We start from the raw sequence: 115343 nt of genomic DNA on the forward strand, positions 1-115343 counted from the left end.
TGCCGTACAGCATCACGATCGAGAGGCCACCCAGCAGCATCAGCGTGATCGCCGCGTTCCGGCTCTTCGGCTTCTTGAACGCGGGCACGCCGTTGGAGATCGCCTCGACACCGGTCAGCGCCGCACACCCGGACGAGAACGTCCGCAACAGCAGGAACGCGAACCCGGCCTGGGTGAACTCGTCCTCGGCGATGATTGTCAGGCCGGCGCTGGGCGCCCGCAGGTCGTCACCGAGCACGAGCACCCGGAACAGCCCGGTGAGGATCATCCCGACGATCACGACGATGAAGAGATACGTGGGTACGGCGAAAGCCGCGCCCGACTCCCGCAGGCCGCGCAGGTTGAGCGCGCTGAGCAGAACGATCGCGATGATGGCGATGATGACCTTGTGGGTGGCCACCCAGGGTATGACCGAGCCCAGGTTGCTCACCCCGGACGAGATCGACACGGCCACCGTGAGGATGTAGTCGACCAGCAGGGCGCTGGCCACACCGAGCCCGGCCTTCGACCCGAGGTTGACCGTGGCCACCTCGTAGTCGCCGCCGCCGGACGGATAGGCGTGCACGTTCTGCCGATAGCTGGCCACCACCGTCACCATGACCACCGCGACCGCGAGCGTCACCCAGGGCGAGTACAGGTAGGCGCCGGCGCCGGCGATCGAGAGGGTCAGCAGGATCTCGTCGGGCGCGTACGCCACGCTGGACAGCGCGTCGCTCGCGAAGACCGGCAGGGCGATCCGCTTCGGCAGCAGCGTGTGTTGCAGCTTGTCGGAACGGAACGGTCTGCCGAGCAGCAGCCGTTTGGCGAGAGAGGTGGTACTTGCCACGAGTGCCAAGCGTACGGGCGCACCGCCGGCCGCGTGCCCCGCCCCGGACACCGTCCGCGCGCACGGCATGGGAGGCTCACGGTGAGGTTTGTTCAGGACGGTGGAGACCGGATCGCCAAGGTCCAGCTAGGCATAAGTCTAGGTGGGTCCTGAGCAAACCTCAGTGGTCGGTACAGACTCGGGAGGGCACGAACCGTGCACGTGGTCATCATGGGGTGCGGCCGGCTCGGTTCGACGCTGGCGCAGAAGCTCGACGCGCAGGGACATCAGGTCGTGGTGATCGACCGGGACGCCGACGCGTTCCGGCGGCTCGGTGACAACTTCGGCGGCATCACGGTGAACGGCATCGGCTTCGACCGGGACGTGCTGCGGGCTGCCGGGGTCGAGCGGGCCGACGCCTTCGCCGCGGTCTCCAGCGGCGACAACTCCAACATCATCTCGGCCCGGCTGGCCCGCGAGACGTTCGGCGTCTCCCGCGTGGTGGCCCGGATCTACGACTCGCGGCGCGCGCAGGTCTACGAGCGGCTGGGCATCCCGACGATCGCCACGATCCGATGGGCCGCCGACCGGATGTACCGGTTCCTGGTGCCCGAGGACCGCGTAGAGGTGTTCCGCGACCCGACGAGCGTGGTCAGCATCGTGGAGACGCCCCTGCACCGTGACTGGATCGGGCAGACCGTCAAGTCGCTGGAGGACAGGACCGGCGCCCGCGTCGCCTACCTGGCCCGGTTCGGCATGGGCACCCTGGCCCAGCCGTCGACCGTGCTGCAGGACGGCGACCAGGTCTACATGCTGGTCACCGACGAGACCGTGGAACAGGTGCTGGACGTCGCCCAGGGCGCTGACAAGGAAGGGAACTGACCGTGCGCATCGCCATCGCCGGGGCCGGCAACGTGGGCCGGTCGATCGCAAGTGAGCTGATCGGCAACGGGCACGAGGTCATGCTGATCGAACGCCACCCGCGTCAGCTCTGCCCCGAGCGGGTGCCCGAGGCCCGCTGGGTGCTCGCCGACGCCTGCGAGCTGAGCAGCCTCGAGGAGGCCGACCTGGCCGGCTGCGACGTGGTGGTCGCGGCCACCGGCGACGACAAGGCCAATCTGGTGGTGTCGCTGCTGGCCAAGACCGAGTTCGCGGTCCCCCGCGTGGTGGCCCGGGTGAACCGCGCCGAGAACGAGTGGCTCTTCACCGAGCAGTGGGGTGTCGACGTCGCGGTGAGCAAGCCCCGCCTGATGGCCGCCCTGGTCGAGGAGGCGGTGACGGTCGGCGACCTGGTCCGGCTGATGACCTTCCGGCAGGGCGAGGCGAACCTGGTCGAGATCACCCTGCCGAAGAACGCGCCCTACGAGGGCAAGCCGGTCCGCTCGGTGCCGATGCCGCGCGACTCCGCCCTGGTCGCGATCCTGCGCGGCAAACGGGTCCTGGTGCCCACGCCGGACGACCCGCTGGAGTCCGGCGACGAGCTGATCTTCGTGTGCACCGCCGAGGTCGAGGAGCAGGTCCGGGCCGTGGTGCTAGGCGACAGCGGTCTCCCGCCGCTGGGCTGACGTCACCCGGTGGATGGCCCACACCGTGTAGGCGAAGGTGGCGGCGTAGATGGGCCAGCTGACCAGGATCCGCACGATGCCGATCGCGTTGGCCTCGCCCATCAGATAGAGCACGAACTGGATGCCGGCGCGCACCGAGAGGGAGACCGCCCACAGCACGGTCAGCCACTGGAAGGTGCGGAACAGCCGGCTGTTGGCGAACCAGTCCTGCTTGCCCTTGTTCGCCATGATGCCCCAGGCGTACCCGATGAGCGGCTTGCGGAACGCCACCGAGACCAGCAGCACCGCGGCCTGGCCGAAGGTGAGCAGGATGCCGGGAAGATAGAAATTCTTGGCATCGCCGGTACGCCACGCGAGCCAGGCGCCGAGCGCGATGCCGAAGAGCCCGTTCACCGCATGCCGGACCGGCTGCCGCCGGGCCAGCCGGACACCGCCGATGGCCAGCGCCGAGCCGACCGAGCCGATGATCGCCCAGAGCAGCGCCTCTCGCTTCTCGAGGCCCAGGGCCTCGAGGCTGAGCAGCACGTTGAGGAGCACGAAGGCGAGGACGGGGACGCTCGACTCGATCAGACCGCGCACACCGCCGAGCTGTTCGGCGATCTGCTCGCTCATCGACGGGAGCTCGTCCTCGTCGTCGGGCCGGCTCTTGGTGACCGGGTGCAGATCCTGCTCCGCGATGATCTCCGCGGCGATCTTCTCCTCGGCCTCCCCGACGAGCTCACCGAGCCGCTCCTCGACCGACTCGTGCGCGACGTGACGCGGCTCGCTTCCGGACGTCACCGGGGCGCCTCCAGCTCGTAGTAGGGGTTGTAGATCACCTTGCGATCGTCACGGACCGCGATCCGGCCTCGCGCGGTGAGCTGACGCCCCGGTTCGATGCCGGCGATGGACCGACGTCCCAGGAAGACCAGCGTGACCACGTCACTGCCGTCGTAGAGGTCGGCCTCAAGCGTAGGCAGGTTGGTCCGAGGAGTGTACGCCACCGTGCGCAGCCGCCCCGACACCGAAACGACCTGTCCTCGCCTGCAGTCGCCGGCCGGGACGGCGCCGCACTTGGCGCTGTCCCGCTGCAACTCCTCGGCGTCGAGCTCGGAGTCGGTCGCCGTGAGCCGGTTCAGGAACCGGCGGAATCCGGTGCGCTCTTCAGTCGTCATGACTTCGCCGTCACCCTTCGTCGACGCGACGCAGTGTGCGCGTGTCTCCGGCGACCACGCTACGCCCGAAGCGCCCCGGTGATCTAGCTCACCCCGGCTGGTTGCCGTTCGCGGCCTCCTGCGCGGCCTGGCCCTGCTCGGCCATCTCCCGCGGCAGGCGCATCGGCAGCGGCTCGCGCACCGGACGGGGCTCGTTGTCGCGGACCACCACGAGACCGGACAGCACGTCGCCGAGCACGCCCTCCCGCGACGGGTCGGCGGCCGCCGCGCCCTGATAGAGCGCCCGGACCATCCAGCGCGGCCCGTCCACGCCGACGAACCGGACGTCGGCCGGACCGTCCGGGGTGTTCACCCGGGCCAGCAGCTCCACGCCGTACCGGCCGTCGACCTCGCGCGCGCTGACCCCGTCCGCGGCCATCGCCCCGGCAATCTCGGCCCGCACCTCGCTCCAGATGCCCTCGGTACGCGGCGCGGCGAAGACACCCAGCTGCAGGGCGCTCTCCCCGTCGACCAGGACGACCTGCTCGACACCGCCGTCCGGGTTGGCCTGCACCCGCACCTCGACGCCCTCGATCGCCGGGATCCGCAGGCTGCCCAGATCGAGCAGCTGCACCCCGTCCGGTGCCTGCCTGGCGTCCCACGGGCCGAACTCGGGCGCCGGCGGCAACCCGTCGGAGGCGAGGCTGTCGGCGAGCGCCTTGGACGGCGGCGCGTCCGCCGAACGGACGTGCTTCGCTTCGCCGCGCTTACGGGAGAACATCTCTGTCAGCCTTTCGTTCTTCAAGCTCAGAGGGCCTGGTGGCCGCCGGTGGAACCGTGTCCGCCCGCACCGCGCGCGCTGTCGTCGAGGGCGTCCACGACGTGGAACGCCGCCCGCTCGACACGCTGGATCACGAGCTGGGCGATCCGGTCGCCCCGGGAGATCTTGACGGTGTTCTCCCGATCGTGATTGATCAGGTTCACCAGGATCTCACCGCGGTATCCGGCGTCGACCGTACCGGGCGCGTTGAGGACCGTCACCCCCAGTCGCGCCGCCAACCCGGAGCGCGGGTGGACCAGGCCCACGAAGCCCTCCGGAAGAGCGATCGCCACCCCGGTACGGATCTTGACGCGGGCGCCGGGGGCGATCTCCGCCTCCTCCGCGGCGACCAGGTCGGCGCCGGCATCACCCGGATGGGCGTACGCCGGAAGTGGAAGATCCGGGTCGATCCGGAGGACCTGGACGATCACATCGGTCACGGCGGGTGTTCCTTCACTGGGGTACGGGCGGCACCTACCCTGCCATCCTGCCGCGCCCCGCAACGGAGGCGCGCCGTACCCTTCGAGGGTGACACCCGAGTCCCCGGCCCGCACCGTGGCGGCCCATCAGGAACGGCTGAGCGTCCCGTGGTGGGCCTGGCCAGCCGCGCTGCTGGCCGGCGGCATCCTGGCCACCGAACTCATGCTGGGCCTTCCCGAGCTGCCGATCTGGGTGCCGTACGCGGTCCTGGTCCCGCTGAGCGTGCTGGGCCTGGTCCCGCTGGGCCGCTGGCGGGTGGAGGTCACGGCGGACGAGTTCCGGGCCGACGACGCCCGGCTGCCGGTGGAGTTCGTCTCGGGCGTGGTGGCCCTCGACGCGGCCGGCAAGCGGGAGGCGCTCGGCGTCGGCGCGCACCCGCTGGCCTTCGTGGTGCAGCGGGCCTGGATCGGCACGGCCGTGCAGGTGCTGATCGACGACCCGGACGACCCCACCCCGTTCTGGGTGGTGAGCACCCGGCGCCCGGTGGAGCTGGCGACCGCCCTGCTGGAGGTCAGTCGCCGAGCGCGGGCCGATCGGGCGTCGTGAGCGCCTGTCCGCGCAGGTCCTTGTGGACGCTTTCGCCGACCTGCAGCGTGGCCCGCCGGTTGAGGTAACCGGCGACGGCCGCCCCGGTCAGCATCGGGCCCAGCGAGGTCAGATTGCGCCCGAACCGCTTCATCAGCGATTTCTGCAGCTCCTTGCGGGTCGTGGTGCCGAGAACGGCCGCAACCCCCACCCCGGGCACGAGCGGGTTGACGCCACGCCGGCCGGACCACGCCTCGACCAGCCTGACCGCGCGCTCCGTGACGGTGCCGGTGATCGGCCGGCCGTAGATCTCGTGCAGCTCGCCGATCAGCTTGATCTCGATCGCGACCACCGCGACCGTCTCGGTGGCCAGCAGCACGGGCGCGGAGAGCAGCGTCGGCGTCGCGACCCACTCGACCGCGGCGACGCCACCACCGGCAGCACCGACCCCCGCCGTCGCCCGGGCGGCGTTGCGGATCAGGCGCTCAGCCAGCTCCGTGTCGTCCAGGCCGGGGAAGTGCCGGCGCAGCGTCTCCCGATCACGGACGGGCACATGCGGGGCCACGTCGGTCACCAGGTCGGCGACCCACCGCAGGGCCGCACCGGGCCGGAACAGCCGGCCGACGCCACGGCCACGGATCTCGCCCGCGAGACGGCCGAGAATCCGCCGGCGGCCGCCGGGTGCGAGATCGTCCGCGGTGAGCGCCGCGACGGTCCGGCCCACCTCCTCCGGACTGGTGGCGGTGGCGGGCACGATCTCGGTCCCGGGCTCGGGCGCGCGATCCGGCTGGTTCATCGTCGTCCTTCCCATGGTCGTCACCGGGTAGTGCCCGGTCACGCCCCAGGGTCAAACCCCCTGTCAAACCCCCCGTGAACCTGTCAAGCCCCCGTGAACGCCGTACGCCCGACCGCGGTTCCGCGATCGGGTGACAGGCGCGCTCCGCGCGGTTGCGCCAGGGCGCTGCGCGCGAGTGCGCTCACGCGCACTCGCGGCAGATCAGCTCCCCGTTGCGTTCCGTCGCCAGCTGGCTGCGGTGGTGGACGAGGAAGCAGCGGGAACAGCGGAACTCGTCGGTCTGCATCGGCAGCACCTTGACGGTGAGCTCCTCGTCGGCCAGGTCGGCGCCGGGAAGCTCGAAGCTCTCCGCCACCTCGACCTCGTCGACGTCCACTGCGCCCGACTGCGAGTCGGCGCGGCGCGCCTTGAGCTCCTCAAGGCTGTCCTCGCCGAGGTCGACCTCATCGCGACGCGGGGCGTCGTAGTCGGTGGCCATCGGTCTTCACTCTCCTGTATCGATGTGTCACTTGGCGTTTGTAACGCCATTGGCAGTGTTTCGGTTCCCGGTTCCGCCGGCCGATTTCTGACACCCGTTTCGGACTTCAGAAACTGCCCCGGTGGGCGCGGAACACTACCGCTGTCGCGGCAGGCTTGTACGCACTCCGGCGGCACATTGTTCCCGATGTGACCGAGGCGACATCAAAGTAGGTGCACCAGCCTCTGGATCATCGTCAACGCGCCGTAGGCATTCCCTGTTTCCGCGCCCCTGGCGGACAGACGTTAACCTCTCGACAGGTCCGGGCACCTTACCCGGGTCCGTCCCCCGATCCTGGAGCCGACCCATGAGCTTTGCCCGCGTCCGAGCGCTGGTCGTCGTAGGTGTGCTCGCCGTGGCCGCTATTGTCTTCGTCGTCGTCACCCTCGTCCGGGACACGCAGCGCGGCAGCACGAACGGCAGCGACTGCCCGGCCGGGGCTCCGCTCGCCGACATCCGGCTCCCGAACGACCCCGCTCAGGTGAAGATCAAGGTCTACAACGGGACCAACAAGTCGGACGTGGCCGAGCAGGTGAGCAACGAGTTCGCCAACCGCCGCTTCGTGGTCGAGAAGCCGGGCAAGACCAAGACCCGCGTCGACGGTGTCGCCGAGATCCGCTACGGCCCGGACACCGTCGGCAAGGCCCAGCTCCTGCGGGCGTACTTCCTGGCCAGGTCGACGATGGTCTACAACGCCAAGCGCAAGGGCGACGTCGTGGACATCATCATCGGCAACCAGTTCCAGCAGCTCGCCACGACCACCGAGGTGAACCAGTCGCTGGGCGCCGAGGGTGAGCCCACCCTCCCGCCGGGCGCCTGCCTCAAGCCGGTCACCGAGACCACCGAGCCCGATACGGAGTGAGCTCCGCGCGGCCGCCGGGCTCACGGCCCGCCGGCCGCGTCCAGCTCGACCAGGGCGTCGTGCAGGGGCGCGAACAGCGCCGGTGGGGCCGCTACGAGCATCCGGCCGCCGGCCGGCTCCCCGGACAACCCCGCGACGGTCAGGCCCGCCTCCGTGGCGATCAGGCCGCCGGCGGCGTGATCCCAGAGGTTGAGACCCTTCTCGAAATAGGCGTCGAGTGAGCCCTCCGCGGTCAGGCAGAGGTCCAGAGCCGCCGCGCCGAATCTGCGGATGTCACGCACACGGGTGATCAATGCGGCGAAAACCCGGCCCTGATGTTCCCGCCGCCGCGGGTCGTAACCGAACCCGGTGCCCACCAGCGACTGGTCCAGGGTGGTCCGCTCGGACCCGCCGAGGCGCCGCCCGGCACGCCATGCGCCGCCGCCCCGGGTGGCCGTCCACTCGTCGCCGGTGGCCGCGTTGATCACCACTCCGGCCACCACCTCGCCGTCGCGCTCGGCGGCCAGCGAGACCGCGTACTGCGGCAGGCCGTACAGGTAGTTCACCGTGCCGTCGATCGGGTCGAGGATCCACCTCACCGCGCCGGGCTCGACGCTCAGCGAGTCGCCGTACTCCTCGCCCAGCACGCCGTCGCCGGGTCTCTCCGCCTTCAACGCCTCCACCACCTGCCGCTCGACGGCCTTGTCGGCCGCGGTGACCACGTCGGTGTCGGTGCTCTTGGTCTGGACGTCGCCGATCGCCTCGTCCCGCATCCTGCGGGCCGTCACGGCCGCCTCCCGCGCGATCCGCACCGCCACGGACAACAGCTCGCCGGGTGTCGATACCACCGGAATCTCGCTCACGTATGGGTCCTTTCCGCCGATAGCATTCTCGCGTCAGGCGTCTCTGACGAGGTCGTCGGGCCCCGGCGGCGTGCTGTGGGCGGAGGATCTCGGTAAGCGGCGCTACAATTCACCCCTGCCCACCGCTTCACGGACACGCCACCGGGACGGTCCGCGAGCCGGGGGCCCCCACAAACCGACTCCGGCGACACTCGCCCCCGCGTGCTGCGCTGGACCATGGCCGTGCCCAACCTCATGCCTCCGGAAGGTCTGTTCGTGACAGAAGCCCACCAGAACGGTGCCGACGTTCGCTCTCTCACCGAGGCCTTGATCACCCATGCCCAGGGTGCGGGCGGGCAACTCACTTCGGCCCAGGTCGCGCACACGCTCGAGTCCGCTGCGGTCAACCCGGCGCAGGCCAAGAAGATCCTGCGCGGGCTGGTCGATGCCGGCATCACCGTCGTGGTCGACGGTTCCGCCAGCACCCGCCGGCCCAAGGTCGCCGCGGCCCGCTCCACCACTCCGGCGTCCCGGGCGACCACCGCCAAGACGGCACCGGCCAAGAAGGCCGCACCCGCGCCGAAGCAGGCCGCGCCGGCCGTGGGCGGCGACGCCGCGACTGCTCCGGCCAAGAAGGCCGCGCCGGTCCGCAAGGCCGCCGCAGCGAAGGCCGCCGTCCCCGCCAAGAAGGCCGTGCCCGGCAAGCCGGGCGAGGATGGCCCCGGCGAGGAGATCGATCCCGCGGAGCTCGCCGCCGCGGTCGACGACGTGGTGATCGAGGAGGCGCCCGCCATGGTCGCGGCGGCCGCCACCGACGCCGCCAGCTCGGCCACCGACGGCGACTTCGAGTGGGACGACGAGGAGTCCGAGGCTCTCAAGCAGGCCCGCCGCGACGCGGAGCTGACCGCCTCGGCCGACTCGGTCCGCGCCTACCTCAAGCAGATCGGCAAGGTTCCGCTGCTCAACGCGGAGCAAGAGGTCGAGCTCGCCAAGCGGATCGAGGCCGGCCTCTACGCCGCCGAGCGGCTGCGTGCCGCCGACGAGGGCGAGGAGTCGCTCGAGCGCAACTTCGAGCGCGACCTCAAGTGGATCAACCGGGACGGCGAGCGGGCCAAGAATCACCTGCTCGAGGCCAACCTGCGGCTCGTGGTATCGCTGGCCAAGCGCTACACCGGTCGCGGCATGGCGTTCCTGGACCTGATCCAGGAGGGCAACCTCGGCCTGATCCGCGCGGTCGAGAAGTTCGACTACACCAAGGGCTACAAGTTCTCCACGTACGCCACCTGGTGGATCCGTCAGGCCATCACGCGAGCCATGGCCGACCAGGCCCGCACCATCCGCATCCCGGTGCACATGGTCGAGGTCATCAACAAGCTCGGCCGCATCCAGCGTGAGCTGCTCCAGGACCTGGGCCGCGAGCCCACCCCGGAGGAGCTGGCCAAGGAGATGGACATCACCCCGGAGAAGGTGCTGGAGATCCAGCAGTACGCCCGGGAGCCCATCTCGCTCGACCAGACCATCGGCGACGAGGGCGACAGCCAGCTCGGTGACTTCATCGAGGACTCCGAGGCGGTCGTCGCGGTCGACGCGGTGTCGTTCTCGCTGTTGCAGGACCAGCTCCAGCAGGTGCTGCAGACGCTCTCCGAGCGTGAGGCGGGTGTGGTCCGGCTGCGGTTCGGCCTGACCGACGGCCAGCCGCGGACGCTGGACGAGATCGGCCAGGTTTACGGGGTCACCCGTGAGCGGATCCGGCAGATCGAGTCCAAGACCATGTCGAAGCTGCGGCACCCGTCGCGGTCCCAGGTCCTCCGCGACTACCTCGACTAGGTCTTTTGGTCAACATTCAGTGTCGGATTGGTCACCACCCGTACATCAACGGGTGGTGATCAGACCGTTGTGCAGAAGTGATCGTTGACGTGGCACCCTTGGATCACGGCACACTAGCTAGAACCAACGGTGTGACCTCGGTCCCCCCGGGGCACATTGGGAAGGCTGCAACGGTGCAGGGTGTTGCACGATGTGTGAGCAGTAGCCGAGGAACATGTTCATCGGTGACGAACAGAGGAGGAAGGCGATGACCCCGACCCTCACGCCGCCGGCCGGAAGTGTGGCCGGCCCCGCAGCCGATGAACGGTGCGACCGCTGCAATGCAGCCGGGAAGCTCCGTTTGACCCTGGCGGGTGGCAGTGAACTGGTTTTCTGTGGCCACCACGCCAACCGGTACGCCCCGGACCTGGTGAAGATCGCGGTGCAGTTCAAGGCCGATCCCGAGTTCACCTGGCGCGGCGCGGACATGATGTCGAACTCCAGCAACTAGCAGCAGCGGTCCCCCGAACAAGACGAACAAGAAAGGGCGCCCCCACCGGGAGCGCCCTTTCTGCCGTCCGCCTCAGCCCCACAGCTCCTCGACCGTGGTGCCCAGCGCCCTGGCCACCTTCACCGCGAGGTACACCGAGGGCGCGTAGTCGCCGGTCTCCATCGCGATGATCGTCTGCCGGCTGACCTGCACCTCGGCCGCGAGCGTCTGCTGGGTGAACTTGGCGGCCCGGCGGGCGGCCCGGATCCGCTCGCCCACGGTCCCGTCGGCCTCCGCCGCCCGGACCGGGCCCGCCGGTGCCATCAGGCCAGCCACTCGTAGTTGCCGATCATCGGTCGCCCGCCGCTCACTCGTCGTCCTCGACGAGGGAGTCTTCCAGCATGCGGCGGCGACGGGCCCGGATCGCCGAGGCGATCACCCCGGCCACACCGCCGAGCACGCCGCCGACGGCCGTGCTCTGCCAGACGGTCGAGGACGGGCCGGCGGCGTGGTAGGCGGCGCCGACGAAGAACAGCACCCACGGCGCGGTGCCGAGCACGGCCAGGACGATCCGCTTGCGGGTCCACGAACGGGGGTCGGTGTCGACCTGCCGGTGATGCAGGTAGAACGTCGTGAGCACCATCGGGACGGCGAGCACCGCCATCATCACGGACAGCGGCAGCACGGCCGGCTCCCCGAGCACCCAGACCAGGACGGCGGCGGCCCACGGGACCGCGGTCCACTGCACGGACGCGGCCACGGTCATCGCCTCATACCACCTCAGGCGGTCGCGCTCGTCGGCGCCGTACATGTCGCCGTCGAAGTCGAGGTGCCACCGGACAATGCGATCGAGAACCGTCGTCGTCATGATCCCAGCATGATGTTAAGGATACTTGACGTCAAGTCCTCTTAACGTCAAGTTTCTTTGACATCGTCAGGCGGCCAGCACGGTCTCCTCGTCGCGACACACCAGGACTCCGTCGCCACCACCGCGTTTCACCTGGTACATGACCTCGTCGGCCCGGTCCAGCGCGGTCGGCAGGTCGTCGGCGGAAACGACCGCGATCCCGATGCTGACCGTGGCCGGGCAGTCCGGGATCGCCCGGACCGCCTCGACCATGCGGTCGGCGATCTCGGCGGCCTCCTCCTCCTCGCAGCCCTCCAGCAGCGCCGCGAACTCGTCGCCACCCAGCCGGGCCACCATGTCGTCCGAACCGATCTGCGCCACCAGCGCGTCCGCGATGGCACGCAGCGCCGTGTCCCCGGCCGTGTGGCCGCGGGTGTCGTTGATCTCCTTGAACTTGTCCGTGTCGATGAGCAGCACCGCGATCCGGTGGCAGGCGGCGTCCGGCGCGGCGCCGGCCCGCTCCAGGGCGTGGTCGAAAGCACGCCGGTTCGGGATCCCGGTCAGCGCGTCCAGCTCGGCCGCACGGGCCATCTGCTCGTGCTGCAGGCGCAGGGTCTCCAGGTCGTGCAGGCTCCGGGCCGCGTGCAGGGTGTTCAGCCGCTGGCGCCATAGTCCGGCGGCCAGCGTGTCGCCGTACGCCAGGGTCGACTCGGCGTCCCGCGAGCCGAGTTTGGCCATCAGCACCGCCCTGGTCCGGTGGGTGCTCGCCGCGGCCAGCCAGTCGGCGTCGGGCGGAAGATCCTGGACGGCGTCGGCCATCACCCTCAGAGCCTCCTCCGGACGGCCCGAGCGGCTCAGGGCGACCGCGTAGAACGGTTTGCTGAGGGTGGTAGGGGTCGCCATGAAACCGCGCTCCTCGAGCCGCGTCAGGTAGATCCCGATGTCGGACGCGGCACCGGCGGGATCGTGCCGGTCCGCCCGCGAGCAGGCGGCGTAGAGCAGCGCGTTCTCCCGCCAGGCGTCCGCGTCGTCGCCGCCGACCTCCTCAGCGGCCCGCAGGGCGTACCGCTCGGCCTCGGCGGTGTGCGCCTCAGCCTCGTCCTCGTGAGAGATCTGGTAGAGCTCCAGAGCCCAGCAGAGGTGCATCTCGGCCAGGTTGAGCAGCCACATGGCCCGGTTGCCGTTCTGCTCGTCGTCGGCCCGGCTCATCTCGTACGCCATCAGGAACTGCGGGGCGGCCAGCTCGTACAGGCGCAGCTCCCAGTAGCCGATGGCGACCGCCACGAGCGAGTTCACCGCGGCGATCGGCTCCCGCTCCTCGGCCGCGAACGCCTCGGCGGACACCAGGTCGCGCAGGACCCGGTCCACGTCGTTCTGGGACGGATCCTTCTGCCCCAGACGCAAGCGCTGCCAGGCACGGGTGGCCAGCGCGCTGGCCCGCCAGCCGGCACTGCCCTCACGTTCGGCCGCCGGCAGCATGAGCTCCGCGGCCTCGATCGCACCGGCCGGGTCGTTCTTCGCGATGAACGTGACCATCCGGACGAAATGCATGCAAGCAGGGCCGTCGGCAAGATCACCGGAGGCAGACCGGAGCACCTCTTCAGCCCGTTCCCGGGCGGCGTCGGCCTCGCCGATCTGCGCCCGCTCGAGCAGGCGTGCCGCCTCTCGTGTGATCTCCCGCATCGGTCCCCTCCCCGGCGCCCTATCGGCGCTGGGGCGGCCGAGTAGAGGGAATCCGGAAGCTCAGAACGTCTGGATCGTAGCGATCCTCTCTTCCAGTTGCTCGATCGTCGCCTGCGCACTCGGCGGCCCGCCGCAGATCCGTCGCAGCTCAGCGTGAATCTTGCCGTGCGGAAGATTGGTCCGGTGATGGTGCGCCGCGACGAGGGTGTTGAGCTGACGGCGCAGGCTGTTGCGCCGCTCCCCCGCACTCATCGGCACGACCGGCTCGGGGCGGGCGGGCTCCTCGTCCTTCGGCTGCTCCGCGAGCCGGCGTTTGTGCGCCGCCATCTGGTCCGCCTGGCGCTTGTTGAGCAGGGTGGTCACCTGGTCCGGGGTGAGCAGCCCGGGCAGGCCCAGATAGTCCGCCTCCTCGGCGGTGCCGGTGCGCGCCCCCGTGCCGAACGACGTGCCCTCGTAGATGACCTGATCCAGCTCGGCCGTGGCCGACAGCGCCTCGAACATCTTGTCGAGCTCGCCGATCGCGTCCTCGCTCTTCTGCGCCCGCTCCAGCAGCTCGTCGTCGAGGCCGTCCTTCTCCTTCGGCGCGCCGAGCACGTGGTTGCGCTGGGCCTCCATCTCGCTGGCCAGCCCCAGCAGGTGCGGGACGCTGGGCAGGAACACGGTGGCGGTCTCGCCGGGGACACGGGACCGCACGAAACGACCGATCGCCTGGGCGAAGTAGAGCGGGGTGGAGGCACTGGTGGCGTAGACGCCGACGGCCAGGCGCGGGATGTCGACGCCCTCGGACACCATCCGGACGGCGACCATCCAGCGCTTCTGGGAGGCGGCGAACTCGGCGATCCGGCCGGAGGCGCCCTCGTCGTCGGAGAGGACCACGGTCGCCGGCTCGCCGGTCAGCTCGTGCAGGAGTTTCGCGTACGCCCGGGCGGACTGCTGGTCACTCGCGATGACCAGGCCGCCCGCGTCCGGCATGCCGTGATCGCGGATCTTCGACAGGCGGGCGTCGGCGGCGCGCATCACCTGTGGCATCCAGTCGCCGCGGTGGTCCAGGGCGGTACGCCAGGCCTGCGCGATCAGGTCCTTGGTCATCGGCTCACCCAGGCGGGCGGCCAGTTCGTCACCGGCGTTGGTGCGCCAGCGGGTCTCGCCCGAGTACGCCATGAACAGCACGGGCCGCACGACGCGATCCTTGAGGGCGTCGGCGTAGCCGTACACCGAATCGGCCTTTGATCGTTGAATGCCGTCCTGACCGCGCTCGTAGCTCACGAACGGGATCGGGTTCTCGTCGGACCGGAACGGCGTCCCGGTGAGCAGCAGGCGCCGCTCGGCGGGCTCGAACGCGTCCTTGACCCCGTCACCCCAGGTCCGCGAGTCACCGGCGTGGTGGATCTCGTCGAGGATGACGAACGTGCGGCGCGACAGGGTGCGCCGCTTGTGTACGGCCGGCGCCATGCCGACCTGGGCATAGGTCAGGACGGCGCCGTGGAAGTCACGCGACGAGTGCACGTCCGAGTTGCGGAACTTCGGGTCGAGCTGGATGCCCACCCGGGCCGCGGCGAGCGACCACTGGGTCTTCAGGTGCTCGGTGGGGCAGACGACGGTGACCGCGTCGCAGGTGCCGTCGGCGAGCATCTCGGCGGCGATCCTCAGGGCGAACGTGGTCTTGCCGGCGCCGGGCGTGGCCACGGCCATGAAGTCCTCGGAACGGCGACGGAGGTACGTCACCATCGCCCTTCGCTGCCAGTCCCGCAGCGGCGGAAAACTCTCCAGGTTCGGCACAGGCGGGCTCAAGCTGCGATGATCCCTTCTCCACGGAAAAACCTCCGCGGGCAGGGCGCGGAGGCGCGGTCCAGCATAGCCGTGGAACGTTGCCGGACGGCTTCACGGCACCGCTACCGGAGCCGACCACCGGCGATAGAGCGCCAGGATCCGCAGCCCGGTCATCAGCACGGCGGCGGCCACGAGCGGCGCCACCCCGGTCTGTTCGAGCCGGTGCAGGACAGCCACCAGCACGGCGCCGCCGAGGGCGACGACCGCGTAGATCTCCTTCTGAAGCACCACCGGGATCTCGCCGGTGAGCAGGTCACGGATCACGCCTCCGCCGATGGCTGTGAGCATCCCCACGAGACAGGCGCCGACCGCCGGCACGCCCGCTTCGAGCGCCTTCAGCGTGCCGGTCACGGTGAACAGGCCGAGGCCGGCGGCGTCGAGCACGAGCACGGTCCGCCGCACCCGGTGCAGCGCCGGGTGCAGCCAGAAGGCCGCCACCGATGCGGCCACCGCGGTCATCGCATACCGCCAGTCGGCGAAGGCCAGCGGGGGGACCGCGCCGATCACGACGTCACGCAGGATGCCACCACCGAGCGCGGCCGCGAAGCCGACGAACGCGACACCGAACAGATCGAGTCGTTTCGCGACGCCGGCCGAGGCACCCGAGGCGGCGAACACCGCCACACCGATCAGATCCGCGACGAGCAGCGGGTATCCGCCCGTCACGACTTGATCAGGCCTTCATGGCTTCGTAGACCTCCTTGCACTGCGGGCACACCGGTGATCCGGGTTTCGGCGACTTGGTCACCGGGAAGGTCTCGCCGCAGAGAGCGATCACGAAGGTGCCCATGACGGCACTCTCGGCGATCTTCTCCTTGCGCACGTAGTGGAACATCTCGGGACCGGTGTCGGCGTCCTTAAGCTCCGGACGCTCCAGGATCTGGGTGCTCACAGGTATCTGCCCTTCTGAGGTAAGCCAAGCTCCAGCCGTCAAGTCTGACACCTCACGCCTGACCGGTCCAACGACAACGCAGCCGGTGAGCGCCGTAGCGTAGATCCCGTGACTGACTTCGCGATTCGATACGGCGAGCATGTGCTTCGTGCCCGCCGGGACGGCCGGCCGGTGGTGGCCCTGGAGAGCACGATCATCTCGCACGGGCTGCCGCACCCCGACAACATCCGGGTGGCGGGCGAGATCGAGCAGGCCGTCCGGGACAACGGTGCGGTCCCGGCCACGATCGGCATGATCGACGGCGAGGTGATCGTCGGGCTGGAGGACGCCCAGGTCCAGCGGCTGGCGTCCGCCGAGGCGGTGGCCAAGCTCTCGATCCGGGACCTGGCGATCGCGGCGGCCCGGCGCGCCGACGGGGCGACCACGGTCGCCGCCACCAGCGCCATCGCGGCAGCCGCGGGCATCGGCGTGTTCGCCACCGGCGGGCTGGGCGGCGTGCACCGCGAGGCGAACGTCACATACGACGAGTCGGCCGACCTGACCGCGCTGGCCCGGACGCCGATCGTGGTGGTCTGCGCCGGGGTGAAGTCGATCCTGGACGTCGGCGCCACCCTGGAGCGCCTGGAGACCCTCGGCGTCTCGGTGGCCGGTTACCGTACCCACCGGTTCCCGGGCTTCTTCATCACCGACGGCGGCTTCGACCTCGACTGGCAGCTGGACTCGCCGGAGCAGGTCGCCGACTTCATCCGGGCCCGCGACGACCAGGGTGTCGCCGAGAGCGCGCTGGTGCTGGCCAACCCGCTGCCGGCCGACGAGCAGCTGGACCCGGCGCTGCACGACCGGACCCTGGCCACCGGGCTGAACCTGCTGGCCGAGCAGAACATCAGCGGCAAGGCGGTAACCCCGTTCCTGCTCGGTCACTTCCACTCCAGCACCGAGGGCAGGAGCCTGGCGGTCAACATCCGGATCATCCTGCGCAACGCCGCCCTCGCCGCGAAGATCGCGGTGGCCGCGACCGACGGCTCGGCGGCACCGGTCGGCTTCGCCGTACCGGCATGATCCTCGTCGTCGGCGACCTGGTCACCGACGTCCTGGTCGAGCACGACGGAGAGATCCGGGCCGGCTCGGACACGGACGCGGCGATCCGGGTCGCCGGGGGCGGTCAGGGCGCGAACACGGCGGCCTGGCTGGCCCACGCGGGTCACGAGGTGACCCTGATCGCGGCGGTCGGCGACGACCAGGCCGGCCGGGACCGGGTGGCCGAGCTCACGGCGGCCGGGGTGCGCTGTGCGGTACAGATCCTCCCGGGTGTCGCGACCGGCAGCGTGGTGGTGCTCACGGGGGTGGCCGAGCGCACGATGATCACCGATCGGGGCGCGTCGCTGCTCCTCGATCCCGGCCACGTCACCGCGGCGATCGCCGATGCGCCGGCCGGGAGCCATCTGCACCTCTCCGGCTATCCCCTGCTGCACGCCGGATCCCGTCCGGCGGGCCTGGCGGCCCTCACGGCCGCTTCCTCGAGGGGACTCACGGTGAGCGTCGACGCGGCGTCGGCGGCCCCGTTGCGGGACGCCGGGGCCGGGGCCTTCCTGGATTGGGTACGGGAGACCGACGTGCTCCTGTGCAACGCGGACGAGGCCGACGTGCTGGCCGGTCCGGGCGGTGCGGCCGGGCAGGCGGGCCGGCTGACCGCGCACGTGCGCAACGCCGTGGTCAAGCAGGGCGCCGCCGGGGCGGTGTGGGCCGGCCGGGACGGAAAGGTGTGGTCGGTGGCGGCGCGTGCCGTACCGCTGAAGGATCCGACCGGCGCCGGTGACGCCTTCGCCGCCGGCCTGCTCACCGCATGGTGTTCCGGCGCCGGGCCGGCGGCAGCGTTAGAGGCCGGGAGCGCGCTGGGCGCCGCGGCCGTCTCCCGGATCGGCGCCCGCCCGGCCTAGCTTCGGTTCCTCGACGATCTCGGCGTCGATGGTGATGTAGTCGGGCTCGGGTGCCGGCTGCTCCAGAGACCGGCGCACGTCCTCGCGGGCGGCCGCGTCGGCGGCCCGCTCCTCCTTGCTCTTGGGAGGCCGATCGTTCGCGATCAGCACCGCCATCCACGGCAACAGCACCATGCCGAGGGCACAGAGGCCCAGCCAGAGGGGTAACCACGGCACCTGGGCGCTGATCAGGATCCCGCCGAGGATGAGGCATCCGGCACGGACGCTCATCATCGAGACGTAGCGGATCTGGCGGCTGCGGAGTTGATCGTCCTGGCTGCGAGCGGCGTCGGTGATCAACACCGGACGCTCCGGGTGTTTCTTCACGCGAGGTCTCCGATCGACCCCGTCATCCTCCCACCGGACGGGCCGTCATGCCCACCGGGGCGCGGACTCAGGACTCTTTCGCAGCCTTCGCCTCAGCCTTGACCTGCTTCTTGTACGCCCGGACCCGCCCCAGGGACTCGGCGTCGACGATGTCGGCCACCGACCTGTAGGAGCCCTCCTCGCCGTAGCCGCCGGCCGCCTCACGCCAGCCGTCCGGCCGGACGTCGTAGAGCTTGCCGAGCAGCGCCACGAAGATCTGCGCCTTCTGCTTGCCGAACCCGGGCAGCGCGAAGATCCGCTTGTAGAGCTCGGCGCCGTTCGCCACGCCACGCCACAGGCCCGCGGCGTCACCGTCGTACTCGTCGGCGATCACCCGGCAGACCTCCTGCACCCGGGCCGCCATCGCCTTCGGGAAGCGGTGCAGCGCCGGCGGCTCCGAGAAGATCGCGACCAGCGCCTCGGGGTCGAACTCGGCGAGCTCGACGGCGGTGGGCTCGTGGCCGAGCCGCTGCGCCAGCACCCACGGCGACGTGAACGCCTTCTCGAGCGTGATCTGCTGGTCCAGCACGATGCCGAGGGTCACGGCGAGCGGGTCCCGGTTGAGCAGGTCGTTGGCTTCGGCGGGCACCGGCAGGGAGAACGTCACGGCTCCATGATGTCAGGCTCGGCCCGGGCTTCGATGCGGCGGACCGCCTCGTCCGCGAGATCCTGCAGAACGCACAGCTGGCCTTCGCCGAACTCGCGGGGCCGTACGTCCAGGCCGCAGAGCCCGCCGACCACGTGCCCGTTGCTCATGATCAGCGGAGCCGCGATGTAGGACCGCACGCCCTCGACCGTGACCAGCGGATTCTCCCGATGGTCCGGCTCGGTGGCGAAGTCACCGACGAACCAGCCCGCGCGGGACCTCAGCATCGGCAGGCAGAACGCCCACTCGATGGGAGTACCGCCCGCCTCGCCGATCCACGCCGGGATCGGGCCGACCCCGGCGAGGAAGACCTGCGCGCCGTCGAGCAGGACGCTGATCACGGCGAACGGCGTGTCCATCCGGTCCGTGACGGATTCCACGATCTCGGTGAGGTACGGCCGCTCGATCTGCAGATCCACCCCGGCACGGGCGAGGGCGAGGAGCCGCCGCCGATCGGACAGCTCCGGGTAGTAGGTGCCAAGCGTCACGCTCTGACCGTCCGCGCCAGAGCCTCGTAGGTGATGATCCGGACCTTGAGGGAGCGCCCGGCCACCCGGCTCAGCTCGCCCACCTCCATGACGTGTTCGGCGACCCGGCGCAGCTCGGCCGAGGTGCTGACCGGCCGACGCAGGCCGAGCGCCTGCACCGACAGGTTCCACAGGCCCTCGGCCATCTGCGGGCCGACGAGGTCCGCGAGGGCCTTCACGGCGTCCTGCTCGGTCGGCCGATCGTGGCCGTGATTCTCGACGCGGGCCATGGGCTGTGCCTCTCGCTGGATTCGCAACGACGGTCAGAACAGTTCGATGAGGGGTTCGGCGTCCGCGTGGGCGGGGCCACCCGTCTGCGCGGCGTGGGTGCTCCGCTGCCGGGACATCACGTGTTTGGCGCGGAGAGCCTCCACGCTGATCACCCGTGACATGAGTTCCTCCTCGGTGAGGCCGCCGCGGGCGTACGCCACGACGTCCTCCGACTGCCGGCGGACGTCGACGACCGCCTCCGCCACGTGCTCCAGCATCTGCCGGGTGATGTCCTGGAACTGGACGTGCCCGACGGCGCCGGTCGTCTCCGTGGTCAGCGCGGCCGAACTGCGCTGCACCTGGTCCGCGGCGTTCACGGTGTCCTTGAGGATGCCGGCGACCAGCTCCGACATCTCCCGTTGAGCGTTCGCGATGCCGCCGAGCCGGCGGGTCATCGCCGTCTCCTCGTTCGTCTGCGGGATCTCCTGCTCCCGGTCGAACTGGCTGTCGTCGGAGAGGACCGCGTCCAGCCTGGCGGTCAGGTCGCCGATGCTCGAACCGATGCCGTGCGCGGCCTCGGCCGACCGGTGGGCCAGCTTGCGGACCTCGTCGGCGACGACGGAGAAGCCCTCGCCCGCCTCACCGGCCCGGACCGCCTCGATCATCGCGTTCAACGCGAGGATGTTGGTGGCCCGGCTGACCTCCTCGATCTGCTTGACGTGCTGGTCGAGCTCCCGCATCTGATCGACCAGCGCCCGGATCTGTTGGTCACGGTGCAGGAAGTACGAGATGAGGCGGCCCACCAGCTGGTCGTTGCTGGAACTGACCTGGCTCAGCTCGGTCTCGGTCCGGCCGAGGGTGCCGGCGAGCTGCGCCACGTCGCCGGCCATCACCTCCGCCAGGGAGTCCACCTTCACCAGCTGCTGGATGATCGCGGTCGCGGCCTCATCGGTCTGCGCGATGACGTCGTGGACGTGGCCGTCGACCACGTCGCAGTACGCGGGAACCGGATCCAGGGCGGTGGCCACGGCGTCCGGGCGCACGGACTGTTCCTCCGGCGCGGCCGTCGCCGGCGAGAGTCTGCGAAGAAGACTTGGCATGGAGACCTCCGTTTCGCCGGTCTGGGGCTCAGGCCCCGGGCAGAACCTGCTTGATCACACCGAGGAGCTGGTCCGGGCCGACCGGCTTGACCAGCCAGCCGGTGGCCCCGGCAGCCTTCGCCTCGGCGCGCTTGGTCGCCTCCGACTCGGTGGTCAGCATGAGGATCGGGGTGAAACGCATACCGGGGGCCTTGCGGGCCTCGCGGGCGAACGTGATCCCGTCCATCTGCGGCATGTTCACGTCGCTGATGATCAGGTTCGGCTTGACGCCCTTGCCGAGCTTGTCGAGCGCCTCCTTGCCGTGGCCGGCGGTCTCCACGGCGTAACCCGCCTTGGTCAGGATGGCCTTCAGGCTCATGAGCATGGTGGCGGAGTCGTCGACGAGCATCACAGTGGTCATGGAGGATCGCTTCCCTGCTTGTTGGCTGGGCCGCTGCTCCCGGTGAGCAGCGGCAGCACCTGAGCCGCCAGGAAGGCGTCATTCGGTGCTGAAGAAATCTTCGGACGGAAAAGAAGCAGGGCCTGGAGTGCGCCGGTGTGCAGATGGTTGCAACGGCGCAGGGAGACCTTCGGCCGCTTGGCCGCACGCAGCCAGCCGGCCAGCTGTTCGACCTCGTCGACGGTCACCACACCGACCAGGTTCGCGGTCTCGTCATGCAACTCGAGCGGCAAGGCCGAGCACCTCCTTCATGTTGAGCACCAGCAGGACCAGGCCGTCGCCGAGCAGCGCCGTGCCGGAGAACTCGTCGGCGTACGCGAGCAGGCCCTCCATCGGCTTCAGGATCACGTCGACCTCGCGGTGGAACTGCTCGACCAGCAGGCCCACGCGCTGGTTGTTCACGCTGACCACCAGGATCGGGCGGTCGGCGCCCTCGGCGAGGGTGGACGGCATGTCCAGGGCACGGGCCAGGTCGATGACCGGCACCACCTCGCCGCGCATCATCACCACCTCCTGGTGCAGCACCCGGCTCATCTCGCCGGCCGGGACGCGTACCGTCTCGACCACCAGGTCCACCGGGATGCCGAACCGCTGTCCACCGACGCTGAACACCATCACCTGGGTGACCGCCATCGACAGCGGGAGCCGTAGCCGGGTGGACGTGCCGTGACCGAACTTGGAACGCATGGTCACGGTGCCGCCGAGCTTCTCCACGCTGGCCCGGACGGCGTCCATGCCGACTCCCCGCCCCGACAGATCCGAAACCTGGTCGGCGGTCGAGAAGCCGGGGCGGAACACCAGGTCGACCGCCTCGGTCTCGGTCAGCGTCTCGAGCTCTTCCTCGGAGATCAGACCTTTCTCGTACGCCTTGCGCTTGACCCTTTCCGGGTCGACACCCCGCCCGTCGTCCGACACCTCCACGATCACCGCGTCGCCGTCGGCCACCGCCGCGAGAGTCAGCTTGGCCGCCGCGTGCTTGCCGGCCGCGATCCGCTCGTCGGACGTCTCGATGCCGTGGTCGAGGCTGTTGCGCACCAGGTGCACCAGCGGGTCGCCGAGCGCTTCGATGACGTCCTTGTCGGCCATCGTGTCCTCGCCCTCGGTGACCAGCTCGATGGTCTTGCCGAGCCGCCGGCTGAGGTCCCGGACCAGCCGGGGGAACCGGCCGAACGCCACCGACAGCGGCAGCATCCGGACGTCCATCACGGCCGCCTGCAGTTCCTCGGCGATCCGGTGCAGACCGGCGTACTGGTCCTTGATCCGACGACTGAGCACCCGGCTGCCGAACTCCTCCTCGGCGGCGTCGGCGAGGAAGGTCAGGCCGTTCTTCGCCACGTTCAGCTCGCCGACCAACTCCATGAGCCGGTCCACCTTCTCCTGGTCGACCTTGAGTACCCGGGTACCGACCTGGCCGCCCGGGTCGTCGGCCCGCCCGACCGGTTCCTTCTCCTCGTGCGGCGCGACCGCCTGGGTCTGGAGCTGGGCCGGAATCGGAGCGACGGGTGCCGGCGCGGCCTCACCGGCGAGCCGGACCACCGTAGCGATCAGCTCGTCCGGGGAGGACTCGGCCACATCCACCGGCACGCCCAGCGCCCACGCCGCCGCGGCGACCGCGTGCCGTACCGACCGGAGCCGGGCGCCCTCGGCCACCGCGCCCTCGAGCGTCAGCGCCCGGTGTGCGGCCTGCAGCACGGCACGGGCGTCGGCGGACACCTCGGAGTCGATCACCGCGGTCACCACGACCGAGACCGCCTCCTCGGCCCTGAGCGGTGGCTCGCCGCTGAGGTGCCGGGTGATCGCGTCCGAGTCCAGCTCGACGATCTCGATCTGGTCCGGTACGTAGCGGAACAGATGGTTCAGCTCACCCATCGCGGCGCGGGTGACCACGACGAAGGAGAGCATGCAGGTGTACTCGTCGTAGTCCTCCGGGGCGGGCCAGGCCTCCGGCTGCACGACCCCGAGCTTCTCCAGGGCGGGCACCTGCCGGACCAGATGCAGCGGGTCCTCGGCCCGGAAGAAGCAGTCGGTGTCCGGCGTGTACCAGACGAAACGCAGCGTGGAGGACGTGGTGGCGAGCCAGGCGGCCGTCTCGGTCAGCCACTCGGCGTCGAGCCAGGCCAGCCAGTCCGGCGCCACGTCGATCACCGGTGCCGGGACACCCGCGGTCCGGGCGGCGGCCGGTGCCGCCTCACCACCGAGCGGGGCCCGCAGCTTGGTGATCAGGCCGGCCGCGTCGGTGCCGGCGCTGGCGGGAAGCCGTTCGTGTGTCGTGACGTGCGCCAGCCAGCCCCGGATCAGGTCGAACGCCGCCAGCAGGTCGTCGGTCATGCCCGAGTCGAGCGTGAGCCGGCCTCCGCGTACCGCGTCCAGAAGGTCCTCGGCGGCATGGGTGAGCCGGGTCAGCTCAGGGAAGTCGAACAGGCCGGACGAGCCCTTGAACGTGTGCGCGGCCCGGAACACCTCGTTCACGAGCTCCGGATCGCCGGGCACCCGCTCCAGCTGGAGCAGCCCCTCGTCGACCTGGGCCAGCAGGTCGTTCGCCTCGGCGAGGAACTGGGCGAGCAGTGGGTTCATGCCGCCACCTCCGCTGTCAGCATGGTCGCCACCCGTACGAGCCGATCGCCGTTGACCGGTTTGACGAGGTAGAGATTCGCCCCTGCCAGGTACGCCCGGTCGGCGTCGCCGGGCCGGTCCTCGGTGCTGATCATCACGACCGGGGCAGCGCTGCCGACGTTCTCCGAGCGGAGGGCCTCGACGCAGGCGTAGCCGTTCATCTTCGGCATGTTGACGTCGACCACGAACAGGTCGAAATCGGTGACGAGCGCCGCCTCGACGGCCTCCAGTCCGTTCGCCGCCTCGCTCACCTCGAAGCCGGCGCCGGTGAGCAGGCTGGAGTGATAGAGCCGCACGGTGGCGGCGTCGTCGACGACGAGCACCCGGGCTCTGGTCGCAGTGTCCGAGGTCATCACTTGCCTCCGGTCGGTCGCTGGTACACGAGGCCCTCCGGCAGGCGGGTCGGCGTGAAGATCGGCGAGATCCGGCTCATCGACTCGGAGTGGCCGAGGAACAGGTAACCGCCGGGGCGGAGGGCGCCGTACAGGTTCTCCGCCGCCCGGCGGCTGGACAGCTCGTCGAAGTAGATGAGCACGTTGCGGCAGAAGATCACGTCGAAGTCGCGGAACGCCCGCATGGCGGGGGTGTCGCAGATGTTGATCCGGTGCAGGGTCACCGCGCTGCGGATGCCCTCGTCCACCTGGTAACGCCCGGCGCCGACCGACACGAAGTACTTGTTGAGCCACGGCTTGGGCACCCGCTGCAGGGATCGATCGCCATAACTGGCGTGTGCGGCCTTGGCGAGGACGTCGCTGTCGATGTCACCCCCGTGGATCTCCACGTCCACGTGGTCGATCTGGTCCCATTCCTCGAGAAGACGCAGGGCGATCGAGTACGGCTCCTCGCCGGTCGAGCACGGCAGGGAGAGGATCTTCACCGGCCCGACGATCCGGCCCGGACCGCCGCGGGCCGCCAGCACGTCCGGCAGCACCGTGCTGAGCATCGCGTCGAACTGGTAGTCCTCGCGCAGGAAGTAGGTCTCGTTGACGGTGAGCTGGTTGATCAGCTCCTGCATCATCTCGCCCTTGTCGTTCGTCCGGAGTGCGGCGAACCAGGACGCGAACGTGTCGTAGCGGGAGTTGCGGATGCACGTGTCGATCCGCTTGTCCACGAAGTACCGCTTGCCCGACGTGAAGTGGATGCCGGTGCGCTTGTAGAAGTACTCGCAGAACCGCGCGAAGTCCGCATCGGACAGCCCGGTCGCGGCGGCCGGCGTCATTGAACCGTTCCGGTCAGACGGGGCAACGCCGCCTGCACCGTGAATCGCAGGAAGGGGTCGTCCGGGAACCGCAGCACCGCGTCCTGGAGCACCGGGGCGTCCTCCGGGGTGGCCGATGGCAGCAGGGCGTCGATGGCGCCGGTCACCACGTTCGGATGCGGGTCCTCACAGATCATCCGGAGCAGCCAGGTACGCGCCTCGGGATGCGGCAGGTCGGCCAGGACCATGGCGGTCATCACCCGTACGTCGTGATCGGGAGCCGCCAGCAGGCTCGGCAGCACGTCCGGCACCGACCTCGGCATGGTGGCCAGGGCGGCGGCCGCCGCGGTGCGCAGCCCTGCCTCGTCGCTGGCCAGGTGGACCGCCAGTCCTCCGGCCACCTCGTCGGTGTCGTGCGCGGCCAGCGTGGTGAGGATCGACTCGAGCACGCGCGGCTCCTCCTCGACGCCGACCCGGGCGAGCAGCGCCGGCACCGCCTCGACCACGCCGCCCAGCCCGAGCGCCGCCTCCCGCCGCTCGTCCGCGTCGGGATCGCCCAGCCTGCCCAGCAGCTCCTCTACCGAGGGCTTCTCCGGCGCCACTTCCTCGGGTTCCTGCGGCGCCTGCTTACGGACGAGTCCCATGGTGCTCAACCTCTCCTTCGAGGAGTCAGCGGACCCAGTCGGCCAGCCGGTCGGCGATCTCGTACGAGGGCAGCACGACGGTGGCCCCGCCGCGACGGGCCAGTTCGCCGGGCATGCCCCACACCACCGCCGTCTCCTCGGACTCGGCGATGGTCCGGCCGCCGCCCTCCTTGACCGCGGCCATCTCGGTGGCCCCGTCGTCGCCCATGCCGGTGAGCAGCGCGCACACCAGCCGTTCCGGATCGATGTATCGGCGGGCCGAGGCAACCAGACGGTCCACGCTCGGATGCCAGCGGTACTCGGCGGCGGCCGGCACGCTCTTCACGATCAGGCCGTCGGTACGCCGCGCGACCACCACGTCGGCGTTGCCCCGGCCGATGTAGATGTTCCCCCGCTTGACGGTCATGATCCGGTCCACCTCGTGCACCCGCAGCGCGCAGCTCTCGTCGAGGCGCCGGGACAGCGCGCCGGTGAACGAGGCCGGGATGTGCTGCGCCACGATCACGGGCGCGCCCAGCGTGGCGGGCAGCTGCGGGAGCAGGTCGGACAGCAGGGCCGGTCCGCCGGTGGACGATCCGATCAGGAGCAGGTCGACGGCCCCGACCGCGCTGATGTCGCGTTTCGGCGGTGTGGCCGCCACCCGCTGGGACTGCGCCTTGAGCCGGGCGCTCAGCCCGCCGGCCCGCTTCAGCTTCGCCGCCGAGGCACTGCGGACCTTGTTGATCAGCTCCTTGGAGACGTCGTCGATGTTCAGCGACACCGTGCCGCCCGGCTTCGGCACGTAGTCCACCGCACCGAGCTCCAGCGCCTCCAGGGTGACCAGGGCGTTGTGCTCGGTCAGTGAGGAGACCATCACGACCGGGGTGGGCTGCTCCTCCATGATCTTCACGAGGCAGGTCAGCCCGTCCATCTCCGGCATGTTGATGTCCAGGGTGATCACGTCCGGCTGGAGGCGACCGATCTGTTCCAGGGCGTCGACCCCGTTGCGCGCGGTGTGCACCTCGAAGTCGCCGGCGTCGGCGAGGATGCCCTTGATGGCCCGTCGCATCAGCGCGGAGTCGTCGACCACGAGTACGGAGGTAGGCACCGCGAACTCCGATCAGACCCCGACGAGCGCCTCGTCGGCGACCGTCACGCACAGTTCCGCGGCCTCCTCGGCCTGGCCCGCGGCTAGCAGCTGGTCCACCTGGACGAGCAGGAGCATCCGCTGCTGGTCCGGCAGGTTCGCCACCCGGGACACCACCCGGGCCTGCTCCGCCGAGAGCTCCGGCGCCGGCTCCAGCACGTTGCGGCCGACCCGGGCCACCTCGGCCACCGAGTCCACGATGAAGCCGGTCCGCACCCCGCCGATGATCAGCACCACGATGCGCTGCCGCTCGTCGCGTTCGGTGCGCCCCAGCCCGAGCCGGGTCCGCAGGTCCACCACCGGCAGCACCGTCCCGCGCAGGTTTACCAGGCCCTCCACGAAGTCGTACGACTTCGGCACCCGGATCAGTGCCTCCGGCACCCGGATGATCTCCTGCACCGCGTCGACATCGACCGCGTACTCCTCGTCGTCCAGGCGGAAGACCACGAAGAGCTCCTCGTCGCCCCGCCCGTCGTCGGCGCTTTCAATGCGTTCGTCGGCCATCTCCAGCTCGTCCTCCCGCCGGTAGTCGGCGATCTCGTCACGTACCTCGGGCGAGTCGAACATCCGGTTCACGCTCAGCACCGAGACCAGCCGCTTGCCGTCCTCCAGGCGGCACACCGACTCCACCTCGGTGCTGCGCCCCTCCCCGGTCACCACCGTGGGCAGCGGGGCGACCAGCTGGTGCGGCACCCGCAAGACCTCGCGCACGGTGTCCATCACGACGCCGACCACGCCGCCGTCGATGGAGACCACGACGATCCGGTTCTGCGGCTCCAACGGGGTCACCGGCAGTCCGAAGACCCGGCGCATGCTCACCACCGGCAGCAGCCGGCCGCGCAGGTCGATCACACCGAGCACCCGGCTACCCGCGTTCGGCACGTGACTCACCGACTCGGGAGCCTGCACGATCTCCTGCACCTGGTCGATCGGCAGGGCGTACTCCTGACCCTCGACCGCGAAACTGACCAGCTCCAGCGTGTCGTCGAGATCGGCGTCGGCATCGCTCTCGGCGGACACCTGGGACACCGCCGAGGCGTCCCGCCCCCGCTTCTCCGACGCGAGCCGGCTGAACTGGCTGCCGATCAGCCGGTCCACGTCCAGGACGGTGGTCATCTCGCCACCGCCGGACTTGATCACGCCGACCAGCACGTCGGAGTTGACCGTCGACTGCACCGCCTCGGCCGACTCCACCTGGTTCGGATCGATGCTGATCACACTGGACACCCGGTCGACGACGAAGCCGAGCGGCACTCCCCCGTCCACGATTATCACCCGGGTGGTCTCGTCGTGCCCGGTCTGGTCCATCTGGCAGCACCGCCGCAGGCTGACCACCGGCAGCACCCGTCCGCGCAGGTTGGCCAGGCCCTCCAACGAGGGCGGCCCGAGCGGCACCTTCACCACGGCCGGCATCCGGATGATCTCCTGGACCCGCTGCATCGGGAAGGCGTACCGCTCCCCCGCCATGTCGAAGGTGACGAAATCGCTGTTCTCGTCGAACTCCTCGTCGGCGAGATCGGTGTCCGCGTCCATGTCGCTCCCGTCCCGCTCAGGCGTTGTTCTGCAGCTCGTCGGCGAGCGCGGCGATCTCCTCGACCGCCGCCGCGAGCTCCTCCGCCCCCTGGGCCTGTTCCCGGGCCGCCGACGAGGCCTGCCCGGCCAGTTGTTCGGCCTCGTTCGCGGACGATGAGATCTGCTCGAGCCCGACCTTGACCTCGCCGAGCGTGTTAGCGATCGCCAGCGCTGACTCGCGGACCTCCTCGTTGCCGCCCCGGACCTGCTGCATGTCGCGCTCGATCTCCTCGAGGCGGGCGGTGGTGGCCTTGGCCGACTCCACCTCGGCCAGTGACAACCGGCTGGTCTCCTCGAGGTCGGCACGGACCTCGACGATCCGGTCCTGCACCGACTTGACCAGGTCCTTGATCCGGTCGGCGTTGTCGGCCGAGTCCCGAGCAAGATTGCGGATGTCGGTGGAGACCACGGCGAAGCCCTTGCCGAACTCACCGGCCCGGGCCGACTCGACCGACCCGTTCACCGCCAGCATGTTGGTCTGGATCGAGACGTTCGCGATCGCGTCCACGATCTTGTCGATCCGGCGGGAGATCTGCTCCAGCTCACTGACCTTGCGGACGTTCTCGGTACCCTCTCGGGCGGCCTTGCCGATCGCCTCGATCATCGAGTCGACGGCCTGCTTGTTGGAGGCCAGCAGCTCGAGGATCACATCGGAACGCTCCACCGCGGACCCGCCCCGGTCGGACGAGAGCTGAGCGCCCTGCTCGATCTGGCTCACCGCCTCGGCCGTCTGCTGGCCCTTCTCGGCGGCCGTACGAGCGCCGGCGTTGATCTCGTTGATCGCGACGTTGATCTGCGTCGCGGCCCGGTTGATCTCCTCCACCGCGGCGGACAGCTCCTCGGCCGCGGAGGCCACCTCCTCGGCACTCTTGGCGATGTCAGTGCTGCTGCGCAGCGTCTCGGAGACCTCGGCCAGCGCCTCAGCGGCCTGCTCGCTCTGCCGCAGGGCCTGGGTCTGCTGGGCGACCGTCTGCAGGGACTCCTCGCATGCGGCGGACTGCTGCTCGGCCGCCGCGGCGATCTCCTCGGACCGCTGCTTGGCGCTGCCGGCCGCCTTCTTGGCCTGCTCCGCAACGGCGGCCATCTCCGTCGCCCCGGCCATGATCGTGCCCATGTCGGCACGGATCGTCTCCAGCTGCGAGGTGATCGTCTTGCCCTTCTCCACCTCGCCTCGAGCCGCCTCGGCGGAGGCCTGCACCGCGCCGGCGATCTCGGTGACGCTGTTGCGTACCTCGTCGATCAGGTCGCGGATCTGCCGGGCGCTGCGTTCGCTGGTCTCGGCGAGCGTGCGGACCTCGTCGGCGACCACGGCGAAGCCTTTGCCGTGCTGCCGGGCCCGGGCCGCCTCGATAGCGGCGTTCAGAGCGAGCAGGTTGGTCTGGTCGGCGATGTGCGCGACCGTTTTGACGATCTCGCCGATCTCGTCGGCCTGCTTCTCCAGCTCGGTGATGGTCGCGACCGACTCGGTCTGCCGGCTCGACGCGCTGTCCACGTTCGCCAGGAGGTTGCTGATCCCGTTGCGGGTCTCGTTGAGCAGGTTCTGCAGTTGCTGGCTCAGGTCGGCGACCTGGCGAGTGGTCTGCCCCTGGGCGCCGACTCGCTCCTCGATCTGGTTCATCGCGGCCAGGCTCTGCTGGGTCGCGCCCGACGCCTCCTCGGCTCCGGCCGCGATCTGCTGCATCGCCTCGGACAATTGCCGGGACGCCTCGGCGGCCTCGGCGTTCTGTGCCGAGATCTCGGCGGTGGCCGCGGCGACTCTCTCGGCCGCCTGTTGCTGCTTGGCCACCGAGCGGGCCTGGCGCCGGTTCGCGTCCGGATCACCGCCCCGGGCCGGCTTGGCAGCGGACGGCGCCGGCGCCGGCGGCCGCCCCCGAGAGGTGTCGGTACCGCGCCCGGCGGCGGTGCTGGTGAGGGGCATGGGTGGTCTCCCATCTGGGTCCGGTCGATCCGGCACTCACGAGGGTCGGGTCGCCACGATCGGGGTACGTCGGTCGCTCACCATCGGAGCCCAAACCTTGACGAACCCCCTCCGACCAGGCAAATCCTGGCACCGTCACAAACCTCGCCGACGCGATATCGACGGAGTTCATGGCCGTACGCCGGGGTTTGTCCCGTCGGTGAACGGGCAAAGCGGGGCCGACCATCCCGCACGAACTCCGAAGGTGGACGATGAGCGACCCGCGTACCGAAGGCGAACTGTCGAACACGATTCCCGCCGGAACCGACCCGGAGGAGCTCCGCAACGGCGGGCCCGCCGGCGAGGGAATCCTCACCACCACCGGCGGCACCGCCGGTCCGGCCAGCTTCCCGGACCGGGCGCGCACCGGCCCCGGCGTGGCGAACACCACCACCGGTGACGCCGGCACCGGTGGCCTGAACGTCGAGGAGTGACCCTTATCGTGCACACATGCGTGCACTGGTGCAGACCGTCAGCCGGGCGAGTGTGACCGTCGGCGAGGCGGTCGTCGGCAAGATCGAGGACGGCCTGCTGGTCCTGGTCGGGGTGACCCACGACGACACCCCGGCCAAGGCCGCCGAGCTGGCCCGCAAGACCTGGGAGCTGCGTGTCCTGGACGATCGTTCGGCCGCCGACCTGGGAGCACCCCTGCTCGTGGTCAGCCAGTTCACGCTCTACGGCGACGCACGCAAGGGCCGCCGCCCCAGCTGGAGCGCCGCAGCGCCGGCCGAGGTCGCCGAGCCGCTGATCGAGGAGTACGTGAAAGCGCTGCGCGCCCGGGGAGCGACCGTCGAGACCGGCCGCTTCCGGGCGCACATGCTGGTGGAATCGGTGAACGTCGGACCGTGCACGGTCCTGCTGGAACTCTGACGGTCTAGAAGAACAGACCCCGGCGCTGGGCCGACTGGCGCAGCCACTGGTCGAGCCGGGACACCCAGTCGGTCTGATCCGCGGTCGCGTAGTCGACATCGAAGCTGCCGAACGCGTCGTGGCCCTCGGTGAAGACGCCGCCGCGCTTGTCCAGCTCCAGCACCACCTGCAGTTTCTGCGGCGTGGGCAGGAACGTCAGCTCCAGCTGGTTGATGCCGCTCGCGTACTGCGGGGGCGGGTAGAACTCGATCTCCTGGTAGAACGGCAGGTGCTGCTCGACGCCGTAGATCCGGCCCTGCTCCACGTCCGCCTTGCTGAACCGGAAACCGATCTGGAGCAGCGCGTTCAGGATGCGCTCCTGGGCCGGCAGCGGGTGCACGCTGACGGCGTCCAGGTCGGACTTGTCGACGGCGCGGGCCACCTCCAGCTCGGTCGCCAGACCCATCGTCATGCCGTGCAGGCGCTGGCCGTACAGATCGGTGATGGGGGTCTGCCAGGGCACCTCGAAGCGGAACGGGATGTCGTGGCGAACGCCCGGCTCCAGCCTGAACGAACCGGTCAGGCGCTGCTTGTGGAATTCCTGGTTCGACTGGTACTCGCTGTCGCCGCTCTCCACCTCGACCCGCGTCTGCAGGGCGACGGCGACATACTCGATGTCGGTCGCGTGATCGCCGCCGACCACGTGTACCTGCCCCTCCAGGTAACCACCGGGGTAGGTGTTCGGATTGGTCAGCACCGTGTCGACCGACGGGCCACCGACGCCGAGCGCTTGCATCATTCGCTTGAAGACCACGCTTACTCCTCCTAGGGCCAAGCACATTATCGAGTTGCGGCAAATCTTGACGGTGTTCCGAACGCCCGGGTTGTCGGCTTGACGACGGCAGGGTTCTCCCCGATTCATGCCACCTGGACGCTGGCCTCACCTCCGCTTAACGCGCCTCGGACGAAGCTATGCCTCACCGGCACGGAGCGGCTGGTACGCACGAGACGTTACTCGGGGGAGGGGACTGAAAAGTGGTCCTGAAGATGAAGGCGTCGGAGTCCAAGGCGGTTGAGGACAGCATGACCGACGATGTCGAGGCGCTGGCCGACCTGGACGCCACGGACGAGCGCGGCGTCTCCGCCGACCTGGTCCGCGCGTACCTGAACGGAATCGGGCGCACCCGCCTGCTCACCGCCGTCGAGGAGGTGACGCTCTCCAAGCGCATCGAGGCGGGGCTGTACGCCGAGGAGAAGCTGCGGTCGGCCCCGGCCGACCTGGCGCCTCTGCTGCGCGTCATCGCCGCGGAGGGCAAGTCCGCGAAGAACCACCTGCTCGAGGCGAACCTGCGCCTCGTGGTCAGCATCGCGAAGCGCTACACCGGTCGCGGCATGGCGTTCCTGGACCTGATCCAGGAGGGCAACCTCGGCCTGATCCGCGCGGTCGAGAAGTTCGACTACACCAAGGGCTACAAGTTCTCCACGTACGCCACCTGGTGGATCCGTCAGGCCATCACGCGAGCCATGGCCGACCAGGCCCGCACCATCCGCATCCCGGTGCACATGGTCGAGCAGGTCAACCGGATGGTCCGCTGCCGGCGCGACCTGGCCGCCACTCTCGGCCGCGAGCCGAGCATCGCCGAGATCGCCAAGGCGATGGACGTACCCGAATACCAGGTCATCGAGCTGATCTCGTACGACCGTGAGCCGGTCAGCCTGGACCAGGCGGTCGGCGAGGACGGCGAGAGCGCCCTCGGTGACTTCGTCGCCGCGGTCGACCCGAACGTGCCCGGCGAGGGCCACTCCCAGGGCGAGCTGCGCGGCCAGGTGGAGATCGTGCTCGCCACGCTCAGCGAGCGGGAGTCGGCGGTGATCCGGCTGCGGTTCGGCCTGGACGACGGCCGTCAGCGCACCCTCGACGAGGTGGGCCGCGAGTTCGGTCTCAGCCGCGAGCGGATCCGCCAGATCGAGAAGGTCACCATGCTGAAACTGCGCGACCCGGAGCGGGCCTCCCGCCTCGAGGCCTACGCGGTCTGACACAGCACCGCGGTTGCATGCCCTCCCGGCCCTCGCCTGCGACGTCTGGGGCCCGCTGCGGCTGACTGCCGCTCGGTGCAGTCGGTCATGCTGCTGTCACACGCTTCTCAACCTCCGGGGGCCGGTGTCCGGCCGGGCCCCCGGGTCGCCGAACTCGACCGCGGCGTGCAGCACGGACCAGCCGTCCGGCCGCACCAGTACCGGGTTCAGCGTCAGCGAACGGACCCGCGGGTGCTCGTCGGCGAGCCGGCCCACCCGCAGCAGCAGTTCGACCAGGGCGGCCCGGTCCACCGGGGTGGACCCGCGGTACCCGTGCAGCAGCGGGGCAGCCCGTGGCTCGTCGACGAGTGCCTCGGCGGCGCGGTCGGTGAGCGGCGCGGCCCGCCAGGCCAGATCGCCGAGCAGTTCGCTGGCCACGCCGCCGAGACCGAAACCGATCACCGGGCCGAACGCCGGGTCCTCGACCATCTCGATCGTGCAGGCGACGCCCGGCGGCACCATGGTCTGAACCAGCACGTCCGGGCCGAACGCGGCTGCCAGTTCGCCGTACGCCGCGCGTACGGCCGGCTCGTCGGAGACCGCGAGGCGCACCGCGCCGAGGTCGATCCGATGGCGCAACGCACCGCCCGCCGCTTTGATCACGACCGGAAAGCCCAGCTCGACCGCCGCCGCGACGGCCGCGTCGACATCGCCTGCCTGCACCGACGGCACCACCGGCACGCCGTAGGCGGCGAGCAGGCCGGTCGGCGACTCCGCCACGACGGCAACCTCGGCGGCGGCGGGGTCCACAGCGGACAGCGCCGGCATCACGCCCGGCGGACGACGCAGCCAGTCGGCGTAACCGACCACCCTGGACAGTGCGCGGACCGCCTCCTCGACCGACGGATAGGCGGGCACCCGCGGCGGCACCTGACCGAAGACCATCGTCGCGACGGTCGGTTTCTCACCGGCCAGCGCCACGCTCGCGAGGGCGGCCGTGAAGTCCGCGTCCTCATCGGCGCGCCGGCCCGGCATCGGCGGCGCGAAGACCACCACCAGTGCGTCCACCGAATCGTCGACCGCAGCGTCGGCCAGCGCGTCCGCGAGATCGTGAGCGCCCGCCTCCGGACCGGTGTCCCGCGGATAGCCGTCGGCCACCACGAGACCGGCCGACCGGCAGGCCACCACGGCCAGCTCGGCCAGCGCCGACGAGTTGCCCACCACGGCGACCCGGCGACCGGCCGGCAACGGCTGATGGGCGAGAAGCATGCCGACGTCGAAGAGCTCCTGGACGGTGTCCACCCGGATCACGCCGGACCGCGCGAACAGGGCGGTCACCGCGTGTGCGTCGGGACCGGGCGCGTCGCCCGACAGACCCGGCGGACGGGTCGCGGAGGCCACCGCCACCACCGGCTTGACCCTGCTGATCCGGCGGGCGAGACGGGCGAACTTGCGCGGGTTGCCGAACGTCTCCAGGTACAGCAGCACCACGTCGGTCCCGGGGTCGTCCTGCCAGTACTGCAGGAGGTCGTTGCCGGAGACGTCGGCACGGTTGCCGGCCGACACGAAGCTGGACAGGCCGAGCCCGCGGCGGTCGGCCTCGGCGAGCAGGGCGACCCCGAGAGCGCCGCTCTGACTGAAGAAGCCCACTCGACCGGCCTTCGGCAGGCGTGGAGAGAGGGTCGCGTTCAGGCGTACCGCCGGGTCGGTGTTGGCGATGCCGAAGCTGCCCGGGCCCACCACGCGCAAGCCGGCCGCCCGCGCCGCCTCCACCAGGGCACGCTGCCGCGCGGCGCCCTCGGCGCCGGTCTCGGCGAAGCCGGCCGAGACGACCACCACCCCACCGGCGCCGGCACGTGCGGCGTCCGTCGCGGCTTCCGACACCCGGTCGGCCGGCACGGCGATCAGGGCAAGGTCGATCGGGACACCGGCGTCCGATGCCTTCCGGTACGCCGGAAGCCCGGCCACGCGTTCGGCGGTGGGATGCACGAGCACCACGTCACCGGTGTAGCCGCTGTCGCGCAGGTTGCCGAGCACGTGCGCGCCGATGCCGTGCCCGGTGGCGCTGGCGCCGTAGATCGCGATCCCGCGCGGGGCCAGCAGCCGGGCGATCGACCGTGCCTCGGTCAGGTGCTCACGCGACTCCTGCACCTCGCGCGACTTCTCGGTCGGCTCGATCGGGAAACTCAGGTGCACCACGCCGTCGGCGTAGCGGCGGTGCACCTGGTAACCGGTGTCACCGAAGACGCGCAGCATGCCGTTGTTCTCCGGCAGCACCTCGGCGACGAACCGGGTGATGCCGTTCTCCCGGGCCGCGTCGGCGAGATGCTCCAGCAGCACCGAACCGATCCCCCGGCCCTGCTGGGCGTCCTCGACCACGAACGCGACCTCGGCCTCCGGCGAGTCCGGGCCGAGGCGTTCGTAGCGGCCGACCGAGGTGATCCGGCCGTCGGCCAAGGTCACGAACGCCTCGCGGTCGCGGTGGTCGACGTTGACGAAGCGCTGCAGGTCACGCTCCGGGATGCGCGGATAGGGCGAGAAGTAGCGGAGGTACCGGGTGCGGTCGCTCATCCGCGAGTGGAAGTCCACGATGGCCGGAGCGTCCTCGGGACGGATCCGGCGCAGGTGCACGGCCGTGCCGTCGGAGAGGAGGACGTCCGCGCTGCGCTCCATCGTCTCAGTCCCGGGGATCGTGGGGGTCTAGGCCGTGCAACGGGAAGACCGCGGTCCGGGTGGCGAGGACGGCCCGGTCCACCGGATCGTCGGAGGTCCCCGGCCAGGCCTGCACGCTGGGCTCGGACCCATCGGTCATCGTCTCCGGAATCGTAGCCCCCGGACGGCGGGTCGCGGCCAGCGCGCGCCACTGCTGCGGGATCCGCAGCTCCGGCGCCAGCGGCTCGCCGGTGGCCACCGCGAGCAGGTGCGTCCAGGCTCGGGGAACCACCTCGACCAGCGCGTATCCCCCGCCGCCGGTGGCCACCCAGCGGCCGTCGCAGAGCTCGTCGGCCAGCTGCCGCATGGCGATGTACGCCGCGCGCTGCCCGTCCACCGACAGCCGCAGGTCGGCCAGCGGGTCGAGCCGGTGCGCGTCGGCGCCGCACTGGCTGATGATGATCTCCGGGGCGAAGGCGCGGACCACCGACGGGACGATCGCGTGGAACGCCCGGAGCCAGCCGGCGTCGCCGGTGCCCGGTGGCAGCGGCACGTTCACCGCGGTGCCCTCGGCGTCCGGCCCGCCGATCTCGTCGGCGAACCCGGTGCCCGGGAAGAGTGCCAGCGGCGACTCGTGCAGGCTCACCGTGAGCACGCGAGGGTCGTTGTAGAAGGCGGTCTGCACGCCGTCACCGTGGTGCACGTCGACGTCGATGTAGGCCACCCGCTGAGCGCCCTGCTCCAGTAGCCAGGCGATGGCCACCGCGGGGTCGTTGTAGACGCAGAAGCCCGCGGCCCGGGCCGGCATGGCGTGGTGCAGGCCGCCCGCCACGTTGACCGCGCGCCGGGACTCGCCGTGCCAGACCGCCCGCACGGCGGCCAGCGTCGCGCCGCAGATCCGGGCGGACGCCTGGTGCATGTCGTCGAAGACGGGGTTGTCCGGTGTGTTCAGTCCCCAGCCGGTGAAGAACGGGTCGATCGGGGCGTGGCGGACCGCGTCCAGATAGTCGGCACGGTGCACCCGGGTGAGATCGGTCTCAGTGGCCGGCACCGGAGTGACCATCCGGACGCCGGGGCGGTCCAGAACCCCCAGCTCCCGGGCCAGCGCCATGGTCAACTCGATCCGCACCGGATTGAGAGGATGATCGCCCATGTCGTAGTCGAGCAGGGCACTGTCCCAGACCACCGCCGTCGTGTCGTCCGCCATGCCCGCCATGCTCGCACGCCGTTCCCGTCCCCCGGTCGTGGCGCTGTGCTGTTAGCACACGTGTTCCGCCGTCGGGTAGGGTCGGCAGGCACTTGTCCGGGGCGGCGGTCTACCCACCGCAACGCGGTATTATCGCTGCTGGGAGGACCGCATCGTGAACGATCTCGTCGATACCACCGAGATGTACCTGCGCACCATTCTCGAACTCGAGGAGGAAGGCGTCCCAGCGCTTCGTGCCCGGATCGCCGAGCGCCTCCACCAGAGCGGTCCCACGGTCAGTCAGACCGTCGCGCGGATGGAACGCGACGGCCTCCTCACCGTCGAGGGTGACCGCCATCTCGTGCTCACCGAGCTGGGCCGCACCACCGCGGTGGCGGTGATGCGCAAGCACCGTCTCGCCGAGCTTCTGCTGGTCAACGTCATCGGCATGCCCTACGAGGAGGCCCATGAGGAGGCCTGCCGCTGGGAGCACGTGATGAGCGACGCCGTCGAGAAGCGGGTGTACGAGCTGCTCAACAAGCCGACCCGCTCGCCGTACGGCAACCCCATCCCCGGCCTCGATCAGCTCGGCGCCCCGGATGACACCGTCGAGTCGCTCAGCCTCGGCGAGCGCAACCTGGCCTTCCCCGGTCTCAGCGGCAGCGTGGTCATCCAGCGCATCTGCGAGAGCGTGCAGACCAACTCCGACGTGCTGCGCCAGCTGCACGCGGCCGGCATAAACCCGGGCACCACGGTGACCGTCGCGCAGGAGCGCGACGGCGTGACCATCGACGGTTCGGCCGGTGACAAGATCCGGCTGCCACGTGAGGTCGCGTCGCGGGTCTTCGTGGCGGCTCGCTAGCTTGGGCGGCTCGCCAGCAGTGGCGGCTCGCTAGCCGTTAGTCGTGCTCAGGGCCTTGGCGAGGTCGAGCAGCTTCGCGTTCATGTCCTTCACGTCGGCCGCCGAGGCGCCCTTCGCGAAGGTGAAACGGACGGTCTGCAGCTGCTTCGCCTCGCTGAGCCAGCCGATCTCCACGGTGGGCCCGTGGTCGGCGGCGGCCTTGGCGTTGAGCCGGTAACCCGCGCGGCCCAGCCCGGTCAGCTTGGTGGCCTTCGCCGGCATCCGGGTGTCCAGGAAGACCTCGGCGTTCGCGGTCGTCGTCTCCACGACGGACAGCGACAGGTCGGGCCAGGCCCCGCTCAGCGTCTGCACCACGCAGGTCGACGTGTCCTCGACCTGGTCCGCGGCGGACACGGCGAACCGGATGCCGATCGCCTGCTCGATGAAGTCGTAGTCCCACAGGATGCATGCGCCACCGGCCGACGCGGCGGGCTGCTCGGCCAGGTCCTCCGCGGTCGACGGCGCCGGGGTGACGAGGGTGGCGGACTCGTCGCCGGAGTCGCTGCAGCCGGCGACGGCGAACAGGACGGCGGCGCCGATCACGGCCAGACGCTTGGGCACTGATGATCCTCCCCGGGGCGGGCGCACACACCGTACTGGGCGGGCGGCGATCGCGAAAGAGGGCGATCAGGCGTCGGTCACGTACGGGCAGTGACGGCAGCCACGTGTGCAGCAGGTCTCCCGGGCCGCCAGGAATCCGGCCGTCAGCACGAAGAGGCCGGAGCCGGGGTCCAGGTAACCGGCCTGACCGGCCTCGAGGGCGGCGGCGTGCTCGGCGAGGATCTCGGCACGGTGCGGATGGTCCGGTGCGAGGCGGGACGGGTGCGGCTCGGTCAGCGCACGGGGCGCCAAAGGGAGTCGCTTCACGGCACGAACCCTATCCCGGCGGTTCCGGCACTTCACTTGACACCAGCTGTCAAGTAGCGGAACGATTGCCACATGAGCGAGACCGGCGACCTCACCGGGCAACTCCTCCGGATCCTCGACAACCGCCTGCTCGACCCGCTCGAGATCCTCCTGGAGGACGCCCACGTCGTCGACGACGTGCGCGGCCTGCTCCGCCGCCGGGCCGCCGGCTGGGCCCGGATCCTGGAGACCGGTGACGACGCCGCGGCGATCCGTATGATCGCCAGGCTGATCGCCACGCTCTATCCCGACGACCGCGCCTTCACGCCACCGGTCGACTGGTGGCGCACCCCGCTCGGCCAGATCGTGGTGCGCCGGGCCGGCCACCCGTTCGCGGCCTCGGTCTCCTACGCGACCGCCGGCGCGATGCTCGGCATCAGCCGGCAGGGCGTGCACGACCTGGTCCGCCGTGGCCGCCTGCCACGGCATCCGGACGGTGGCGTCCCCGTCGACGCCATCCGTGACCGGCTCCGCAACTCCCCTCCCACCGAGGAGTCCTCATGATCAACGACCGTCTCATCGACGCCGGTGGCGTCCAGATCGCCACCCGCGACTTCGGCGGCGACTTCGGCGCCGAGCCACCCCTGCTTCTCTTGCACGGCGCGGGTGGCAACCTGGCCCACATGACCACGCTCGCGCGGGCGCTGCGGCCCCGGCACCGCGTGGTGACCATGGATCTGCGCGGGCACGGCCGTTCCGGCGACGGCCCGTGGAGCTGGGACGCCGCACTCGGCGACCTGGCGGCCGTCTGCGTCCAGCTCGAGCTCGAGCGTCCCGCGGTCGTCGGCCACTCGCTGGGCGGCATGCTGGCCGCCCTCTGGGGCGAGCGACACCCCGAGTCGCCCGGCGTGATCAGCCTGGACGGCAACCCGCCGCCCACACGCCCCGAGCACCTTCCCGGACTCGACGAGGAGAAGGCGGCGGCCGAGCTGGCCCGCCTGCACGCGGTCTTCGACGCGATCCAGGCCGCCGCCGGTCAGGTGATCCCCGCCGACCAGCTGCCCGACCTGGTGGAACGGCAGCAGATGGCGGCCCGCGACATGGGCGCCAACGAGAAGGTGTGGGTCGAGGGCTTCCGGCGCAACCTCGTCCACCTCGGCGGTGAGACCTCGATCCGTCCGTCGGCCGCTCTCACCGCCGAGCTGCGCACCGCCATGAACGAGCTCGACCTGACGCCGGTCTACGCCGCGACTACCTGCCCCGAGCTCGTCGTCCTGCCCACGCGCGACCTGCCCGAGCAGGAGCCCTTCGCCGAGCTCTACGCCGCGCACCGCCGCTTCCTGGTCGAGCAGGCCGCCGCCGTCGGCCACCTGCGTCATCTGTCCCTGGCCGATTCCTCGCACGCCATGGTGATCGAGCAGCCCGCCCTGCTGGCCACCGTGATCACCGACTTCCTGACCGCGGCGCGCTGAGCCCGGTCTCGTTGAGCCGGGGCCGGTCGACAGCCCCGTACAGCCCACATCCGACAATGTGCTTCGACGGGGGACGGAGACATCTAGGAGGGAAGCACGATGGCCAGCCCGGAGGACCTGCAGGCGGAGGCGCGTACGCTGCTCGCGCTGCTGGAGCCGCTGGGGCCACTGATGCCCACCGGCAGTTTCGTCTCGGGCCTGATGGTGTGGCGCGACCTGGACGTGATGCTCCACGGTGGCCCCGGTTTCGGTCCGGAGGACGTCGTGGCCCTGCTCGGCAAGGCGGTGACGATCCCCGGGCTGACCGGCTTCACCTGCACCGACGAGCGCGGTGACCGGTCGCCGACCGGGGAACGGCACGACGAGCGGTACCACCTCACCCTCACCATCGGTGAGTGGCGTGTCGATCTCTCGATCTGGCTGCACGACGATCACGCGAATGTGACCGAATGGCACCGTGAACTCACGACCCGCCTGACCGACGAGGAACGCCAGGCCATCCTCGCCGTCAAGAACGTCTGGCACCTTCGTCCGGAGTATCCGGACGAGGTCAGCGGCTTCGAGATCTACACCGCGGTGCTGGAGCACGGCGTCCGGACCGCGGTCGAGTTCGGTGTCTGGTTGCGAACCGAGCGCAACGTCCGCTGACGCACTCATCGCCCGTCCGGGCCCGCCGATACAGCCGACGTAGGCATCGGCACTCCAGGATGGGCACAGATGAGGCGTCTCCGGCTCGGCATGTTCGCGGCTTCGGTCACAGGGCTCCTGTTCTGCACCGGCATGGCAACCTCCGCGTCAGCGCAACCGTCCGCACCCGACCTCACCGGCTCCGTCGCGTCCGCCACCCTGCGGATCATGCCGCTCGGCGACAGCATCACGGTCGGCGTCGGCTCGCCGGGCAAGAACGGCTGGCGCGGCGATCTGCAACGCCGTCTCCGGGAGGCCGGCATGCCCGTCGACTTCGTCGGCTCGCAGAGCGAGGGCACCGGAGGAGACCTCGACCACGAGGGCCACGGCGGGTGGACGATCGAGCAGATCGCCGGCATCGCCGATCAGCGGCTCGCCGAGTACGAGCCCGACGTGGTGCTGCTGCACGCCGGAACCAACAACATCACCCGCTCCGAGGACCCGGAGTCGGCCGGCGCCAAGCTGTCCGCTCTGATCGACGTGGTCCACAACCGGGTGCCCGGCGCCCACGTCTTCGTGGCGCGGATCGTCGGCACGGCGGTCAGGTCCGAGACGGCCGCCAACCGGGCGTACAACGCGCTGATCCCGGAGATCGTCCGCGACAAGGGGCCGATGGTTCACCTCGTCGACCAGTCCACCGTCACCGGGCTGGACATCTACGACGCCCACCACCCGAACGAGTTCGGGTACCGCAAGATGGCCTACAACTGGTACCAGGCCATGCGCGCCACCCTCCACCCGGAGTGGCCCGGCACGGGTAACCCGTACAAGGCCCGCAAGGCCTATCTGTGCCACGCCAGGAGCCGTACCGAGCGGGACTGCCGTACCTGGGAGGTCCGCCGGGTCATCGTCTCCCGGGAGGGCGGCCAGGTGGTCACCGCGAGGCGCTGGCAGACCCGTCGTGTGGTCACCGAGTCGGTGCGGGTGTGGGAGCCGGGCCACTACGAGTACCGCCACGGCGGCAAGACCTGGGTGCCGGGCCGACAGGTGACCAAGACCCGACAGGTCAGCCGCTGGTCCAACACCTGACAGCGACCACGAGAGCGCCCCGGTCCTCATCGGACCGGGGCGTTTCGTCGTTCGCGTACAAACCAGCGGGACGGTCAGATCCCCGCCCGTCGCCGGAGGGCAGCAGGAGGACAGCCGGCAGGAACGCCGGGGACAGGCCCTGTCCGGCCAGGATCAGCCGATCTCAGGTACGGAAAGTCCCCCGGACCGTTCCAGGTCCGGGGGACTTTCCGATCAGTCGACTTTCAGCTGCAGCCCGAGGTCGAGCCGCAGCCCTCACAGACGTAGCAGCTACCGGCACGGCGCATCTTCGTACCGCAGGTGAAGCAGAGCGGTGCGTCGGCCGCGTGGCCGGTCACCTTCTCCAGCAGCTCGGTCGAGGAGCCGACGGACGCCGGGGTCTCCTTCTCCGGGGCGGTGGAGGCCTTCACCTCGGCCACCGTCACCTTGGCGGGGCCGGTCGGGGCGGTGACCGGAGCGGAGGCGGCCAGGGCGGCCATCTCCTCGGCCGCCGCTTCCGCCGCCGCCTCGGCGGCGGCCTGCGCGCTGCGCTCCTTGACGGTGAAGATGCCCAGCTCGGCCCGCGTCTCGTACGGCAGGAAGTCCAGCGCCAGGCGACGGAAGATGTAGTCCATCACCGAGGTCGCCATGCGCACGTCCGGGTCGTCGGTCATACCGGCCGGCTCGAAGCGCATGTTGGTGAACTTGCTGACGAACGTCTCGAGCGGGACGCCGTACTGGAGCCCTATCGAGATCGCGACCGAGAAGGCGTCCATGACACCGGCCAGGGTGGAACCCTGCTTCGACATCTTGAGGAAGACCTCGCCGAGACCGTCGTCCGGGTAGGACGAGGCGGTCAGGTAGCCCTTGGCACCGGCGACCGAGAACGACACCGTCTCCGACGTCCGCTTCTTCGGCAGGCGCTTACGGATCGGGCGGTACTCGATGACCTTCTCGATGATCTTCTCGACCTCGGCGACCGGAATCGCCGGGGCCTCGACCTCGGTGGTCTTCTTCTTGGCGGCCGACAGCGGCTGGCCGACCTTGCAGTTGTCCCGGTAGATCGCGAGCGCCTTGAGACCCAGCTTCCAGCCCTGGTAGTGGATCTCCTCGATCTCCTCGACGGTCGCCGTCTCCGGCATGTTGACCGTCTTGGAGATCGCGCCCGAGATGAACGGCTGCACCGCGGCCATCATCTTGACGTGGCCGAGCGGCGAGATCACCCGGTCGCCCATGGCGCAGTCGAAGATCGCGTAGTGCTCCGGCTTGAGGCCGGGCGCGTCGACGACGTTGCCGTTCTCGGCGATGTGCTCGACGATCGCCTCGACCTGCTCCTCGGGGTACCCGATGCTGCGCAGGGCGCGCGGAACCGTCTGGTTGACGATCTGCATCGAGCCGCCGCCGACGAGCTTCTTGAACTTGACCAGGGCCAGGTCGGGCTCGATGCCGGTGGTGTCGCAGTCCATCATCAGACCGATGGTGCCGGTCGGTGCGAGCACCGAGGCCTGCGCGTTGCGCCAGCCGTTCTTGGCACCGATCTTGTTGCCGTTCTGCCACTGCCGGGTCGCCTCGCGCAGGATCTCGGTGGCGACCACGCCCAGCGGACGGACCTCGTCGTTGGCGGCGGCGTGCTTGCGCATGACCCGCTGGTGCGCGTCGGCGTTACGGGCGTAGCCCTCGTACGCGCCGACGACGCCGGCCAGTTCGGCGGAGCGCCGGTAGGCGGTACCGGTCATCAGCGAGGTGATCGCCGCGGCGACACTACGACCACCATCGGAGTCGTACGGAAGACCGGACGCCATGAGCAGCGCGCCGATGTTCGCGTACCCGATGCCGAGCTGGCGGTACGCCCGGGTGGTGACGCCGATCTTCTCGGTCGGGAAGTCGGCGAAGCAGATCGAGATGTCCATCGCGGTGATGATGAACTCGACGCTCTTGACGAACTTCTCCACCTCGAAGCCGCCGTCGGCCTTGAGGAACTTCATGAGGTTGAGCGAGGCCAGGTTGCAGGACGAGTCGTCCAGCGACATGTACTCCGAGCACGGGTTGGACGCGGTGATCCGGCCGGTCTCGGGGTTGGTGTGCCAGTCGTTGATCGTGTCGTCGTACTGCAGGCCGGGGTCGGCGCACTCCCAGGCGGCCTGGGCGATGCCACGGAACAGCTTCTTGGCGTCGATGGTCTCGATGACCTCGCCGTCGAGGCGACCGCGGAGACCGAACTCGGCGCCCTCTTCGTACGCCCGCATGAACTCGTCGCTGACCCGCACCGAGTTGTTGGCGTTCTGGTACTGCACCGACACGATGTCGGCGCCGCCCAGGTCCATGTCGAAGCCGGCGTCCCGCAGCGCACGGATCTTGTCCTCCTCGCGCGCCTTCGTCGAGACGAACTCCTCGATGTCCGGGTGGTCCACGTCGAGGATGACCATCTTCGCCGCGCGCCGGGTGGCGCCGCCGGACTTGATGGTGCCCGCGCTGGCGTCGGCGCCGCGCATGAAGCTGACCGGGCCGCTCGCCGTTCCGCCGGACGAGAGCAGTTCCTTGGAGGACCGGATCCGGGACAGGTTGACACCCGAACCGGAGCCGCCCTTGAAGATCAGGCCCTCTTCCTTGTACCAGTCGAGGATCGAGTCCATCGAGTCGTCGACCGACAGGATGAAGCAGGCGCTGACCTGCTGCGGCGACTTGGTGCCGACGTTGAACCAGACCGGCGAGTTGAAGCTGAAGACCTGGTGCAGCAGCATCCAGGTGAGCTCGTGGTCGAAGATCTCCGCGTCGGCGGGGGTGGCGAAGTAGCCGTACTCCTCGCCTGCCTTGCGGTAGGTCTTCACGACCCGGTCGATCAGCTGCTTGAGCGACCACTCCCGCTCAGGGGTGCCGACCGCGCCACGGAAGTACTTCGTCGTGACGATGTTCGCGGCGTTCACGCTCCAGAACGCCGGGTACTCTACGCCGCGCTGCTCGAAGTTGATCGAGCCGTCGCGCCAGTTGGTCATGACGACGTCGCGGCGTTCCCACTCGACCTCGTCGTACGGGTGAACGCCCTCGCTCGTCCAGACCCGCTCCACTCGCAGCCCCCCGGCCGCCGCGCCGCCGCCGCCGTTCGTCCGGCTGCGCTGGCGACCTGCAGTGATGCCGTCTCCGGCCATATGGATGTGCTCCCCCTCGTAGGTACCGCTACAAACGTGTCGGTAAGAAGTGCCTCGGGCTGAGGCCGGCCGAACTGACGCCTCAGCCGTTCAGCTTGGGTGCGCGTCCCCCGGACCGTGGCGCGATCGCATGTCGCGTCCCGGATTCCCGGACGGGGCCGGCTTCGCGCAGCGCGGCGATCTCCTTCTCGAATTCGTCGAGAGAGTCGAACGACTTGTACACGCTGGCGAACCGGAGGTAAGCCACCTGGTCCAGCTCACGCAACGGCGTGAGGATGGCCAGGCCCACATCGTGGCTCGGGATCTCGGCGGCGCCACGGGCCCGGACGGCTTCCTCCACGCGCTGCGCGAGCTTCGCGATGGAGTCCTCGTCGACGGGCCGGCCCTGACAGGCCTTGCGTACCCCGCTCATGATCTTCGTCCGGCTGAAGGGCTCGGTGACACCGCTGCGCTTGACCACCGCGAGGACCGCCTCCTCGACCGTGGTGAAGCGCTTGCCGCACTCGGGGCACGAGCGGCGGCGACGGATCAGCTGACCGTCGTCGGCCTCACGTGAGTCGACCACGCGAGAATCGGCGTGGCGACAGTACGGGCAGCGCACCTTGATCTCCTTACCAGACCCGTCTCACCGGTCTCCGGGCACGCCGAAACGCAGCGAACCCATTGTCGGAGCAATCGGTTGCGCTGTGGATGACATGTGGATAACCGAGAAGAAGGAAACCCAACCTGTGGACGACTTACATCCGTGTAACCACTAGATGTTGGGGTAGACGCTAGGCCCCGGCGGACGCCGATGCAAGTTCACCCGTGTGCCGACGCGCCGTATTTTCCGCCTCACCACCTGGGGTGATGACACCATCACGCGCAGCGGCCGGATCGAGCCGTGCGACGCGCCGGAGAATCGGGCAGCACACCCGACGGAGATCAACCGGGGATGCCCGGGACGCCCCGCGGTAACGCAGATCAGCCCTGCGAGGCGATGGTGAACAGGACCACGTTCGCCAGAGCGACGGTGGCGAAGAACAGACCGAGCAGCACCACTCGGCCACGACGGGTGAGCCGTAGCGGCGGCTCGGCGTGTCGCGCACCACTGACCGTCATGTCTGACCCCTCTCGGACACCCGTTCGATAGAACGCCCGTACGACGGTCTATCAGAACACAGGTACGGAAGTCGAGCCTTTCGGAGCGACACGCCGGTGAAAACTCGTACAGATGTTTGAATATGTCGGACCTGCACACTAGGTTCTCCGTCAAGAGGGGTCAGCCGGACGCACGCCATCCCCACGGCGTCGACCGGCTCCGCGACGCACCACGTGCCGCGAGGCACCTGGCCGACAGGGAGGGCGGACGTGTCGACCGAAGACCGGACGAACCGACAGCAGCAGAGCAGGAAGCCCGAGACCGTCCGGCGCCGCGCACCGAGTCGTTCCCGCGGCGCCGACGCGCCGCAGTTACGCGCGGTCACGCCGATCGGTCATGTCCCGGAAGTGGTCGCCTCCGACCTGACCGCACGGCAGCGGCGGATCCTGGAGTTCATCCGCGACTGGGTGGAGCGTTACGGCTATCCACCCAGCGTCCGTGAGATCGGCGAGGCCGTCGGCCTGGTCTCCCCCTCCAGCGTGGCCTACCAGCTGAAGGCCCTGGAGTCCAAGGGATACCTGCGCCGCGACCCCAACCGGCCGCGGGCCGTGGACGTGCGTGCGCCCAGTGACATGGTCGACGACGAGGCACTGCGGGCCGCCCGTCCGCAGCCCGCGTACGTGCCGCTGGTCGGGCGCATCGCGGCAGGCGGACCGATCCTCGCCGAGCAGGCCGTCGAGGACTTCTTCCCGCTGCCGCGCGAGCTGGTGGGCGAGGGCGAGGTGTTCATGCTCGAGGTCAAGGGCGACTCGATGATCGACGCCGCGATCTGCAACGGCGACTGGGTGGTGGTACGCCAGCAGCCCAACGCCGAGGCCGGTGACATCGTCGCCGCGATGATCGACGGCGAGGCGACGGTCAAGAGCTACCGGCAGCGGGACGGGCACGTCTGGCTGATGCCGGCGAACCCTGCCTTCGACCCGATCCCGGGCGACGACGCGACGATCATGGGCCGCGTGGTGGCGGTTCTGCGCCGCGTCTGACCGGCCAACCGCCGCGTGGTGACTTGTGGCTCGCCCACGGGCACAGGTCACCACGCAGCAGCCACCCAGCACCGGCGTGGACATCTACGGCCCACCAGCGGGCACAGGTCACCACACAACAAGCGCACACCACCAACGTGACGAACAACGGCCCACCGGCGGGCACAGGTCACCACACAACAAGCGCACACCACCGGCGCGGCGAACGATGGCCCACCGGCGGGCACAGGTCACCACACAACAAACGCACACCACCGGCGTGACGAACAACGGCCCACCGGCGGGCACAGGTCACCACGCAGCAAACGCACACCACCGGCGTGACGAACAACGGCCCACCGGCGGGCACAAGTCACCACGCAGCAAAAAGCCGGTTCCGCTGGTGCAGCGAAACCGGCTTCGGGGCTAACGGCGGCCGTCGGGGCCCGGTGGGCGGTTGCCGCCATAGGTTCCGGGGCTTCGGGGTGCCTGGCCCTGCGGTCCCCGGGGAGGCTGCTGCCCGCCGTAGACACCGCCGCCACCACCACCGGGTCCCTGCTGCGGGCCGCGTGGGGGCTGCTGCGGACCGCGCGGCGGCTGCTGCTGAGGCCCGCCGCGACCGGGCGCCTGCTGCGGACCGCGCGGAGCCTGCTGCGTATTGCGTGACGGGGCCTGCTGCGGGTTGCGAGGCGGGGCCTGCTGCGGACTGCGCGACGGAGCCTGCTGCGGCCCACGCGGCTGCTGACCGGCGGGACGGCCGTACTGCGGGCCGCCGCCCTTACCACCACCCTGACCGCCGCCACCCTGCCCGCCAGCGCCCTTGCCGCCACCGCCCGGACCGCCGTAGACGCCACTGCCACGCTGAGGGCCACCGGAGGCCGGACCGGAGGACTGCGCCGCCGCCCCGTAGACGGGACCACCACCACCGGCCCGCCCGGATCCGTAGGAGGCACCTCGCTGCGGGGCGCCGCCGACGCCGATCAGCTCGGTCTCGGGATCCCCCTTGTGCGGGCCACCCGACATCAGGTCGTCGTCATCGTCGGCGCGGCCCTGCGGCGACTTGCGGAACCGCATGATGCCGAAGACACCGGCGCCGACCAGGATCAGGCCGAGCACGCCGATGCCGCCCACGATGTAGGTGATGCCGTCGATGCCGAGGTCGGTGATCCACGAGCTGCCGCCGTCGGCGTCCGCGGACTTCGTCGACTTCGCGGCGACCGTGGTGGCCGGGGTGTACTCCCGGATGTGGTTGGCCGTCTCCTTCACACCGCTCATGTCGGAGACCGTGTAGAACAGCTTGCCGTCGCTGCTGTAGGCGATCGCTTCACCGAGCTGCTCATTGGGCAGGCCGGTGGTGCGGGGCTCCTTCTTCAGGGCCGCGATCACGTCGCCGCCGGACACGTCCCACTCGAGGGCGTCGGTGTAGGTGCGCAGCACCACCTTGCCCGCGTTCTCGGTGACCGCGCCGCCGGTGATGGTCTTATTGCCGATGCGGGCGATCGGGTTGCCGGCCGTCTCGGTGGCGGAGAGCTTGATCTCGCCGACCCGCTCCAGCGGCACCGGGGTGTTGCTGTTCTTCTTCAGCGCGGTGGCCGGCTTGTAGACGCCGGCGGGCGCACCGACCTCCTTGGTGACGATCAGCGGGGTGCCGTCGCCGTCGAAGATCAGGGCCTCGGCGTCGTGCTTGTCCTTGTCCGGGTACTTCACCCGGTGGATGACCGCCTCGCCGTTGCCGCTGACCGGAATGCTCCAGAGCGCGACGTGCGGCCGGGTGTCCGACGGGTCGTTGCGGACGTTGTTGTCGCCGGTGTCGGCGATCCACAGCGTCTGGCCGTCGGGAGACAGGACGATGTCCTCGGCGTCCAGCGGCGTGCCGTCGAAGGAGGCCTCTTTGACCTTCTTGCACTCACGGTTGAGGAAGTAGATCTTGGCGGTGCCACCGTCGATCCGTCCGTCGTTGATCACGGCGAAGCCGTTCTTGGTGGTCGCGAGGCCGGAGATCTCGGTCAGCTCGGTGTCGCCGATCTTGCAGAGCTTCTTGCCGGGCGTCGACTTCGCGCTGACGGTGGGCGCTGGCGTCGGGTCCTCGGCGGACGCGCTGGAGGAGCCGACCATTACCAGACCGAAGGCCACGATGGTCGAAAACACGAGACGCCGCATCCGAACAGTGTCGCACGCGACGTCTCGTGCCGGTATTACGTGTGGATCAACTCGGGCGACAGACCCCGTGAAGTCCGGATTGCGCTTACTGATCAGCTCTGAAAACCGGACAGCTCCGCCGCGAACTGCTCATCGACACGGACCACTAGTTCGGTGCCTTCGTCCAGATGCCGGGACTGGATCACCTGACCGGTCCGGTGCACCCGGGCGACCAGGTCACCCCGGTCGTACGGAATCAGGACCCGCAGCTCGACCGCAGGACGGGGCAGCCGGTCGGCGATCGCCTTGTGGAGCTCCGCGATGCCGGCTCCGGACCGGGCGGACACGAAGAGCGCCTCCGGCCACGTCCGCTTGAGCCGCAGCACGGTCTCCTCGTCGGCCGCGTCGACCTTGTTGATCACCAGCAGCTCGGGGAGCTGATCGGCACCGACCTCGCCGAGCACCTCGCGGACCGCGCTGACCTGACCCTCCGGGTCGGGGTGGGCGCCGTCGACGACGTGCACCAGCAGATCGGCCTTGGCGACCTCCTCCAGCGTCGAGCGGAACGCCTCGACGATCTGGTGCGGCAGGTGCCGGACGAATCCGACCGTGTCGGAGAGCGTGAAGATCCGCCCGTCCTCCGCGGCGGTGCGCCGGGTGGTCGGGTCGAGGGTCGCGAACAGCGCGTCCTCCACCAGCACACCCGCACTCGTGAGACGGTTGAGCAGGCTGGACTTGCCGGCGTTGGTGTAACCGGCGATCGCCACGGCCGGAACGCCGCTGGCGACACGGCGGGAGCGCTTGGTCTCCCGTACCGTCTTCATGGCTTTGATCTCGCGCCGCAGTTTCGCGATGCGGGTGTTGATCCGCCGCCGGTCGGTCTCCAGCTTGGTCTCACCGGGACCACGTGTGCCGACACCGCCGCCGCCCGAGCCACCGCCCGCGCCGCCGCCCTGCCGGGACATCGCCTCACCCCAGCCGCGCAACCGCGGCAGAAGGTATTGCAGCTGGGCGAGCTCGACCTGAGCCTTGCCCTCCTTGCTCTTCGCGTGCTGGGCGAAGATGTCGAGAATCAGCGCGGTCCGGTCGACGACCTTGACCTTGATCTGCTCCTCGAGCTTGCGCAGCTGCGAAGGCGACAACTCGCCGTCGCAGATGACCGTGTCGGCGCCGGTCATGATGACCACGTCGCGCAGTTCGTCGACCTTGCCGCGACCGATGAAGGTGGCGGCGTCGGGCTGTTTGCGTCGTTGGATCAGGCCCTCGAGGACCTGGGAGCCTGCGGTCTCGGCGAGAGCCGCGAGCTCGGTGAGTGAATTGTCGGCGTCTTCGACGCTGCCCTCGGTCCACACTCCGACCAGCACGACCCGTTCGAGTCGCAACTGGCGGTACTCGACCTCGGTGACGTCGGTCAGCTCGGTGGAGAGACCGGCCACCCGCCTGAGCGAGTGCCGCTCCTCGAGCTCCAGGTCCCCGGTGGTGGGATCCAGCTCGTCAAGGACGGGTGTCTGGTACGTGTTTCGCAAAAGTGACCTCCTACGTCCGATCGTGGCACGTCACGAGAGCGAACGCATCCGCATAACTCCACCTGACCCACGAGTAACCACCGAGCGGTGAGCCGTTATTCCACAAGAGCGACAATCTCCAGTACTCACCCCACCAACGTCGGAGGGAACACCGTGGTGACCACCCGCCTGCCGAGCGCAGGATTCTCGATCACGATCCGAATCGCCGTTACCGCGGACGCCTCGTCCATCGGACGGCTCACCACCTGTGTGGGTGAGGCCGGTGCGATCGTGACGGCGCTGGACGTGGTGGACTCCGACCCCACGCACGTGCTGGTCGACCTCACCTGTGACACCGCTGACGCCGCGCACGCCGACCAGGTCGTCAAACAGCTGGAGCAGCAGGACGGCGTCGACGTCCGCAAGGTCTCCGACCGGACGTTCCTGCTGCACCTGGGCGGCAAGATCGAGGTGTCGTCGAAGGTCGCGCTCCGCAACCGTGACGAACTGTCCCGGGCGTACACGCCGGGTGTCGCCCGGGTCTGCATGGCGATCGCCGAGAACCCGGCGGACGCCCGCCGCCTCACCATCAAGCGCAACACGGTCGCCGTGGTCAGCGACGGCTCGGCCGTCCTGGGCCTGGGCAACATCGGCCCGGCCGCCGCGATGCCGGTCATGGAGGGCAAGGCCGCGCTGTTCAAGCGGTTCGGCGGCGTCGACGCCTGGCCCGTGGTGCTCGACACCCAGGACACCGACGAGATCGTCGCGATCGTCAAGGCGATCGCCCCGGCCTACGGCGGCATCAACCTGGAGGACATCGCGGCTCCGCGATGCTTCGAGATCGAGGCCCGGCTGAAGGAGATGCTGGACATCCCGGTCTTCCACGACGACCAGCACGGCACCGCGATCTGCGTGCTCGCCGCGCTGACCAACGCGCTGCGGGTGGTCGGCAAGCGGATGCAGGACGTCAAGGTCGTGGTGTCGGGGGCCGGTGCGGCCGGCACCGCGATCATGAAGCTGCTGATGCGCCAGGGTGTGGCGGACATCATCGCGTACGACCGGAAGGGCGTCCTGCACCGCGGGATGCCCGACCTCAACGAGTCGATGCAGTGGCTCGCGGAGAACACCAACAAGGAGAACTACGCGGGTGATCTGCCCGGCGCGATCGTCGGCGCGGACGTCTTCATCGGGGTCTCCGCGCCGAACCTGCTGACCGGCGACGACATCGCGAAGATGGCGCAGAAGTCGATCGTGTTCGCGATGGCCAACCCGGACCCGGAGGTCGACCCGCGGGAGGCCCGCAAGCACGCCGCGATCGTCGCGACCGGCCGTTCCGACCAGCCCAACCAGATCAACAACGTGCTCGCCTTCCCGGGCGTCTTCCGCGGCATGCTGGACGCCGCCGCCGAGGAGTTCACCGAGGAGATGGCGCTGGCCGCGGCCCGGGCCATCGCCGACGTGGTGGGTGAGGACAAGCTCAACCCCACCGTGATCATCCCGAGCGTCTTCGATCCCAAGGTCACCCCGGCGGTGGCGGCGGCGATCCGGGCGGTCGTCCGAGGCGTTCCGGCACCGTCCAACCCGGCGGCGGTTCCGGAGAGCGAACTCGACAAAGCCCCAGAAACAACCTTCTAGGGTACGGCTGTCGCGCGCCCGGGGTCACAGGGATCTCGGGCGCGCCGAACCCGTATCCCGGGCGGAGTACCGGCCTCAGGCGTTGACCCAGCCGGTGAGCTCGCCGACCAGATCCGTGATCAGACCGGCCGCACCCGCGTCCACCAGCGGCCGCCACTGGGCCATGTCGTTGGGCGTCCACGGCATCACGGCGACACCGGCCGCCGCCAGCGCGGCCATCGTCTCCGGTCCGTTCAGCACGTCGTCCACCGACGGGTTGCACCAGGTGACGCCCAGTTCCCGGCACAGCTCGACGGTCTCGGCGTCGAACCGGAACAGCAGCAGGCCACGACGCGCCTCGGGGGCCACGTCGCGGACCTTGCGCACCACGTCGGCGTCGAAGCTCTGCAGCACCGTGCGGTCCAGCAGGTCGCGCTCGGCGAGCTGGGCGACGATCGACTTCACCTCGTCGAGCGTGGCCGGCGGCTTGATCTCCACGAGCAGCTCGACCGGCGCGGGGGCGAGCAGGTCGAGCGTCTCGGCCAGCGACGGCACCCGCAGACCGGTGAACCCGGCCCCGAACCAGGAGCCGGCATCCAGCGCGGCCACCTCGTCCCAGGTCAGATCCCAGATCCGGCCGGCACCGTTCGTGGTCCGGTTGACCGTGCGGTCGTGGATCACCACGGGCACGCCGTCGCGGGTGGCCCGGACGTCGAACTCGACGACCGTGGCGCCGGCCCGGACCGCCGCGGCGAAGGCGGGCAGGGTGTTCTCGGGGGCGACCGCGGAATAGCCCCGGTGCGCGACGCGGGCCAGCATCAGAGCACGGCCCCCGGGTCGACCTCGCCGTCGGCGACCAGCACCGCCGGGCCCTCCAGCCACCACGCGCCGTCCGCGTCGGCGGTGACGATCACCCGGCCGCCGAGCACGTCGACCGCCACCGAGCCGGTGGTCAGGCCGGCATCACGCAGCGCCACCGCGCCGACCGCGAGCGCGCCGGTGCCGCACGACTGAGTCTCGCCGGAGCCGCGCTCGTGCACCCGCATGCGGACGTGCAGGTCGACGCCGTCCAGCGGCTCGGCGGGCTCGACGAACTCCACGTTCACCCCGGCGGGGAACACCTTCGCGTCGTGCAGCGGGGCGCGGGTCAGGTCGAGGGCGGCCAGTGCCACCCCGTCGTGGAGGCCGCAGACCAGGTGCGGGTTACCGCAGTCGACCGCGACTCCCGGGACGGTCAGGGCGCCGAGGGTCGCGGTGCTTCCCGCGTACACCCTCGGGGTTGTCATCCTCGCGCTGATCGTGCCTGCCCCGACGACCGTGAGCAGCACCCCGGCCCGCGTCGCCACCGGAAGGCCCGAAGGGCCGGACGTGGCCAGGCCGCGGTCCAGCAGATAACGCACGAAGACCCGCAGGCCGTTGCCGCACATCTCGGCGATCGAGCCGTCGCTGTTGTGGTAGTCCATGAACCACTCGGCCTCACCGGCGTAACCGGCGGCGTCGGGATGTTTGGCGCTGCGCACCACCCGGATCACGCCGTCGCCGCCGATGCCCCGCCGCCGGTCGCAGAGCGCCGCGACGAGTGCGGGCGTCAGCTCCAGCTCGCCGTCGGGATCGGGGAGCAGGACGAAGTCGTTACTGGTTCCATGGCCCTTGGTGAAACGCACGCGGCCCATCATCGCGCAAGGCCCACGGCATCCGCCAACAGCGTCGGGGCCGCGCCGTCGAGCCAGGTGACCGAGGGATCCCGGCGGAACCACGACCTCTGCCTGCGTACGAAACGCCGCGTGCCCTGGACCGTGTCGGCCTTGGCCTGCTCCTCGGTGAGCACGCCGTCGATCTGGGCGAGGGCCTGCTGATAGCCGAGCGCGCGGGACGCCGTCCGGCCGTCACGGATGCCGTCCAGGCCGCGCACCTCGTCGATCAGCCCGGCGGCCCACATCAGATCGACCCGCAGCGCGATCCGCTCGTCCAGCCCGGCGGTGTCCCGGTCGACGCCGATCTGCACCGACTCGTAGACGGGTCGCGGGTCCGGCAGCGAAGCGGTGAACGGCCGGCCGGTCAGCTCGATGACCTCCAGCGCGCGGACGATCCGGCGTCCGTTGCTGGGCAGGATCTTCGCGGCCGCCTCCGGGTCGCGCTCGCCGAGCCGGGCGTACAACGGGCCGGCCCCGGCGGCGGCCAGTTCCTCCTCGAGACGCGCCCGGATCGCCGGGTCGGTGCCCGGAAACTCGAAGTCCTCCAGTACGGCACGCACATAGAGGCCGGAACCGCCGACCAGCAGAGGCACCCGCCCGCGCGCGTGGATGTCGTCGATCGCGGCCCTGGCCAGCCGCTGATATTCGGCGACCGCGGCCGGTTCGGTGACGTCCCAGATGTCGAGCAGATGATGGGGTACGCCCTCGCGCTCGGCCGGGGTGAGCTTGGCCGTGCCGATGTCCATCCCCCGGTAGAGCTGCATGGAGTCGGCGTTGACGACCTCGCCGCCCAGCTCGTGCGCGAGCGCGATGCTCAGAGCGGACTTCCCGGCCGCCGTCGGGCCGACGACGGTGATGACTCGCAGACCTGTCCGGAACGGCACGAACCAACCGTAGGACACCGTTGTGTCACGGTCGTCAGCGGGAGCTTTCCCCTAACCGGGTTGGACCTGTGACAATGCGCGAGAAAGAATGCCGATGAGAAGTCGGCATTCATACTGCGCCGTGGCGGTGGCCGCGGGCCCGGTTCGGGCCGGTGACGCCGGGAGAACGAGGATGAGCTCATGAACGACTGGACGACCTTCGGGCGCGTGGATGCCGACGGCACCGTGTACGTGAAGACCGCTGAGGGTGACCGGGTGGTCGGATCCTGGCAGGCGGGCACCCCAGAGGAGGGGCTGGCCCACTTCGCCCGGCGATTCGCCGACCTGGTGACCGAGGTCGAGCTCGTCGAGGCTCGCCTCAAGTCGGGCGCGGCTGACGCGGCTCACTCGCTGAGCAGTGTCAAGCGACTGCGTGCGACCCTCGACGAGGCCCACGTGGTGGGCGACATCGACGGTCTCGCCACCCGCCTGGACCGGCTCGCGACGCTCGCCGAGGAGAAGGCCGGCGAGGCCCGCGCGGCCCGCGAGGTGGCCCGCACCGAGGCCCTCGCCCGCAAGACCGCGCTGGTCGAGGAGGCGGAGACGATCGCCGCCGACGCCACCGGCTGGAAGTCGGCCGGCGACCGCCTCAAGGAGATCCTGGACGAGTGGAAGACCATCCGCGGCGTCGACAAGAAGACCGACGGTGAGCTGTGGAAGCGGTTCGCCGCCGCGCGGGACGGCTTCACCCGCCGCCGTGGCGCCCACTTCGCCACCCTCGACGGCCAGCGCAAGCAGGCGCAGACCGCCAAGGAGGACCTGGTCAAGGAGGCCGAGGGCCTGGCCGACTCGACCGAGTGGTCGAGCACGGCCAACCGGCTCAAGGAGCTGATGACCGAGTGGAAGGCGGCGCCCCGCGCCGCCAAGGAGGCCGAGCAGCGCCTCTGGGAACGCTTCCGCGCCGCCCAGGACGCGTTCTTCACCCGGCGCAGCGAGGTCTTCTCCGCCCGCGACGCGGAGTACCAGGGCAACCTCGAGAAGAAGCAGGCCATCCTCGCCGAGCTCGAGGCCGTCGACGTCGACGCGGACGCCCGCGGCGCGCAGAACAAGCTGCGTGACGCCCAGGCCGCGTGGCACGAGGCCGGCCGGGTGCCGCGGGAGGCCTCCGCCTCGCTGGACCGGCGCTGGCGGGCCGCCGAGGAGCGCATCCGGGTGGCGATGGACTCGGCGTGGCGCAAGACCAGCCCGCAGGACAACCCGCTGCTGCGTCAGATGCGCGAGCAGGTCGCCGAGGCCGAGCAGCGTCTCGAGCGGGCGAAGACGGCCGGCGACAACCGCCGCATCAAGGAGGCCGAGCAGGCGCTCGCCTCCAAGAAGCAGTTCCTCGCCCTGGCCGAGCAGGCCAACTGATCACTTACGGCTGAGGGTCGCCAGTTCGTCGGCGTCGGCATTTCCGCCGGTGCAGACGACGGCGACCCTTTTCCCGTTGAAGAGGTCGGGGTGGCTCAGCACTCCGGCCAGGGCGGCCGCTCCGGCACCTTCGGCAAGGGTGTGCGCGGCGGTCGCGAGCAGTCGCCTCGCCTCGGTGATCTGTTCGTCGTCCACCAGCAGGAAGTCCGCCAGACGGTTCCGCATGACCCGCTGCGGCAGTTCGAACCCGCGACCGGTGGCCAGCCCGGCGGCGACGGTGCCGTTGGGGCGCTCGACGAGGTCACCGGACCGCCAGGAGTCGTGCGCGGCCGGAGAGGCCGACGACTGGACCGCGATCACCGCGCAGCCGGGGGCCACCTGCTCCGCGACCAGGCACGCGGCGGCCGCGCCGGTGCCGCTGCCGACCGGGACGACGATCGCGTCGAGGTCCGGGCGCTGCTCCAGGATCTCCAGGTACACGGTGCCGACGCCGGCCAGCAGCTCGGGCGTGTCACCGGGACTGACCAGCCTCGCCCCGGTCTCGGCGGCGTGCTGCCGGGCCTGCCGTTCGGCGGCCTCCAGGCTGTCCCCGGCCCGGACGGCGCGGGCACCCCAGCCCTCGACCGCCGCCGCCTTGCCCGTCGGCGTGCCGGCCGGCATGAACACCGTGCACTTCACCCCGAAGACATGACCGGCGTACGCCAGCGACTGGGCATGGTTGCCGGTCGACCAGGTGACCGTGCCGCGCTCCCGCTCGGCCGGGCTCGTGCCGGCCATCAGGGTCAGGCCGCCGCGCACCTTGAACGCGCCGACCGGCTGGGTGTTCTCGTGCTTGACCAGCACCGACGTGCCGGCGGCCGCGTCCAGCAGCGGATAGGACCACATCGAGGTGGGCGGCAGGTGGGAACGGAGCAGTTCACGGGCGGCGCGAATGTCGTCGAAGCTGAGATCCATGTCTACGATCGTCGGCCGTACGAAGGCATAGGTCCAATATCTTTGTTCTCGGTGACCTATAGACCGGATTGATAGGTTGGCCGGATGCTCGACGTCACGAGGCTGACCGTGCTGGTCGCCGTCGCCCGGCACGGTTCCGTGACCGCGGCCGCGCAGGCCTTGCACTACGCCCAGCCGACGGTGAGCCACCACCTAGCCCGGCTCGAGGCCGAGACCGGGACACGGCTGCTGCAGCGGTCCGGTCGCGGCGTGCGGCTCACCGATGCGGGGCGGCTGCTGGCCGACCGGGCCGAGGAGATCCTGGGCCGGCTCACAGCGGCCGAGGCCGAACTGGCCGAACTGGCCGGACTCCGTGCCGGGCGGGTCCGGCTGGCGGCGTTCCCGTCCGCGCTCGGTACCTTCGTGCCGGTCGCCGCGGCCGGTTTCGTGGCCGCCCACCCGGGCGTCGACCTGCGCTTCACCGAGGCCGAGCCGCCTGCCGCGATCCGGCTGCTGCGCGGCGGCGAGGTGGAGGCGGCGCTCGTCTTCAACCACCCCGGCGAGCCGTTCCCCGAGTGGTACGGCCTGCGGCACGAGCCGCTGCTGGAAGAGCCGACCTGCCTGGTCGTCCCGGCGGACTGGGCCGGCGACCGGCTCGCCGACCATCGGGACCGGCCGTGGATCGGCGGATGCGAGCGGTGCCGCGACCGGCTGGTCAACGCCTGTGCCGCGGAGGGCTTCACCCCGGACATCCGATTCACCACCGACGACTACGTGGCGGTGCAGGCGCTGGTCGCGGCTGGGATGGGCGCCACCACACTGCCCGCACTCGCGCTGGCCGCCCACCGTGATCCACGGGTGCGGGTGGTCACGCTGCCGGGTCCCGGCCGCCGGGTGTCGATCGCGCTACCCGGCGATCCGCCGGACCCACCGGCCACGGCCGCGCTGCTCACCCAGCTACGCGCCGCGACCCGCTCCTCCGGCTACGCCCCGCAACCACCAGCGAGCGACTCCCCGTAACCACCCTCAAGCGACCCACCGCACCCAGCCACCCACCGCACCCAGCCACCCACCGCACCACCAGCAAGCCAGCCAGCAACCCACCGCACCCACCAGCCAAGCAGCCAGCAATCCACCCGCACCTACCGCACCAGCCAGCGACCCACCGTAGCCGTCAGCCAGCCAGCCACCGCACCCATCCGCCAACCAGCCACCGCACCCATCAGCCAACCAGCCACCGCACCCATCAGCCAACCAGCGACCCACCGTAGCCGTCAGCCAGCAACCCACCGCACCCACCAGCCAGCCAGCCACCGCACCCATCCGCCAACCAGCCACCGCACCCATCAGCCAACCAGCGACTCACCGTAGCCGTCAGCCAGCAACCCACCGCACCCACCAGCCAGCCAGCCACCGCACCCATCCGCCAACCAGCCACCGCACCCATCAGCCAACCAGCGACTCACCGTAGCCGTCAGCCAGCAACCCACCGCACCCACCAGCCAGCCAGCCACCGCACCCATCCGCCAACCAGCCACCGCACCCATCAGCCAACCAGCGACTCACCGTAGCCGTCAGCCAGCAACCCACCGCACCCACCAGCCAGCCAGCCACCGCACCCGTCAGCCAACCAGCGACTCACCGTAGCCGTCAGCCAGCGACTCAACGCACTCACCGCGACTCGTCGCAAGCGCCGCCTCAGCGGCGACTCCCCGCACCCACCGCTCTGCACAACGCCACCTCTCACAGATCTTGTGAGGTTGTGGTCGCTGGAGCGGCGTAGCCGCACAAGATCGCCCGCCGCTTCGCCGCTTCGTCTCCTTGGCGGCAGATCTAGTGAGGTTCGGGTCGCTATGGCGGCCGAACCTGGCAAGATCAGGCGCACGGATGGGCGTGGGCCCGGCGGGGCGGCGACGAGGGCAAGAGCGCAGCAGACAAGCAAGGCCGGCACAGCCATAAGGCCGGCACAGCCATAAGGCCGGCACAGCCGCAAGGCCGGCACAGCCGCAAGACCGGCACAGCCGCAAGACCGGCACAGCCGCAAGACCGGCACAGCCGCAAGACCAGCACAGCCGCAAGACCAGCACAGCCGCAAGACCAGCACAGCCGCAAGACCAGCGCAGCCGCAGGTCACGTCCACCGAAGTGGTGTATGACCTGGACTTTCCGGGATGAAAGAGGCGGCCACCGCAGATCCTTCGGATTGTTCGAAGATCACGAAGGAGAACCTGCGATGGCCGCAGAACCGAGTTTGGACCTTGCCGGTTTGCTGGGCGCGCATTTGGAATCGGCGAGCCCTGATGTGCTGCAGTCCCTGGTCAAGACGTTTTTGCCGACGCGTTGATGTCCGCCGAAGCCGACGCCCTCTGCGGTGCCGGCAAGACCGGCACCGCCGACAGCAAGGCCAGCGCAGCCGACAGCAAGGGCAGCGGCGGGGTTAGAAGTTAGAGGGCGCAGCCGTCCGTCGCGGGCGGCAGCGGGGCTGGGACGCCGATCGAGGGCAGGCCCAGCGAGACGCCCTTGAGCTTCGGGGTGCGGCCCGCCTCGAAGGCGTCGCCGGCGCGGGTGCGGCGGTGGCTCAGCGGGTCGCCGTCGGCGTTGAGGTGGTGCGGGGCGGCGTAGGTGATCACCGTCTCGACGATGTCGCCGGGACGCGGCGTGATCCCCCCGGTGGCGAAGTGGACCAGGCGGCCGTCGCGGGCCCGGCCGCTCAACCGGCCGGTGTGCTCGTCCTTACGACCCTCGCCGACCGCGACGAGGACCTCGACCTTCTCGCCGACCAGCTTCTTGTTCTCCGACCAGGTGATGTCCTCGAGCGTGGCGATCAGGCGGTTGTAGCGGTCCTGGACGACCGCCTTCGGGACCTGCTCCTCCATGGTCGCGGCCGGGGTGCCGGGACGCTTCGAGTACTGGAAGGTGAAGGCGCTGGAGAACCGGGCCCGGCGGACCACCTCGAGGGTCTGCTCGAAGTCCTCCTCGGTCTCGCCCGGGAAGCCGACGATGATGTCGGTGGTGATCGCGGCGTCCGGCATGGCGGCCCGGACCTTCTCGATGATGCCCAGGTACTTCTCCTGGCGGTAGCTGCGGCGCATCGCCTTGAGCACGGTGTCCGAGCCGGACTGCAGCGGCATGTGCAGCGAGTGGCACACGTTCGGCGTCTCGGCCATCGCGGCGATCACGTCGTCGGTGAAGTCCTTCGGGTGCGGGCTGGTGAACCGGACCCGCTCCAGGCCCTCCACCTCGCCGCAGGCGCGCAGCAGCTTGCCGAACGCGAGCCGGTCACCGAACTCGACGCCGTACGAGTTCACGTTCTGCCCGAGCAGGGTCACCTCGAGGACGCCTTCGGCGACCAGTGCCCGTACCTCGGCCAGGATGTCGCCGGGACGGCGGTCCTTCTCCTTGCCTCGCAGGCTGGGCACGATGCAGAACGTGCAGGTGTTGTTGCAGCCCACCGAGATCGAGACCCATCCGGCGTACGTCGACTCGCGCTTGGTCGGCAGCGTGGAGGGGAAGACCTCGAGCGACTCGAGGATCTCGACCTGCGCCTCCTCGTTGTGCCGGGCACGCTCCAGCATGGCCGGCAGGGAGCCGATGTTGTGGGTGCCGAAGACGACGTCGACCCAGGGCGCCTTCTTGACGATGTCGCCCTTGTCCTTCTGGGCGAGGCAGCCACCGACCGCGATCTGCATGCCGGGGTTCTTCAGCTTCGTCGGGCGCAGGTGGCCGAGGTTTCCGTAGAGGCGGTTGTCGGCGTTCTCGCGTACCGCACAGGTGTTGAAGACCACGATGTCAGCGGCGTCCGCGTCGGCCGCGCGCACGTAGCCCGCGTCCTCCATCAGGCCGGAGATCCGCTCGCTGTCGTGCACGTTCATCTGGCAGCCGTACGTGCGCACGTCATAGGTGCGCGGGGCGCCGGTCATCTCGGTAGTCATGGCAATTGACCAGGCTACCCCTCACGCCGCGGCGGGCCGCTCCGGCGTCGGGTCCGGTTTCCACCGCGAACGGTCGCACCCGGCCGGAGCGGCACAGGCCGGATCGTCGCCGGTGCACGGCCGGACGTGCCGCCGTTCCGGGCCGTCGTCGGTCTCCCGCTCGTCGACGTGCACGGCTCTCAGCGTGCCGTCGGGTTCGGCCAGCACGTACCGCGTCGGGTTGATCGTGTCGTCGGGAAGCAGGACCGCGGCACGCAGCCGGACCGCGACGGCGCTCGCGATGGTCTCCTCGGCGACGCCGGCGGGCGTCACGTAGACGTCGACCACGGTCGGGAAATCTCCGCCGACGTGATAGACGTCGCAGAGCAGATCCGCCCCCGGCACCATGCCGTGCACCGGACGTTCCAGAGCGCCGGCCAGCGCGCCCATGACCCGGTCCGGATCGACCAGGTCGGATACGCACCAGTTCCACGGGCCGTCCCCCATAAAGTCCATGGTCCGGACCCCTCTCTCAGCGCAGTGGCTGTGTTACCGCTCCGTGACCATTCTCGACACATTCCGATACGGAGCGACCCATAGGGTGTGTCCATTCGAGTGAACCGAGAACGAGTGGATGGACCAGGGGTGACAGGCGAGGCTCTCATCGTTCTGGAGAACGTCAACAAGTGGTTCGGCCCGTTGCACGTGCTGCAGGACGTGGATCTGTCTGTCGCGCGCGGCGAGGTGGTGGTCGTCATCGGACCCTCCGGGTCCGGCAAGTCCACGCTGTGCCGTGCCATCAACCGGCTGGAGCCGATCAACTCCGGCACGATCACTTTCGACGGGCAGCCACTTCCGGCGGAGGGCCGGGCTCTGGCCCGGCTGCGCAGCGAGGTCGGCATGGTGTTCCAGTCGTTCAACCTCTTCGCGCACAAGACCATCCTGCAGAACGTGATGCTGGGACCGGTCAAGGTGCGCCGGGAGAAGGCATCGGTCGTCCGTGACCGGGCCATGGGGCTGCTGGAGCGGGTCGGCATCGCCAACCAGGCGGACAAGTACCCGGCTCAGCTCTCCGGCGGCCAGCAGCAGCGGGTCGCGATCGCGCGGGCGCTCGCCATGCAGCCCAAGGCGCTGCTGTTCGACGAGCCCACCAGCGCTCTCGACCCGGAGATGGTCGGCGAGGTCCTGGACGTGATGACCTCACTGGCACGCGAGGGCATGACCATGGTGGTCGTCACCCATGAGATGGGTTTCGCCCGGCATGCGGCCGACCGCGTCGTGTTCATGGCCGACGGTCAGCTGGTCGAGCAGGCGGCGCCGGAGGAGTTCTTCGCGAACCCGCGCAGCGACCGGGCCAAGGACTTCCTTTCCAAGATCCTCACGCACTGATGTGCCCCTCAGGGCCGCCACACGACGGCGGTCCTGATCGAAAAGGAGATGAAGTATGCGTTTCACTCGTGCAGCCGTTGTGGCCACCGCCGCGGCTCTGACTTTCGGCCTGACCGCGTGCGCCGGCGAGGACGCCGGATCCAGCGGTGACACCGGCGGATCCACCAAGACCTTCGCGGCCGGCAGCACCATGGAGAAGCTCAACAAGGCCCAGGCGATCAAGGTCGGCACCAAGTTCGACCAGCCCGGCTTCGGCCTCAAGGGCCTGTCCGGCAAGCCCGAGGGCTTCGACGTCGAGGTCGCGAAGATCATCGTCAAGGAGCTCGGCATCCCGGCCGACAAGATCGAGTTCGTCGAGACGCCCTCCAAGATCCGCGAGGACGCCATCGTGAACAACAACGTCGACTTCGTCGTCGCCACGTACACGATCAACGACAAGCGCAAGGAGCGCATCGCGTTCGCCGGGCCGTACTACGAGGCCGGCCAGAACATCCTGGTCAAGGCGGACGAGGCGACCATCACCGGCCCGGACGCCTTCAAGGCCGGCGACAAGAAGGTCTGCTCGGTCACCGGCTCGACCCCGGCCGAGAACATCAAGACGTACGTCAAGGACGTCGCCACCCAGGTGGTGCTCTTCGACACCTACGACAAGTGCATCACCGCGCTCGATGGTGGCCAGGTCAACGCCGTGACGACCGACAACGTCATCCTGCTCGGCTACATCGCCAAGAACGAGGGCAAGTACAAGCTGGCCGGCGACAACTTCACCAAGGAGCCGTACGGCATCGGCGTGAAGATCGACGACAAGGACTTCCGGACCTTCATCAACGACACCCTCGAGAAGGCCTACGCCGACGGCAGCTGGAAGAAGGCGTGGGACGACACCGCCGGCAAGTTCGGCGCCGAGCTGGGCACCGCCCCGGCCGTCAACCGTTACTGATCTCGTCAGCTGAGCCGGGGAGCTTCCGCCCGTGAGTGTGTTGGTAGACAAGTTCGACGTCTTCGCGGGCGGTTTCTGGCTCACCTTCCAGATCTGCGTGCTCGCCGCGATCGGCGCCCTCATCCTGGGCGCCGTCGTGGCGGTGCTCCGCATCTCACCGGTGCCGCCGCTGCGGGCGGTCGGCACCGCGTACGTGACGATCTTCCGCAACATGCCACTGACCGTGGTCATGTTCTTCTCCGCGTTCGCGTTGCCGGCCCTCGGCTCCAACGCCGACTTCCTGCGGATCCCGGTGCTCGACGTGGTCTTCACCCGGCTCAGCACCGACCTGCCGTACTTCCGCTTCGCACTGATCGCGCTGACCCTCTACACCGCCGCCTTCGTCTGTGAGGCGCTGCGCTCCGGAATCAACGCCGTCCCGCCCGGCCAAGCCGAGGCGGCCCGCTCACTCGGGCTGACCTTCGGACAGAATCTGCGGTACGTGGTACTGCCGCAGTCGTGGAAGGCCTCGATCGTTCCGCTCGGCTCCGTGATCATCGCGATGATCAAGAACTCGGCACTGATCGGCTTCTTCGGCGTCGTGGGCGACCTGTCCGCGAGCGCCGACCAGCTCACCGGCGCCGAGGGGTACGCCTTCATCCCCGTCGCCATCGGCATCTCGATCGGATACCTGATCATGACCGTCCCCCTCGGGGCTCTCCTGGACCGGATCGAGCGGCGGCAGGCGGTGGCGGCCCGATGACCAGCGTCCTCTACGACGTGCCCGGCCCGCGTCAGCGGCGCCTCACCCTAATCCTCAGCATCGTGGCCACGTTCGTGGTCGTGGCCGGTGCGTACTACCTGATCTATCTGCCCCTGGACGAGAAGGGGCAGTTCTCGATGGAGCTGTGGGGGCCGCTGGTCGACCCCTCCAACGAGAACTTCGTGCTCGTCTGGGAGCGGATCTGGGTCGGCATCGAGAACACGCTGATCGCGGCCGTACTCGCCATCGTGGCGTCACTGATCATCGGCACGCTGCTGTCCCTCCTCCGGCTGCAGCTCAAGAGCATCGCCGGCAACCGGTACGCCGGCCTGTCCACCCCGGTGGCCTACCTTCTGCGTGGGCTCGGCAGCGGGCTGGCCGTACTGACCCGGGTCTGTGTCGAGGTCTTCCGCGGTCTGCCCGTGGTCATCACGATCTTCTTCGTGGCGCGGGGCTTCCCCGAGTTCGGCGTGACCCTCGAGACGCTGTGGTACCTGGTGATCGGCCTGACCATCTACAACGGTGTGGTCATCGCCGAGATCCTGCGCTCCGGCATGGAGGGCCTGCCATTCGGTCAGCGGGAGGCGGCCGTCGCGATCGGCCTCTCCCCGTTCCAGACCACGACGCTGATCCTGCTGCCGCAGTCCTTCCGGATCATGCTCCCGGCGCTGATCAGCCAGCTCGTCGTGGTTCTCAAGGACACCTCGCTCGGCTTCATCATCAGCTACGAGGAGACCCTGAACATCGGCAAGCAGATCATCGGTGTGCTGAGCAACCCGATCCAGGTCTACTTCGTGATCGCGGTGCTCTTCATCCTGGTCAACTACTCGCTGTCGAAGCTCGCCCAGTACGTCCAGAAGCGGCTCGCCCGCGGCCGCAAGACCGCGAACCTGCCGGTCCCGCACAACGCGGTGCAGACCGCCGACCTGGTCGACGTCGACGACTGACGGCTACCGGGCCAGTTCGGTCACCCGGGACTCACGGACCACGGTGACCCGGATCTGGCCCGGGTAGGTCAGCTCTTCCTCGATCTGCTTCGCCACATCGCGGGCCAGCACGGCGGCACCGATGTCGTCGATGTCGTCCGGCCGCACCATCACCCGGATCTCGCGGCCGGCCTGCATCGCGAACACCTTCTCCACCCCGGCCTTGCCGCCGGCGATCTCCTCGATGCGCTCAAGCCTCTTGACGTACGCCTCCAGGCTCTCCCGCCGCGCTCCCGGCCGCCCGCCCGAACAGGCGTCCGCGGCCTGCGTCAGCACCGCCTCGATGGTCTGCGGCGGCACCTCGTTGTGGTGGGCCTCGATCGCATGGACGATGTCGTCGTGCTCGCCGTACTTGCGGGCCATGTCGGCGCCGATCAGGGCGTGACTGCCCTCCACCTCGTGGGTGAGCGCCTTGCCGATGTCGTGCAGGAACGCCGCGCGCTTCATCGTGGGCACGTCCAGGCCCAGCTCGGCCGCCATGATCCCGGCGATGTGCGCGGTCTCCACCAGGTGCTTCAGCACGTTCTGGCCGTAGCTCGTCCGGTACCGCAGCCGGCCCAGCAGCTTCGCCAGCTCCGGGTGGATGTTCGTGATCCCGACATCGACCAGAGCCTCCTCGGCCGCCCGGTCGCAGAGCCGCTCGACCTCGTTCTTGGCGCTGTCGAAGACCTCCTCGATGCGGTGCGGATGGATCCGGCCGTCCAGCACCAGCTTCTCCAGCGTCAGGCGGCCCACCTCCCGGCGTACCGGATCGAAGCAGGAGAGAAGGACCGCCTCAGGGGTGTCGTCGATGATCAGGTTCACGCCGGTGGTCGACTCGAACGCCCGGATGTTGCGGCCCTCACGCCCGATGATCCGGCCCTTCATCTCGTCGCTCGGCAGATGCAGGACGCTGACCACGCTCTCCGCGGTCTGCTCGCTGGCGATCCGCTGGATGGCGTCGACCACGATGTGCCGGGCCCGGGTGTCGGCGGTGCTCCTCGCGTCCGTCTCGATGTCCCGGACCAGGATCGCGGCCTCCCGCTTCGCCTGCCCCTCGATCGCCTCGATCAGCTCGCCACGCGCCGTGTCAGCGGTCAGCCCGGCGATCCGCTCCAGCTCCCGGCGCTTCACCTCGTCGGCCTTCGCCAGCTCCGCCTCGCGCTCGGAGAGCGCGGTCTCCCGCCGCGAAAGGTCCGACTCGAGGGAGGCGAGGCGGCGCTCCCGCTCCACGAGGCGCTCCACCTCCTCGCCGTGCAGCCGCTCCCGCTCGTCGATCCGGGCCGCGCGGCGCTCCACCTCCGCGGCCTGCTCCTTCACCGTGGCGTTGAGCAGCGCGATCTCCCGCTCCCCCGACCGGCGGGCCGCCGATCGCAGCTGCTCGGCATCCGTCTCCGCCTGCCGGTGGGCATGCTCGAGGATCGTGTCGGCCTCGCTGTGCGCCGCTTCCAGAACCCGGCGTGCCTCGGCACGGGCCGCGTTCGCCTCCGCCTTGGCTGCGGCCGTCTCGGCCCGTACCGAAGCAGCCTTGGCATTTGCGTCCTCGACCTTGGCCTGGGCGTCGCCGACTGCCTGCTCCTGCTTCTCCTGGGCGACCTGCCGATAGGAGTGCATCTGGCGCAACGCACGTGTCCCCAGGAACAGCCCGGCTATCACCGACACGGCAAGCACGATGATCGCAACCACGAGTACCCAGGTCACGGGGGTCATCTCGCCGCGTCTCCCTTCGCCGCCGGCGCGAAGCACACGCGCGGGCTCTCTGCGGGATGCCCGACCAAGGCAGCTGACCGCGGGCGGCACGGGCCCGGGTGTCACGCGCTCCGCCTTCGGCTACCCCGAGCCTCCAGTCTCCGTCCGAACGGCCTGCGCCGCCCGGCGTACGCCTGCCGCCGCCCGCTCACGCCTGCTGGCGCTCTGCAGCGCTCCGGTTCGGCGCTCGCCGGGTTCCGGTTCGACGCTCGCCGGGCCAGCCGGTGCAGGTTCGCAGGGCATCCCTTACAGGCGGCCCGGCTACCTTGCCGGCTCGCTCTCCGGATGTCCGGGTCGCTCGCCTGCCAGGTCGCCCGGTTCGGGTGCCTCGCCGGTCTGCCTGGTCGGCTCACCTTGGTGGTGTGCCGCTTCGGCTTTGTCCGGTTCGGCTTTCGGCTCTTGCGAGGATCCGCTCTCACCGGGTTCGGCTCCGGCTTTCGCCTGGCTCGGCTTTCGCCTGGCTCGGCCTTGCCGGGCTCGGCCTTGCCGGGCTCGGCCTTGCCGGGCTGACCTTCACCAGGCTCTGCATTCCCGGATCGGCGTCTGCCAGATGACCTTTCGGCAGGCTCTGCTCTCACCCGGATCGGGCTTTGCCAGGCTCAAGTTTCGCCCCGGCTCGGCTTTCCCGGGATAGGGCCTCGCCCGGATCGGCGTGGACCAGGCTTGCCGGAGGTTCGGCTGCCGGCGCGCTTTCCGGAGCCGGCGGTCACACGTGACTTCCGTGTGCTGCCGACCCGTCAGCCTCGACCGCCGGTGACGTGCACCGACGACCGAATCGCTCCGGCATCGGACCCCGGGCACTTCAGGCCGCGAGGGCCGCTCAGTGTCCACCACATCCAGGTTGAGGATGTGGTCGGCAGAAGCACTCGAAAGGGTCTCGAACGCTCCGGCCGAAGGTGCCGATGAGCCACGTCACCGATGATCACTATGTGCCCATGCCGGCGACGCTGCCCTGAGTAGCCTCGCCACCGCGGTCGTCTCACCGGACGGGAATCCCGTTACAGTCCGTGGGATACGACGATGTCTCGAGCGAACGGTGTCGCCCGAGACCCCATCTGATCTCCCCGGCCGGTTACGGATGCCCCGCCAGCGAGCCGCCCGTCAGCCGCTCGAATCAGGAGTGTGTGGAGTTGTGGGGTTGACCGCCGGTATGTCGCGCCGTCAGCCGCGCGGTCAGCGGCCGACGGAGGCATCACCCTGACCAGATCAGTCCAAGTGATGCCGTAATGTAATGCGATCTATGTTGTGCCTGTTGCATGCGATGGTCGAACAAACCTTGTGTAACGCGAGGCTAGGTCGCAAGGACCGCTTCGGTCAAGGACTCATGATTCGGCAGCGGATAGGACGTACGGCACAGAGATGCTTACGCCCAGCTCACGATCCCACGGGACATATCCAGACGTACCACGCGATCACACCCCACGCGAACGAGTGATCCCCGTTTCCGCTATCACCCGTCCCGTCGAACGCGAGACACGGAGCGTGACAGGAACACAGGGTGACGCACCGTGTCAGCCGCCACGTCCTCGACGCCGCCGCGTGATATCTGGCCGAATAGCGCCCAGAAGAACTTTCCTCACATCAGGACTATATCGGCCTGCGCCCTGGCCCCTGGCCGCAACCGCCCAGCGGACCGGCAGCCCTTGATGCCGGCCGACACCGGAAGGCATTCGTGAGTTGTACGCGACCTGACGGAACTCCGCTGCTCCCGGCGCACCGGCCCGCAAGGCTCACCGGGCCGCACGTTCGTCACGTTCGGGAGCAGCACCTCCCCGATCCGAACACCGGCACTCACGATCGGCTCGCCGAGGTCTCATTCTCGGCCGAGCCAGCAGTGAGGGCTCAAGATATGACTCTGCCGACCGTCGGCCCGTCGGGGACGACATATCTACCGCGCCTGGCGACCGGCGCGTCGCGGGTGATGACTCCATGACTTTGAGTTACATCGCTCGGATGCGCCAGAACCAATCACTCGTATGTCGCGTCCGGCAACTTCACGGATGACAGATCTCACGGACGGCCGTCGCGGGCGGCAGCCCAGACCGATCCGGCGACCCTTGCTCGGCAGGATCTGACTCCTCAAGCTCGCGCTCCGCGCGGTCCCCTACTCCGCCGGCTCTTACTTTGCGGGCCTTTACTGCGCAGGCTCCTACCCCGAAGGCCCCTACTCCGCCGGCTCTCACTTTGCGGGCCTTTACTGCGCAGGCTCCTACCCCGAAGGCCCCTACTTCGCAGATCGAACGGACTCGCTTCGCAGATCGAACGCACTCGCGGCCGGACACCGATCCAGGCAGGCCTCTCACGCCCGGACACCAAGCCAGGCAGGCCACTCACAGGTGGTCACCGGGCCAGGGCGAACGAAGCGCGATGGCCTCCGCCCGAAGCCGGACGGGCTGCGTCTACCACGGCCCGAACGGGCCGAGCGGCCGCCACCCGAAGCCGGAGAGGCCGTACCCGCCATACCCCTGAACGACCGAGCCGCCACCGCCCCGTGGCGAACAGGTCGCACTCACCACGCCCTGAACAGCCCGTCGCCGCATCGCAGAACGGGCCGCCGCCCCGGTTCAACAGGCCGCCGCCCCGGCTCAACAGGCCGCCGCCCCGGCTGAACGGAACCGGGGCAGCTCAGGATTCGAGGCCGCTCGCCTCATCAGCGAGGGCGTCGGCATCGAGCGCGTCGGCGAACTCAGCGGCCTCGGCGTCACGGGCGGCCAAGGCGTCTTTGACAGCACGGATGGCCACGCCGGCTGGGTAGCCCTTGCGGGCGAGCATCGCGACGAGCCGCCGGAAGATCGCATCCGGGGCTCCCGAAGCGGTACGCAGTTTGCGGTCGACCAGCGCCCGCGCGGTTTCGGCCTCCGCCTCGTCGTCGACGGCTTCCAGCGCCTCGCCGGCGACCTCGGGATCGACGCCGCGCTGGCGCAACTCGTTGGCGAGCGCCCGACGGGCCAGCCCGCGGCCGTGATGCCGGCTGGATACCCAGGCGCGGGCGAAGGCTGCATCGTCGATGATCCCGACCTCGTCGTAGCGGTCGAGGACCTCGGAAATCACCTCCTCGGAGATCTCCTTGCGAGTCAGAACCTTTGCCAGCTCGGCGCGTGTCCGTGGGCGGACCGCCAGCTGACGCAGGCATATCTCTCGGGCGACCTCGGACTCGCTCCGCGGTGGCTCGCTGCGGCCGCCGCCTCGAGCCCGGCCATCCCTGTCGGGCCGACCGGGATGGCCGGGCCGCAAATCCGCGTCACCGCCCGGCACCTCGCCATCGCGGTGTGGGTATCCACCGGAATGCGCGTCTCCGCCGCCCGATGGTTCTCCACCGCTGCGGCGACCGCGACGCCCGGAGGCACGTCGCGGCTCCGCCGCATCGTCGTCTGCTGCCATGCCGGCGCCGGTCCTGGGCGGGATGGCATCCCATCCTCGCCCAGACCGTGCGCCGCGCCGTCCAGCCATTGCGGGTTACCGGATCAGAAGTCGACCGGAGGCAGCTCGGGGCCACCTGCGGCGTCACCCGCGCCAGCCTGACCGACGCCGAGCTTCTCCAGGATCTTCTTCTCGATCTCGGCGGCTACGTCCGGGTTCTCCTTGAGGAACTCCCGGGCCTTCTCCTTGCCCTGGCCGAGCTGGTCGCCATCGTAGGTGTACCAGGCGCCGGACTTGCGGATGATGCTCTGCTCGACACCCACGTCGATGAGCGAGCCCTCCCGCGAGATGCCCTTGCCGTACATGATGTCGAACTCGGCCTGCTTGAACGGCGCGGCCACCTTGTTCTTGACGACCTTGACCCGGGTCCGGTTACCGACGACGTCGGTGCCGTCCTTCAGGCTCTCGATGCGGCGGACGTCGAGACGCACCGACGCGTAGAACTTCAGCGCGCGACCACCGGTCGTGGTCTCGGGCGAGCCGAACATGACGCCGATCTTCTCGCGGAGCTGGTTGATGAAGATGGCGGTGGTACCCGAGTTGTTGAGGATACCGGTGATCTTGCGGAGCGCCTGGCTCATCAGCCGCGCCTGCAGACCGACGTGACTGTCACCCATCTCACCCTCGATCTCGGCACGCGGCACGAGAGCCGCCACCGAGTCGATGACGATGATGTCGAGGGCGCCGGAGCGGATCAGCATGTCCGCGATCTCCAGAGCCTGCTCACCGGTGTCGGGCTGAGAGACCAGAAGCGCGTCGGTGTCGACGCCGAGGGCCCGCGCGTACTCCGGGTCGAGGGCGTGCTCGGCGTCGATGAACGCCGCAAGGCCGCCAGCCTTCTGCGCGTTGGCCACCGCGTGCAGGGCGACCGTCGTCTTACCGCTCGACTCGGGACCGTAGACCTCGATGACCCGGCCGCGCGGCAGACCGCCGACGCCGAGCGCCACATCGAGGGCGATGGAGCTGGTGGGGATGACGGCCATCTGCATGACCGGGCGCTCCCCGAGCCGCATCACCGAGCCCTTGCCGAACTGCTTGTCAATCTGTGCCAGCGCTAGTTCGAGCGCTTTCTCCCGATCAGGTCCTGCCGCCATTCCCGCCACCCCTGTATTCGACTTCGTGCTCTTCGTCGACGAGCTTTTGTTCACCACGGTCGACACGTTAGGCGAGGGGTACGACAAAAATCCTTCGCCCTGTCGTGTGCTGTGGATGACCGAGCCGCTGTGGACAATAGCCGAACACCTGTACGACGATCGAGAGACACGCCAGAACATGCGTACGAAAGCAGCTCAGCGTAGCCGTGAAGGCACCCGATCGGGGTAAGCCGCCACCACGGCTCGCCAGATAGTAGCGGTATCAATACCCTTGGTGATCGCCTCGTCGATGGTTCGGCCACCGAGCTCCGTGAAGGCATGGTCGGCCGCGATGCTGTGGGCATAGGCGGAGCCGAAGCTCTGTTCCAGGCGTTCCCAGAAGTCTGTCAACCGCACCGGGAAAGGGTACCCAGGGAGGGTTCCGGCCGAACTCAGGCGACCGCCGCGGCCGCCACCCGCAGATCGTCGACGAGCCCGCGGTAGGCGGTCTCCCGGTCGTCGGCCCGCAGCACGGCGGACGGATGGATCGTGGCGATCGCCTGGATCTCCGCCACCGGGAAGTCCTCGGGGTGCTGGGCCGAGGCGGGCCAGGGCATCAGCTGTCCACGCGACCTGGTGACCCGGAACGACGGACCGAGCAGCGCCTTGCCCGCCGTCGCGCCGAGGATCACCACGAGTTTCGGCTTGAGCAGGGAGAACTCGGACACGAGCCAGGGTCGGCAGGCGGTGATGTGAGCCGGGCCCGGGTTCTGGTGGATCCGGCGGCCGCCCCGCAGCTCGAAGCGGAAGTGCTTCACGGCGTTGGTGATGTAGAGCTCAGCCGGGTCGATGCCGGCATCGTCCACCGCGTCCCGGAGCAGCCGTCCGGCCGGACCGACGAACGGCAGGCCGTGCCGGTCCTCGACGTCGCCGGGCTGCTCGCCGACGAAGACGATCTTCGCGTGCGGTGCTCCGCGGCCGAACACGGTCTGGGTCGCGTTCTCGTACAGCTCGCAGCCGTGACAATCCGCCGCCGCCGGCTTCAGCTCGTCGATGCTCCGCGGGTGCGGCGGCACCCACTGCTGCGCGCCGATCGGCGCGTCCGTCCTCTGCATGGCAACGTTCTACCCCTACCCCCCGACAACATTCCGCCCGGTGTAACCCTCCCGGTGGTCACCTCATCGGCGACGTGACTCCGGCGGGGTGGACGGCCAGCGCCACCGCGCGTGCCAGATCAGCCGTCTCCTCCTGCCCGAGCGTGCTGATCGTGATGCGGATCCCGGGCCGTGACTCAAGCCGGAAGAGCGCGCCCGCGGCCACGGCGAAACCCTGGTCACGAAGCATGGCGACGGCCCGCGTCTCGTCCGGCACCGGAACCCAGACGTTGATGCCGGTGTCGCCGGACGCGTCGACGCCCACCGCCCGAAGTGCCTCGCGCAGCGCACGACGGCGTACGCCATAGATTTGCGCAGCCCTGCCGACCAGCGCGGTCACCTCGGGGTCGTGCCACAGCCACACCAGCATCCGCTGCAGCACGGTGGAGACCCAGCCCATACCGATCCGCATCCGCCCGGCGACACGGGCGACCGTCGTCTCGTCCCCGGCCAGAACGGCAATACGCAGATCGGGGCCGAACGGTTTCGAGGCCGAACGCACGAACGCCCAGCTGCCCGTCACCGGACCGATGCACTGCGGTCCGTGTTCGGCGAGCTCGGCAGCGTGGTCGTCCTCGATGACCAGGACACCGGGATGATCGCCCAGCAGCTCGCGGAGGCGCGCGGCGCGCGTGGCGCTCACCGCGACGCCGGTCGGGTTCTGTGCTCGGACGGTGACCACCACGGCCCGGGCGCCGGATCGCAGCGCGGCTTCGAGCGACTCCGGATCGGGCCCCTCGTCGTCGACGGCCACCGGCGCCGCGCGCAGGCCGAGGGCTGCCAGCAGGTCGATCAGCGCCGCCCAGGCGGGGTCCTCGATCGCGACCGTGTCACCTGGTCGGAGATGCGCGTTCAACACCCGTTCGATCGAGTCGAGCGCCCCCGAGGTGACCACGATCCCGGCGTCGGCGACCGGCACGCCCTCGGCGAGCAGACGCGGACGCGCCGCGTCGGCCAGCTCGGGCATCGTGACCGCCGAGGCGTAGCCCTGCGTCGGGGCGGCCATGGTCGCGGCCGCGGCCAGCGCGGGTGCCAGCGGTGGCAGCAGCCGCAGGTCGGGCTCACCGGAGGAGAGGTCACGCACCCCGGCCGGAATCGGGGTGCGCAGCCCGGACCGCGGCGCGGACACCGCCGGACGGGGCCGGACCCGGGTGCCGCGACGGCCCGCGGTCTCGATCACGCCACGCTGGCGCAGTTCCTGGTACGCCTTGGCGACCGTGGCCGGGCTGACGTGCAGAGAGCTCGCAAGAACCCGTACCGACGGAAGCGCCGCTCCGAACACCCAGTCGCCCCGCATGACGCCGGTCTCGATGCTGGCCGAAATCTCGGCGGCGGTCGCTCCGGTCACCTGATATTGTTCTGCCACAGATGGAATCCTGTACTAGTACAGGAGATCACGCAAGCGGAACACGCCGGGGAGGCTCCGATGACCGACCTCTACACACCCACCGATCGCACGACAGCCACCCGCACCCGCAAGCGGATGCGCTATGAACGCGAGGCCGCCCACGCGATTCTCGACGAGGCGTATGACTGTTCGGTGGGCTTCGTCGTGGACGGTGAGCCCCGCGTCCTGCCCAATCTGCACGTCCGTATCGACGACACCCTCTACCTGCACGGATCCACCGGTGCACGGCTCGGCCTGGCCGCACGGGGCGACGGGGTCGCGGTGTGCGTGACCGTCACGCTCCTGGACGGTCTGGTGTACGCACGATCACAGTTCAACCACAGCGCCAACTACCGTTCGGTGGTCGCCCTCGGCATCGCCCGCCCGGTCACCGACGCCGCCGAGAAGCTCCGTGTCCTCTACGCGCTGGCCGACAAGGTCGGGCCGGGCCGATCCACCGACAGCCGTCCACCCACCCGCCAGGAGCTGGCGCAGACCACCGTCCTCGCGCTGCCATTGGCCGAGGTGTCCGTCCGGGCGCGTTCCGGCGGCGTCGGGGACGACCCGGAGGATCTGGATCTGCCGCACTGGGCCGGTGTCCTGCCCCTCCGGACGGTCGCCGGTCCACCGGTGACCGAGCCTGGTGTGGCTGCCGCACCACCGTCCTACCTGCCCGGTTCCCCTTCACAGTGGCAGACACCGGTCGTGCTGGAGGGCCGGCACGTACGCCTCGAGCCCCTCACACCCGGCCATGCGCCGGGTCTGTTCGAGGCGCTGGACGACGAGGAGGTCTGGCGGCACATCCCGTACCCGCGTCCGCGCACACCCGACGCGCTGACCGAGGACATCGCTGGGGTGCTGCGCGGTCAGTGGCTGGGCCAGCGGTGCGGGTGGGCGCAGATCGACCCGGCCAGCGGCGCCGTGATCGGTATGACCACGTACCACGACATCGACACGAACCTGCGTGCCCTCGGCATCGGCCACACCATGGTCGGGCGAAAGTGGTGGCGGACCGGCGTCAACACCGAGGCGAAACTGATGCTCCTGGAGCGGGCCTTCGACGTACTCGGAGCCGAGCGTGTGTTCTGGTACACGGACATCCTCAACGAACGCTCCCAGAACGCGATCGCCCGTCTGGGCGCGAGCCGGGACGGGCTGATCCGTCGCCAGCGCAGGCGTCCGGACGGCACCTGGCGCGACACCGTAGTGTTCGCGATGACCGCGGATGAATGGCCCGCCGCCGCGCGGCGGCTGCGTGACCGGCTTGCGGCGGGATGAATCACTCCCTGATCTTCAAGGAAGGCTGACCGATGCTGGGCATCACCGATTTCTGGACGTACGTGCTCGGTGTGGTGGCCATCATCCTGCTGCCCGGCCCCAACTCGATCTTCGTGTTGTCGGTGGCCGCACAACGGGGCGTCCGCGCCGGTTACCGGGCGGCCGGTGGCGTCTTCCTCGGTGACACGGTTCTCATGGTGCTCTCCGCGACTGGCGTGGCATCGCTGCTGGGTGCCTACCCACCCCTGTTCCTGATCCTGAAGTACGCGGGTGCGGCTTACCTGGGATGGGTCGGCGTCAACATCATCCGCAGCGCCTGGAGCCGATGGCGGCACCGCGCGGAGCCGGCGGTGGCCGTCGAGGAGCCACCCGCTCAGTTGCAGCGCCCGTTCCGCCGTGCGGCCGTGATCAGCCTGCTCAACCCGAAGGCCATCCTGTTCTTCATCTCGTTCTTCATCCAGTTCGTCGAGCCGGGGTATGCCCACCCCGAGGTGTCCTTCCTGATCCTCGGTGCGGTGGTGCAGTTCTTCAGTGCGCTCTACCTGTCCGCGCTGATCTTCGGCGGGCGGTACCTCGCCGGGCAGTTCCGGCAGCGGCGCCGCCTGGCGGCCGGGGCGACGACTGCGGTGGGCGCCCTCTTCGTGGGCTTCGGCATCAAGCTGGCCACCGCCAGCGCCGGCTGAACACGAGCCGCTCGGCGCCCCGGCGCAGTCGAGGACCTCACCGGGGCGCGCTGGAGTAGAAGGTGCTGCGGATCATCTGGATCCGGCTCAGGTCGGATTTCCAGGTCTTCTCCGGCGTACTCCAGCCGAGCACGTAGGCCTTGCGTCCGGTGAGGAACCATCGGACGACGGTGTGCCGGGCCGCGCCGGCCGACGTCTGGTATCGGTACTCCCAGTCGGCGGCGCGGTTCAGCAACGGCACCGAGGCGAGACCGATCAGTTCGTATTCGGACAGGTCACCCGAGGCGGCGAGACGGCGTTCCGCGGCACGGGATGCCGTCAACGGATCGTCGGCCGGGTCCCGCCCGGTGTCGACGGTCATCACCCGGGTGCTGCGTGGACTCCGGAAGCAGTGTGTCGAACCGATGCGCTCGTGGGTCCACCCGTCGGGCACGGCGATGTGGAAACCGGAGCCGTCGGTGAAGTAGGACCAGCCGGCCTGCAGCTTCCAGCCGTTGACCCCGCGGGCGGAGCCCGGGAGCGGGGTGAAGGGCAGGCTCTCGGCCGGTGATGTCTCGCAGGCCAGGGGAGAGAACGTTCGCCCGTCCGGAGTGACCGGTTCCGTGGCGGGGGCCGTCCCGGACAACGCGGAGCCGGACGGGGACAACTCCGGGCCGGACGGGGACACCGCCAGGGCTGACGGGGAGACCGGCAGGCCCGTGGTGGGGCCCGGCACTACCGGGACGAGAGGCGGAGAGGTCGGTACCGGCCCGGGCGCGGTGCCCCCCGGTTGCTGGCCGGATGGCTGGGCGGGCATGGACGAAGATGTGGAGGACAGCGGTGACGGGAGAAACACCTGCGGCCGGGCACCGGTCAGCTCGGCCACATAGCCGGCCACCAGGCTGCCGCCGAGCAACAGCACCACGAGTCCGGTCACCGTGAGCCGGGCCGGGGTGACGCGAATCGGCGCCGGACGCCCGAACCGGCGGCGGCGTGATCGCCGCCCGCTGGCACCAGCGGCAGCACCGGCCCTGGCACCGGCCCGCACCAGGGCTTGTCCCGGAGGGTGGGAAACTCCTGCGGTTTCCGGCCCGTCGGAGCCGGATGCCGAGGAGCGATCGAAACCTCCTGTCCCGGTCGAGTCGACCTCGGCAGACGTCTCGGAAGGCGACGACGGACCGTCCGCCGAGCTCTGGTCAGCGCTCCCGGAAGCAAGAACCCCGGCATCCGACCCCTGATCAGCATCGACGGCCACGGACGAGCCATCATCCACCGGCCGAGGATCGGCATCGGACAAGGCAGGCGAACCAGCTTCAGCCGGGACAGGGGAACCGCCATGGCTCGAAGCAGACGAACCAACTTCAGCCGAGGCAGAGGAACCGCCATGGCTCGAAGCAGGCGAACCAACTTCGGCCGAGGCAGGCGAGCCGCCATGGCTCGGATCAGCCGAACTGCCACGAGCCAGGGTGGGCGATCCACCATCGACGGGGTGACGATCGGATCCAGACTGCACGGACGAGCCGGTATCGACGGGCAGGACGGGATGGAGGGACACGCCAGGATCTGCGGACGAGCCGGGAAACGCCGCCGAACCGGATGCCGTAGACGAAACGACATCCGCAGGGTGACGTTCCGCCTCGGGTGACGACGGGCCGACCGGCGCGGCCGGATCATCGGCCGACGCGACGGGAGATGCCGCGGGAACCGACTGGCTCGCCTGCTCAGAATGTTCGAGAGCGGCACCGGTGAGGTCCGGACCGGGCTCCTCCCGTGGCGTACCGGACGGGATGTCGGCCTGCTCCGGAACGCTTCCGGCGGGCACGGAACCCCCTTGACGTGGAGCCGGCCGCGGCCCGGGACGACGGGTGTCCACGTCAGGCGGGGCCGCGGGAGCAACGGCCCGCCGCAACTGGCGGGGCGACGGCCGCTCGTGACCGGCCGAAGGCCGCTCGTGACCGGCCGAAGGCCGCTCGTGGCCGGTAGGGGGCCGCTCGTGACCGGTCGGGGGCCGCTCGTGGCCGGTAGGGGGCCGTTCGTTACCAGCCGGCCGCGCCGGACTCCCCGGCGGTATCGGCGGCCAGGCCGGCGGTGGCTGCTGGGGGTGCCGGCCGGTCACGGTGGCCGTGCCCCGCGACGGGCCGGTGGGCCGGTCCGATCCGGAATCGCCCACGCCGGAACGCCCCGATGCCGCGGGAACCGTCCCCTCCGAGCCCGCCGGATCCAGCCCGGACGAGGCAGCCGAACCGACCGGCTCCGGCGCCGTGGTATCCGGCCCCGACCCCACCCCCGCGACAAAACCGGTGAGATCGGGCCCCGCCCCCGCGACAAAACCGGCGGCACCCGGCCCCGCCCCCGCGACAGAACTGGTGAGATCCGGCCCCGGCGCCGCGACAGAACCGGCCGGCCCCGGCGCCGCCACAGAACCGGCCGGCCCCGGCGCCGCGACAGAACCGGCCGGCTCCGGCGCCACGGGATCCGGCCGGGAAGGGGTTGTGAAGACGGCCTGTCCGGAGGGCTTCCTCGCCGTCCCGGAACGGTCCTGGCGAGGCAGGAACGGTATCTCCCGCGGATCGCTGAACACGATCATGCGAAGCCGGCGTTCGATCTCGGGGACGGTCAGTCGGCTGGTGGGCTCGTACCGCAGCAGACCGTCGAGGACGGCGGCGAGCGGCCCGGCCCGGACGGGCGGATCGGGTGGTTCGGTGGCCAGGGCGGCAAGGGTCGCCATCGCGGTCTCCCGGGCATACGGGGAGTGCCCCTCGACCGAGGCGTAGAGGGTCGCGCCGAGGGACCAGAGGTCGGACTCGACGGTGGACGCACCGTTGCGGGCGCGTTCCGGAGAGACGTACTGCGGCGAGCCGACGATCAGCCCGGGAGCGGTCACCGAACCGTCACCGACGAAGGTGGCCAGACCAAAATCGGTCAGAACCACGCGACCGTCGGTACCGATCAGCACGTTGTGCGGTTTCACGTCACGATGGAGGACACCGGCTCGGTGCGCGGCGGCGAGCGCGTCGAGCACGGCCAGGCCGATTCGTGCGGCGACCGCCGGCTCGTACGGCCCGTCTTCATTGAGGACCTGATGGAGCGAACGGGACGGCACGTACTCCATGACGATCCAGGACAGGCCCTCGGCGTGCACGACGTCGTAGATCCGGACCACGTGCGGATGGTTGAGACGAGCGGCGCTGCGTGCCTCACGGAGGGTCCGAGCATGCATGCGGTGCTGTTCAGCATCGGACATCCACGAGGGCGGCACGATTTCCTTGACGGCCACGTCGCGGTGCAGCATCTCGTCCCGGGCCAGCCAGACCCGGCCCATCCCGCCGGCGCCGACCGGTTCCAGAAGGCGGTACCGGTCTGCGACGAGCATCTGCCTGACCGCCATCGGCACCCACCCATCACGTCGGGTATCAGGATAATCACGCACAGACCGCCCAAGGAACGACGCTCACCCGGCCCCCGCTCAGCGCCTGCAGGATCCGAAAACCCTTCAAGATCTTTCTTGGGTACGGCTACGCGCTCCGCCACCTGCCGAGTAAGGGCGCGCGCTCCACCCGTACAGCAGAAGAAGTCGGGTTTTCCCGGTCTTCCGGACCGGCGTCGCGTCCGCACGCGGGTTTTCTGTCATACCCCCGGGGCAGGATGTGAGGCGTGCGAGAGGTGCTAGAGAAGTTCGGTCCGGCCACACGTGAGTGGTTCACGGCCGCCTTCGCCGCGCCCACCGCCGCTCAGACCGGAGCGTGGCGGGCGATCGGTGCGGGGCACAACGCCCTGGTGGTGGCCCCAACCGGTTCCGGCAAGACGCTGGCGGCCTTCCTGTGGTCGCTCGACCGGCTGGCCCGCGAGCCGGCTCCGGAGCAGGTCCGGCATCGATGCCGCGTGCTTTACGTGAGCCCTCTGAAAGCGCTGGCCGTTGACGTGGAGCGCAACCTCCGGGCGCCGTTGACCGGGATCCGGCAGGCGGCCGGGAGGCTCGGTCTGCCACCGCCGGAGATCACCGTGGGCATGCGCACCGGCGACACCCCGGCCGAGGAGCGGCGCGGCTTCGCCCGCACCCCGCCGGACATTCTGATCACCACTCCGGAGTCGCTGTTCCTGCTGCTCACATCAGCTGCGCGGGAGTCGCTGCGAGGCGTCCAGACAGTGATCCTCGACGAGGTGCACGCCGTCGCGGCTACCAAACGGGGCGCGCATCTGGCGCTCTCGCTGGAGCGGCTGGACGCCCTTCTGGAACGCCCCGCCCAACGGGTGGGTCTGTCCGCGACCGTCCGGCCGATCGACGAGACCGCCCGGTTCCTCGGCGGTGCCCACGATGTCGAGATCGTGCAGCCACGCAGCGCGAAGACGATCGAGGTGACGGTCGAGGTCCCCGTGGAGGACATGACACGCCTCGACGAGAGGCCGGATCCCGATCAGGACGATCCGGGTTCCGGGCGGCACACGCCGTCGATCTGGCCGGCCGTCGAGGAGCGGGTGCTCGACCTGATCCAGGCGCATCGGTCGACGATCGTGTTCACGAATTCACGGCGGGGGTCCGAGCGGCTCTGCGCCCGTCTCAACGAGCTCGCCGCCGAGCGCGCCGATCCCGAGTCGGCACAGGTCCCCGCCGGGTACCGCACACCCGCGGAGATCATGGCGCAGGCCGGCGGCACCCGCGGCGCGCCACCGGTCGTGGCCCGGGCCCACCACGGCAGCGTCTCCCGCGAGGAACGCAAACAGATCGAGGAGGCGCTGAAATCCGGGCTGCTCCCGGCGGTGGTGGCGACGTCGAGCCTGGAGCTGGGCATCGACATGGGTGCGGTCGATCTCGTGGTGCAGATCGAGGCGCCACCGTCGGTCGCGGCCGGTCTGCAGCGCATCGGCCGGGCCGGGCACCAGGTGGGTGCGGTGTCCCGGGGCGTGGTCTTCCCGAAGCATCGCGGGGACCTGCTGTCCTGTGCTGTGGTGGCCGAGCGGATGGGCGACGGCGCGATCGAGGAGCTGCGCTGCCCACGCAATCCACTGGACGTGCTGGCTCAGCAGATCGTCGCGTTGACGGCGCTCGACGAGTGGCAGGTCGACGATCTGGCGGCGCTGGTCCGGCGGGCGGCGCCGTTCGCCGAGCTGCCGTCGTCGGCGCTGCACGCCGTGCTCGACATGCTGTCCGGGCGCTATCCGTCCACCGCGTTCGCCGAGTTGCGCCCACGCCTGGTCTGGGACCGGGCCACCGACCGGCTCACCGGCCGGCCGGGCGCGCAGCGTCTCGCCGTGACCAGTGGCGGCACCATCCCCGACCGCGGCACGTTCGGGGTGTTCCTGGCCGGCTCGGAGCGTGCCTCCCGGGTGGGCGAGCTCGACGAGGAGATGGTCTACGAGTCCCGGGTGGGCGACGTGTTCCTGCTCGGCTCGACGTCCTGGCGCATCGAGGACATCACCCCCGACCGGGTGCTGGTCTCCCCCGCTCCCGGCGCACCAGCCAGGATGCCGTTCTGGAAGGGTGACTCGCCGGGCCGCCCGATCGAGCTGGGCCGTGCGATCGGCGCCCGCCTGCGCTCACTGGTCAAGGCCGGCGACGAGGCGGCCACCACCGCGCTGCGCGAGTCGGGGCTCGACGAGTGGGCGGCCGGAAACCTGGTGGCCTATCTGCGTGAGCAGCGTGAGTCGACCCGGTATCTGCCCGACGACCGGACCGTCGTGGTCGAACGCTTCCGCGACGAGCTCGGCGACTGGCGGATGACCGTGCACTGTGTGCTGGGTGCCCGGGTGAACGCGCCGTGGGCTCTGGCCATCGCCCGCCGGCTGACCGAGCGATACGGCGTGGACGGCCAGGTCATGCCCTCCGACGACGGCATCGTCGTACGCCTGCCGGACACCGCGGAGGAGCCACCCGGCAGCGACCTGATCGCCTTCGACCCGGAGGAGATCGTCCAGCTGGTCGAGGAGTCGGTCGGCACGTCGGCGCTGTTCGCGTCCCGGTTCCGCGAATGCGCCGCCCGCTCTCTGCTGCTGCCCCGACGTGACCCGCGCCGCCGCCAGCCGCTCTGGCAGCAGCGTCAGCGGTCGGCGCAGCTGCTCGACGTGGCGCGGGAGTTCGCCGACTTCCCGGTGACGCTGGAGGCCGCTCGCGAGTGCCTGCAGGATGTCTTCGACGTGCCCGGCCTGACCGGTCTGATGCGGGAGATCGCCGGGCGCAAGGTCCGGCTGGTCGAGGCCGAGACCGCGCGGCCGTCGCCGTTCGCCCGGTCGCTGTTGTTCGGTTACGTGGGCGCGTTCCTCTACGAGGGTGACGCGCCACTGGCCGAGCGCCGGGCCGCCGCGCTCGCCCTCGACTCGACCCTGCTCGGCGAGCTGCTGGGCCGGGTCGATCTGCGGGAACTGCTCGACCCCGAGGTCGTCGCCGAGACCGAGACCCAGCTGCAGTGGCTCACAGCACAGCGCACCCCACGCGACGCCGAGGACGCGGCCGAGCTGCTCCGGCTCCTCGGTGACCTGTCCGCGGCCGAACTGGCCGTTCGAGGTGTGCCCGAGGAGTGGGTGGAAGCACTCGCCGCGGCCCGCCGGGCGATCCGCGTGCGGGTGGCCGGCGAGGACCGCTGGATCGGCATCGACGACGCCGGGCGCTACCGCGACGCGCTCGGCGTGGCGCTACCGGTCGGTGTTCCGGAGGCCTATCTCGAGCCGGTCGCCGACCCGCTCGGTGACCTGGTCGCCCGCTGGGCCCGCACGCACGGGCCGTTCGCGGCGGCGACCTGCGCGGCCCGGTTCGGGCTCGGCGTCTTCGTCGTCGAGCAGGCCCTCAAACGGCTCAGCGCCACCGGCCGGGTCACCTCCGGCGAGTTCTCCCCCGGCGGCGCCGGGACCGAGTGGTGTGACGCCGAGGTGCTGCGGATGCTGCGCCGGCGCTCGCTGGCCGCGCTGCGCCGCGAGATCGAACCGGTGCCACCCCGGATCCTGGCCACCTTCCTGCCCCGCTGGCAGCAGGTGGGCGGCAACGCCCGTGGCGTTGACGCGCTCGCCGCCGCGCTCGAGCAGATCCAGGGCGTGGCGGTGCCGGCGTCGGCGTGGGAACGGCTCGTGCTTCCGGCCAGGGTGGCCGACTACGCGGCACCACAGCTGGACGAGCTGTGCGCCTCCGGTGAAGTGCTCTGGGCCGGTTCCGGGTCGATCGCCGGAGGGGACGGCTGGGTGACCCTGGCGTATGCGGAGAGCGCCCCGCTGCTGCTGCCACCACCCGATGAGGAGTTCGCGGCGACGCCACTGCACCAGTCCGTCCTCGACGCGCTCGACGGCGGGCAGGCCCTGTTCTTCCGGTCGCTCTCCGACCGGGTCGGCTCGACCGACGACACCGAACTGTCCGCGGCCGTGTGGGACCTGGTGTGGGCCGGCCACCTGACCAACGACACCTTCGCGCCGCTGCGGGCCCTGCTCGGCGGCAGCGGCGCGCACAAGGCGAAAGCGGCTCCGGCCCGCGCGCGGTACCGCCGTCCCGGACGACCATCGATGCCGGCCCGCGGTGGCCCACCGAACATGGCGGGCCGCTGGTCCCGGCTTCCCGAGCGCGATCTGGACCCGACCCGGCGGGCGGCGGCGGTCGCCGACGTGCTGTTGGAGCGGCACGGTGTGGTGACCCGCGGCGCGGCGGTGGCCGAGGGGGTGACCGGCGGGTTCGCGGCGGTCTATCCGGTGCTGGCGGCTCTGGAGGAACGCGGGGCGGCCCGGCGTGGCTATTTCGTCGAAGGACTCGGGGCGGCGCAGTTCGCGGTGCCCGGCGCGGTGGACCGATTGCGGGCACTCAGCGAACCCGACGACGAACGCCGTGACACGGCCCCCGCGGTAGTGCTGGCGTCGACCGACCCGGCCAACCCGTACGGGGCGGCGCTGCCATGGCCGGAGCGGATCGTCGACAGCGGCAGCGGCGAGCCGGTCGCCAAAGCCGGTCATCGAGCCGGCCGCAAAGCGGGTGCCCTGGTGGTGCTGTCCGGCGGCGCCCTGGTCCTCTACGTCGAGCGCGGGGGACGCACCCTGCTGTCCTTCTCTGACGACACCGACCTGCTCACCCGGGCCGCCCACGGTCTGGCCGGCGCGGTCCGATCGGGCGCGCTGGGCCCGATGTCGGTGGAACGCGCCGACGGCGAGTCGGTGCACGCCTCACCACTGCGGGACGCCCTCACCACGGCCGGTTTCCGCACCACACCCCGGGGCCTCCGGCTGCGAGCCTGACCCCACCGCCACCGAGCCCGCGACGTCCGAACAGCAGAGCCCAACCCAGCAGAACGTGGGCACGCTGGGCGGGTGCACGCTCGTGGACAGTCGGCGGAACACTGTGGCGCATTGAAGCCGCGAGTGGGAAGCGCCGGTAGGCCGTGGTCGCCGGGGCCGCAGCGGAGTACCGGTATCACGGCTCAGTGGGCCATGGGTCGCCGGACGCCCCGTCGGGACGGTTGGCCCGGACCGGCTCGCCGGAGTGGCACGGCCCGAACCGATCCGCCGGACGGCAGGACCCGGGGAAGCACCGAAAGGGCGGGGTCGACACGGCACGGCCGGGACGTCAGGGGCGCCGGACGGCGTTGGTCCGCCGGACGGCTTTGGTCCGCCGGACGGCTTTGGTCAACCGGGACGGCTTTGGTCAACCGGGACGGCGTGCGGTCGCACTGCTGGCGCGGCCCTCCAGATGACGGCCGCCCCAGCGGCGCGTGGCGTCAGAGCTGCGGGGCCACCGCAGAGGCGACCAGGTCGATGTGGTCGAGGTCGGACAGGTCGAGGACCTGCAGGAAGAGGCGGGACGCTCCGGCCTCGGCGTAGCGACGGATGGCGTCGACGGCCTCGGCCGGGGTTCCGACGACGCCGCCGTTGGTGCGCATCTCGTCGGCCTCCCGGCCGATCGCGGCGGCGCGACGCTTCACCTCGGCGTCGTCGCGGCCGACGCAGAGGACGGCGGCCGCGGAGAAGGCGGGCGGTTCGGTGCGGCCCAGCGCGTCGGAGGCGGCGCGGACCCGGTCGTACTGTGCCGGAATGTCCTCGATCTTGGAGAAGGGGACGTTGAACTCGGTGGCATAGCGTGCGGCCAGGTACGGCGTGCGCTTCTTGCCGTGGCCGCCGATGATGACGGGCGGGCGCGGGGTCTGCACCGGCTTGGGCAGCGCGGGCGAGTTGCCGACCTGGTAGTGCTTGCCCTTGAAGTCGTAGGTGGACCCCTCGGGCGTCTCCCACAGGCCGGTGATGATCTCCAGCTGTTCCTCGAGACGGTCGAAGCGTTCACCGAGCGACGGGAACGGGATGCCGTAGGCGGTGTGCTCGTCCTCGAACCAGCCGCCGCCGAGGCCGAACTCGATTCGTCCGCCGCTCATGGCGTCGACCTGGGCCACCGCGATCGCCAGCGGGCCGGGCAGCCGGAAGGTGGCGGAGCTGACCAGCGTGCCGAGCCGGATGCGGGAGGTCTGCACGGCCAGGGCGGCCAGCGTGATCCACGCGTCGGTGGGCCCGGGCAGGCCGGAGCCGTCGCCCATCTTGAGGTAGTGGTCGGAGCGGAAGAACCCGTCGTAGCCGCCGTCCTCGGCGGCCTTGGCGACACGCAGGAGATCGTCGTGGGTGGCGCCCTGCTGGGGTTCGGTGAAGATCACGAGACGCATGGCCCAACACTGCCACGACGCCCCGGCGTGCCCGTACCACATCGAACAACAACAGGCAGTAACGTTGACCACCATGGCCGGTTATGGATGGATCAGCTTCACTACCGATTACGGCACCTTTGACGGCTTTGTCGCCGCCTGCCATGGCTCGATCGCGCGGGTCGCTCCCGACATCAAAGTGATCGACGTCACTCATCATGTCCCGCCGGCTGACGTCGCCCGGGGTGCGGCCGTCCTGGCGCAGACCGCGCCCCACCTGCCGGCCTCCGTGCACCTGGCGGTGGTCGACCCCGGCGTCGGCACGGCCCGCCGCGGCATCGTGCTGACCACGCCGAACGGGCTCCTGGTCGGCCCGGACAACGGACTGCTGATCTGGGCCGCCGAGGCCCTCGGCGGCATCACCGCCGCGCATGAGCTGGACAACAAGGACTGGACGTTCGGCGACGTCTCCCGCACCTTTCACGGGCGGGACCTCTTCGCCCCTGCCGCGGCGCACCTGGCTGCCGGTGCCGCACCCGAGCAGGCCGGTCCCGCGATCGATCCGGCGAGCCTGACCCGCCTGCCCGACCCGCACGTGACGATCGGGGACGGCTGGATCGAGGCCGAGGTCCTCACCGTCGACCGGTTCGGCAACGTGCAGCTCGCCGCGGACGGGTCGGCGCTCTCCGGTCTCGGTTCGGAGCTGCTGGTGAACGGTGGGGTCCGGGCCCGGCGCGGCACCACGTTCGCCGACGTGAACGTCGGTGAGCTGCTCGTCTTCGCCGACTCCGCCGACCGCGTGGCGATCGCCGTCAACAACGGCCGCGCCGTCGTGCTGCTCTCGGTCGTCCCCGGCGACACCGTCCGCATCACCGCCCGCTGAAACCCGGCTGTGTCACACCGCTGTCTCAAGCCCGCCGAGACAGCGGTGTGACACAGCCACCAAGATCCATGCGCTGACAGCGTGAGCGTCAGATGCGGTGGTGGACCCAGACGTTGGGTTCGATGTAGACGGCATGGTTCTGGGCGACATCGCAGTGGATCGGGGACAGCGCTCCCGGCACCTCCACCGGCCCCGTACGGTCGAACGGCAACCCGGTCCACGATCGCCACTGCGGAAGCGTCCCCGCGAAGCTCATGCTGTAGTGCGCCACATTGAGGATCGACGCCCCGGCCCGCACGTGCACCCGCAGCCACGGGTCGATCGGCAGGCCGTCGGGGCGGGTCGCGTAGGCGTACTCCCCGATGGGTCTGTTGATCTCGTCGGGTTTGCCGCTGGGCCGGACCGGCGCGACCAGGTCGGTGAAGCCGTGCCGTGCCGCGTTGTCGCGCATGGCCGTGAGCATCAGCCCGGACAGGCCGGACCCGCGCAGGTCGGAGCGGATGTTGATCTCCAAGGCGGACACCATGGTCGGCTCGGCGCCGCCAAGGCTGTCGTGCAGGGCCGTGCGGCACACCCAGTCCCAGCCACCCTCGGGCAGCCCCTCGGTGATGTCCCCGTCGTAGGCCAGCGGCACGGAATGCGCCTTGGCCACCGCCCGGCCGGTGTCCCGATCGACCGCGAGCAGCGCGAAGTCCGGCCAGAACCGGTCGGCGTAACGGTAGTAGAAGGCTCCGGTCGGATCCTTGGTCATGAACTCGGGCCAGCCTCCGTCGAGTTCCGCGTAGAGCTCCAGCCGGTCCCCGACCGGGGCGATGTCCAGATCCATGCGGGCAGGATGTCAGCCGCGCCGCACGGCCGGCATCCGGTTTCGACGCCCCGGGCCGGGGCAGAATGAGGGCATGCCGGAAGGTGACACCGTCTGGAACACCGCCCGGGTTCTGGAGAAGGCCCTGACCGGGGAAACCCTGACCGGCTCCGACTTCCGGGTCCCACGCCTGGCGACGACGGACCTGAACGGCTGGACGGTCGCCGAGTCGGCCAGCCGCGGCAAACACCTGCTGCTGCGCCTGACCCGTGACGGTCGTCCGCCGCACACCCTCCACTCACATCTACGGATGGAGGGCGCCTGGCGTGCCTACGCCCCGGGCGAACGCTGGACCGGGCGGCCCGCCCACCTGATCCGGGTGGTGCTGCGCACGGCCCGATCGGTGGCGGTCGGCTATCACCTGCACGAGATCTCCCTGGTCCCGACGGCCGACGAGGACAGTCTGGTCGGCCACCTCGGACCGGACCTGCTGGGCGCCGACTGGGATCCGGCCGAGGCGGTACGCCGGATCTCCGCCGATCAGTCCACGTCGATCGCCGAGGCGCTGCTGGACCAGCGGAACCTCGCCGGGGTGGGCAACCTGTACAAGGCCGAGACGCTGTTCCTGCGGGGCCTGTGGCCATGGACACCGGTCTCGGGTGTCGCCGACCTCACCGGCACGGTCGAGCTGGCGCAGAAACTCGTCGCCTCCAACCGCGGCCGTTGGACGCAGACCACCACCGGTTCGCTACGCAAGGGCGAGACCAGTTATGTGTACGGCCGTCGCGCCCAGCCGTGCCGCCGGTGCGGCACGGCGATCCGCAAGGCGGACCAGGGCGAGCGGATCACGTACTGGTGCCCCCGCTGCCAGCCGGAGCCGTGATCAGCCGGCCGCTGGGGACCGCGAGCCCGGTGGTCGGCGTGACTCCCCGGCGCGCGTCTCCCGGAGCTCGTCGGACGCGCTGAGCGGGTCGGACGTGGAGTAGGCGGCGCCCCCCGGGCCAGACGCGGCACGGAAGGACTCGGTCGGGCCGGACGGAGAGCGGAGAGGCTCGGTCGGGCTGGACGCCGAACGGAAGGGCTCCGTCGGATCTGATGCCGTCAGGAAGGGGTCTGATGCCGTCCCGAAGGAGTCTGATGCCGACCCGAACGGGTCTGATGCCGGGCGCGGCGCGGATCGGGCGGCAGGGGGCACCCGGATATCGCCGGTCCGCAGCTCGGCCAGGCCCTCGGCGATGCCGCGCAGCTTGTCGGCCGCGTCGACGAGGCTGAAGTAGACCGGGTGGCGCGTCTCGGCGAGCGGATGCCCGTCCTCGGCCACGTAACTCGCGGCCGCGGCGACCAGCTGCTCGTAGGCCTCGACGCCCTCACTGAACTGCTCGGCCAGCCCGGCGTGCGACTCGACCAGGGCGTCACGCTGCCCCGACTGCCCCAGGGGGATGGCCCGCTCGACACTGGCCGCCCGCTGCCCGAGATCGCGTAGCCACCGCTCGGCGGTCGCCGCCTCGAGCAGCGCGGTCTCCCCCACCCCGGTGAGCCGGCCGGCCAGCCCGGCCATGGTGTGCGAGGCCCGCTCGAGCCGCTCCCACGCGTCGGCGATCACGGAACCGCGCAGCGCGAAACGGTTGCGCTGGCGCCGGACCTCCCGCAGCACGGTGCGGCCGGCGGGGAACCGCTGCAGGGCGGCACTGAGCTTGTCCTCCGGCAGGGAGGGCGGCGGCGCCGGGGTGGCGGCCAGCTCGCGGTGATCTTTCCAGCGCCACCAGGCGAGGACGACCGACGCGCCGGCTCCGGCCGCCCAGGCGGCGTCGCCGGGGCCGATCCCCGCGTACGGCGTCATGACGAGCGCGGCAGCGGTCAGGCCACCGCCCATCACGCTCCACCGCCGCGCGGCCCCACGCAGCCGTTTGAGCCGCCGGAAATACTTGGCCCGCTCGTCCACCGTCGCTCCTCTCCCGCGTTGGGTGCCGGTCAGCCGGCCGCGCTGGTGTCGCCGCGCTTCTGGTTCAGGCTGGCGCGGATCTCGTCGAGACGCGCGACGCTCGCCGGGTCGGCGGTCGGGGTGGCCGGCTGGTCGACGGCCGGCTGTGCCGCGGCGCCACCGAGCTTCTCGCCCGCCATGCTGGACCGGATCTGCTCCAGGCGGGAGGCGCCGGCCAGGTCCAGGCTGGACTTCTGCACCTCCAGCATGCGGCCCTCGACCGAGTTGGAGGCCAGCTCCGCGCGGCCCATGGCGTTCGCGTAGCGCTGCTCGATCTTGTCGCGCACCTGGTCCAGAGACGGGGTGTTGCCCGGCGCGGCGAGCTGCGACATCGACTCGAGAGACTTGGCCACGGTCTCCTGCATCTTGGCCTGCTCGAGCTGGCTGAGCAGACGGGACCGCTCGGCGATGCGCTGCTGGAGGATCATGGCGTTGTTCTCGACCGCCTTGCGGGCCTGTCCGGCCGCGCCGAGAGCCTGGTCGTGGAGGGTCTTCAGGTCCTCCATCGACTGCTCACCGGCGACCAGCTGGGTGGCCAGGGTCTGTGCGGTCTGCTCGTACTTCTGCGCCTCGGACTCGTCACCGGCGGCGCGGGCCCGGTCGGCGAGCACCAGAGCCTGGCGGGCCATGCCCTGAAGCTTCTCGACCTCGGACATCTGCCGGGACAGCTTCATCTCGAGCTGCCGCTGGTTGCCGATGACGGCCGCGGCCTGCTGCACGAGAGCCTGGTGCTGGCGCTGAGCGTCCTCGATGGCCTGCTGGATCTGGACCTTCGGGTCGGCGTACTCGTCGATCTTCGCGCCGAAGAGCGCCATCACGTAGTGCCAGCCCTTGACGAACGGATTCGCCATCTCGTGGTGTCCCCTCAAATGTCGCTCCGTCGGACGCGTCACCGCTGGATCTGTCGGTGACGCGAAACCCATCGTGACAGCCGGACGCCAGCTGCGTCACGTGTCGTCAGGGGGATCTCAGGGTCTCCCCTGGCATCGAGGCTACGCCGCCCTGAGTCACATGGGCGAGGCACGAAGAAGGCCGGACTGCTCCCAAGGGAACGGCCCGGCCCTGACGTCTTCATGATCAGGCGGCGTAGACGATGTCCCGCTTCGGTTTGCGGGTCGCGTGCAACGTCGCCTTCAGCGGCGACTCCTGGCGAACCTTGACGGCGACATCCCCGTCGGAGGCGGCCTTCTCCTCGATGGGGACGAGCACACCCTCCATGTTCTCGGCGAGCGCCAGCGTGTTGCTGACCTCACTGAGCAACTCGGAGAGGCGGGCGCCGAGTGCGTCACAGATGGCGGCTAACAGCTCGCTGGACGCCTCCTTCTGCCCACGCTCGATCTCGGACAGATATCCCAGGCTGACGTTCGCGGCGGTCGACACCTCGCGCAGCGTGCGGTGCTGCCCCTGCCGGCGCGCACGAAGTGCGTCGCCGATAACGCGGCGTAGCAGGACCATGGCACCTCCTCCTGCGGGCTCGCCGCCGGCTGACGCCGGAGGCTTCCCGCAACCGTACCTGGCGCGAGCCGCGCCGACATCCCGCCCCGCCGAATTCCCGGACCGGCCGACTCGCCATCGAACCGGACAACTCGCGCACGGCCGGAAGTATTCCCAGCTCAAAGCCGCGCCGGCAGGGCGCGGAGAGAGTCGGTCAGCAATTGCAGGACGGCCGTCACACTTTCGGTGCGGACGGCTTCCCGGTTTCCGTCCAGTTTCAATTCGCGCACCGTGGCCCCGGCCCGATCGGCGACCGCGACATAGACGAGCCCGACCGGCTTGCCGTCCTGCGGGTCCGGGCCCGCGACACCGGTGGTGGCCAGGCCCCAGTCCGCGCCGCAGCGTTCCCGGACACCCTGGGCCAGGGCGGCGGCCACGTCACCGTCAACCGGGCCCCGCTCGTCCAGAAGCTCCTGCGGTACGCCCGCGAGGCGCGCCTTGAGGTCGGTGGCATACACCACGAACCCGCCGCGGTAGACGGCGCTCACCCCGGGGATCTCGACGATCGTCGCGGCCACCAGGCCACCGGTGAGCGACTCGGCCGTCGCCACGGTCTCCCGGCGATCGACGAGGGCGTGCACGGCCGCGGCGGCCGCCACGGACATCTCCATCGGGACCTCCTAGGACTTCTCGCGGGCCGCCCGCCGCAGCCTCAGGGCCTGCAGCACATAGTCGGCGCCGGTGACCACGGTGACCACCAGCGCGGCGCCCATGAGCACCACGCCCACGAGATGGAACGGCTCCGGAACGGGCCACAGGTACCACGCGATGGCGAGGGTCTGGAGCCCGGTCTTGAGCTTGCCACCCCGTGAGGCGGGAATGATGCCGTACCGGATGACCCAGAACCGCAGGGCGGTCACGCCCCACTCACGGATCAGGATCGGCACGGTCACCCACCAGGGCAGCGGGCCGTAGAGGGAGAGCAGAACCAGTGCCGTGCCGGTCAGGGCCTTGTCCGCGATCGGGTCGGCGACCTTGCCGAAGGAGGTGACCAGGTGCCATCTGCGGGCGATCCAGCCGTCCGCGAAGTCGGTCGCCGCGGCGATGCAGAACGCCAGGCAGGCGGCCATCCGCCAGTCCGGGTCGTTCATCTCGGAGACGACGACCAGTGCCAGGAAGACCGGCACCAGCACGATCCGGACCACGGTCAGCGCGTTGGCGGCGTTGTAGAGCGACACCACGCGCGGCGCGGGCACCGGCTCGTTGGTCACCGGATCACCGGCGCTGCCGAGATCATCTCCATCGGCACCGCGATCAGGTCCACGCCCTCGGTGCCCGTGACGCGGGCCCGCACCAGGTCACCGGGGCGCAGAGCGGCGAGATCGACGCCCTGGTCGCCGCTCACCAGGGTGGTGGAGCCGTCGACCTCGGGAGCCTGGTGCTCGGCGCGGCCCTCGATCTCGCCGTCGTCGATCGTGTCGACGAGCACCTCGACGGTGTTGCCGATCCGATCTTCGGCCCGCTGGGCACACAGCTCCTCGGCCAGGGCGACGACCTTCTCGTACCGCCGCTTGATCGTGCTCTCGCTGATCTTGCGGTCCAGGCCGGCCGCCTCGGTGCCGTCCTCGTCGCTGTAGTCGAAGACGCCGATCGCGTCCAGCCGGGCCTCGGTGAGGAAGCGGATCAGCTCGTCGACGTCCTGCTTGGTCTCGCCGGGGAACCCGACGATGAAGTTGCTCCGCGCGCCCGCCATGGGCGCCAGCTTGCGGGCCGAGTCGAGCAGCTCCAGGAAGCGGTCGGTCGAGCCGAAGCGGCGCATCCGGCGCAGCACCGGCTCGCTGGAGTGCTGGAAGGACAGGTCGAAGTAGGCGGCCACACCGGGCGTGGTGGCGATCGCCTCGACCAGGCCGGGGCGGGTCTCGGCGGGCTGCAGATAACTGGCCCGGACCCGGACGATGCCGTCGACCGCGGCGAGCTGTGGCAGCAGTTTCTCCAGCAGGCGCGGGTCGCCCAGGTCCTTGCCGTACGACGTGCTGTTCTCACTGACCAGGACCAGCTCGCGCACGCCGGTCTTGGCCAGCCACTCGGCCTCGGCGAGCAGCTCCTGCGGGTCGCGCGAGACGAACGCGCCGCGGAAGGCCGGGATCGCGCAGAACGCGCAGCGCCGGTCGCAGCCGCTGGCCAGCTTGAGCGAGGCGACCGGGCCGGTGTCGAGCCGGCGGCGCAGCACGGTGCGCAGGTGGGCCGGGGTGTGCTCGTCGACCGTGGCGTGGCCGGGCACGACCACCTTGGCGGCGTGCCGCTCGACCGGCGTGATCGGGAGCAGCTCGCGGCGGTCGCGCGGAACGTGTGAGACGTGGCTCTCACCGCGCAGCACGCTCTCCAGGCGGTCGGTGATGTCGGTGTAGTCGTCGAAGCCGAGCACCGCGTTGGCCTCGGGCAGGTTGTCGGCCAGCTCTTTGCCGTAGCGCTCGGCCATGCAGCCGGCGGCCACGACCTTGGCGCCGGTGTCAGCGGCCGCGAGCAGGGTGTCGATCGAGTCCTGCTTGGCCTTCTCGACGAAGCCGCAGGTGTTCACGACGACCACGTCGGCGCCCTCTGCATCGGTGCCGACCTCCCAGCCGCCGGCGTCGAGGCGGGCGGCCAGCTCTTCCGAGTCGACCTCGTTACGGGCACAGCCCAGGGTCAGCAGGGCGACACGGCGGGTGGGAGGAGTTCCAGACACCCGACAAGGTTACCGGGCCGCTCGCACGAGCCCTTCCTCCGCACGGCCGGGACTCTAGCGACAAATCGAGTTGGCAATACGATCGACGGGTGACCACACCCGAGCACCTGGGCGACCTCGACGCCGTGTCCGCACTGACCGATCGGGTGCGGCGCGCCGCGTACCAGGCGGTGGCCGACGCGGCGCCGGATCCGCGGGGGCGTGACGAGGTGGCCGAGACGCTCGGGGTGGGCCGCACGCTGGCCGCGTTCCACCTGGACAAGCTCGTCGATGCCGGGTTGCTCGAGGTGTCGTACGCCCGCAGGTCGGGCCGCACCGGACCGGGCGCCGGACGTCCCGCCAAGCTGTACCGGCTCTCCGCCGCGGAGCACGCCGTGAGCGTGCCGCCGCGCGCCTACCGCAGCGCCGCCGAACTGCTCGCCGAGGCCCTGGAACGCACCGGCGGCGAGGAGACGCTGTACCGGGTGGCCGAGGCGCACGGCCGGCAGGCCGGACCAGCGCCGGACGTCACGACGCTGCTCAGCGACAACGGCTACGCCCCGGCACTCGACGGGGACGGGCGGATCGAGCTGCGCAACTGCCCCTATCACCGCCTCGCCGAGGAGTTCCCGCCGCTGATCTGCGGGATGAACCTGGCGATGCTCGGCGGCCTGCTGGAGGGCGCCGGACTGGCCGGCGAGTGGTGCGCCCGGATGGAGCCCTCGCCCGGCAGATGCTGCGTGACCGTATCTAAAACTAAATCCGATTGACTTTAGAAATCGGGACTGGTGAAGTTGAGGGCATGACCTTCCACCTCGCCCAGATGAACGTCGCCAAGCTCCGAGCCCCCGAGGGGGATCCCCTGGTCGCCGAGTTCACGGCCGGCGTCGATCTGATGAACGAGCTGGCCGACCGGTCACCCGGCTTCGTCTGGCGGCTCAAGGAGGAGGACGTCGATCTCGAGGCGCTGGGCATCCAGCCGGCGCCGCCGGACATGATCGCCACCATGTCGGTCTGGGAGTCGCTGGAGGCCCTCCGGGGGTACGTCTACCAGTCCACCCATCTGGACTATCTGCGCCGCCGCCGGGAGTGGTTCGTGGCCGGTCAGTCCGCCATGGTCCTGTGGTGGGTCGAGGCCGGCCGCATCCCGACACTCCGCGACGGACTCCAGCGCCTGGCACTGCTCGGCGCCAACGGGCCGGGGCCGCAGGCGTTCACGTTCCGCCAGACGTTCCCGGCCCCGGAACTCAGTCGACCCTGAGGGCCGCGAGCGACTCCTCCAGCTCGTCCGGCTTGATCAGCACGTCACGGGCCTTCGAACCCTCGGACGGGCCGACGATGCCGCGGGTCTCCATCAGGTCCATCAGGCGGCCCGCCTTGGCGAACCCGACGCGCAGTTTGCGCTGCAGCATCGAGGTGGAGCCGAACTGGCTGGTCACCACGAGCTCGATGGCCTGGATCAGGAGTGCGAGATCGTCGCCGATCTCCTCGTCGATGTCCTTCTTCTTGCTCTGCGGGACCTCGGTGACGTCCTCACGGAATTCCGGCTCGCGCTGGTCCTTGCAGAACTTGACGACCGCCGCGATCTCCGTCTCGTCGACCCACGCGCCCTGGATACGGGTCGGTTTCGACGCGCCCATCGGCAGGAAGAGACCGTCACCGCGGCCGAGCAGCTTCTCCGCGCCCGGCTGGTCCAGGATGACCCGCGAGTCGGCCAGCGAGCTCGTGGCGAAGGCCAGCCGGGACGGCACGTTCGCCTTGATCAGGCCGGTGACGACGTCGACCGACGGCCGCTGGGTGGCCAGCACCAGGTGGATGCCGGCGGCCCGGGCCAGCTGGGTGATCCGGACGACCGAGTCCTCGACGTCACGCGGGGCGACCATCATCAGGTCGGCGAGCTCGTCGATGATCACCAGCAGGTACGGGTACGGCTTCATCTCCCGCTCGCTGCCCGGCGGCGCCGTGATCTCGCCGCTGCGGACCTTGCGGTTGAAGTCGTCGATGTGGCGTACCCCGTTGGCGGCGAGGTCGTCGTAGCGCATGTCCATCTCACGGACCACCCACTCCAGCGCGTCCGCCGCCTTCTTCGGGTTCGTGATGATCGGCGTGACGAGGTGCGGGATGCCCTCGTAAGCGGTCATCTCCACCCGCTTCGGGTCGACCAGCAGTAGCCGTACCTCATCGGGGGTGGCTCTGGTCAGAAGCGACACCAGCAGTGAGTTGAGGCAGGAGCTCTTGCCCGCACCGGTGGCGCCGGCGATCAGGATGTGCGGCATCTTCGCCAGGTTCGCCACGACGAACCCACCCTCGATGTCCTTGCCGAGCGCCACCAGCATCGGGTGGTGGTCGGCCGCCGCGGCCCGGGAGCGCAGCACGTCGCCGAGCGACACGTTCTCCGGGTCGGTGTTGGGAATCTCCACACCGACCGCGCTCTTGCCCGGGATCGGGCTGAGGATGCGCACGTCCGGCGACTTCACCGCGTAGGCGATGTTGCGCGACAGCTGGGTGATCCGCTCGACCTTCGTGCCCGGGCCGATCTCCACCTCGTACCGGGTGACCGTCGGGCCGCGGGTGAAGCCGGTGACCACCGCGTCCACGTTGAACTGCTCGAACACCCCGGTCAGGGCGGCCATGATCTCGTCGTTGGCGCGACTGCGGGCCTTCGCGGGTGCGCCGACGGCCAGCAGGTTCGCCGGCGGCAGGCGGTAGTCGCCCTTGACCGCCGAGATCTCCAGCTGCTCGGCCCGGGTGGGCGGCATCGGCGAATGCTCGGGCGGCGGCTTCTTCCGGGCCTTCGGCATCGGCATCTTCGGCAGGGCCACCGTGTCGTGCAGAATCAGCTCTTCGTCGAAGTCGTCCGGCGGGTCCTGCTCGAACGGCGCCGGCTCGGCCATCGTCGCCTGCCTGCGACGAGCCGGGCGCCGCGGTTTCGCGGTCGCCTCCTCGTCCTCCGGCTCGTCCTCCTCGCCGTCCGGCGGGGGCGGCACGGCCGGGAGATGCCGGCCGGATCGGCCGGACACCATGTCGGCCAGCTGGGTCACGCGCTCCGGGATCTTCGCGATCGGTGTCGCGGTTATCACCAGGAAACCGAAGACGAAGAGAAGCAACAGCAGCGGTACGGCCACCCAGGCGGTCACCGCGCGCTCCAGCAGCCCACCGACCCCGAAACCGAGCAGGCCACCCGCCTGATCGACCCTCGGGTTGTCCGACGCCGGGCCGGAGATGTGCAGCAGCGCGGCGGTCGCCACGATGATCGCGGTCCAGCCGACCAGGCTGCGCCCGCGATGCTCCGGGTCGGCCGGCTCCCGCATCAGCCGGATCGCGCCGAAGAACAGCAGCAGCGGCAGGAGCACGGCCAGGTTGCCGAGGAAGAGGCGGACCATGTCGGCCACCCACACACCGACCGGGCCGGCGCTGCCCGCCCAGACCGCGACCGCGATCAGGATGGCGATGCCGAGCATGAAGAGGCCGGCACCGTCGCGGCGGTGCTCCGGACCGATCGACTTGGCCGACGCGGCCTGCCGCCCGGCGCCGCGGGCCAGCCAGCCCACACCGCCCGCCATGCCCAGCCAGAGCGAGCCGACACCGCGTGCGATGCTGGGCCCGACGGCCGGTGGGGCTTTGCGGACCGCGGGACGCTTCGCCGCGGGCTTGCGTGCGGCCGCCTTACCGGTGGCCTTTCGTGCCGGTTGCCGGGCACGGTTGACCGCCGCGCCCCGGGTTGTGGACGCGGCGCGGCTCCGGCCCGCCGGAGGAGTTCGGCCCGCCATGGATGTCACCGTAGCGGTGCGGGGGCGATCCGCCGAGAAGGCGCACCGCGACTGCTTTTCACTTTCCCGGCATTTACCATCGTACGGTGCAACCTCTCAGCAACGACTTGATCAAGGCGGCGCTGGACCAGCGTGGCTTCTCGTACTTCGTCGATGCCGACGGGGACATCGCCGGCAACTTCCAGGGCAACCTCATCTACTTCTTCCGCCTCGGTCAGCGGCAGGAGATCCTCCAGGTCCGCGCCATGATGCAGCACGTCTTCGCCGTCGACGACGTGCCACGGCTCTACGAGTTCTGCAACACCTGGAACCGGGACCAGCTCTGGCCGAAGGCGTACGTACAGGTCACCGACGACGGCCAGGCGATCGTGGTGGGCGAGGTCACCACCGACTGGGAACACGGCGCCACCCTCCAGCAGCTCGACCAGGTCATCCTCTGCGGAGTGGCGACCGGCTGCCGGCTCGGCGAGGCGCTCGGCGAACTGAAATCGGGGCCCCCACGCTCGGCGTGAGGACCCCGATCCGCTACCGGGTCACGGATGCCCGGCCGGGCGGAGGCGTCCGTACCCGGCTGCCGGACCGGACCGGGTGGCTTCCACACCCGGCCGGTCCGATGCCCGGTGGACTACTGGACGTTGAAGCCCAGGCTGTACGCGCCCGTGCCGGAGGCGGCCACGACCACGTACCGGTAGGTGCCGGAACGGCCGGTGAAGGTCAGCGTCTTGTCACCGTTGCCGGCCGACTGCGCCACGGTCCGGAACTGACCGCGGTTGTTGGCCCGCTGCAGCACCAGGTCGAAGTCGGCGCCCTCCGGGGCGTCGAGGCAGGCGGTGTGCGTGCCGGCCCGGGCCCGGTAGGCCCCGCCGTTCGGCTGCGCCTGCGCCTGGCCGGCCCGGTTGATCGTGCCGGTCCGCTGCACCGGGAGCGCGTCACACGCGGACGCCTCCTCACCCTCCTCGGCGGGCGGGGTGGTCGCCGGCGGAGCCTCGCCGCCCCCACCCTCGGTGGTGACCAGCGTCAGGTTCTGCGCCGCCAGCACCTCGTTCAGCGGCTGGAAGAACGTCTCGCCACCGACCGTGCAGTCACCGGAACCACCCGAGGTCATGCCCTGCGCCTGGTCACCGGAGAGCCACGGCCCGCCGGAGTCGCCACCCTCGGCGCAGACGTCGGTACGGGTCAGGCCCGTGACCGCGCCCTCCGGGTACCGGACCGTCTGGTTCTTGGCGAGGATCGTGCCGCAGAACGTGCCGGTGGTGGAACCGGAACGGCAGATCGCCGCGCCGACCGGCGCCTCGGTGTTACCGGCCACCGGCAGCTCGTTGCCGTTGAAGTCGTTGACCACCGGGCGCGGGTCCCAGTCGTCGTTCACCGCGACGAAGCCCATGTCGGCCTCACCCGGGAAGACCGAGAACTCCACGGTGCCCTGGGCCTGGTTGTTGAAGCCCGTGGTCGTGGTGCCCTCCTCGCCGCAGTGACCGGCCGTGACGAAACCGGTCGTCACCGAGAAACCGATCGAACAGCGGGCCTGGCCACCACCGACGTTGATGAAGTACGGGTCCGCGCCGCGCACGTCGAACAGCGGCTTCGGCTTGGCGTCGCTGATCTTCACGGTCACCGCGTCGGACGACAGGCCGGCCCGCTTCGCGAGCGCGAGCGCCTCCGCCTTCTCGCCGGGCTGCGCCACGACGACCACCTTGTTGGTGGCCACATCGACGTACCAGCCGGTCAGGCCGGCGACCTTCGCCGCGGCCGCGTCGAGCTTGGTCTTGGCCTCGTCCAGCTCGGCCTCACTCCGCTTGACCAGCACCGGCACGGCACCCGCGGCCTTGACCGCCGACGCCGCTCCGGAATCGGTCACCGCGACCTTGAGCGTGGTGCCGTCGGAAGCCAGCCAGGCGCCACCGAAGTCCTCACCCGTCTGCGCGGCCAGCGTCGCCGAGACGCCACCGGCCCACTCCGAGCGGGCCAGCCGGGTGGCTGCCTGTTCACCGTTGAGACCCAGGTCGCGTTTCATCGCCGCGAGCAGCTCCGGGGACAGACCCCCCGGAGTGCTGCTCTTGGCCTTCGACCCACCGGGCTCTTCGGTGTCGGCGAGCGACGGCAGGGTGAAGGCGACCGCCGCCGCACCCGCCACCGCAACAACCGCCCCTACGGCGATCGCACTGCGCTGCATCTGGAGAACTCCCTCCGCCACGGGTGCCGTGGGGGCGGCACCGGTGCCAGGGAGTACGCAGTTGCGGCGGAGATGGTTGAAACTCCACGCGTGATCCTTATGGATTCACAGGAATCTCAGACTTCGACCACCGTCGGTACGATCATCGGCCGACGCCGATAGGCGTCGTTCACCCAGCGGCCCACCGTGCGCCGCACCACCTGTTGCAGCTGGTGGGTGTCGGTGATGCCGTCCTCGGCCGAGCGGTGCAGAGCCGCGGTCAGCAGCGGGACGACCGGGTTGAACGCCTCCGGGTCCTCGGAGAAGCCCTTCGCCGAGATGACCGGCTCGCCGACCACCTTCCCGGTCACCGAGTCGATGACCACGGTCGCGGCGATGAACCCACCGTCACCGAGTATGCGGCGCTCGGTGAGCAACGACTCGCTGACGTCGCCGACCGCGAGACCGTCCACGTAGACGTACCGGCTCTTGACCCGGCCGACCACGCGGGCGTGCCCCTCGACCAGGTCGACCACGTCACCGTCCTCGCACAGCACCACACGGTCCGGCGCCACACCGGTCTCGATGCCGAGTTGCGCGTGGGCCCGCAGGTGCCGCCACTCGCCGTGCACCGGCATCAGGTTGCTGGGACGGGTCACGTTCAACAGGTAACGGAGCTCCCCGGCCGGGGCGTGCCCGGAGACGTGCACCTTGGCCGTCTCCTTGTGGACGACCGTGGCACCGGCCCGGGAGAGCTGGTTGATCACCCGGTAGACCGAGGTCTCGTTGCCCGGCACCAGCGAACTGGCCAGCACGACCGTGTCACCGGACGCGATGGTGATGTGCCGGTGGTCACCCGTGGACATCCGGCCGAGGGCGCTCATCGGCTCGCCCTGGGAACCGGTCGACATGAAGACGATCTCGTCGGGCGGCAGGTGGGTCGCCTCGTCCAGGCCGACCAGCAGGCCGTCCGGGATGCGCAGCAGACCCAGGTCACGGGCGATGCCCATGTTGCGGACCATGGACCGGCCGATCAGGGCGACCTTGCGCTCGTACTCCCAGGCCGCGTCCATCACCTGCTGCACGCGGTGCACATGGGAGGCGAAGCTGGCCACGATGATGCGGCCGCGGGCCTTGCCGAAGATCGAGCTGAGCACCGGCCCGATGTCGCGCTCCGGCGTGACGAAGCCCGGCACCTCGGCGTTCGTCGAGTCCGACAGCAGCAGGTCGACGCCCTCGGCGCCGAGCCGTGCGAAGCCGGCCAGGTCGGTGATCCGCCCGTCGAGCGGCACCTGGTCCATCTTGAAGTCACCGGTGTGCAGCACCAGACCCGCGGGGGTACGGATGGCGACCGCCAGCGCGTCCGGGATCGAGTGGTTCACGGCGAAGAACTCGCACTCGAACGGGCCGAGCCGCTCCACGCCGCCCTCGCGGACGGTCAGGGTGTACGGGTCCAGCCGGCGCTCGGCGAGTTTCGCCTCGACCAGGGCCAACGTGAACTCCGACCCGACCAGCGGGATGTCCGGCTTGTGGGCGAGCAGGTAGGGCACCGCGCCGATGTGGTCCTCGTGCCCGTGGGTGAGCACGATCGCCTGCACGTCCCCGAGCCGGTCCAATATCGGCGCGAAGTCGGGCAGGATCAGGTCGACACCCGGTTGCTCGACGTCGGGGAAGAGCACCCCGCAGTCGACGATCAGGATCTTCCCGTCGTACTCGAAATACGTCATGTTGCGGCCGATGGCGCCGAGCCCACCGAGCGGGACGACGCGCAGAGCGCCCTCCGGCAGCGGCGGCGGCGGACCCAGCTCGACGTGAGCGTTAGTCATTCGCCTCTTCCTGTCAGAGCACGATGCCGGCCGCGGCGGCGTCCTGGCGCAGTTGGTTCAATTCCTCGGTGGTCGCGTCGACCAGCGGCGAGCGGACCTGCCCCGCGGGCAGGCCGAGCGCGCCCAGACCGGCCTTGACCAGCATTACCCCCTGTGTCCGGAAGATGCCGGTGAACAGGGGCAGAGCGGTGCGGTGCAGGGTCAGCGCGGCCGCCGCGTCGCCCCGCTCCCACGCCTCGATCATGTCCTTGGCGAGCTTGCCGGTGAAATGCGTCGACGTGCCCACCAAGCCCACGCCGCCGATCGCGAGCAGCGGCAGAGTGGCCGCGTCGTCACCGGAGTAGTAGGCCAGGTCGGTCCGGGCCAGCACCTGTGAGCTGGCGACCAGATCGCCCTTGGCGTCTTTCACCGCGACGATCCGCTCGTGCTCGGCGATCCGCACCATTGTCTCGGTGGTGATCGCCGTGCCGGCGCGGTGTGGAATGTCATAGGCCATGATCGGCAGGCCGGTGGCGTCGGCGACCGTGCGGAAGTGCCGCTCGACGCCCGCCTGCGGCGGCTTGGAGTAATACGGCGTGACGACCAGCAGACCGTGTGCTCCCGCCTTCTCCGCGGTCTGCGCCAGCTCGATGGTGTGTGCGGTGTTGTTGGTGCCCACACCCGCCAGAACCTGCGCCCGGTCCCCGACGGCCTCGATCACGGCACGGAGCAACGACTCCTTCTCCGCGTCGGTGGTGGTGGGGGACTCTCCGGTGGTGCCGCTGATCACGAGAGCGTCGTTGCGCTGCTCGTCGACGAGGTGGACGGCGAGCCGTGCCGCGCCCTCGGTGTCCAGGGAACCGTCCGGGGTGAACGGGGTCACCATGGCGGTCAGCAGCCGTCCGAAGGGCCGCGGGTCTTGCGTCATACCTGACAACCTATCGGACGCTCCGGTCACACGTAGAAAGCGGTGAACGGCGCCCATGGGAGGTTACGCAGGATGCTCCACACACCCCAGACCGCCATGAATGTGATCATGGCGGCCGGACTGATCGAGAACTCCGGGAGCCTCCACCGGAACAGCCGCCGGCCGGCCCACGCCACGTACAGATAGATCAGGAACGGCACCGCGAAGACGAACAGCAGGTGGTGGCGGGCCGCGGCCGGCACGTCGCCGTGCAGCAGGAACCACGCGGCCCGGGTGCCGCCGCAGCCCGGGCAGACGAAGCCCGTGAGAAATTTCAGCAGGCAGGACGGCGCCTCACCGGCGCCGGCTGTGGCCGGGTCGCTGATCAGCGTGTAACCCACCGCGGCGCCCGTGCAGGCCAGCACCGCGAACGGGGCGAGCCACATCGGCGAGCGCGCGGCGAGCCGGTTGACCAGACGGGTCAGCCGGTCGGGCTCGGGTGGCCGGTAGTAGTCGAACCACTCGGGCGGGACCGGTGGCCCCTGCAGGGGCTGGTCGGCCAGCCAGGGAGGCAGCTCGACAGCGCTCATGGCCGCCACGGTACACCCGCGGCGCCGCGGGTCAGGGCGCTCGTCAGGGGGCCCGCCAAGTCGCCGCGCCCGGGCACGGTGACCGTGTGCAGGCCCAGCCAGCCGGCCAGGCGCCGCAGCTCGGTGGCGAGGGCCTCGGCGGTCTCCTCCTGATCGGCGTCGGGCTCGAGCCAGGCGGCCGGGATCTGCAGCTCACCGGTGCGCCGGTCGGCTTTCAGGTCGACGCGGGCCGCGAACCGGTCGCCGAGCAGGAACGGCAGGACGTAGTAGCCGAAGAGCCGCTGCGGTTTCGGAACATAGATCTCGATGCGGTACGTCATGCCGAACAGCCGCTCGGTCCGCGCCCGCTCCCAGATCAGCGGGTCGAACGGGCTGACCAGCGTCGCCGCACCGACCCGGCGGGGCAGCCGCGCCTCGTGATGCAGCCAGGCCGTCTTCCAGCCCGGGATCGTCACCGGGCGCAGCACCCCGGCCTCGGCCAGCTCGGCGATCGCCGTCCGGCACGGCTGCACCGGGAGCCGGAAGTAGTCACGCAGCTCCGCCTCGGCGGCCACGCCCAGCGCGCGGGCGGAGAGCTCCACCAGGGCGCGGAAGGCCTCGGCCGGCTCCGGCGTGGGCGCGGCCAGCACAGCCGGCGGCAGCACCCGCTCGGGTAGGTCGTAGCGCCGGGCGAAGGACGTGGTGCGCTCGGCCGCGGTCACCTGGCCGGTGTAGAAGAGCCACTCCAGGGCCTGCTTGACGACCGACCAGTTCCACCCCCAGTGCTCCTTGGTCCGCGGGGTGTCGTGCTCGATCTCGGCCGCGGTGATCGGGCCCCGGTCACGCACCTCGTCGAGCACCCAGGCCACCAGATCGGGCTGCTCCTCGGCGATGCGCCGCATGTTGCCCCAGGCGAACTCGTGGGCCCGCGCCATCCGCCAGCGGAACAGCGGCTGCAGGTCGGCGCGGATCAGCGACGCCTCGTGGCCCCAGAACTCGAACAGCTCGCGGGGCTTGCGGTAGGCGGCCCGCTCCAGCAGGCCGGGGTCGTACGGCCCGAGGCGGCTGTAGAGCGGCATGTAGTGGGCACGCTGCAACACGTTCACCGAATCCATCTGGATCAGGTGCAGGCGGCGCAGCACCCGGCGCAGGTGACGCAGATCGGTGACGCCACCCGGCCGGGCGTCGAGGAAGCCCTGGGCCGCCAGTGTGATCCGGCGGGCCTGGGCGACGGAGAGCGAGTCGGACACGGCCACCGGGGAAGACTAGGTGACGGGTATGACAAAGTTGCCGCCATGGCACTCGGCTTCGTCCGTCCCGCCCGTCCCGAGGACGCCGCGGAGATCGCTCGCATCCAGCTCTCCACCTGGCGCACCGCGTACCGCCGGATGTTCCCGGCGCACGTGCTCGCCAGTCTCGACGAGGGCTACCTGGCCCGTGGCTGGACCGAGGCGATCACCGCGCCGCCGTCCGCGCGGCACCGGGTCCTGATCGCCGTCGAGCAGGGTGAGAGCAACGCGCACGTCGTCGGGTTCGCGGCCTCAGGACCGGCCGACGAGCAGGCGCTCGCGCCGGACGAGAAACCCCTGCCGGATGACGTCGCGGCCGTCACCGACCTGCTCATCGAGCCGCGCTGGGGCCGCCGGGGCCATGGCAGCCGGCTGCTGGCCGCCGCGGTCGACAACTGGCGTGACGACGGTTTCCGGACCGCCGTGGCGTGGGTGTACGAGGCCGACGACGCGATGCGCAAGTTCCTCGGCTCGACCGGCTGGGAGCCGGACGGGGCGGGCCGGGCCCTGGACGTCGACGACCTCCTGGTGCCGCAGTTCCGCCTGCACGTCGCGGTCAACGAGACGCCCGCCGGAGACTAACCCTCCAGCAGCGGGTCCAGGCCGATGGTCAGGCCGGGACGGCTCACCACGTTGCGGACGGCGAGCAGCACGCCCGGCATGAACGACGAGCGGTCCAGCGAGTCGTGGCGGATGGTCAGCGTCTCACCGGAGGTGCCGAACAGCACCTCCTGGTGCGCCACGAGACCCGCGGCGCGTACCGAATGGATCCGAATGCCGTCGATCTCGGTGCCGCGGGCGCCGAGCTGCTCCTCCTTGGTGGCGTCGGGCATCGGCGGGCAGTTCGCCGCGGCGCGGGCCTCGGCGATCACCTTGGCGGTGTGCATGGACGTGCCGCTCGGCGCGTCCAGCTTGCGCGGGTGGTGCTGCTCGATGATCTCGACCGAGTCGAAGTAGCGGGCCGCGCGGGCGGCGAACTGCATCATCAGCACCGCGCCGATGCCGAAGTTGGGCGCGATGAGCACGCCGACGCCGGGCTTGGCGGCCAGGCGGCCGCGCACCGCCTCCAGCCGGTCCTCGGTGAACCCCGAGGTGCCGACCACGACGTGGATGCCCTGCTCGATCGCCCACGCCAGGTTGTCCATCACCACGTCGGGGTTGGTGAAGTCGACGAGCACCTGCGCACCGGCGTCGGACGCCTGGAACAGCTCCTCGCCCTGGTCGATCATCGACACGAGGGCCAGGTCGTCGGCGGCGTCCACCGCCTTGCACACCTCGAGGCCCATGCGGCCCCGGGCGCCGAGAACTCCGACACGGATGGGTTCAGGCAGATCGGTCACAACGTCAACCTAACGTACGCCCACGCCGTGCCGATTTAACGTGCCCACGTTGTGCCCACCATCGCTCACCGGCGCCCACGACCAGGAAGACCACCCCGACGTACGCCCATCCGACCAGCACGTCGATCACCCAGTGCTCGGCCGTGTAGACCAGCGTGAAGGTCATCGACAGCGGGTACGCGAGCAGCAGCGGCCACCACAGCCTGCGCACCCGGGGCAGGAAGAACACCACCGCCATGAAGGCGAACGCGGTGTGCAGTGACGGCATCGCGGCCACCGGGTTCGACGCCTCCACCTGCAGCGCGTTGAGCGTGTTGCCGGCGCTGTGCAGTCCGACGGCATTCCAGCCGTTGGTCGAGATGCGCTCGGCGTCGATCAGCGAGCCGTGCTCGGGCAGAGCGGCCCACCACGGCGGGGCGGCCGGATAGAGGAAGTACGTGATGAGCCCGAACACGCAGAGCAGGAACCACCGCCGCATGAACCGGGCCCACTGCGGCCGGGACCGCATCCACAGCACCACGGCGATCGTCGGCAGCGTCAGGAAGTGCGAGAAGTAGACGAGCGAGACGACCACCTCCCACCACTGCACGACGCCCGGCTGCCAGAGGTGGTCCTGCAGCCACTCGGTCGGTGTGAGCCCGCCGGTGAGCCCCCCGAACGCCCACTTGTCGAAGGCGATCAGCTCGGTGACGTGCGGATCGAACAGCCGGTCGGCGTAGCCGCGGGACACGTTGTAGAGCACCAGGAGCAGGCAGATCGGCAGCCAGTCACGCAGGAAGCGCAGGTGGGTACGCCACGGCTCGTAGTTGCGCCACGCCACGGTGGCCAGCCACAGCCAGCCGAAGGCGATCAGCGGATCGCTGGTCGGGACACCCACGAAATAGACCCCGACGGCGAAGACCCCCGCCCAGACGAGCATCCCCAGGACCCGCCGCTTCCGGACGTCCGGCGGCGGCGGGGTCGCAGGTGTTTCGGGGGGTGTCTCCAGTGCTGTCACGGTGAACAAGGGTAGAACCAGAGGTTGCTAGGACGGTAATTCACCGGAGTCGAAGGGACCCACCACCGCCAGCGACAACGGCTTGGCCAGCAGGTCCGCGGCGACCGCGTGGACCTCCTCGGCGGTGACCGCGTCCACCCGGGCGAGCAGCTCGTCGACGCCCATCAGATCGCCGTGCAGCAGTTCCGACTTGGCCAGCCGGCTCATCCGGGAACCGCTGTCCTCCAGGCCCAGCACGTACGACCCCTTGGCCATACCCCGGCCCCGGAGCAGTTCCTCCGGCGTGATGCCGTCGGTCGCGACCCGGTCCAGCTCGATCCGGATCAGGTCGAGCACCTCACGGGCCTTGGCCGGCGCGCAGCCGGCGTAGACACCGATCAGGCCGCTGTCGGCGTACTGACCGGCGTAGGAGTAGACCGAGTAGGCGAGGCCGCGCTTCTCCCGGATCTCCTGGAACAGCCGGCTCGACATGCCGCCGCCGAGCACGTTGTTGAGCACGCCGAGCGCGAACCGCCGCTGGTCGTGCCGCCCGAGCCCGGGACCGCCCAGGACGATGTGCGCCTGCTCGGTGTCACGGTGCAGGACGATGTCGTGGGCCTTGCGTACGCGTACCCGCGCATTGCCTTTTCGTGGCGGTGCCGGATCCGCCTGCCCGGTGTCCAGCGGGGTGCCCGCCAGGGCCTTGCGGACCAGCCGCACCACCGTGGCGTGATCCAGGTTGCCGGCCGCCGCGACGACGATCTCCGGGGCCGTGTACCGACGCCGGTAGAACCGGTTGATCTGGTCCCGCGTCATCGGGGTGATCGACTCGGGCGTGCCGGAGATCAGACGGCCGAGCGGGTGGTCACCGTAGATCGCCTCGGCGAAGACGTCGTGCACCTCGTCACCGGGCTCGTCCTCGTGCATGGCGATCTCCTCGAGGATCACGCCACGTTCGGTCTCCACGTCGGTCGGGTCGAGGATCGAGTCCGCCACCGCGTCGACCAGCACGTCCACCGCGAGCGGCAGATCGGTGTCGAGCACCCGCGCGTAGTAGCAGGTGTATTCCTTCGTGGTGAAGGCGTTCGTCTCGCCGCCGACCGCCTCGATCTGCGAGGAGATCTCCAGCGCGGTGCGCTTGTGGGTGCCCTTGAAGAGCAGGTGCTCCAGGAAGTGCGAGGCACCGTGCAGTGCCGGCGTCTCGTCCCGCGAACCGATCCCGACCCAGATGCCGAGCGCGGCGCTGCGGGTGGTCGGGATGGCCTCGGTGATGACGCGCAGGCCACTGGGCAGGACGGTCTTCTTCACACCGTCCTGCAGGGTCCGGGTAGAGACGCGGGCCGGCCTAGTGGCCGGCCCGCGTCCTTCATTCGCTGTCACTTAGTCGCGGCGCTCGCCGCGGTCGCCTCCGGCCGAGCGCGACCGGCGCCGGCGGGGCTCGCCACCGCCGTCGCGGGGACCACGGTCCTCACGCGGCGGACGGCTCTCCCGGCCCTCGGCGGCACCCTCGGCCGGGGCGGCCGGGGCCTCCTCGCCCTCCGGGCGGACCTTGTCCAGGTAGATCTTGCCGCGGGCGTCGATGTCCGCGATGGACACCTCGACCTTGTCGCCGACGTTGAGGAAGTCCTCGACCTTCTCGACCCGCTTGCCGTCGCCCACCTTGGAGATGTGCAGCAGGCCGTCACGGCCGGGAAGCAGCGAGATGAAGGCGCCGAACGCGGCGGTCTTCACCACGGTGCCGAGGAACTTGTCGCCCACCTTCGGCAGCGTCGGGTTGGCGATCGCGTTGATCCGCTCGACGGCGGCCTCGGCGGCCGGGCCGTTGGTCGCGCCGACGTAGATCGTGCCGTCGTCCTCGATGGAGATGTCGGCGCCGGTCTCGTCCTGGATCGCGTTGATGGTCTGGCCCTTCGGGCCGATCACCATGCCGATCTTGTCGACCGGGATCTTCACGGTGGTGACCCGCGGGGCGTGCTCGCTCATCGCGGCCGGGCCCTCGATCGCCTCGGTCATCACCGCGAGGATCGTGGCACGGGCCTCGTGCGCCTGCTGCAGCGCGCCGGCCAGCACGTCCGACGGGATGCCGTCGAGCTTGGTGTCCAGCTGCAGGGCGGTGACGAACTCACTGGTGCCGGCGACCTTGAAGTCCATGTCACCGAACGCGTCCTCGGCACCGAGGATGTCGGTCAGCGCGATGTACTCGGTCTTGCCGTCGACCTCGTCGGAGATGAGACCCATGGCGATGCCGGCGACCGGGGCCTTCAGCGGCACACCGGCGCTGAGCAGGGCCAGCGTCGAGGCGCAGACCGAGCCCATCGAGGTGGAGCCGTTGGAGCTGAGAGCCTCGGAGACCTGACGGATCGCGTACGGGAACTCCTCGCGCGACGGCAGCACGGGCACCAGGGCCCGCTCCGCCAGCGCGCCGTGACCGATCTCGCGGCGCTTCGGCGAGCCCACCCGGCCGGTCTCACCGGTGGAGTAGGGCGGGAAGTTGTAGTTGTGCATGTAACGCTTGGTCTTCTCGGGAGCGAGAGTGTCCAGCGACTGCTCCAGGCGCAGCATGTTCAGCGTGGTGACGCCCAGGATCTGGGTCTCGCCCCGCTCGAACAGCGCCGAGCCGTGCACGCGCGGCAGGACGCCGACCTCGGCGGCCAGGCCACGGATGTCGCGCGGGCCACGGCCGTCGATGCGGATCTGCTCGCGGAGAACCCGCTGGCGGACCTCGGACTTGGTGACCGAGCGGAACGCCGCGCTGATCTCCTTCTCCCGGCCCTCGAACCGCTCGTCGAGCAGCTCGTGCGCCTTCGCCTTGACCAGGTCGAGGGCTTCCTCGCGCTCCTGCTTGCCGGCGATCTTGAGAGCCTCGGCGGTCTCCTCGCGGACGGCCTCCGCGACGGCGGCGAAGACGTCGTCCTGGTAGTCGAGGAAGACCGGGAACTCGGCGACCGGCTTGGCGGCGATCTCGGCCAGCTCGCTCTGCGCGCGGCACAGCTCACGGATCGCGGGCTTGGCGGCCTCCAGGCCGCTCGCCACGACCTCCTCGGTCGGCGCAACGGCGCCGGCCGAGATCAGCTTGATCGCGTGCGGGGTGGCCTCGGCCTCGACCATCATGATCGCGACATCGCCCTCGGCGGTGACGCGACCGGCCACGACCATGTCGAACGTGGCGCGCTCGAGCTCCTCGAGGGTCGGGAACGCGACCCACTGGCCCTCGACGTGCGCGACGCGGGTGGAGCCGACCGGACCGCTGAACGGCAGGCCGGAGAGCTTCGTCGACATCGAGGCCGCGTTCATGGCGACGACGTCGTACGGGTGCTGCGGGTCGAGCGCGAGGACGGTCTCGACGACCTGGACCTCGTTGCGCAGGCCCTTGGTGAACGACGGGCGCAGCGGCCGGTCGATCAGGCGGCAGGTGAGGATGGCGTCCTCGGACGGACGGCCCTCACGCCGGAAGAACGAGCCGGGGATGCGCCCGGCGGCGTACATCCGCTCCTCGACGTCGACGGTCAGCGGGAAGAAGTCGAAGTGGTCCTTCGGCTGCTTGCTGGCGGTCGTCGCGGAGAGGACGGTGGTGTCGCCCAGCTGGACGATCACGGAGCCGGCAGCCTGCTGTGCGAGGCGGCCGACCCGGAACACGATCTCGCGGGTGCCGAACGAGCCGTTGTCGATGACGGCGGTGCGGGATTCGTTGCCGAGAGCGTTGTTCTGGTCTGTCATGAAGTGCGGTACTCCTTCGTCGAGGACCCGGCGGTCAACAGCGCGTTTCAGTCGAGCCGGTCTTCGATCGAAGCGCCCAGGGACGTCACCTGGGAACCACTACCGAGGACCGGTGCTGACGGGTGTGATCCGCGCGGGTCCGTGGGGTGTCAGTGGTGCTTCCTGGGGGAGCATGCTCCCCCAGGATTGAAACTATCGGCGCAGGCCGAGGCGCTCGATGAGCGTCCGGTAGCGGGCGATGTCCTTCTTCTGAACGTAGTTCAGAAGGCGGCGACGCTGACCGACGAGCAGCAGCAGACCACGACGGCTGTGGTGGTCGTGCTTGTGCTTCTTGAGGTGCTCGGTGAGGTCGGCGATCCGCTTGGTCAGCATCGCGACCTGAACCTCGGGCGAACCGGTGTCGCCGTCCTTGGTCGCGTACTCACCCATGATCTTGTTCTTGGTCTCTTGATCGAGCGCCATGTTCTCCGAACTTCTGTGTTGCCGATTTCACGGTTACCCCGCGACCCGCGGCGTCGGGCAGGCAGGCGGGACCGGTGTCGGATATTCCAACGACCGTTCAACCCTACCAGGGGGTCAACCGAGCAACACCCGGGTCTCTTCGACGTCGGCTCTGATCTGCGCGATCAATGGGTCGATGCCTTCATATTTACGTTGCTCACGTAGATGGGCGACGAAATCGAGGCTGACCCGCTCGCCGTACAGGTCGCCGGAGAAGTCGAGGACGTACGCCTCCACCCGGCGTTCCCGCCCGGAGAAAGTGGGATTGGTGCCGATCGAAACGCTGGCCGGCAGCCGTTCGCCGTTCTCGCCGCCCCGGGTCAGCCACGCCGCGTAGATTCCGTCGGCCGGCACCGCGGCGTACCGGTGCGTCATCAGGTTGGCGGTCGGGAAGCCGAGCTCGCGCCCGCGCTGGTCACCGCGGACCACCACACCGGCGAGGCGGTGCGGGCGGCCGAGCGCGACCGCGGCGGCCCGCACGTCGCCGGCGTCGACACAGCTGCGGATGTACGTCGAGGAGAACACCAGCCCGCCCTCGGAGACCAGCGGGGCGTCCTCGACGGTGAAGCCGAACGTGCGGCCGAGCGACTCGAGCAGCCCCACGTCACCGGCGGCGCGGTGCCCGAACCGGAAGTTGTCACCGACCACCACGGCCGCGGTGTGCAGCGACTCGACGAGCACGTCGTGCACGAACTCGTTCGGCGTCAGCTGGGAGAAGGCCGGCGTGAACGGCACCACGCAGAGCGCGTCCACGCCGAGGGCCTCGATCAGCGCGGCCTTGCGGACCGGCTCGGTGAGCACGGCCGGGTGCGAGCCCGGACGGACCACCTCGGCCGGGTGCGGGTCGAAGGTCATCACCACCGACTGCAGACCCGAGTCGCGGGCGCGCTTCACGGCGTGCCCGATGATCGCCTGGTGACCGCGGTGCACCCCGTCGAAGACACCGATCGTCACGACCGATCGGCCCCACCCGGACGGGATCGTCTCCAACCCCCGCCATCGCTGCATCGAACGCTCCTCAGCCGACGTTTATCCGCCCCAGCGTATCGATCGTTCAGCGGGCCGGTATCAGCCCTCCGAGTCACCCGTAACGGTATGATAAATAGCGAAATGAGCGTCGGGTGGGATCGCCTCGTGCTGCTCGCTGCGGAGGTCACCTTCGCGGTGCTCTTCCTCCGCGCCCTCCTCGGCTGGCTCCGTGCCCGCGATCCGCTGCAACGCGACGTGTGCCTGGTCTTCGCCCCGCTCATGCTGGTGTTCTGCGTTGACATCGCGCGGATGACCGGTGGGACCCCACCCGCCTGGATCAACGCGATCGCACTCATGGCCCAGCCGTACCTGACCCTGCGGCTGGCCGGCCGGCTGCGCGAGGTGTCACCGGCACTCACCGCCGGCGTGCTCGTCGGGTACGTGGCGGTGCTGCAGCCTCTGGTGATGATGGACCGGCCGCTGCCGGCCTGGGCCCGGATCGCCGCGGTGGCCTACTTCCTGTCGGTCGAGACGATCGCTGCCGCGCTGCTCTACGGCGAGGCGCGGACCAGGACCGGCGCGAACCGGGCCCGCCTGGTGATCGCGGCGGGAGCGACCCTGGTCTTCGGCCTCATGATCATGCTCCGGGTCAGCCCCGACCCGTCGACCCGCAACGCGAGCATCGTGCTCGCCCTGGTCAGCGCAATGGGCTACCTGATCGCCTTCCAACCGCCCCACTGGCTGCGGCGCCTGTTCTCGGCCGCCGCCGCCCAGTCGGTCACCGAACGCCTGCTGCGGGCGCCCGCCGGCTCCCCGGAACAGGTCTGGCAGACGTACGCCGAGATCATGCGGGCCCAGACCGGCGCGGACGCGGTCGCCGTCCTGCTGCACGACGACGACGGGACACTGAACCGGATCGCCTACTCCGGTCCGGTGCTGCCCGCCTCCGGCAGCCCGATCGACGCGGGCCTGAGCACCCTGGGCCGCGGCACCGTGCCGATCCGGCTGCGCGACGGCCCGCCCGGTCTCGTCCGCCACTTCGGGGCCGGACTGGCCGACGACCACGTCCGGGTGCTGCGCATGAGGGTTCCGCCCGACGTCGAAGGCGCGGTGCTGCTGTTCAACCGGCACCGGAACCTGTTCAGCGAGGACGACATGCGGCTGCTGGCCGACCTCGGCGGTCATGCCGGGGTCCTGGCCGAACGCCAGGCGATCACGGCCGAGCTGAGCGAGTCGGTGGCGGCGCTGACCCGGGCCAGTCAGGCGAAGAGCGACTTCCTGGCCAACATGAGCCACGAGTTGCGTACCCCGTTGAATGCGATCATCGGCTTCAGTGACCTGATGCGGCTCGAAGAGCCGGACGGTGACCGCCGCAGGGTGCCCGCCGAGTGGGTGGACCACGTGCACGGCAGTGGCCGCCACCTGCTCGGCCTGATCAACGACATCCTCGACCTCACCAAGGTCGAGTCCGGGCGGATGGAACTGCGGCTCGCCCCGGTCCGGGTGGACACCGCCATCGAGGACCTGCTCACCACGCTGGCCCCGCTCTTCGCCGGCAAGCGGCTCGCGGTCCGCGCCGATCTCGCGCCGGTCACCGCGCTCGCCGACCGTCTGCGGTTCCGCCAGATCGTCGAGAACCTGCTCTCCAACGCGGTCAAGTTCACGCCCGAGGAGGGTTGCGTGACGATCACCGCACGGGCGGCCGGCGACCGGATCAGGATCGTCGTGGCCGACACCGGCGTCGGCATCGCCACCGCGGACCTGGAACGCGTCTTCGAGGAGTTCCAGCAGGTCGGCCACCCGGAACAACGGCACTCCGGCACCGGTCTGGGGCTGGCCCTGACCCGGCGCCTGGTCGCGGCCCACCAGGGGAGGATCAGTCTCACCTCGGAACCCGGCCGGGGTAGCGAGTTCACCGTCGAGCTGCCGGCCACCTCGGTGACCGCGTCGGCCGAGCACCCCGCGCCGGGGCCCTACGTGCTGCTCGTCGAGGACGATCCGCAGTCCGCCGAGCTGATGCGCACCCAGCTCGGCAACGCCGGGTACCGGGTGGAGGTGGCCGGCACCGGCGAGAGCGGCCTGGCCCTGGCCCGCGAGCACCGGCCGGACGCCGTGGTCCTCGACGTCACGCTGCCCGGCATCGACGGCTGGGAGGTGCTGCGCCGGTTCAAGTCCGACCACCGGCTGGCAGGCATCCCGGTCTTCTTCGCCAGCATCCTCGACGAGGCGCCGGCCGGGATCGCCCTCGGCGCGCACGACTGGTTCGTCAAGCCGGTCGACCAGCCGACGCTGCTCAGCGCCCTGGCCAACGCCGTCGCCGCCCGGCCCGCCCCGAGAGTGCTGCTGGTCGACCACGACGACGAGGTGCGGGAGGCCGTCGAGAGGGGTCTGCGGGCCGGCGGCGCCGACGTGGTGGCCTGCGCCGACGGGCGGGCCGGGCTGGCGCGCAGCCGCGACGAGGAGTTCGACCTCATCGTCTGTGACATGCAGTCCCCCGAGGAGGACGGGTTCAGCCTGCTGGCCGCCATCGAGCAGGACCCGTCCGGGCGGCAGACCCCGGTGCTCGGGCTGAGCGCGGCGGCCCTCGCCTCCGGGGAGACGGCCCCGCTGATCGCCACCGCGATGGCCGGCGGAGTGGTCGCCGAGGCCCTGGCCGGCATCGACCACAGGCCACCACGGTTGGGTCACCACCCGGCTGCCCGGCGAGGTGTCACCCGGTTCTCCGCTGACGACATCACGATCCGCAGCGCAGTCCCGCCCGTCGAAGCCCGGAGGACCGATCCGTGAGCGAACCGCACCGCATCCTCCTGGTCGAGGACGAGGAACTGAACCGCATGCTGGTCAAGGCGGTCCTGGCACGGGCCGCCATCGCCGCGGTCCGGGATGCCGAGCTGGTCGACGCCGAGACCCTGAGCGCCGCACGGCAACGGCTGGCGGACAGCGACTTCGACCTGATCCTGCTCGACCTCAACCTGCCCGACGGCAACGGCCTGACCCTGGCCCGCGAGCTGGCCGCGGCCGGCACGCCGAAACCGCCGGTGGTCGCGGTCACCGCCAGCGTGCTGCCGCAGGACCAGAAGGCGGCCCTCGACGCCGGATGTGACGACTTCCTCGACAAGCCGTACGCCGCCGCCGATCTGGTCGCCACGATCGCCCGTCACCTGGGTGAGCGCTGAGGGCGTCAGACGGGCATCGCGGTCGCCCGGATCCGGTCGAGAACCGAGATCAACGTGTCGACGTCGGCATCGGCGAACAGGTCCTCGGGGCCGCCGGGCGCGACCGCGGTGAACGGCGGCTCGTAGAGCTGACCCGCCTCGACCACCCCGTTCGCGGCGACGAAATCGACGAGCATGGTCAGGAAACGCTCCTGACCGGACGTCAGGCCCCGGCCGGTGCGGAAGGGTTCGAAGGCCTCCCGTACGGCCTCCCGGTCGAGGCCGGTGAGAGAGCGCAGGAACAGGCCCAGGCCATCGTGTCTGGCAGCGGCTGCCTCGATGTCCTCCCGGGTTCCGATCCCGGACGCCAGGAACACCTCCGTCAGGCTCTCCAGATCACCCGCGACGATCTGGCGGTGGTGCCGGAGCTTGCGCACCACCGGGTCGTCCTCGTGGCTGCGGAGGTAGATGCGTGCCTTCGTCGCGAACCGGCCGCGGTCGGTGCCCAGGGCGACGCCCTGCAGCCGTGACTCGCTGATCTCACCGATCTCGTCGGTGAAGTGGCTGTAGACGACGGCCCGGCGGGTCCGCTCGATGAGCCGGACCAGCCCGCGCACCCTCCGGCGCATCGCCTCCAGCATCGGCGCCGTCACGTCGTCCCACCACTGGTCGCCGGAGAGCTCCTCGAGCAGCTCCTGCTGCGCCGCCACGGCGGGGATGGTGGTCTGTCCCAGGAGCGCGTCGGCGATCTCCCGCACCTGGTCGCGAAGCTCACCGAAACCGGGTTCGACGTCGAGGACGGCGAGTTGCAGCCGCAGCGCGAGCAGGTCGAACCGCTTGGCCTCCTCGCTGTCGTC

General features: G+C 70.3%; 106 protein-coding genes and 2 pseudogenes (2 of these 108 cut by a window edge). 35 read left to right on the plus strand and 73 right to left on the minus strand.

The features are described 5' to 3' along the window. A protein-coding gene (locus CLV67_RS17495) for an APC family permease (RefSeq protein WP_239165953.1) crosses the window boundary here: on the minus strand, nt 1-826 show its start. It extends 1196 nt beyond the left edge of the window; 826 of the gene's 2022 nt are visible here — the first part of the coding sequence; its start codon is at nt 824-826; the stop codon falls past the left edge of the window. Between the two features lie 195 nt (nt 827-1021). Here CLV67_RS17495 and CLV67_RS17500 point away from each other — a divergent pair, with 195 nt between their 5' ends. Both CLV67_RS17500 and CLV67_RS17505 read left to right on the plus strand, forming a co-directional pair. Further along, nucleotides 1022-1687, plus strand: coding sequence for a potassium channel family protein (locus CLV67_RS17500; RefSeq protein ID WP_106319573.1), 666 nt, complete (start codon nt 1022-1024; stop codon nt 1685-1687). Further along, complete coding sequence (locus tag CLV67_RS17505; protein ID WP_170153914.1) at nt 1684-2370, plus strand: potassium channel family protein; 687 nt, start codon at nt 1684-1686, stop codon at nt 2368-2370. The genes CLV67_RS17500 and CLV67_RS17505 overlap by 4 nt, the downstream gene beginning before the upstream one ends. Here the strand turns inward: CLV67_RS17505 and CLV67_RS17510 are convergent. From CLV67_RS17510 to dut, 4 genes are all read right to left on the minus strand, one after another. Next, nucleotides 2338-3150 (minus strand): DUF3159 domain-containing protein, encoded by an 813-nt coding sequence (locus CLV67_RS17510; protein WP_106319577.1) that lies wholly within the window; start codon nt 3148-3150, stop codon nt 2338-2340. The two genes, CLV67_RS17505 and CLV67_RS17510, sit on opposite strands and share 33 nt — an antisense overlap. Next, a complete protein-coding gene (locus CLV67_RS17515; RefSeq protein ID WP_106319579.1) occupies nt 3147-3524 on the minus strand; it encodes an OB-fold nucleic acid binding domain-containing protein in 378 nt (125 codons plus the stop codon). Before CLV67_RS17515 ends, CLV67_RS17510 begins: the two co-directional genes overlap by 4 nt. Before the next feature lie 88 nt (nt 3525-3612). Then, entirely contained in the window at nt 3613-4284 is a 672-nt protein-coding gene (locus tag CLV67_RS17520) for a DUF3710 domain-containing protein (RefSeq protein ID WP_106319581.1), read from the minus strand. A 26-nt stretch (nt 4285-4310) separates the two neighbouring features. After that, complete coding sequence (gene dut / locus CLV67_RS17525) at nt 4311-4763, minus strand: dUTP diphosphatase (RefSeq protein WP_106319583.1); 453 nt, start codon at nt 4761-4763, stop codon at nt 4311-4313. A gap of 88 nt (nt 4764-4851) precedes the next feature. Here dut and CLV67_RS17530 point away from each other — a divergent pair, with 88 nt between their 5' ends. Then, nucleotides 4852-5349, plus strand: coding sequence for a DUF3093 domain-containing protein (locus CLV67_RS17530; RefSeq protein WP_106319585.1), 498 nt, complete (start codon nt 4852-4854; stop codon nt 5347-5349). Here the strand turns inward: CLV67_RS17530 and CLV67_RS17535 are convergent. Both CLV67_RS17535 and CLV67_RS17540 read right to left on the minus strand, forming a co-directional pair. Then, on the minus strand, nt 5315-6124 hold the full coding sequence (locus tag CLV67_RS17535; protein ID WP_239165954.1) for a hypothetical protein: 810 nt from the start codon (nt 6122-6124) through the stop codon (nt 5315-5317). The two genes, CLV67_RS17530 and CLV67_RS17535, sit on opposite strands and share 35 nt — an antisense overlap. Before the next feature lie 181 nt (nt 6125-6305). Further along, nucleotides 6306-6602, minus strand: coding sequence for a DUF4193 domain-containing protein (locus CLV67_RS17540; protein ID WP_014446959.1), 297 nt, complete (start codon nt 6600-6602; stop codon nt 6306-6308). Nucleotides 6603-6948: 346 nt separating this feature from the next. Between CLV67_RS17540 and CLV67_RS17545 the strand changes: the two genes are divergently transcribed. Continuing rightward, nucleotides 6949-7503, plus strand: coding sequence for a LytR C-terminal domain-containing protein (locus CLV67_RS17545; protein ID WP_106319586.1), 555 nt, complete (start codon nt 6949-6951; stop codon nt 7501-7503). Between the two features lie 20 nt (nt 7504-7523). Here CLV67_RS17545 and CLV67_RS17550 read toward each other — a convergent pair whose 3' ends face one another. Further along, the gene (locus CLV67_RS17550) at nt 7524-8345 is read right to left on the minus strand and encodes an inositol monophosphatase family protein (protein WP_106319588.1); all 822 of its coding nucleotides are present in this window, start codon (nt 8343-8345) and stop codon (nt 7524-7526) included. 255 nt (nt 8346-8600) lie between these two features. Here CLV67_RS17550 and CLV67_RS17555 point away from each other — a divergent pair, with 255 nt between their 5' ends. Then, complete coding sequence (locus tag CLV67_RS17555; RefSeq protein ID WP_106319873.1) at nt 8601-10151, plus strand: RNA polymerase sigma factor; 1551 nt, start codon at nt 8601-8603, stop codon at nt 10149-10151. Between the two features lie 247 nt (nt 10152-10398). Then, nucleotides 10399-10641 carry a DUF7455 domain-containing protein gene (locus tag CLV67_RS17560; RefSeq protein ID WP_043528951.1) on the plus strand — a complete coding sequence of 81 codons (243 nt, stop codon included), beginning with the start codon at nt 10399-10401 and terminating at the stop codon, nt 10639-10641. Nucleotides 10642-10713: 72 nt separating this feature from the next. On the opposite strand, the gene CLV67_RS17565 is transcribed toward CLV67_RS17560, so the two are convergent. The 6 genes from CLV67_RS17565 to CLV67_RS17590 form a co-directional block, all read right to left on the minus strand. After that, on the minus strand, nt 10714-10944 hold the full coding sequence (locus CLV67_RS17565) for a helix-turn-helix transcriptional regulator (protein ID WP_106319590.1): 231 nt from the start codon (nt 10942-10944) through the stop codon (nt 10714-10716). A 43-nt stretch (nt 10945-10987) separates the two neighbouring features. Beyond that, the gene (locus tag CLV67_RS17570) at nt 10988-11488 is read right to left on the minus strand and encodes a hypothetical protein (RefSeq protein WP_106319592.1); all 501 of its coding nucleotides are present in this window, start codon (nt 11486-11488) and stop codon (nt 10988-10990) included. Nucleotides 11489-11554: 66 nt separating this feature from the next. Beyond that, nucleotides 11555-13150, minus strand: coding sequence for a GGDEF domain-containing protein (locus tag CLV67_RS17575; RefSeq protein WP_106319594.1), 1596 nt, complete (start codon nt 13148-13150; stop codon nt 11555-11557). Between the two features lie 60 nt (nt 13151-13210). Next, complete coding sequence (locus tag CLV67_RS17580) at nt 13211-14941, minus strand: DEAD/DEAH box helicase (protein ID WP_106319596.1); 1731 nt, start codon at nt 14939-14941, stop codon at nt 13211-13213. A gap of 90 nt (nt 14942-15031) precedes the next feature. Beyond that, complete coding sequence (locus tag CLV67_RS17585; RefSeq protein WP_106319598.1) at nt 15032-15646, minus strand: trimeric intracellular cation channel family protein; 615 nt, start codon at nt 15644-15646, stop codon at nt 15032-15034. 7 nt (nt 15647-15653) lie between these two features. Beyond that, nucleotides 15654-15878, minus strand: a complete 225-nt coding sequence (locus CLV67_RS17590; protein WP_203736851.1) for a DUF3039 domain-containing protein — start codon at nt 15876-15878, stop codon at nt 15654-15656. A 102-nt stretch (nt 15879-15980) separates the two neighbouring features. Here CLV67_RS17590 and CLV67_RS17595 point away from each other — a divergent pair, with 102 nt between their 5' ends. Then, nucleotides 15981-16931, plus strand: coding sequence for a pseudouridine-5'-phosphate glycosidase (locus tag CLV67_RS17595; RefSeq protein ID WP_106319602.1), 951 nt, complete (start codon nt 15981-15983; stop codon nt 16929-16931). Then, a complete protein-coding gene (locus tag CLV67_RS17600) occupies nt 16928-17809 on the plus strand; it encodes a carbohydrate kinase family protein (RefSeq protein ID WP_106319604.1) in 882 nt (293 codons plus the stop codon). Before CLV67_RS17595 ends, CLV67_RS17600 begins: the two co-directional genes overlap by 4 nt. Here the strand turns inward: CLV67_RS17600 and CLV67_RS17605 are convergent. The 14 genes from CLV67_RS17605 to CLV67_RS17670 form a co-directional block, all read right to left on the minus strand. Further along, a complete protein-coding gene (locus tag CLV67_RS17605) occupies nt 17747-18175 on the minus strand; it encodes a DUF3099 domain-containing protein (protein ID WP_106319606.1) in 429 nt (142 codons plus the stop codon). The two genes, CLV67_RS17600 and CLV67_RS17605, sit on opposite strands and share 63 nt — an antisense overlap. A gap of 67 nt (nt 18176-18242) precedes the next feature. Continuing rightward, on the minus strand, nt 18243-18821 hold the full coding sequence (locus CLV67_RS17610; protein ID WP_106319608.1) for an HhH-GPD-type base excision DNA repair protein: 579 nt from the start codon (nt 18819-18821) through the stop codon (nt 18243-18245). Beyond that, nucleotides 18818-19348, minus strand: a complete 531-nt coding sequence (locus CLV67_RS17615; RefSeq protein WP_106319610.1) for a GAF domain-containing protein — start codon at nt 19346-19348, stop codon at nt 18818-18820. Before CLV67_RS17615 ends, CLV67_RS17610 begins: the two co-directional genes overlap by 4 nt. Further along, complete coding sequence (locus CLV67_RS17620) at nt 19345-19617, minus strand: hypothetical protein (protein ID WP_106319612.1); 273 nt, start codon at nt 19615-19617, stop codon at nt 19345-19347. The genes CLV67_RS17615 and CLV67_RS17620 overlap by 4 nt, the downstream gene beginning before the upstream one ends. A gap of 33 nt (nt 19618-19650) precedes the next feature. Beyond that, nucleotides 19651-20697 (minus strand): methyl-accepting chemotaxis protein, encoded by a 1047-nt coding sequence (locus CLV67_RS17625; RefSeq protein ID WP_106319614.1) that lies wholly within the window; start codon nt 20695-20697, stop codon nt 19651-19653. Between the two features lie 28 nt (nt 20698-20725). Then, nucleotides 20726-21097, minus strand: coding sequence for a response regulator (locus tag CLV67_RS17630; protein WP_106319616.1), 372 nt, complete (start codon nt 21095-21097; stop codon nt 20726-20728). After that, nucleotides 21094-21369: a hypothetical protein gene (locus CLV67_RS17635; RefSeq protein ID WP_239165955.1), complete on the minus strand. Its 276-nt coding sequence runs from the start codon at nt 21367-21369 to the stop codon at nt 21094-21096. The genes CLV67_RS17630 and CLV67_RS17635 overlap by 4 nt, the downstream gene beginning before the upstream one ends. Further along, entirely contained in the window at nt 21350-23710 is a 2361-nt protein-coding gene (locus tag CLV67_RS17640; protein ID WP_106319618.1) for a chemotaxis protein CheA, read from the minus strand. Before CLV67_RS17640 ends, CLV67_RS17635 begins: the two co-directional genes overlap by 20 nt. After that, nucleotides 23707-24102, minus strand: coding sequence for a response regulator (locus tag CLV67_RS17645; RefSeq protein ID WP_106319620.1), 396 nt, complete (start codon nt 24100-24102; stop codon nt 23707-23709). The genes CLV67_RS17640 and CLV67_RS17645 overlap by 4 nt, the downstream gene beginning before the upstream one ends. Then, a complete protein-coding gene (locus CLV67_RS17650; RefSeq protein WP_106319622.1) occupies nt 24102-24968 on the minus strand; it encodes a CheR family methyltransferase in 867 nt (288 codons plus the stop codon). Before CLV67_RS17650 ends, CLV67_RS17645 begins: the two co-directional genes overlap by 1 nt. Next, the gene (locus CLV67_RS17655) at nt 24965-25591 is read right to left on the minus strand and encodes a HEAT repeat domain-containing protein (protein ID WP_106319624.1); all 627 of its coding nucleotides are present in this window, start codon (nt 25589-25591) and stop codon (nt 24965-24967) included. The genes CLV67_RS17650 and CLV67_RS17655 overlap by 4 nt, the downstream gene beginning before the upstream one ends. A gap of 25 nt (nt 25592-25616) precedes the next feature. Continuing rightward, nucleotides 25617-26678 (minus strand): chemotaxis-specific protein-glutamate methyltransferase CheB, encoded by a 1062-nt coding sequence (gene cheB, locus CLV67_RS17660; RefSeq protein ID WP_106319626.1) that lies wholly within the window; start codon nt 26676-26678, stop codon nt 25617-25619. A gap of 12 nt (nt 26679-26690) precedes the next feature. Continuing rightward, nucleotides 26691-28250 carry a chemotaxis protein CheW gene (locus CLV67_RS17665; protein ID WP_106319628.1) on the minus strand — a complete coding sequence of 520 codons (1560 nt, stop codon included), beginning with the start codon at nt 28248-28250 and terminating at the stop codon, nt 26691-26693. 16 nt (nt 28251-28266) lie between these two features. Further along, nucleotides 28267-30207, minus strand: a complete 1941-nt coding sequence (locus CLV67_RS17670) for a methyl-accepting chemotaxis protein (RefSeq protein ID WP_106319630.1) — start codon at nt 30205-30207, stop codon at nt 28267-28269. A 251-nt stretch (nt 30208-30458) separates the two neighbouring features. On the opposite strand from CLV67_RS17670, the gene CLV67_RS17675 reads away from it, so the two are divergent. Beyond that, on the plus strand, nt 30459-30680 hold the full coding sequence (locus CLV67_RS17675; RefSeq protein ID WP_203736848.1) for a hypothetical protein: 222 nt from the start codon (nt 30459-30461) through the stop codon (nt 30678-30680). Nucleotides 30681-30696: 16 nt separating this feature from the next. Then, nucleotides 30697-31116 carry a D-aminoacyl-tRNA deacylase gene (gene dtd / locus CLV67_RS17680; protein ID WP_106319632.1) on the plus strand — a complete coding sequence of 140 codons (420 nt, stop codon included), beginning with the start codon at nt 30697-30699 and terminating at the stop codon, nt 31114-31116. Nucleotides 31117-31120: 4 nt separating this feature from the next. On the opposite strand, the gene CLV67_RS17685 is transcribed toward dtd, so the two are convergent. Beyond that, nucleotides 31121-31909 (minus strand): sporulation protein, encoded by a 789-nt coding sequence (locus tag CLV67_RS17685; protein ID WP_106319634.1) that lies wholly within the window; start codon nt 31907-31909, stop codon nt 31121-31123. A 269-nt stretch (nt 31910-32178) separates the two neighbouring features. On the opposite strand from CLV67_RS17685, the gene sigB reads away from it, so the two are divergent. Beyond that, complete coding sequence (gene sigB / locus CLV67_RS17690) at nt 32179-33132, plus strand: RNA polymerase sigma factor SigB (RefSeq protein ID WP_106319877.1); 954 nt, start codon at nt 32179-32181, stop codon at nt 33130-33132. A 96-nt stretch (nt 33133-33228) separates the two neighbouring features. Here the strand turns inward: sigB and CLV67_RS17695 are convergent, their stop codons facing one another. Both CLV67_RS17695 and CLV67_RS17700 read right to left on the minus strand, forming a co-directional pair. Further along, nucleotides 33229-35784 (minus strand): bifunctional acetate--CoA ligase family protein/GNAT family N-acetyltransferase, encoded by a 2556-nt coding sequence (locus CLV67_RS17695; protein ID WP_106319636.1) that lies wholly within the window; start codon nt 35782-35784, stop codon nt 33229-33231. A 4-nt stretch (nt 35785-35788) separates the two neighbouring features. Further along, nucleotides 35789-36970, minus strand: coding sequence for an acetoin utilization protein AcuC (locus CLV67_RS17700; RefSeq protein ID WP_106319879.1), 1182 nt, complete (start codon nt 36968-36970; stop codon nt 35789-35791). A 151-nt stretch (nt 36971-37121) separates the two neighbouring features. Between CLV67_RS17700 and CLV67_RS17705 the strand changes: the two genes are divergently transcribed. After that, nucleotides 37122-37811: an iron-dependent transcriptional repressor DtxR gene (locus tag CLV67_RS17705; RefSeq protein ID WP_106319638.1), complete on the plus strand. Its 690-nt coding sequence runs from the start codon at nt 37122-37124 to the stop codon at nt 37809-37811. A gap of 30 nt (nt 37812-37841) precedes the next feature. On the opposite strand, the gene CLV67_RS17710 is transcribed toward CLV67_RS17705, so the two are convergent. Then, entirely contained in the window at nt 37842-38411 is a 570-nt protein-coding gene (locus CLV67_RS17710) for a hypothetical protein (RefSeq protein ID WP_239165957.1), read from the minus strand. Nucleotides 38412-38477: 66 nt separating this feature from the next. Then, nucleotides 38478-38717 carry a DUF5522 domain-containing protein gene (locus CLV67_RS17715; RefSeq protein WP_239165958.1) on the minus strand — a complete coding sequence of 80 codons (240 nt, stop codon included), beginning with the start codon at nt 38715-38717 and terminating at the stop codon, nt 38478-38480. 72 nt (nt 38718-38789) lie between these two features. Here CLV67_RS17715 and CLV67_RS17720 point away from each other — a divergent pair, with 72 nt between their 5' ends. From CLV67_RS17720 to CLV67_RS17735, 4 genes are all read left to right on the plus strand, one after another. After that, nucleotides 38790-39260, plus strand: a complete 471-nt coding sequence (locus CLV67_RS17720; RefSeq protein WP_106319642.1) for a hypothetical protein — start codon at nt 38790-38792, stop codon at nt 39258-39260. After that, the gene (locus tag CLV67_RS17725; protein ID WP_106319644.1) at nt 39257-40168 is read left to right on the plus strand and encodes an alpha/beta fold hydrolase; all 912 of its coding nucleotides are present in this window, start codon (nt 39257-39259) and stop codon (nt 40166-40168) included. The genes CLV67_RS17720 and CLV67_RS17725 overlap by 4 nt, the downstream gene beginning before the upstream one ends. A gap of 99 nt (nt 40169-40267) precedes the next feature. Next, nucleotides 40268-40816 carry a hypothetical protein gene (locus CLV67_RS17730; protein ID WP_106319646.1) on the plus strand — a complete coding sequence of 183 codons (549 nt, stop codon included), beginning with the start codon at nt 40268-40270 and terminating at the stop codon, nt 40814-40816. Nucleotides 40817-40885: 69 nt separating this feature from the next. Beyond that, nucleotides 40886-41884: an SGNH/GDSL hydrolase family protein gene (locus CLV67_RS17735; RefSeq protein ID WP_106319648.1), complete on the plus strand. Its 999-nt coding sequence runs from the start codon at nt 40886-40888 to the stop codon at nt 41882-41884. 224 nt (nt 41885-42108) lie between these two features. Here the strand turns inward: CLV67_RS17735 and CLV67_RS17740 are convergent, their stop codons facing one another. The 3 genes from CLV67_RS17740 to CLV67_RS51950 form a co-directional block, all read right to left on the minus strand. After that, entirely contained in the window at nt 42109-45009 is a 2901-nt protein-coding gene (locus CLV67_RS17740; RefSeq protein ID WP_106319650.1) for a vitamin B12-dependent ribonucleotide reductase, read from the minus strand. A gap of 82 nt (nt 45010-45091) precedes the next feature. Then, nucleotides 45092-45610 carry a transcriptional regulator NrdR gene (nrdR, locus tag CLV67_RS17745; protein WP_106319652.1) on the minus strand — a complete coding sequence of 173 codons (519 nt, stop codon included), beginning with the start codon at nt 45608-45610 and terminating at the stop codon, nt 45092-45094. 362 nt (nt 45611-45972) lie between these two features. Further along, on the minus strand, nt 45973-46110 hold the full coding sequence (locus tag CLV67_RS51950; RefSeq protein ID WP_170153907.1) for a hypothetical protein: 138 nt from the start codon (nt 46108-46110) through the stop codon (nt 45973-45975). Between the two features lie 249 nt (nt 46111-46359). Between CLV67_RS51950 and lexA the strand changes: the two genes are divergently transcribed. Beyond that, entirely contained in the window at nt 46360-47133 is a 774-nt protein-coding gene (gene lexA / locus CLV67_RS17750; RefSeq protein ID WP_106319654.1) for a transcriptional repressor LexA, read from the plus strand. A gap of 405 nt (nt 47134-47538) precedes the next feature. Here lexA and CLV67_RS51955 read toward each other — a convergent pair whose 3' ends face one another. Further along, complete coding sequence (locus tag CLV67_RS51955; RefSeq protein ID WP_106319656.1) at nt 47539-49272, minus strand: hypothetical protein; 1734 nt, start codon at nt 49270-49272, stop codon at nt 47539-47541. 92 nt (nt 49273-49364) lie between these two features. Beyond that, a complete protein-coding gene (gene hflX, locus CLV67_RS17760) occupies nt 49365-50777 on the minus strand; it encodes a GTPase HflX (RefSeq protein ID WP_106319657.1) in 1413 nt (470 codons plus the stop codon). Nucleotides 50778-50930: 153 nt separating this feature from the next. Here hflX and CLV67_RS17765 point away from each other — a divergent pair, with 153 nt between their 5' ends. Further along, the gene (locus CLV67_RS17765; RefSeq protein ID WP_106319659.1) at nt 50931-52391 is read left to right on the plus strand and encodes an NAD-dependent malic enzyme; all 1461 of its coding nucleotides are present in this window, start codon (nt 50931-50933) and stop codon (nt 52389-52391) included. Between the two features lie 75 nt (nt 52392-52466). Here the strand turns inward: CLV67_RS17765 and CLV67_RS17770 are convergent, their stop codons facing one another. Genes CLV67_RS17770 through miaA form a run of 3 tightly spaced genes read right to left on the minus strand, consistent with a single transcriptional unit; the run spans nt 52467 to nt 54948 of the window. After that, entirely contained in the window at nt 52467-53189 is a 723-nt protein-coding gene (locus tag CLV67_RS17770; RefSeq protein WP_106319661.1) for a glycerophosphodiester phosphodiesterase, read from the minus strand. Then, nucleotides 53189-54034: a diaminopimelate epimerase gene (dapF, locus tag CLV67_RS17775; RefSeq protein ID WP_106319664.1), complete on the minus strand. Its 846-nt coding sequence runs from the start codon at nt 54032-54034 to the stop codon at nt 53189-53191. Before dapF ends, CLV67_RS17770 begins: the two co-directional genes overlap by 1 nt. 8 nt (nt 54035-54042) lie before the next feature. Then, nucleotides 54043-54948 carry a tRNA (adenosine(37)-N6)-dimethylallyltransferase MiaA gene (gene miaA / locus CLV67_RS17780; RefSeq protein ID WP_239165965.1) on the minus strand — a complete coding sequence of 302 codons (906 nt, stop codon included), beginning with the start codon at nt 54946-54948 and terminating at the stop codon, nt 54043-54045. Nucleotides 54949-55128: 180 nt separating this feature from the next. Here miaA and CLV67_RS17785 point away from each other — a divergent pair, with 180 nt between their 5' ends. Continuing rightward, nucleotides 55129-56337, plus strand: coding sequence for a DUF349 domain-containing protein (locus tag CLV67_RS17785; protein ID WP_106319668.1), 1209 nt, complete (start codon nt 55129-55131; stop codon nt 56335-56337). Here CLV67_RS17785 and CLV67_RS17790 read toward each other — a convergent pair whose 3' ends face one another. Further along, entirely contained in the window at nt 56338-57291 is a 954-nt protein-coding gene (locus CLV67_RS17790) for a threonine ammonia-lyase (protein ID WP_106319670.1), read from the minus strand. An 84-nt stretch (nt 57292-57375) separates the two neighbouring features. Here CLV67_RS17790 and CLV67_RS17795 point away from each other — a divergent pair, with 84 nt between their 5' ends. After that, the gene (locus CLV67_RS17795) at nt 57376-58290 is read left to right on the plus strand and encodes a LysR family transcriptional regulator (protein ID WP_106319672.1); all 915 of its coding nucleotides are present in this window, start codon (nt 57376-57378) and stop codon (nt 58288-58290) included. Between the two features lie 1423 nt (nt 58291-59713). Here CLV67_RS17795 and miaB read toward each other — a convergent pair. Continuing rightward, a complete protein-coding gene (miaB, locus tag CLV67_RS17810) occupies nt 59714-61201 on the minus strand; it encodes a tRNA (N6-isopentenyl adenosine(37)-C2)-methylthiotransferase MiaB (protein ID WP_106319676.1) in 1488 nt (495 codons plus the stop codon). Nucleotides 61202-61222: 21 nt separating this feature from the next. Next, nucleotides 61223-61687 (minus strand): hypothetical protein, encoded by a 465-nt coding sequence (locus tag CLV67_RS17815; RefSeq protein WP_239165966.1) that lies wholly within the window; start codon nt 61685-61687, stop codon nt 61223-61225. A 138-nt stretch (nt 61688-61825) separates the two neighbouring features. Here CLV67_RS17815 and CLV67_RS17820 point away from each other — a divergent pair, with 138 nt between their 5' ends. From CLV67_RS17820 to CLV67_RS17835, 4 genes are read left to right on the plus strand one after another with little or no spacing between them, the layout of a single operon-like run. Further along, the gene (locus tag CLV67_RS17820) at nt 61826-62569 is read left to right on the plus strand and encodes an amino acid ABC transporter ATP-binding protein (RefSeq protein ID WP_106319680.1); all 744 of its coding nucleotides are present in this window, start codon (nt 61826-61828) and stop codon (nt 62567-62569) included. A gap of 55 nt (nt 62570-62624) precedes the next feature. Further along, the gene (locus tag CLV67_RS17825) at nt 62625-63509 is read left to right on the plus strand and encodes a glutamate ABC transporter substrate-binding protein (RefSeq protein ID WP_106319682.1); all 885 of its coding nucleotides are present in this window, start codon (nt 62625-62627) and stop codon (nt 63507-63509) included. 31 nt (nt 63510-63540) lie between these two features. After that, nucleotides 63541-64251, plus strand: coding sequence for an amino acid ABC transporter permease (locus CLV67_RS17830; protein ID WP_106319684.1), 711 nt, complete (start codon nt 63541-63543; stop codon nt 64249-64251). Continuing rightward, nucleotides 64248-65198, plus strand: coding sequence for an amino acid ABC transporter permease (locus CLV67_RS17835; protein WP_106319686.1), 951 nt, complete (start codon nt 64248-64250; stop codon nt 65196-65198). The genes CLV67_RS17830 and CLV67_RS17835 overlap by 4 nt, the downstream gene beginning before the upstream one ends. Nucleotides 65199-65201: 3 nt before the next feature. Here the strand turns inward: CLV67_RS17835 and rny are convergent, their stop codons facing one another. From rny to CLV67_RS17865, 6 genes are all read right to left on the minus strand, one after another. Then, complete coding sequence (gene rny, locus CLV67_RS17840; RefSeq protein WP_106319688.1) at nt 65202-66926, minus strand: ribonuclease Y; 1725 nt, start codon at nt 66924-66926, stop codon at nt 65202-65204. A gap of 2664 nt (nt 66927-69590) precedes the next feature. Then, on the minus strand, nt 69591-70415 hold the full coding sequence (locus CLV67_RS17845; protein WP_106319690.1) for a regulatory protein RecX: 825 nt from the start codon (nt 70413-70415) through the stop codon (nt 69591-69593). Between the two features lie 14 nt (nt 70416-70429). Beyond that, the gene (gene recA, locus CLV67_RS17850; RefSeq protein WP_106319692.1) at nt 70430-71479 is read right to left on the minus strand and encodes a recombinase RecA; all 1050 of its coding nucleotides are present in this window, start codon (nt 71477-71479) and stop codon (nt 70430-70432) included. A gap of 195 nt (nt 71480-71674) precedes the next feature. Beyond that, a complete protein-coding gene (locus tag CLV67_RS17855; RefSeq protein WP_106319694.1) occupies nt 71675-71875 on the minus strand; it encodes a DUF3046 domain-containing protein in 201 nt (66 codons plus the stop codon). A gap of 35 nt (nt 71876-71910) precedes the next feature. Beyond that, complete coding sequence (locus CLV67_RS17860; protein ID WP_106319696.1) at nt 71911-72573, minus strand: UdgX family uracil-DNA binding protein; 663 nt, start codon at nt 72571-72573, stop codon at nt 71911-71913. Nucleotides 72574-72631: 58 nt separating this feature from the next. After that, entirely contained in the window at nt 72632-73978 is a 1347-nt protein-coding gene (locus CLV67_RS17865) for an aminotransferase class I/II-fold pyridoxal phosphate-dependent enzyme (RefSeq protein ID WP_106319698.1), read from the minus strand. Nucleotides 73979-74038: 60 nt separating this feature from the next. Here CLV67_RS17865 and CLV67_RS17870 point away from each other — a divergent pair, with 60 nt between their 5' ends. Then, nucleotides 74039-75277, plus strand: a complete 1239-nt coding sequence (locus CLV67_RS17870; RefSeq protein ID WP_106319700.1) for a bifunctional pyridoxamine 5'-phosphate oxidase family protein/GNAT family N-acetyltransferase — start codon at nt 74039-74041, stop codon at nt 75275-75277. 32 nt (nt 75278-75309) lie between these two features. Beyond that, entirely contained in the window at nt 75310-75960 is a 651-nt protein-coding gene (gene leuE / locus CLV67_RS17875) for a leucine efflux protein LeuE (RefSeq protein WP_106319702.1), read from the plus strand. A gap of 37 nt (nt 75961-75997) precedes the next feature. Here the strand turns inward: leuE and CLV67_RS51960 are convergent, their stop codons facing one another. Both CLV67_RS51960 and CLV67_RS17880 read right to left on the minus strand, forming a co-directional pair. Next, nucleotides 75998-76987, minus strand: a complete 990-nt coding sequence (locus CLV67_RS51960; RefSeq protein ID WP_170153896.1) for a hypothetical protein — start codon at nt 76985-76987, stop codon at nt 75998-76000. Nucleotides 76988-78589: 1602 nt separating this feature from the next. Next, nucleotides 78590-79327 (minus strand): annotated as a pseudogene (locus CLV67_RS17880) (serine/threonine-protein kinase); the annotation flags it as partial. A 266-nt stretch (nt 79328-79593) separates the two neighbouring features. On the opposite strand from CLV67_RS17880, the gene CLV67_RS17885 reads away from it, so the two are divergent. Next, on the plus strand, nt 79594-84141 hold the full coding sequence (locus tag CLV67_RS17885; RefSeq protein ID WP_428839484.1) for an ATP-dependent helicase: 4548 nt from the start codon (nt 79594-79596) through the stop codon (nt 84139-84141). Between the two features lie 479 nt (nt 84142-84620). Here the strand turns inward: CLV67_RS17885 and CLV67_RS17890 are convergent, their stop codons facing one another. Then, nucleotides 84621-85550 carry an LLM class F420-dependent oxidoreductase gene (locus tag CLV67_RS17890; protein ID WP_106319883.1) on the minus strand — a complete coding sequence of 310 codons (930 nt, stop codon included), beginning with the start codon at nt 85548-85550 and terminating at the stop codon, nt 84621-84623. 73 nt (nt 85551-85623) lie between these two features. Between CLV67_RS17890 and CLV67_RS17895 the strand changes: the two genes are divergently transcribed. After that, nucleotides 85624-86412: an SAM hydrolase/SAM-dependent halogenase family protein gene (locus tag CLV67_RS17895; RefSeq protein WP_106319705.1), complete on the plus strand. Its 789-nt coding sequence runs from the start codon at nt 85624-85626 to the stop codon at nt 86410-86412. Nucleotides 86413-86500: 88 nt separating this feature from the next. Here the strand turns inward: CLV67_RS17895 and CLV67_RS17900 are convergent, their stop codons facing one another. Then, the gene (locus CLV67_RS17900; protein WP_106319707.1) at nt 86501-87238 is read right to left on the minus strand and encodes an N-acetyltransferase; all 738 of its coding nucleotides are present in this window, start codon (nt 87236-87238) and stop codon (nt 86501-86503) included. A gap of 73 nt (nt 87239-87311) precedes the next feature. Here CLV67_RS17900 and CLV67_RS17905 point away from each other — a divergent pair, with 73 nt between their 5' ends. Beyond that, nucleotides 87312-88100 (plus strand): DNA-formamidopyrimidine glycosylase family protein, encoded by a 789-nt coding sequence (locus CLV67_RS17905; RefSeq protein ID WP_106319709.1) that lies wholly within the window; start codon nt 87312-87314, stop codon nt 88098-88100. Between the two features lie 318 nt (nt 88101-88418). On the opposite strand, the pseudogene pspM reads toward CLV67_RS17905, so the two are convergent. The 6 genes and pseudogenes from pspM to rimO all read right to left on the minus strand — a co-directional run. Beyond that, nucleotides 88419-89159, minus strand: a pseudogene (gene pspM / locus CLV67_RS17910) (phage shock envelope stress response protein PspM); the annotation flags it as partial. A gap of 29 nt (nt 89160-89188) precedes the next feature. Continuing rightward, a complete protein-coding gene (locus CLV67_RS17915) occupies nt 89189-90049 on the minus strand; it encodes a PspA/IM30 family protein (RefSeq protein ID WP_106319711.1) in 861 nt (286 codons plus the stop codon). 226 nt (nt 90050-90275) lie between these two features. After that, nucleotides 90276-90653, minus strand: coding sequence for a helix-turn-helix domain-containing protein (locus CLV67_RS17920; protein WP_106319713.1), 378 nt, complete (start codon nt 90651-90653; stop codon nt 90276-90278). A 158-nt stretch (nt 90654-90811) separates the two neighbouring features. Further along, nucleotides 90812-91303 (minus strand): CinA family protein, encoded by a 492-nt coding sequence (locus CLV67_RS17925; protein WP_106319715.1) that lies wholly within the window; start codon nt 91301-91303, stop codon nt 90812-90814. Between the two features lie 9 nt (nt 91304-91312). Further along, a complete protein-coding gene (gene pgsA, locus CLV67_RS17930) occupies nt 91313-91903 on the minus strand; it encodes a CDP-diacylglycerol--glycerol-3-phosphate 3-phosphatidyltransferase (protein WP_106319717.1) in 591 nt (196 codons plus the stop codon). Continuing rightward, entirely contained in the window at nt 91900-93357 is a 1458-nt protein-coding gene (gene rimO / locus CLV67_RS17935) for a 30S ribosomal protein S12 methylthiotransferase RimO (RefSeq protein ID WP_106319719.1), read from the minus strand. Before rimO ends, pgsA begins: the two co-directional genes overlap by 4 nt. Nucleotides 93358-93446: 89 nt before the next feature. Here rimO and CLV67_RS17940 point away from each other — a divergent pair, with 89 nt between their 5' ends. After that, nucleotides 93447-94106 carry a helix-turn-helix transcriptional regulator gene (locus CLV67_RS17940; protein WP_106319721.1) on the plus strand — a complete coding sequence of 220 codons (660 nt, stop codon included), beginning with the start codon at nt 93447-93449 and terminating at the stop codon, nt 94104-94106. A 32-nt stretch (nt 94107-94138) separates the two neighbouring features. Then, the gene (locus tag CLV67_RS17945) at nt 94139-94597 is read left to right on the plus strand and encodes a DUF3291 domain-containing protein (RefSeq protein ID WP_106319723.1); all 459 of its coding nucleotides are present in this window, start codon (nt 94139-94141) and stop codon (nt 94595-94597) included. Here the strand turns inward: CLV67_RS17945 and CLV67_RS17950 are convergent. Beyond that, nucleotides 94584-97106 carry a DNA translocase FtsK gene (locus tag CLV67_RS17950; protein ID WP_106319725.1) on the minus strand — a complete coding sequence of 841 codons (2523 nt, stop codon included), beginning with the start codon at nt 97104-97106 and terminating at the stop codon, nt 94584-94586. The two genes, CLV67_RS17945 and CLV67_RS17950, sit on opposite strands and share 14 nt — an antisense overlap. An 86-nt stretch (nt 97107-97192) precedes the next feature. Here CLV67_RS17950 and CLV67_RS17955 point away from each other — a divergent pair, with 86 nt between their 5' ends. Continuing rightward, on the plus strand, nt 97193-97618 hold the full coding sequence (locus tag CLV67_RS17955) for a YbjN domain-containing protein (RefSeq protein ID WP_106319727.1): 426 nt from the start codon (nt 97193-97195) through the stop codon (nt 97616-97618). A gap of 113 nt (nt 97619-97731) precedes the next feature. On the opposite strand, the gene CLV67_RS17960 is transcribed toward CLV67_RS17955, so the two are convergent. The 5 genes from CLV67_RS17960 to CLV67_RS17980 all read right to left on the minus strand — a co-directional run bounded on the left by CLV67_RS17960 (nt 97732) and on the right by CLV67_RS17980 (nt 103795). Further along, nucleotides 97732-99279: a S1 family peptidase gene (locus tag CLV67_RS17960; RefSeq protein WP_106319729.1), complete on the minus strand. Its 1548-nt coding sequence runs from the start codon at nt 99277-99279 to the stop codon at nt 97732-97734. A 116-nt stretch (nt 99280-99395) separates the two neighbouring features. Further along, nucleotides 99396-101084 carry a ribonuclease J gene (locus CLV67_RS17965; RefSeq protein ID WP_106319731.1) on the minus strand — a complete coding sequence of 563 codons (1689 nt, stop codon included), beginning with the start codon at nt 101082-101084 and terminating at the stop codon, nt 99396-99398. A 13-nt stretch (nt 101085-101097) separates the two neighbouring features. Further along, nucleotides 101098-101991, minus strand: a complete 894-nt coding sequence (gene dapA, locus CLV67_RS17970; RefSeq protein ID WP_106319733.1) for a 4-hydroxy-tetrahydrodipicolinate synthase — start codon at nt 101989-101991, stop codon at nt 101098-101100. Nucleotides 101992-102017: 26 nt separating this feature from the next. Next, nucleotides 102018-102560, minus strand: a complete 543-nt coding sequence (locus CLV67_RS17975; RefSeq protein WP_106319885.1) for a DUF2752 domain-containing protein — start codon at nt 102558-102560, stop codon at nt 102018-102020. Next, nucleotides 102557-103795 carry a winged helix-turn-helix domain-containing protein gene (locus CLV67_RS17980; RefSeq protein ID WP_106319735.1) on the minus strand — a complete coding sequence of 413 codons (1239 nt, stop codon included), beginning with the start codon at nt 103793-103795 and terminating at the stop codon, nt 102557-102559. Before CLV67_RS17980 ends, CLV67_RS17975 begins: the two co-directional genes overlap by 4 nt. A 39-nt stretch (nt 103796-103834) precedes the next feature. Between CLV67_RS17980 and CLV67_RS17985 the strand changes: the two genes are divergently transcribed. After that, nucleotides 103835-104410 (plus strand): GNAT family N-acetyltransferase, encoded by a 576-nt coding sequence (locus CLV67_RS17985; protein ID WP_106319737.1) that lies wholly within the window; start codon nt 103835-103837, stop codon nt 104408-104410. Here CLV67_RS17985 and dapB read toward each other — a convergent pair. The 6 genes from dapB to CLV67_RS18015 all read right to left on the minus strand — a co-directional run bounded on the left by dapB (nt 104407) and on the right by CLV67_RS18015 (nt 111370). Next, nucleotides 104407-105168, minus strand: coding sequence for a 4-hydroxy-tetrahydrodipicolinate reductase (dapB, locus tag CLV67_RS17990; protein ID WP_106319739.1), 762 nt, complete (start codon nt 105166-105168; stop codon nt 104407-104409). The two genes, CLV67_RS17985 and dapB, sit on opposite strands and share 4 nt — an antisense overlap. Before the next feature lie 4 nt (nt 105169-105172). Beyond that, nucleotides 105173-106087 (minus strand): phosphatase PAP2 family protein, encoded by a 915-nt coding sequence (locus CLV67_RS17995; protein WP_106319741.1) that lies wholly within the window; start codon nt 106085-106087, stop codon nt 105173-105175. A 105-nt stretch (nt 106088-106192) separates the two neighbouring features. Continuing rightward, nucleotides 106193-107524 (minus strand): M16 family metallopeptidase, encoded by a 1332-nt coding sequence (locus CLV67_RS18000; RefSeq protein ID WP_106319743.1) that lies wholly within the window; start codon nt 107522-107524, stop codon nt 106193-106195. Beyond that, the gene (locus CLV67_RS18005) at nt 107525-109861 is read right to left on the minus strand and encodes a polyribonucleotide nucleotidyltransferase (RefSeq protein ID WP_106319745.1); all 2337 of its coding nucleotides are present in this window, start codon (nt 109859-109861) and stop codon (nt 107525-107527) included. A 192-nt stretch (nt 109862-110053) separates the two neighbouring features. After that, on the minus strand, nt 110054-110323 hold the full coding sequence (gene rpsO, locus CLV67_RS18010; RefSeq protein WP_106319747.1) for a 30S ribosomal protein S15: 270 nt from the start codon (nt 110321-110323) through the stop codon (nt 110054-110056). Between the two features lie 114 nt (nt 110324-110437). Continuing rightward, nucleotides 110438-111370 carry a bifunctional riboflavin kinase/FAD synthetase gene (locus tag CLV67_RS18015; protein WP_106319748.1) on the minus strand — a complete coding sequence of 311 codons (933 nt, stop codon included), beginning with the start codon at nt 111368-111370 and terminating at the stop codon, nt 110438-110440. A gap of 102 nt (nt 111371-111472) precedes the next feature. On the opposite strand from CLV67_RS18015, the gene CLV67_RS18020 reads away from it, so the two are divergent. Both CLV67_RS18020 and CLV67_RS18025 read left to right on the plus strand, forming a co-directional pair. After that, nucleotides 111473-114118: a response regulator gene (locus CLV67_RS18020; protein WP_106319750.1), complete on the plus strand. Its 2646-nt coding sequence runs from the start codon at nt 111473-111475 to the stop codon at nt 114116-114118. Beyond that, nucleotides 114115-114507: a response regulator gene (locus CLV67_RS18025; protein ID WP_239165968.1), complete on the plus strand. Its 393-nt coding sequence runs from the start codon at nt 114115-114117 to the stop codon at nt 114505-114507. The genes CLV67_RS18020 and CLV67_RS18025 overlap by 4 nt, the downstream gene beginning before the upstream one ends. Before the next feature lie 5 nt (nt 114508-114512). Here CLV67_RS18025 and CLV67_RS18030 read toward each other — a convergent pair whose 3' ends face one another. Next, nucleotides 114513-115343, minus strand: partial view of a DEAD/DEAH box helicase family protein gene (locus CLV67_RS18030; protein ID WP_106319752.1) — the end only. Its footprint extends 2589 nt past the window's final position; the window shows 831 of its 3420 coding nt (coding positions 2590-3420); the start codon falls outside the window, past its right edge; it ends in the stop codon at nt 114513-114515.

The sequence above is a fragment of the Actinoplanes italicus genome, from assembly GCF_003001815.1.
GTDB classification, from domain to species: Bacteria; Actinomycetota; Actinomycetes; order Mycobacteriales; family Micromonosporaceae; genus Actinoplanes; species Actinoplanes italicus.

Coding starts and splice junctions, on each gene's coding strand:
- CLV67_RS17985 (WP_106319737.1), top strand. CDS start 103,835: ATGGCACTCGGCTTCGTCCGTCCCGCCCGTCCCGAGGACGCCGCGGAG.
- CLV67_RS17545 (WP_106319586.1), top strand. CDS start 6,949: ATGAGCTTTGCCCGCGTCCGAGCGCTGGTCGTCGTAGGTGTGCTCGCC.
- CLV67_RS17960 (WP_106319729.1), bottom strand. CDS start 99,279: ATGCAGCGCAGTGCGATCGCCGTAGGGGCGGTTGTTGCGGTGGCGGGT.
- CLV67_RS17620 (WP_106319612.1), bottom strand. CDS start 19,617: ATGGCCCGCGTCGAGAATCACGGCCACGATCGGCCGACCGAGCAGGAC.
- CLV67_RS17945 (WP_106319723.1), top strand. CDS start 94,139: ATGACCTTCCACCTCGCCCAGATGAACGTCGCCAAGCTCCGAGCCCCC.
- CLV67_RS17695 (WP_106319636.1), bottom strand. CDS start 35,784: ATGGAGCGCAGCGCGGACGTCCTCCTCTCCGACGGCACGGCCGTGCAC.
- CLV67_RS17905 (WP_106319709.1), top strand. CDS start 87,312: ATGCCGGAAGGTGACACCGTCTGGAACACCGCCCGGGTTCTGGAGAAG.
- CLV67_RS17535 (WP_239165954.1), bottom strand. CDS start 6,124: ATGAACCAGCCGGATCGCGCGCCCGAGCCCGGGACCGAGATCGTGCCC.
- sigB (WP_106319877.1), top strand. CDS start 32,179: ATGACCGACGATGTCGAGGCGCTGGCCGACCTGGACGCCACGGACGAG.
- CLV67_RS17675 (WP_203736848.1), top strand. CDS start 30,459: ATGAGCGACCCGCGTACCGAAGGCGAACTGTCGAACACGATTCCCGCC.
- dapA (WP_106319733.1), bottom strand. CDS start 101,991: ATGACGCAAGACCCGCGGCCCTTCGGACGGCTGCTGACCGCCATGGTG.
- CLV67_RS17515 (WP_106319579.1), bottom strand. CDS start 3,524: ATGACGACTGAAGAGCGCACCGGATTCCGCCGGTTCCTGAACCGGCTC.
- CLV67_RS17845 (WP_106319690.1), bottom strand. CDS start 70,415: ATGGCTGGACGGCGCGGCGCACGGTCTGGGCGAGGATGGGATGCCATC.
- CLV67_RS17735 (WP_106319648.1), top strand. CDS start 40,886: ATGAGGCGTCTCCGGCTCGGCATGTTCGCGGCTTCGGTCACAGGGCTC.
- CLV67_RS17860 (WP_106319696.1), bottom strand. CDS start 72,573: ATGCAGAGGACGGACGCGCCGATCGGCGCGCAGCAGTGGGTGCCGCCG.
- CLV67_RS17655 (WP_106319624.1), bottom strand. CDS start 25,591: ATGGGACTCGTCCGTAAGCAGGCGCCGCAGGAACCCGAGGAAGTGGCG.
- CLV67_RS17900 (WP_106319707.1), bottom strand. CDS start 87,238: ATGGATCTGGACATCGCCCCGGTCGGGGACCGGCTGGAGCTCTACGCG.
- CLV67_RS17645 (WP_106319620.1), bottom strand. CDS start 24,102: ATGACCTCGGACACTGCGACCAGAGCCCGGGTGCTCGTCGTCGACGAC.
- CLV67_RS17890 (WP_106319883.1), bottom strand. CDS start 85,550: ATGCGTCTCGTGATCTTCACCGAACCCCAGCAGGGCGCCACCCACGAC.
- CLV67_RS17995 (WP_106319741.1), bottom strand. CDS start 106,087: ATGCTCGTCTGGGCGGGGGTCTTCGCCGTCGGGGTCTATTTCGTGGGT.
- CLV67_RS17700 (WP_106319879.1), bottom strand. CDS start 36,970: ATGGCGGACGACACGACGGCGGTGGTCTGGGACAGTGCCCTGCTCGAC.
- miaB (WP_106319676.1), bottom strand. CDS start 61,201: ATGACTACCGAGATGACCGGCGCCCCGCGCACCTATGACGTGCGCACG.
- CLV67_RS17665 (WP_106319628.1), bottom strand. CDS start 28,250: ATGGACGCGGACACCGATCTCGCCGACGAGGAGTTCGACGAGAACAGC.
- rny (WP_106319688.1), bottom strand. CDS start 66,926: ATGACCCCCGTGACCTGGGTACTCGTGGTTGCGATCATCGTGCTTGCC.
- CLV67_RS17540 (WP_014446959.1), bottom strand. CDS start 6,602: ATGGCCACCGACTACGACGCCCCGCGTCGCGATGAGGTCGACCTCGGC.
- CLV67_RS17600 (WP_106319604.1), top strand. CDS start 16,928: ATGATCCTCGTCGTCGGCGACCTGGTCACCGACGTCCTGGTCGAGCAC.
- CLV67_RS17770 (WP_106319661.1), bottom strand. CDS start 53,189: ATGCTGGCCCGCGTCGCGCACCGGGGCTATTCCGCGGTCGCCCCCGAG.
- CLV67_RS18005 (WP_106319745.1), bottom strand. CDS start 109,861: ATGACAGACCAGAACAACGCTCTCGGCAACGAATCCCGCACCGCCGTC.
- CLV67_RS17835 (WP_106319686.1), top strand. CDS start 64,248: ATGACCAGCGTCCTCTACGACGTGCCCGGCCCGCGTCAGCGGCGCCTC.
- leuE (WP_106319702.1), top strand. CDS start 75,310: ATGCTGGGCATCACCGATTTCTGGACGTACGTGCTCGGTGTGGTGGCC.
- CLV67_RS17975 (WP_106319885.1), bottom strand. CDS start 102,560: ATGAGCGCTGTCGAGCTGCCTCCCTGGCTGGCCGACCAGCCCCTGCAG.
- CLV67_RS17870 (WP_106319700.1), top strand. CDS start 74,039: ATGACCGACCTCTACACACCCACCGATCGCACGACAGCCACCCGCACC.
- CLV67_RS17795 (WP_106319672.1), top strand. CDS start 57,376: ATGCTCGACGTCACGAGGCTGACCGTGCTGGTCGCCGTCGCCCGGCAC.
- CLV67_RS17730 (WP_106319646.1), top strand. CDS start 40,268: ATGGCCAGCCCGGAGGACCTGCAGGCGGAGGCGCGTACGCTGCTCGCG.
- CLV67_RS17630 (WP_106319616.1), bottom strand. CDS start 21,097: ATGACCACTGTGATGCTCGTCGACGACTCCGCCACCATGCTCATGAGC.
- CLV67_RS17925 (WP_106319715.1), bottom strand. CDS start 91,303: ATGGAGATGTCCGTGGCGGCCGCCGCGGCCGTGCACGCCCTCGTCGAT.
- CLV67_RS17640 (WP_106319618.1), bottom strand. CDS start 23,710: ATGAACCCACTGCTCGCCCAGTTCCTCGCCGAGGCGAACGACCTGCTG.
- CLV67_RS17740 (WP_106319650.1), bottom strand. CDS start 45,009: ATGGCCGGAGACGGCATCACTGCAGGTCGCCAGCGCAGCCGGACGAAC.
- CLV67_RS17560 (WP_043528951.1), top strand. CDS start 10,399: ATGACCCCGACCCTCACGCCGCCGGCCGGAAGTGTGGCCGGCCCCGCA.
- CLV67_RS17895 (WP_106319705.1), top strand. CDS start 85,624: ATGGCCGGTTATGGATGGATCAGCTTCACTACCGATTACGGCACCTTT.
- CLV67_RS17950 (WP_106319725.1), bottom strand. CDS start 97,106: ATGGCGGGCCGAACTCCTCCGGCGGGCCGGAGCCGCGCCGCGTCCACA.
- CLV67_RS51950 (WP_170153907.1), bottom strand. CDS start 46,110: ATGACGGTCAGTGGTGCGCGACACGCCGAGCCGCCGCTACGGCTCACC.
- CLV67_RS51955 (WP_106319656.1), bottom strand. CDS start 49,272: ATGCGGCGTCTCGTGTTTTCGACCATCGTGGCCTTCGGTCTGGTAATG.
- CLV67_RS17825 (WP_106319682.1), top strand. CDS start 62,625: ATGCGTTTCACTCGTGCAGCCGTTGTGGCCACCGCCGCGGCTCTGACT.
- CLV67_RS17965 (WP_106319731.1), bottom strand. CDS start 101,084: ATGACTAACGCTCACGTCGAGCTGGGTCCGCCGCCGCCGCTGCCGGAG.
- CLV67_RS17650 (WP_106319622.1), bottom strand. CDS start 24,968: ATGACGCCGGCCGCCGCGACCGGGCTGTCCGATGCGGACTTCGCGCGG.
- CLV67_RS17915 (WP_106319711.1), bottom strand. CDS start 90,049: ATGGCGAATCCGTTCGTCAAGGGCTGGCACTACGTGATGGCGCTCTTC.
- CLV67_RS17815 (WP_239165966.1), bottom strand. CDS start 61,687: ATGGGGGACGGCCCGTGGAACTGGTGCGTATCCGACCTGGTCGATCCG.
- CLV67_RS17565 (WP_106319590.1), bottom strand. CDS start 10,944: ATGGCACCGGCGGGCCCGGTCCGGGCGGCGGAGGCCGACGGGACCGTG.
- CLV67_RS17920 (WP_106319713.1), bottom strand. CDS start 90,653: ATGGTCCTGCTACGCCGCGTTATCGGCGACGCACTTCGTGCGCGCCGG.
- dtd (WP_106319632.1), top strand. CDS start 30,697: ATGCGTGCACTGGTGCAGACCGTCAGCCGGGCGAGTGTGACCGTCGGC.
- CLV67_RS18015 (WP_106319748.1), bottom strand. CDS start 111,370: ATGCAGCGATGGCGGGGGTTGGAGACGATCCCGTCCGGGTGGGGCCGA.
- CLV67_RS17625 (WP_106319614.1), bottom strand. CDS start 20,697: ATGCCAAGTCTTCTTCGCAGACTCTCGCCGGCGACGGCCGCGCCGGAG.
- CLV67_RS17520 (WP_106319581.1), bottom strand. CDS start 4,284: ATGTTCTCCCGTAAGCGCGGCGAAGCGAAGCACGTCCGTTCGGCGGAC.
- CLV67_RS17670 (WP_106319630.1), bottom strand. CDS start 30,207: ATGCCCCTCACCAGCACCGCCGCCGGGCGCGGTACCGACACCTCTCGG.
- CLV67_RS18020 (WP_106319750.1), top strand. CDS start 111,473: ATGAGCGTCGGGTGGGATCGCCTCGTGCTGCTCGCTGCGGAGGTCACC.
- rpsO (WP_106319747.1), bottom strand. CDS start 110,323: ATGGCGCTCGATCAAGAGACCAAGAACAAGATCATGGGTGAGTACGCG.
- CLV67_RS17725 (WP_106319644.1), top strand. CDS start 39,257: ATGATCAACGACCGTCTCATCGACGCCGGTGGCGTCCAGATCGCCACC.
- CLV67_RS17790 (WP_106319670.1), bottom strand. CDS start 57,291: ATGGATCTCAGCTTCGACGACATTCGCGCCGCCCGTGAACTGCTCCGT.
- CLV67_RS17570 (WP_106319592.1), bottom strand. CDS start 11,488: ATGACGACGACGGTTCTCGATCGCATTGTCCGGTGGCACCTCGACTTC.
- recA (WP_106319692.1), bottom strand. CDS start 71,479: ATGGCGGCAGGACCTGATCGGGAGAAAGCGCTCGAACTAGCGCTGGCA.
- CLV67_RS17575 (WP_106319594.1), bottom strand. CDS start 13,150: ATGCGGGAGATCACACGAGAGGCGGCACGCCTGCTCGAGCGGGCGCAG.
- CLV67_RS17720 (WP_106319642.1), top strand. CDS start 38,790: ATGAGCGAGACCGGCGACCTCACCGGGCAACTCCTCCGGATCCTCGAC.
- CLV67_RS17785 (WP_106319668.1), top strand. CDS start 55,129: ATGAACGACTGGACGACCTTCGGGCGCGTGGATGCCGACGGCACCGTG.